This window comes from Pantoea agglomerans NBRC 102470, from assembly GCF_001598475.1.
GTDB lineage: Bacteria > Pseudomonadota > Gammaproteobacteria > Enterobacterales > Enterobacteriaceae > Pantoea > Pantoea agglomerans.
In genome coordinates this window covers 172,632-287,974 of the sequence record NZ_BCZA01000004.1, presented here as the reverse complement: position 1 = coordinate 287,974, position 115,343 = coordinate 172,632, and the positions used below count along the sequence as shown (strand labels likewise).

At 56.6% G+C, this 115,343-nt stretch carries 104 protein-coding genes, 1 tRNA gene and 1 riboswitch (2 of these 106 cut by a window edge); of the genes, 64 read left to right on the top strand and 41 right to left on the bottom strand.

Annotated features, from left to right (window positions below):
- From PAG01S_RS09795 to hldE, 3 genes are all read left to right on the top strand, one after another.
- Window positions 1–1,086, top strand: the 3' portion of a protein-coding gene (locus PAG01S_RS09795) for a CYTH domain-containing protein (protein WP_010671132.1). 225 nt of this gene lie to the left of the window's left edge; the window shows 1,086 of its 1,311 coding nt (coding positions 226–1,311); its start codon lies off the left edge, out of view; the stop codon is at window positions 1,084–1,086.
- Window positions 1,087–1,119: 33 nt separating this feature from the next.
- Window positions 1,120–3,972 carry a bifunctional [glutamate--ammonia ligase]-adenylyl-L-tyrosine phosphorylase/[glutamate--ammonia-ligase] adenylyltransferase gene (gene glnE / locus PAG01S_RS09790; protein WP_062758431.1) on the top strand — a complete coding sequence of 951 codons (2,853 nt, stop codon included), beginning with the start codon at window positions 1,120–1,122 and terminating at the stop codon, window positions 3,970–3,972.
- A 70-nt stretch (window positions 3,973–4,042) separates the two neighbouring features.
- Window positions 4,043–5,467 (top strand): bifunctional D-glycero-beta-D-manno-heptose-7-phosphate kinase/D-glycero-beta-D-manno-heptose 1-phosphate adenylyltransferase HldE, encoded by a 1,425-nt coding sequence (hldE, locus tag PAG01S_RS09785; protein WP_031590883.1) that lies wholly within the window; start codon window positions 4,043–4,045, stop codon window positions 5,465–5,467.
- 39 nt (window positions 5,468–5,506) lie between these two features.
- Here hldE and ubiK read toward each other — a convergent pair whose 3' ends face one another.
- Window positions 5,507–5,896, bottom strand: a complete 390-nt coding sequence (gene ubiK / locus PAG01S_RS09780) for a ubiquinone biosynthesis accessory factor UbiK (RefSeq protein WP_062758429.1) — start codon at window positions 5,894–5,896, stop codon at window positions 5,507–5,509.
- Between the two features lie 171 nt (window positions 5,897–6,067).
- Window positions 6,068–6,225, top strand: a riboswitch (FMN riboswitch).
- Between the two features lie 110 nt (window positions 6,226–6,335).
- Between ubiK and ribB the strand changes: the two genes are divergently transcribed.
- Window positions 6,336–6,992 carry a 3,4-dihydroxy-2-butanone-4-phosphate synthase gene (gene ribB, locus PAG01S_RS09775; RefSeq protein ID WP_010249043.1) on the top strand — a complete coding sequence of 219 codons (657 nt, stop codon included), beginning with the start codon at window positions 6,336–6,338 and terminating at the stop codon, window positions 6,990–6,992.
- 236 nt (window positions 6,993–7,228) lie between these two features.
- Window positions 7,229–8,014, top strand: coding sequence for a 4,5-DOPA-extradiol-dioxygenase (gene ygiD, locus PAG01S_RS09770; RefSeq protein WP_062758427.1), 786 nt, complete (start codon window positions 7,229–7,231; stop codon window positions 8,012–8,014).
- Between the two features lie 51 nt (window positions 8,015–8,065).
- On the opposite strand, the gene PAG01S_RS09765 is transcribed toward ygiD, so the two are convergent.
- From PAG01S_RS09765 to tolC, 3 genes are all read right to left on the bottom strand, one after another.
- Window positions 8,066–9,226 carry a glutathionylspermidine synthase family protein gene (locus PAG01S_RS09765; RefSeq protein ID WP_022623884.1) on the bottom strand — a complete coding sequence of 387 codons (1,161 nt, stop codon included), beginning with the start codon at window positions 9,224–9,226 and terminating at the stop codon, window positions 8,066–8,068.
- Window positions 9,227–9,233: 7 nt separating this feature from the next.
- Window positions 9,234–9,905 (bottom strand): DUF1190 family protein, encoded by a 672-nt coding sequence (locus tag PAG01S_RS09760; protein ID WP_010249037.1) that lies wholly within the window; start codon window positions 9,903–9,905, stop codon window positions 9,234–9,236.
- 142 nt (window positions 9,906–10,047) lie between these two features.
- Window positions 10,048–11,514, bottom strand: coding sequence for an outer membrane channel protein TolC (tolC, locus tag PAG01S_RS09755; RefSeq protein WP_010249035.1), 1,467 nt, complete (start codon window positions 11,512–11,514; stop codon window positions 10,048–10,050).
- A gap of 213 nt (window positions 11,515–11,727) precedes the next feature.
- On the opposite strand from tolC, the gene nudF reads away from it, so the two are divergent.
- The 6 genes from nudF to PAG01S_RS09725 all read left to right on the top strand — a co-directional run bounded on the left by nudF (window position 11,728) and on the right by PAG01S_RS09725 (window position 17,179).
- Window positions 11,728–12,363, top strand: coding sequence for an ADP-ribose diphosphatase (nudF, locus tag PAG01S_RS09750; protein WP_062758555.1), 636 nt, complete (start codon window positions 11,728–11,730; stop codon window positions 12,361–12,363).
- Window positions 12,360–12,785: a DUF1249 family protein gene (locus PAG01S_RS09745; protein ID WP_008925735.1), complete on the top strand. Its 426-nt coding sequence runs from the start codon at window positions 12,360–12,362 to the stop codon at window positions 12,783–12,785. Before nudF ends, PAG01S_RS09745 begins: the two co-directional genes overlap by 4 nt.
- 42 nt (window positions 12,786–12,827) lie before the next feature.
- Complete coding sequence (gene cpdA / locus PAG01S_RS09740; protein ID WP_022623882.1) at window positions 12,828–13,655, top strand: 3',5'-cyclic-AMP phosphodiesterase; 828 nt, start codon at window positions 12,828–12,830, stop codon at window positions 13,653–13,655.
- A gap of 3 nt (window positions 13,656–13,658) precedes the next feature.
- A complete protein-coding gene (gene yqiA / locus PAG01S_RS09735; RefSeq protein WP_010249032.1) occupies window positions 13,659–14,240 on the top strand; it encodes an esterase YqiA in 582 nt (193 codons plus the stop codon).
- A gap of 49 nt (window positions 14,241–14,289) precedes the next feature.
- Entirely contained in the window at window positions 14,290–16,185 is a 1,896-nt protein-coding gene (gene parE / locus PAG01S_RS09730; RefSeq protein WP_062758425.1) for a DNA topoisomerase IV subunit B, read from the top strand.
- A 94-nt stretch (window positions 16,186–16,279) separates the two neighbouring features.
- Window positions 16,280–17,179 carry a LysR substrate-binding domain-containing protein gene (locus PAG01S_RS09725; protein ID WP_010671124.1) on the top strand — a complete coding sequence of 300 codons (900 nt, stop codon included), beginning with the start codon at window positions 16,280–16,282 and terminating at the stop codon, window positions 17,177–17,179.
- Window positions 17,180–17,474: 295 nt separating this feature from the next.
- Here the strand turns inward: PAG01S_RS09725 and PAG01S_RS09720 are convergent, their stop codons facing one another.
- Complete coding sequence (locus PAG01S_RS09720) at window positions 17,475–17,783, bottom strand: putative quinol monooxygenase (RefSeq protein ID WP_010249029.1); 309 nt, start codon at window positions 17,781–17,783, stop codon at window positions 17,475–17,477.
- Window positions 17,784–17,832: 49 nt separating this feature from the next.
- Window positions 17,833–18,414: an NAD(P)H-dependent oxidoreductase gene (locus PAG01S_RS09715; protein WP_010249028.1), complete on the bottom strand. Its 582-nt coding sequence runs from the start codon at window positions 18,412–18,414 to the stop codon at window positions 17,833–17,835.
- 167 nt (window positions 18,415–18,581) lie between these two features.
- On the opposite strand from PAG01S_RS09715, the gene PAG01S_RS09710 reads away from it, so the two are divergent.
- The 4 genes from PAG01S_RS09710 (at window position 18,582) to ftsP (ending at window position 24,167) form a co-directional block, all read left to right on the top strand.
- On the top strand, window positions 18,582–19,346 hold the full coding sequence (locus PAG01S_RS09710) for a transporter substrate-binding domain-containing protein (RefSeq protein ID WP_045139614.1): 765 nt from the start codon (window positions 18,582–18,584) through the stop codon (window positions 19,344–19,346).
- Between the two features lie 192 nt (window positions 19,347–19,538).
- Complete coding sequence (gene parC / locus PAG01S_RS09705; RefSeq protein WP_010671122.1) at window positions 19,539–21,812, top strand: DNA topoisomerase IV subunit A; 2,274 nt, start codon at window positions 19,539–19,541, stop codon at window positions 21,810–21,812.
- Window positions 21,813–21,857: 45 nt separating this feature from the next.
- Window positions 21,858–22,595, top strand: coding sequence for a 1-acylglycerol-3-phosphate O-acyltransferase (locus tag PAG01S_RS09700; protein ID WP_010671121.1), 738 nt, complete (start codon window positions 21,858–21,860; stop codon window positions 22,593–22,595).
- 141 nt (window positions 22,596–22,736) lie between these two features.
- Window positions 22,737–24,167 carry a cell division protein FtsP gene (gene ftsP / locus PAG01S_RS09695; RefSeq protein ID WP_010249023.1) on the top strand — a complete coding sequence of 477 codons (1,431 nt, stop codon included), beginning with the start codon at window positions 22,737–22,739 and terminating at the stop codon, window positions 24,165–24,167.
- A 98-nt stretch (window positions 24,168–24,265) separates the two neighbouring features.
- Here the strand turns inward: ftsP and dkgA are convergent, their stop codons facing one another.
- Complete coding sequence (dkgA, locus tag PAG01S_RS09690; protein WP_010249022.1) at window positions 24,266–25,090, bottom strand: 2,5-didehydrogluconate reductase DkgA; 825 nt, start codon at window positions 25,088–25,090, stop codon at window positions 24,266–24,268.
- A 204-nt stretch (window positions 25,091–25,294) separates the two neighbouring features.
- Between dkgA and PAG01S_RS09685 the strand changes: the two genes are divergently transcribed.
- The gene (locus PAG01S_RS09685) at window positions 25,295–26,203 is read left to right on the top strand and encodes an AraC family transcriptional regulator (protein ID WP_010249021.1); all 909 of its coding nucleotides are present in this window, start codon (window positions 25,295–25,297) and stop codon (window positions 26,201–26,203) included.
- 32 nt (window positions 26,204–26,235) lie between these two features.
- Here the strand turns inward: PAG01S_RS09685 and PAG01S_RS09680 are convergent, their stop codons facing one another.
- The 5 genes from PAG01S_RS09680 to PAG01S_RS09660 form a co-directional block, all read right to left on the bottom strand.
- On the bottom strand, window positions 26,236–26,898 hold the full coding sequence (locus PAG01S_RS09680; RefSeq protein ID WP_010249020.1) for a DedA family protein: 663 nt from the start codon (window positions 26,896–26,898) through the stop codon (window positions 26,236–26,238).
- A gap of 210 nt (window positions 26,899–27,108) precedes the next feature.
- A complete protein-coding gene (gene metC / locus PAG01S_RS09675) occupies window positions 27,109–28,299 on the bottom strand; it encodes a cystathionine beta-lyase (RefSeq protein ID WP_010671119.1) in 1,191 nt (396 codons plus the stop codon).
- Between the two features lie 135 nt (window positions 28,300–28,434).
- Complete coding sequence (locus PAG01S_RS09670; RefSeq protein WP_022623879.1) at window positions 28,435–29,721, bottom strand: TRAP transporter large permease; 1,287 nt, start codon at window positions 29,719–29,721, stop codon at window positions 28,435–28,437.
- A 14-nt stretch (window positions 29,722–29,735) separates the two neighbouring features.
- Entirely contained in the window at window positions 29,736–30,242 is a 507-nt protein-coding gene (locus PAG01S_RS09665) for a TRAP transporter small permease (protein ID WP_062758423.1), read from the bottom strand.
- Window positions 30,243–30,290: 48 nt separating this feature from the next.
- The gene (locus PAG01S_RS09660; protein ID WP_033758828.1) at window positions 30,291–31,262 is read right to left on the bottom strand and encodes a TRAP transporter substrate-binding protein; all 972 of its coding nucleotides are present in this window, start codon (window positions 31,260–31,262) and stop codon (window positions 30,291–30,293) included.
- Between the two features lie 352 nt (window positions 31,263–31,614).
- Here PAG01S_RS09660 and exbB point away from each other — a divergent pair, with 352 nt between their 5' ends.
- The 3 genes from exbB (at window position 31,615) to PAG01S_RS09645 (ending at window position 34,323) form a co-directional block, all read left to right on the top strand.
- The gene (gene exbB, locus PAG01S_RS09655) at window positions 31,615–32,337 is read left to right on the top strand and encodes a tol-pal system-associated acyl-CoA thioesterase (RefSeq protein WP_022623877.1); all 723 of its coding nucleotides are present in this window, start codon (window positions 31,615–31,617) and stop codon (window positions 32,335–32,337) included.
- 6 nt (window positions 32,338–32,343) lie between these two features.
- Complete coding sequence (gene exbD, locus PAG01S_RS09650; protein WP_062758421.1) at window positions 32,344–32,766, top strand: TonB system transport protein ExbD; 423 nt, start codon at window positions 32,344–32,346, stop codon at window positions 32,764–32,766.
- A gap of 234 nt (window positions 32,767–33,000) precedes the next feature.
- Window positions 33,001–34,323, top strand: a complete 1,323-nt coding sequence (locus PAG01S_RS09645) for an MFS transporter (RefSeq protein WP_033758824.1) — start codon at window positions 33,001–33,003, stop codon at window positions 34,321–34,323.
- Here PAG01S_RS09645 and PAG01S_RS09640 read toward each other — a convergent pair.
- From PAG01S_RS09640 to PAG01S_RS09620, 5 genes are read right to left on the bottom strand one after another with little or no spacing between them, the layout of a single operon-like run.
- On the bottom strand, window positions 34,320–35,297 hold the full coding sequence (locus tag PAG01S_RS09640) for a Csu type fimbrial protein (RefSeq protein ID WP_010249011.1): 978 nt from the start codon (window positions 35,295–35,297) through the stop codon (window positions 34,320–34,322). The genes PAG01S_RS09645 and PAG01S_RS09640 overlap by 4 nt on opposite strands.
- The gene (locus PAG01S_RS09635; RefSeq protein ID WP_062758419.1) at window positions 35,294–37,741 is read right to left on the bottom strand and encodes a fimbria/pilus outer membrane usher protein; all 2,448 of its coding nucleotides are present in this window, start codon (window positions 37,739–37,741) and stop codon (window positions 35,294–35,296) included. Before PAG01S_RS09635 ends, PAG01S_RS09640 begins: the two co-directional genes overlap by 4 nt.
- A gap of 7 nt (window positions 37,742–37,748) precedes the next feature.
- Window positions 37,749–38,447 (bottom strand): fimbrial biogenesis chaperone, encoded by a 699-nt coding sequence (locus tag PAG01S_RS09630; protein WP_033780680.1) that lies wholly within the window; start codon window positions 38,445–38,447, stop codon window positions 37,749–37,751.
- Between the two features lie 25 nt (window positions 38,448–38,472).
- The gene (locus PAG01S_RS09625) at window positions 38,473–38,967 is read right to left on the bottom strand and encodes a Csu type fimbrial protein (protein WP_154210535.1); all 495 of its coding nucleotides are present in this window, start codon (window positions 38,965–38,967) and stop codon (window positions 38,473–38,475) included.
- 43 nt (window positions 38,968–39,010) lie between these two features.
- Window positions 39,011–39,580, bottom strand: coding sequence for a spore coat protein U domain-containing protein (locus PAG01S_RS09620; RefSeq protein ID WP_010249006.1), 570 nt, complete (start codon window positions 39,578–39,580; stop codon window positions 39,011–39,013).
- Between the two features lie 543 nt (window positions 39,581–40,123).
- Here PAG01S_RS09620 and PAG01S_RS09615 point away from each other — a divergent pair.
- From PAG01S_RS09615 to PAG01S_RS09605, 3 genes are all read left to right on the top strand, one after another.
- Window positions 40,124–42,205, top strand: a complete 2,082-nt coding sequence (locus PAG01S_RS09615; RefSeq protein ID WP_062758417.1) for a putative bifunctional diguanylate cyclase/phosphodiesterase — start codon at window positions 40,124–40,126, stop codon at window positions 42,203–42,205.
- Between the two features lie 153 nt (window positions 42,206–42,358).
- Complete coding sequence (locus PAG01S_RS09610) at window positions 42,359–44,539, top strand: putative bifunctional diguanylate cyclase/phosphodiesterase (RefSeq protein WP_062758415.1); 2,181 nt, start codon at window positions 42,359–42,361, stop codon at window positions 44,537–44,539.
- Between the two features lie 125 nt (window positions 44,540–44,664).
- Window positions 44,665–46,068: an aminotransferase-like domain-containing protein gene (locus tag PAG01S_RS09605; RefSeq protein WP_010249003.1), complete on the top strand. Its 1,404-nt coding sequence runs from the start codon at window positions 44,665–44,667 to the stop codon at window positions 46,066–46,068.
- On the opposite strand, the gene PAG01S_RS09600 is transcribed toward PAG01S_RS09605, so the two are convergent.
- A complete protein-coding gene (locus PAG01S_RS09600; protein WP_010249002.1) occupies window positions 46,065–46,547 on the bottom strand; it encodes a YlaC family protein in 483 nt (160 codons plus the stop codon). The two genes, PAG01S_RS09605 and PAG01S_RS09600, sit on opposite strands and share 4 nt — an antisense overlap.
- Before the next feature lie 330 nt (window positions 46,548–46,877).
- Between PAG01S_RS09600 and PAG01S_RS09595 the strand changes: the two genes are divergently transcribed.
- The 6 genes from PAG01S_RS09595 to PAG01S_RS09570 all read left to right on the top strand — a co-directional run bounded on the left by PAG01S_RS09595 (window position 46,878) and on the right by PAG01S_RS09570 (window position 55,532).
- Window positions 46,878–47,477, top strand: coding sequence for a cupin domain-containing protein (locus PAG01S_RS09595; protein WP_010671108.1), 600 nt, complete (start codon window positions 46,878–46,880; stop codon window positions 47,475–47,477).
- Between the two features lie 124 nt (window positions 47,478–47,601).
- Window positions 47,602–48,669, top strand: coding sequence for an ABC transporter ATP-binding protein (locus PAG01S_RS09590; RefSeq protein ID WP_010249000.1), 1,068 nt, complete (start codon window positions 47,602–47,604; stop codon window positions 48,667–48,669).
- 15 nt (window positions 48,670–48,684) lie between these two features.
- Window positions 48,685–49,686: an ABC transporter substrate-binding protein gene (locus PAG01S_RS09585; protein ID WP_033785608.1), complete on the top strand. Its 1,002-nt coding sequence runs from the start codon at window positions 48,685–48,687 to the stop codon at window positions 49,684–49,686.
- Between the two features lie 2 nt (window positions 49,687–49,688).
- Window positions 49,689–51,428 (top strand): ABC transporter permease, encoded by a 1,740-nt coding sequence (locus tag PAG01S_RS09580; protein ID WP_062758410.1) that lies wholly within the window; start codon window positions 49,689–49,691, stop codon window positions 51,426–51,428.
- On the top strand, window positions 51,416–52,504 hold the full coding sequence (locus tag PAG01S_RS09575) for an MBL fold metallo-hydrolase (RefSeq protein ID WP_033769863.1): 1,089 nt from the start codon (window positions 51,416–51,418) through the stop codon (window positions 52,502–52,504). Before PAG01S_RS09580 ends, PAG01S_RS09575 begins: the two co-directional genes overlap by 13 nt.
- A 178-nt stretch (window positions 52,505–52,682) precedes the next feature.
- Entirely contained in the window at window positions 52,683–55,532 is a 2,850-nt protein-coding gene (locus tag PAG01S_RS09570) for a sensor domain-containing protein (protein ID WP_010671103.1), read from the top strand.
- A 41-nt stretch (window positions 55,533–55,573) separates the two neighbouring features.
- Here PAG01S_RS09570 and PAG01S_RS09565 read toward each other — a convergent pair whose 3' ends face one another.
- Together PAG01S_RS09565 and PAG01S_RS09560 are read right to left on the bottom strand one after the other, a co-directional pair.
- Window positions 55,574–56,638, bottom strand: coding sequence for a LacI family DNA-binding transcriptional regulator (locus PAG01S_RS09565; RefSeq protein WP_010248992.1), 1,065 nt, complete (start codon window positions 56,636–56,638; stop codon window positions 55,574–55,576).
- Window positions 56,635–56,889, bottom strand: coding sequence for a hypothetical protein (locus tag PAG01S_RS09560; RefSeq protein WP_010671102.1), 255 nt, complete (start codon window positions 56,887–56,889; stop codon window positions 56,635–56,637). The genes PAG01S_RS09565 and PAG01S_RS09560 overlap by 4 nt, the downstream gene beginning before the upstream one ends.
- On the opposite strand from PAG01S_RS09560, the gene PAG01S_RS09555 reads away from it, so the two are divergent.
- On the top strand, window positions 56,861–58,171 hold the full coding sequence (locus PAG01S_RS09555; RefSeq protein WP_010248988.1) for an MFS transporter: 1,311 nt from the start codon (window positions 56,861–56,863) through the stop codon (window positions 58,169–58,171). The two genes, PAG01S_RS09560 and PAG01S_RS09555, sit on opposite strands and share 29 nt — an antisense overlap.
- A gap of 10 nt (window positions 58,172–58,181) precedes the next feature.
- A complete protein-coding gene (locus tag PAG01S_RS09550) occupies window positions 58,182–60,545 on the top strand; it encodes a glycoside hydrolase family 31 protein (protein WP_062758408.1) in 2,364 nt (787 codons plus the stop codon).
- A gap of 60 nt (window positions 60,546–60,605) precedes the next feature.
- On the opposite strand, the gene ftnA is transcribed toward PAG01S_RS09550, so the two are convergent.
- Window positions 60,606–61,112: a non-heme ferritin gene (gene ftnA / locus PAG01S_RS09545; RefSeq protein WP_010248984.1), complete on the bottom strand. Its 507-nt coding sequence runs from the start codon at window positions 61,110–61,112 to the stop codon at window positions 60,606–60,608.
- 489 nt (window positions 61,113–61,601) lie between these two features.
- On the opposite strand from ftnA, the gene PAG01S_RS09540 reads away from it, so the two are divergent.
- From PAG01S_RS09540 to mrdA, 13 genes are all read left to right on the top strand, one after another.
- Window positions 61,602–62,270 carry a nucleoside recognition domain-containing protein gene (locus PAG01S_RS09540; RefSeq protein WP_033772583.1) on the top strand — a complete coding sequence of 223 codons (669 nt, stop codon included), beginning with the start codon at window positions 61,602–61,604 and terminating at the stop codon, window positions 62,268–62,270.
- Window positions 62,260–62,733, top strand: a complete 474-nt coding sequence (locus PAG01S_RS09535) for a YjiG family protein (RefSeq protein WP_010248980.1) — start codon at window positions 62,260–62,262, stop codon at window positions 62,731–62,733. Before PAG01S_RS09540 ends, PAG01S_RS09535 begins: the two co-directional genes overlap by 11 nt.
- A gap of 4 nt (window positions 62,734–62,737) precedes the next feature.
- Complete coding sequence (locus PAG01S_RS09530) at window positions 62,738–63,841, top strand: M20 peptidase aminoacylase family protein (protein ID WP_062758406.1); 1,104 nt, start codon at window positions 62,738–62,740, stop codon at window positions 63,839–63,841.
- A gap of 293 nt (window positions 63,842–64,134) precedes the next feature.
- Entirely contained in the window at window positions 64,135–65,721 is a 1,587-nt protein-coding gene (gene prfC / locus PAG01S_RS09525) for a peptide chain release factor 3 (RefSeq protein ID WP_010671098.1), read from the top strand.
- Window positions 65,722–65,979: 258 nt separating this feature from the next.
- The gene (gene osmY / locus PAG01S_RS09520) at window positions 65,980–66,594 is read left to right on the top strand and encodes a molecular chaperone OsmY (protein ID WP_010671097.1); all 615 of its coding nucleotides are present in this window, start codon (window positions 65,980–65,982) and stop codon (window positions 66,592–66,594) included.
- 112 nt (window positions 66,595–66,706) lie between these two features.
- Window positions 66,707–66,868, top strand: a complete 162-nt coding sequence (locus PAG01S_RS21660) for a DUF1328 domain-containing protein (RefSeq protein ID WP_003848537.1) — start codon at window positions 66,707–66,709, stop codon at window positions 66,866–66,868.
- A 220-nt stretch (window positions 66,869–67,088) separates the two neighbouring features.
- Window positions 67,089–68,141 (top strand): patatin-like phospholipase family protein, encoded by a 1,053-nt coding sequence (locus tag PAG01S_RS09515; RefSeq protein ID WP_031594053.1) that lies wholly within the window; start codon window positions 67,089–67,091, stop codon window positions 68,139–68,141.
- Entirely contained in the window at window positions 68,138–68,935 is a 798-nt protein-coding gene (locus PAG01S_RS09510; RefSeq protein ID WP_062758404.1) for a TatD family hydrolase, read from the top strand. The genes PAG01S_RS09515 and PAG01S_RS09510 overlap by 4 nt, the downstream gene beginning before the upstream one ends.
- 248 nt (window positions 68,936–69,183) lie before the next feature.
- Window positions 69,184–69,963: a deoxyribose-phosphate aldolase gene (gene deoC / locus PAG01S_RS09505; protein WP_010248957.1), complete on the top strand. Its 780-nt coding sequence runs from the start codon at window positions 69,184–69,186 to the stop codon at window positions 69,961–69,963.
- A 62-nt stretch (window positions 69,964–70,025) separates the two neighbouring features.
- Window positions 70,026–71,354 (top strand): thymidine phosphorylase, encoded by a 1,329-nt coding sequence (gene deoA, locus PAG01S_RS09500; RefSeq protein WP_033758788.1) that lies wholly within the window; start codon window positions 70,026–70,028, stop codon window positions 71,352–71,354.
- Window positions 71,355–71,449: 95 nt separating this feature from the next.
- Window positions 71,450–72,673: a phosphopentomutase gene (deoB, locus tag PAG01S_RS09495; protein WP_010671093.1), complete on the top strand. Its 1,224-nt coding sequence runs from the start codon at window positions 71,450–71,452 to the stop codon at window positions 72,671–72,673.
- Window positions 72,674–72,699: 26 nt separating this feature from the next.
- Entirely contained in the window at window positions 72,700–73,413 is a 714-nt protein-coding gene (gene deoD / locus PAG01S_RS09490; protein ID WP_010248951.1) for a purine-nucleoside phosphorylase, read from the top strand.
- A gap of 219 nt (window positions 73,414–73,632) precedes the next feature.
- Window positions 73,633–75,504 (top strand): penicillin-binding protein 2, encoded by a 1,872-nt coding sequence (gene mrdA / locus PAG01S_RS09485; RefSeq protein ID WP_033772572.1) that lies wholly within the window; start codon window positions 73,633–73,635, stop codon window positions 75,502–75,504.
- A gap of 26 nt (window positions 75,505–75,530) precedes the next feature.
- Here mrdA and PAG01S_RS09480 read toward each other — a convergent pair whose 3' ends face one another.
- Window positions 75,531–76,850, bottom strand: coding sequence for a methyl-accepting chemotaxis protein (locus tag PAG01S_RS09480; protein ID WP_010248946.1), 1,320 nt, complete (start codon window positions 76,848–76,850; stop codon window positions 75,531–75,533).
- A 223-nt stretch (window positions 76,851–77,073) separates the two neighbouring features.
- Here PAG01S_RS09480 and PAG01S_RS09475 point away from each other — a divergent pair.
- The 5 genes from PAG01S_RS09475 (at window position 77,074) to PAG01S_RS09450 (ending at window position 80,990) form a co-directional block, all read left to right on the top strand.
- Window positions 77,074–77,149, top strand: a tRNA-Phe gene (locus PAG01S_RS09475).
- Between the two features lie 464 nt (window positions 77,150–77,613).
- Entirely contained in the window at window positions 77,614–78,579 is a 966-nt protein-coding gene (locus tag PAG01S_RS09465) for a sensor domain-containing diguanylate cyclase (protein ID WP_062758400.1), read from the top strand.
- A gap of 744 nt (window positions 78,580–79,323) precedes the next feature.
- On the top strand, window positions 79,324–79,488 hold the full coding sequence (locus tag PAG01S_RS09460) for a con-10 family general stress protein (RefSeq protein ID WP_004571242.1): 165 nt from the start codon (window positions 79,324–79,326) through the stop codon (window positions 79,486–79,488).
- A 502-nt stretch (window positions 79,489–79,990) separates the two neighbouring features.
- Window positions 79,991–80,473 (top strand): YciE/YciF ferroxidase family protein, encoded by a 483-nt coding sequence (locus PAG01S_RS09455; RefSeq protein WP_033758778.1) that lies wholly within the window; start codon window positions 79,991–79,993, stop codon window positions 80,471–80,473.
- Between the two features lie 10 nt (window positions 80,474–80,483).
- On the top strand, window positions 80,484–80,990 hold the full coding sequence (locus PAG01S_RS09450) for a ferritin-like domain-containing protein (protein WP_033758779.1): 507 nt from the start codon (window positions 80,484–80,486) through the stop codon (window positions 80,988–80,990).
- Window positions 80,991–81,070: 80 nt separating this feature from the next.
- Here the strand turns inward: PAG01S_RS09450 and treF are convergent, their stop codons facing one another.
- Both treF and PAG01S_RS09440 read right to left on the bottom strand, forming a co-directional pair.
- Window positions 81,071–82,729 (bottom strand): alpha,alpha-trehalase TreF, encoded by a 1,659-nt coding sequence (treF, locus tag PAG01S_RS09445; RefSeq protein WP_045139632.1) that lies wholly within the window; start codon window positions 82,727–82,729, stop codon window positions 81,071–81,073.
- 351 nt (window positions 82,730–83,080) lie between these two features.
- A complete protein-coding gene (locus tag PAG01S_RS09440; RefSeq protein ID WP_010671088.1) occupies window positions 83,081–83,938 on the bottom strand; it encodes an SDR family oxidoreductase in 858 nt (285 codons plus the stop codon).
- A gap of 98 nt (window positions 83,939–84,036) precedes the next feature.
- On the opposite strand from PAG01S_RS09440, the gene PAG01S_RS09435 reads away from it, so the two are divergent.
- The 8 genes from PAG01S_RS09435 (at window position 84,037) to PAG01S_RS09405 (ending at window position 91,019) form a co-directional block, all read left to right on the top strand.
- On the top strand, window positions 84,037–84,417 hold the full coding sequence (locus PAG01S_RS09435; RefSeq protein WP_010248931.1) for a winged helix-turn-helix transcriptional regulator: 381 nt from the start codon (window positions 84,037–84,039) through the stop codon (window positions 84,415–84,417).
- A gap of 781 nt (window positions 84,418–85,198) precedes the next feature.
- Window positions 85,199–86,611, top strand: a complete 1,413-nt coding sequence (locus PAG01S_RS09430; RefSeq protein WP_010671087.1) for a cytochrome ubiquinol oxidase subunit I — start codon at window positions 85,199–85,201, stop codon at window positions 86,609–86,611.
- Window position 86,612: 1 nt separating this feature from the next.
- Window positions 86,613–87,617 carry a cytochrome d ubiquinol oxidase subunit II gene (gene cydB / locus PAG01S_RS09425; RefSeq protein ID WP_010248926.1) on the top strand — a complete coding sequence of 335 codons (1,005 nt, stop codon included), beginning with the start codon at window positions 86,613–86,615 and terminating at the stop codon, window positions 87,615–87,617.
- Between the two features lies 1 nt (window position 87,618).
- Window positions 87,619–87,792 (top strand): DUF2474 domain-containing protein, encoded by a 174-nt coding sequence (locus tag PAG01S_RS21655; protein WP_010671086.1) that lies wholly within the window; start codon window positions 87,619–87,621, stop codon window positions 87,790–87,792.
- Window positions 87,793–88,010: 218 nt separating this feature from the next.
- Window positions 88,011–88,880 (top strand): helix-turn-helix domain-containing protein, encoded by an 870-nt coding sequence (locus PAG01S_RS09420; RefSeq protein ID WP_010248922.1) that lies wholly within the window; start codon window positions 88,011–88,013, stop codon window positions 88,878–88,880.
- 218 nt (window positions 88,881–89,098) lie between these two features.
- Window positions 89,099–89,293, top strand: coding sequence for a hypothetical protein (locus PAG01S_RS09415; protein WP_010671084.1), 195 nt, complete (start codon window positions 89,099–89,101; stop codon window positions 89,291–89,293).
- Window positions 89,294–89,624: 331 nt separating this feature from the next.
- Complete coding sequence (locus PAG01S_RS09410; protein ID WP_062758398.1) at window positions 89,625–90,407, top strand: siderophore-interacting protein; 783 nt, start codon at window positions 89,625–89,627, stop codon at window positions 90,405–90,407.
- A 72-nt stretch (window positions 90,408–90,479) separates the two neighbouring features.
- Complete coding sequence (locus tag PAG01S_RS09405; RefSeq protein WP_062758397.1) at window positions 90,480–91,019, top strand: PadR family transcriptional regulator; 540 nt, start codon at window positions 90,480–90,482, stop codon at window positions 91,017–91,019.
- Window positions 91,020–91,027: 8 nt separating this feature from the next.
- Here the strand turns inward: PAG01S_RS09405 and PAG01S_RS09400 are convergent, their stop codons facing one another.
- Window positions 91,028–91,324, bottom strand: a complete 297-nt coding sequence (locus PAG01S_RS09400; RefSeq protein ID WP_010248912.1) for an Rdx family protein — start codon at window positions 91,322–91,324, stop codon at window positions 91,028–91,030.
- A gap of 573 nt (window positions 91,325–91,897) precedes the next feature.
- Between PAG01S_RS09400 and PAG01S_RS09395 the strand changes: the two genes are divergently transcribed.
- Window positions 91,898–92,395: a CinA family protein gene (locus PAG01S_RS09395; RefSeq protein WP_010671076.1), complete on the top strand. Its 498-nt coding sequence runs from the start codon at window positions 91,898–91,900 to the stop codon at window positions 92,393–92,395.
- Between the two features lie 27 nt (window positions 92,396–92,422).
- Here PAG01S_RS09395 and acuI read toward each other — a convergent pair whose 3' ends face one another.
- Window positions 92,423–93,406 carry an acrylyl-CoA reductase (NADPH) gene (gene acuI / locus PAG01S_RS09390; protein ID WP_062758396.1) on the bottom strand — a complete coding sequence of 328 codons (984 nt, stop codon included), beginning with the start codon at window positions 93,404–93,406 and terminating at the stop codon, window positions 92,423–92,425.
- A 565-nt stretch (window positions 93,407–93,971) separates the two neighbouring features.
- Here acuI and PAG01S_RS09385 point away from each other — a divergent pair.
- A complete protein-coding gene (locus PAG01S_RS09385; protein WP_022623848.1) occupies window positions 93,972–96,125 on the top strand; it encodes an ornithine decarboxylase in 2,154 nt (717 codons plus the stop codon).
- 1,173 nt (window positions 96,126–97,298) lie between these two features.
- Here PAG01S_RS09385 and mltC read toward each other — a convergent pair.
- Genes mltC through mutY form a run of 3 tightly spaced genes read right to left on the bottom strand, consistent with a single transcriptional unit; the run spans window position 97,299 to window position 99,790 of the window.
- A complete protein-coding gene (gene mltC, locus PAG01S_RS09380; protein ID WP_010248892.1) occupies window positions 97,299–98,378 on the bottom strand; it encodes a membrane-bound lytic murein transglycosylase MltC in 1,080 nt (359 codons plus the stop codon).
- Window positions 98,379–98,432: 54 nt separating this feature from the next.
- Window positions 98,433–98,705: an oxidative damage protection protein gene (locus tag PAG01S_RS09375; RefSeq protein WP_003853409.1), complete on the bottom strand. Its 273-nt coding sequence runs from the start codon at window positions 98,703–98,705 to the stop codon at window positions 98,433–98,435.
- Window positions 98,705–99,790, bottom strand: a complete 1,086-nt coding sequence (gene mutY / locus PAG01S_RS09370; protein ID WP_045139639.1) for an A/G-specific adenine glycosylase — start codon at window positions 99,788–99,790, stop codon at window positions 98,705–98,707. Before mutY ends, PAG01S_RS09375 begins: the two co-directional genes overlap by 1 nt.
- A 154-nt stretch (window positions 99,791–99,944) precedes the next feature.
- Between mutY and trmB the strand changes: the two genes are divergently transcribed.
- The 3 genes from trmB (at window position 99,945) to PAG01S_RS09355 (ending at window position 101,772) form a co-directional block, all read left to right on the top strand.
- Entirely contained in the window at window positions 99,945–100,664 is a 720-nt protein-coding gene (gene trmB, locus PAG01S_RS09365) for a tRNA (guanosine(46)-N7)-methyltransferase TrmB (RefSeq protein WP_010248887.1), read from the top strand.
- Entirely contained in the window at window positions 100,664–100,990 is a 327-nt protein-coding gene (locus PAG01S_RS09360) for a YggL family protein (protein ID WP_003853403.1), read from the top strand. Before trmB ends, PAG01S_RS09360 begins: the two co-directional genes overlap by 1 nt.
- 65 nt (window positions 100,991–101,055) lie before the next feature.
- Window positions 101,056–101,772 carry a YggN family protein gene (locus tag PAG01S_RS09355; protein WP_010248885.1) on the top strand — a complete coding sequence of 239 codons (717 nt, stop codon included), beginning with the start codon at window positions 101,056–101,058 and terminating at the stop codon, window positions 101,770–101,772.
- 36 nt (window positions 101,773–101,808) lie between these two features.
- Here PAG01S_RS09355 and hemW read toward each other — a convergent pair whose 3' ends face one another.
- Genes hemW through PAG01S_RS09335 form a run of 4 tightly spaced genes read right to left on the bottom strand, consistent with a single transcriptional unit; the run spans window position 101,809 to window position 104,830 of the window.
- Window positions 101,809–102,948, bottom strand: a complete 1,140-nt coding sequence (hemW, locus tag PAG01S_RS09350) for a radical SAM family heme chaperone HemW (protein ID WP_062758394.1) — start codon at window positions 102,946–102,948, stop codon at window positions 101,809–101,811.
- Window positions 102,941–103,534 carry an XTP/dITP diphosphatase gene (locus PAG01S_RS09345; RefSeq protein ID WP_010671072.1) on the bottom strand — a complete coding sequence of 198 codons (594 nt, stop codon included), beginning with the start codon at window positions 103,532–103,534 and terminating at the stop codon, window positions 102,941–102,943. The genes hemW and PAG01S_RS09345 overlap by 8 nt, the downstream gene beginning before the upstream one ends.
- A 21-nt stretch (window positions 103,535–103,555) precedes the next feature.
- Window positions 103,556–104,110 (bottom strand): YggT family protein, encoded by a 555-nt coding sequence (locus tag PAG01S_RS09340; RefSeq protein WP_010248879.1) that lies wholly within the window; start codon window positions 104,108–104,110, stop codon window positions 103,556–103,558.
- Window positions 104,111–104,122: 12 nt separating this feature from the next.
- Window positions 104,123–104,830, bottom strand: a complete 708-nt coding sequence (locus tag PAG01S_RS09335) for a YggS family pyridoxal phosphate-dependent enzyme (protein WP_010671071.1) — start codon at window positions 104,828–104,830, stop codon at window positions 104,123–104,125.
- A gap of 14 nt (window positions 104,831–104,844) precedes the next feature.
- Between PAG01S_RS09335 and PAG01S_RS09330 the strand changes: the two genes are divergently transcribed.
- Window positions 104,845–105,840 carry a type IV pilus twitching motility protein PilT gene (locus PAG01S_RS09330; protein ID WP_062758392.1) on the top strand — a complete coding sequence of 332 codons (996 nt, stop codon included), beginning with the start codon at window positions 104,845–104,847 and terminating at the stop codon, window positions 105,838–105,840.
- Window positions 105,841–105,845: 5 nt separating this feature from the next.
- Here PAG01S_RS09330 and ruvX read toward each other — a convergent pair whose 3' ends face one another.
- The 6 genes from ruvX to PAG01S_RS09300 form a co-directional block, all read right to left on the bottom strand.
- Window positions 105,846–106,265: a Holliday junction resolvase RuvX gene (ruvX, locus tag PAG01S_RS09325; protein ID WP_003853387.1), complete on the bottom strand. Its 420-nt coding sequence runs from the start codon at window positions 106,263–106,265 to the stop codon at window positions 105,846–105,848.
- Window positions 106,265–106,828: a YqgE/AlgH family protein gene (locus PAG01S_RS09320; protein WP_010248870.1), complete on the bottom strand. Its 564-nt coding sequence runs from the start codon at window positions 106,826–106,828 to the stop codon at window positions 106,265–106,267. The genes ruvX and PAG01S_RS09320 overlap by 1 nt, the downstream gene beginning before the upstream one ends.
- A gap of 87 nt (window positions 106,829–106,915) precedes the next feature.
- On the bottom strand, window positions 106,916–107,860 hold the full coding sequence (gshB, locus tag PAG01S_RS09315) for a glutathione synthase (RefSeq protein ID WP_010248868.1): 945 nt from the start codon (window positions 107,858–107,860) through the stop codon (window positions 106,916–106,918).
- Window positions 107,861–107,966: 106 nt separating this feature from the next.
- Window positions 107,967–108,698 carry a 16S rRNA (uracil(1498)-N(3))-methyltransferase gene (gene rsmE, locus PAG01S_RS09310; RefSeq protein ID WP_010248866.1) on the bottom strand — a complete coding sequence of 244 codons (732 nt, stop codon included), beginning with the start codon at window positions 108,696–108,698 and terminating at the stop codon, window positions 107,967–107,969.
- Window positions 108,699–108,768: 70 nt separating this feature from the next.
- Window positions 108,769–109,473: a deoxyribonuclease I gene (endA, locus tag PAG01S_RS09305; RefSeq protein WP_031594098.1), complete on the bottom strand. Its 705-nt coding sequence runs from the start codon at window positions 109,471–109,473 to the stop codon at window positions 108,769–108,771.
- Window positions 109,474–109,549: 76 nt separating this feature from the next.
- A complete protein-coding gene (locus PAG01S_RS09300) occupies window positions 109,550–110,062 on the bottom strand; it encodes a SprT family zinc-dependent metalloprotease (RefSeq protein WP_010671067.1) in 513 nt (170 codons plus the stop codon).
- A 141-nt stretch (window positions 110,063–110,203) separates the two neighbouring features.
- Between PAG01S_RS09300 and PAG01S_RS09295 the strand changes: the two genes are divergently transcribed.
- Together PAG01S_RS09295 and PAG01S_RS09290 are read left to right on the top strand one after the other, a co-directional pair.
- Complete coding sequence (locus tag PAG01S_RS09295) at window positions 110,204–111,352, top strand: glycosyltransferase (protein ID WP_052061765.1); 1,149 nt, start codon at window positions 110,204–110,206, stop codon at window positions 111,350–111,352.
- 25 nt (window positions 111,353–111,377) lie between these two features.
- Complete coding sequence (locus PAG01S_RS09290) at window positions 111,378–112,610, top strand: O-antigen ligase family protein (RefSeq protein ID WP_010671065.1); 1,233 nt, start codon at window positions 111,378–111,380, stop codon at window positions 112,608–112,610.
- An 81-nt stretch (window positions 112,611–112,691) separates the two neighbouring features.
- Here the strand turns inward: PAG01S_RS09290 and PAG01S_RS09285 are convergent, their stop codons facing one another.
- The gene (locus PAG01S_RS09285; protein ID WP_010248855.1) at window positions 112,692–114,089 is read right to left on the bottom strand and encodes a sugar porter family MFS transporter; all 1,398 of its coding nucleotides are present in this window, start codon (window positions 114,087–114,089) and stop codon (window positions 112,692–112,694) included.
- A 534-nt stretch (window positions 114,090–114,623) separates the two neighbouring features.
- On the bottom strand, window positions 114,624–115,343 hold the 3' portion of the coding sequence (gene metK / locus PAG01S_RS09280; RefSeq protein ID WP_062758390.1) for a methionine adenosyltransferase. It continues 432 nt past the right edge of the window; 720 of the gene's 1,152 nt are visible here — the last part of the coding sequence; the start codon falls outside the window, past its right edge; it ends in the stop codon at window positions 114,624–114,626.

The following is a 115,343-nucleotide window of genomic DNA, read 5'->3' as shown; positions in this document are numbered from 1 at the left end:
GGCGGACTGCATCAGCGCCCGGAATACAACGTTGAGCTCAGCGAACCGGTTCTGGACATTGCACGCCTGCCGGCAGAGATCTGGCCGCAGGGCACCGATGTCGCGGCGCTGCAGCCGCGCTTGCAGCCCCTGTTCACCACCCATTTCCAGCGCGAGATCTGGCTGATCACCACAGGCAACAGTGAAATTGAAGTGGCGTTTGATCAGGGCGAGGTCACGGCAGGTGATCTCAGCGAACCGCTGTGCGAGATCGAGCTGGAGCTGAAACGTGGCGAACGCCAGGATCTGCTGGCCTTCGCACAGCAGCTGGTGGCGCTGGGCGGTCTGCGTATGGGCAGCCTGAGCAAAGCTGCCCGCGGCTATCAGCTGGCGCAGGGGAATCCGCCGCGCCAGATACAGCCTTTCCCGCTGCTGAAAGCGGGCGCCAAAGCCACCGTAGAGCAGGGCATGGTGGCCGCGATGTCAGCAGGACTTCATCACTGGCAATATCATGAAGAAGTCTGGCTGCGCGGCAATGCGGCGGCCCAGGATGCGGTGCGCGAAGCGCTGGATCTGCTGCGTCAGGCGTTCAGCCTGTTTGGTGCGCTGGTGCCGCGTAAAGCCAGCAGTGCGCTGCGTCAGCAGCTGACCACGCTGGAAGAGACGCTGGTGAATGAAGAGCAGGATGCTGCCACTTTCTGCTTATCTTCCCTCTCGGTTGAGACGCAGCTGGCGCTGACACACTGGCTGGCTGAATCTCAGTGGCGTCAGTGGATCGATGCCAAAGGGGAAGCCAAGCTGCAGGGTTCCTATAAACGCTTCAGCGACATTATGCTGAGCCGCGTCAATGCCGATCTGAGAGAAACGTTCATCACGGTAAAACAACCCAACGAGTATCAGGACAAAGCTACCCGTCTGGCGCGTCAATTGCTTACCGTCCACCTGCTGGCGGGATTCTATCCGTCTGAGGCGGTCGTGAGCTGGCTCGACCCGTGGCAACAGCTGCTGTCGGCAATTCATGAAAAACAGACGTCCGGGTTAGCCTGGCTGGCGATGCAGGCGCTGAAACAGCCTCCGTTCTGGCTCACCAGCGGCGCTGGTCGCTAACGGGCATTCCGTCACGCCATCAAGGAGGGAGTTATGTTGTCAGCACTTCCCGCGTTGCTACGCGACCAGGCCGAAGAGGCCGCCCGACAGATTGGGGTTCCGCTGGCTTCGTTAAGCCCGGAGCAGGCTGCCGGACTGGCTTTCAGCGATTTTGTGCTGGAAAACCTGCAACAACATCCCGATTGGTGGCAGGCGATGCTCGACCAGCCGCCGCAGCCTGATGAGTGGCAACACTACTCTGCGTGGCTCAATCATGCGCTTAGCGGCATCGACAGTGAAGCGAGCCTGATGCGCGAACTGCGGCTGTTTCGTCGCCGTATGCTGGTACGCATCGCCTGGATGCAGTCTCTGCAGCACGCTACAACCGAACAGAGCCTGCAACAGCTCAGCGCATTAGCCGAAGTGCTGATCAGCCGGGCGCGTGACTGGGTTTATCAGGATTGCTGTCGTGATTTTGGTACGCCCTGTAATGCGGACGGCGACGCGCAGCCGATGCTGATTCTGGGCATGGGCAAGCTGGGCGGCGGCGAACTCAATTTTTCTTCTGATATTGACCTGATTTTTGCCTGGCCGGAAAACGGCACAACGCGTGGCGGACGGCGTGAACTCGACAACGCTCAGTTCTTTACTCGCATGGGACAGCGGCTGATCAAAGTGCTGGACCAACCCACCATGGATGGCTTTGTCTATCGGGTGGATATGCGGTTGCGCCCGTTTGGCGACAGCGGCCCGCTGGTGATGAGCTTTGCCGCGCTGGAAGATTATTACCAGGAGCAGGGACGCGACTGGGAGCGTTACGCCATGGTCAAGGCGCGGCTGATGGGTGATGACCACGATCGCTGGAGCCTGGAGCTGCAGCAGATGCTGCGGCCATTCGTTTACCGCCGCTACATCGACTTCAGCGTGATCCAGTCGCTGCGTAACATGAAAGGGATGATCAGCCGCGAAGTGCGGCGACGCGGGCTGAAAAACAATATCAAACTGGGCGCGGGCGGCATCCGTGAAACCGAATTTATCGTGCAGGTATTCCAGCTGATTCGCGGCGGACGTGAGCGCTCGTTGCAGCTGCGCTCACTGCTGCCGACGCTGGAGGCGATCAAAACCCTGGCCCTGCTGCCCGCGGAACAGGTCGATGCGTTGCGTGTTGCCTACCTGTTCCTGCGGCGGCTGGAGAATCTGCTGCAAAGCCTGGGCGACGAGCAGACCCAGACCCTGCCAGAGGATGAACTGCATCGTGCCCGGCTGGCGTGGGCGATGGATTGTGCCGACTGGCCTGCTCTGATGACCCGGCTCGACGGCCAGATGGCGGCGGTGCGCGCTATCTTCGATGAGCTGATTGGCGAAGATACCCCTGAGATTGGCGATCAGCGTGAGCTGGCAGAGTTTCAGGTGCTGTGGCAGGACCAGCTGGAGGATAGCGAACTGGCGCCGCTGGTGCCGCAACTCAGTGACGAACAGCGGCTTACGCTGCACCAGACGCTGGAGGCGTTTCGTCAGGATATCAACCGGCGCACCATCGGCCCGCGTGGCCGTCAGGCGCTGGACCAGCTGATGCCGCGTCTGCTGAGCGAAGTCTGCCCGCGTGAAGATGCGGCGGTGACGCTCGGCCGCCTGACGCCGCTGCTGATCGGCGTGCTGACCCGCAGCACCTATCTGGAGCTGCTGACCGAATATCACGGTGCGCTGCGCCACTTAATTCGCCTGTGCGCCGCCTCACCGATGATAGCCAGCCAGCTGGCGCGTCATCCCTTATTGCTGGATGAACTGCTCGATCCCGCCACGCTCTATCAGCCAACCGCCACCGATGCCTATCGCGATGAGCTGCGACAGTATCTGCTGCGCATCCCTACCGAGGACGAAGAGCAGCAGCTGGAAGCGGTGCGGCAGTTTAAGCAGGCACAGCATCTGCGTATTGCTGCCGCCGACATCGCCGGAACGCTGCCGGTGATGAAAGTCAGCGATCATCTTACCTGGCTGGCTGAAGCGATTATCGAATCTGTGGTGCGCCAGGCGTGGAATATGATGGTGCAGCGTTACGGCCGTCCTTCGCATCTGAGTAATGAACATGAACGCGGTTTTGCCGTGCTGGGCTACGGCAAACTGGGGGGCTGGGAGCTGGGTTACAGTTCTGACCTCGATTTGGTGTTCCTGCATGACTGCCCGGCAGACGCGGTGACAGAAGGGGAGCGCAGCATCGATGGCCGTCAGTTCTATCTGCGCCTTGCCCAACGCATCATGCATCTCTTCAGTACCCGCACCTCCTCCGGCATTCTCTACGAAGTGGATGCGCGCCTGCGTCCTTCGGGCGCGGCGGGCATGCTGGTCAGTACCTTTGCGGCCTTTGAAGAGTATCAGCGCAGTGAAGCCTGGACCTGGGAGCATCAGGCGCTGGTCCGGGCACGCGTCGTCTTTGGCGCGGCGGCACTGGGTGAACGTTTCAGCGTGATTCGTCAGGCGATTCTGTCGCTGCCACGTGCCGCCGAAGCGCTGCAAACTGAAGTACGTGAGATGCGTGAAAAAATGCGCGCTCACCTCAGCAACAAACATAAAGGTCGCTGGGATATTAAAGCCGACGCGGGCGGCATCACCGATATTGAATTCATCGCCCAATATCTTGTCTTACGCTACGCCGCTGAGCAGCCTGAACTGACGCGCTGGTCTGACAATGTGCGCATTTTCGAGCTGATGGCGAAGTACCATAAAATGCCCGCCGATGAAGCACAGGCGCTGACGCAGGCTTATGTGACGCTGCGCGACGCATTGCACCATCGCGCCCTGCAGGAACAGCCCGGCCACGTTGAGCCAGAGGCCTATGCAGCGGAGCGGCAGACGGTTCTGAGCAGCTGGCAGCGCTGGCTGATAACGCCTGCGTCTATCCTGGCGTGATGCTGATAGCACAAATCGCAACTGTGCTATCATCCGCGCACTATTTTTAATGCAGTCTGGAGTGTCTGGAATGAAAGTGACTCTGCCCGCGTTCGGCCAAGCCTCAGTGCTGGTTGTTGGCGATGTAATGTTGGATCGTTACTGGTATGGCCCAACCAGCCGTATCTCCCCTGAAGCGCCGGTTCCGGTGGTGAAAGTGGACACGGTTGAAGAGCGCCCTGGCGGCGCGGCAAACGTGGCGATGAACATTGCAGCACTCGGTGCCGCGTCGCGACTGATTGGCCTGACTGGCGAAGATGATGCGGCGCGTGTGTTGAGTAACACGCTGAAAGACGTCAACGTGCATTGTGACTTCGTGGCGGTCAAAAGCCATCCGACCATTACCAAACTGCGCGTGCTTTCCCGTAATCAGCAGCTGATCCGCCTCGATTTTGAAGAGGGCTTTGATCAGGTCGATCCGGAGCCGATTCACCAGAAAATGCGTGAGTCACTGGCCGCCGCGGGTGCGCTGGTGCTGTCCGATTACGCCAAAGGCGCGCTCTCCAGCGTGCAGACCATGATTACTCTGGCGCGCGAAGCGGGCGTACCGGTATTAATTGATCCGAAAGGCACCGATTTTGCGCGCTACCGTGGCGCGACGCTGCTGACGCCGAACCTCTCTGAGTTTGAAGCCGTGGTCGGAAAATGTAAAAACGAAGAGGAGATCGTGGCGCGCGGCACCCAGCTGATCGCCGATTTTGACCTCTCCGCGCTGCTGGTGACCCGTTCAGAAAATGGCATGACGCTGCTGCAGCCGGGCAAAGCGCCTCTGCATCTGCCCACCCAGGCACAGGAAGTCTATGACGTGACCGGTGCCGGCGATACGGTGATTGGCGTGCTGGCGGCGGCATTAGCGGCCGGTGATTCGCTGGAAGAAGCCTGTTTCCTGGCCAACGCGGCTGCGGGTGTGGTGGTGGGTAAACTGGGTACGTCCACCGTCAGCACCGTTGAGCTGGAAAATGCGATTCATGCCCGCCCGGAACAGGGTTTCGGCATCATGACCGAAGCGCAGTTAAAAGCCGCCGTTGAGATGGCCCGTCGCCGAGGCGAGAAAGTGGTGATGACCAACGGCGTGTTCGACATTCTGCATGCCGGTCATGTCTCCTACCTGGCAAATGCCCGCAAGCTCGGCGATCGACTGATTGTCGCGGTGAACAGCGATGCGTCGACTAAACGTCTGAAAGGCGAAAGCCGTCCGGTGAATCCGCAGGAAAACCGGATGATCGTGCTGGGCGCGCTGGAAGCGGTCGACTGGGTGGTTGTATTTGAAGAGGATACGCCGCAGCGGCTGATTGCGGGCATTCTCCCTGACCTGCTGGTCAAAGGGGGAGATTACAAGCCGGAAGATATCGCGGGCAGCAAAGAAGTGTGGGCAAATGGCGGCGACGTTCAGGTGCTGAACTTCGAAGATGGTATCTCCACTACCAACATTATCAAAACCATCCGCGGCAGCTAAAGCGCAGCGTAAGCGGGAGCCGGGCTCCCGCTTAAGGGCTTATTCTGGCTTGTTGTCCGCAACAGGCTTCACCACGTCCGCAACCGGTGACGGCGAGGCTGCAGGTGAGGTCGCTACGGCGGCTGATGGTGTGGTCGCGGCAGCAGGTGTTACCTGTGCGGTTGCCGTCGGCGGCGTACCGGCTGATGAACCCTGACTTTCCAGCTGCGCCAGACGCTGCTCCAGCGCCGCCAGCTTCTCACGTGTACGCAGTAATACCTGCGTCTGCACATCAAACTCCTCACGGTTGACCAGATCCATCCGGGTCAGCTGCGCCTGAAGAACCTGACGAATTTTCTTTTCGACATCATCACCAAACTCACGAACACCTTTAGGCATCGCTTCGTGAACCTGACGGGCAAGTTGTTCAATTTTTTTCGTGTCGATCATGATGATTTCCTGGTTACGGGGAGCTGTGTCAGCGTGTTTACCAACGTAATAAGTGTTAAGTGTAATGCCAGAAATGAAAAGGATAAACCTCAAATCGGTAACGCAGGAAATGCAAAAGCAATTGCGCTATTGATGATTGCCGCCTCAAACGATCGGCGTTATAGTTAAAGTGCTTATTCTCAGGGCGGGGCGCAATTCCCCACCGGCGGTAAATCAGCTTCGGCTGAAAGCCCGCGAGCGCTTTATCTTGATGAAAAGAGAGGTAAAGGTCAGCAGATCCGGTGTAATTCCGGGGCCGACGGTTACAGTCCGGATGGGAGAGGGTAACGACATCTGTCGGACAATTGTGTCTGCTTCACGTTATTGCCACGTCTTTTTGACGTCACTCCTAAGCACGCCCTGATTCTGGTAACCCATACATTTTAAGGTTTTTATTACCATGAATCAGACGCTACTTTCTGAATTTGGCACGCCTGAACAGCGTGTAGAACGTGCTATCGCCGCCCTGCGTGAGGGACGCGGTGTGATGGTACTCGACGATGAAAATCGCGAAAACGAAGGCGACATGATCTTCGCCGCAGAAACCATGACCGTTGAACAGATGGCACTGACTATCCGTCACGGCAGCGGCATCGTCTGCCTTTGCCTGACCGAAGCGCGTCGCCAGCAGCTCGATCTGCCAATGATGGTGGAAAACAACACCAGCTCTTTCGGCACTGGCTTCACCGTGACCATTGAGGCCGCAGAAGGCGTCACCACGGGCGTCTCCGCGCAGGATCGTATTACCACCATCCGCGCCGCCATTGCCGACAATGCCAGACCCACCGATCTGCATCGCCCTGGTCATGTCTTCCCGCTGCGTGCCAGCGAAGGCGGCGTATTAACCCGTGGCGGGCATACCGAAGCGACTATTGATTTAGTCACCCTGGCCGGCTTTAAGCCCGCAGGTGTGCTGTGCGAACTGACCAACGACGATGGCACCATGGCCCATGCGCCAGAAGCGATTGCGTTCGCCCGTCAGCACAACATGCCGGTGGTGACCATCGAAGATCTGATCGCCTGGCGTCGCACGCACGAAACACGCCACGCCAGCTAATCTGGCTGCCGCGATAAACAGGCTCCTCCCGGGCCTGTTTTTCTTCCTGCCCGCCCAGGGATGGCGCGGCCTGACCGCTGACTTCTCCTCTCTCCTTCATGTCGAAACGCTGTTAAACCTGCCACGTTAAATTTCATTCAAATTTCCTGATGATCTCCATCATGGATATCCGCGTGATAAAGCAGCGGATGCGCGTATCGTAATGGCTATCAAATACTCGATCCCGGGGATCACGAATGAGCCAGTTACGAATGCCAGCGCTGTTTTTGGGTCACGGCAGCCCGATGAATGCCCTTGAAGAGAATCGCTATACCGCCGCGTGGCGTCACCTGGGCGATACTCTGCCACGTCCACGCGCGATTATTGCGGTTTCGGCGCACTGGTATACGCGCGGCACCGCCGTGACGGCAATGGCACAGCCTGAGACCATTCATGATTTTGGGGGCTTTCCGCAGGCGCTGTTTGATACGCGCTATCCGGCACCGGGATCGCCTGAACTGGCGCAGCAGCTGGTGGAGCAGTTAGCGCCCATTGCGGTGACGCTGGATCACGAGTGGGGACTGGATCATGGTTCCTGGGGTGTGCTGATCAAGATGTATCCGGAGGCCGATATTCCGGTGGTCCAGCTAAGCATTGATGGCACCAAACCTGCGGCATGGCACTTTGAGATGGGCCAGAAACTGGCTGCACTGCGCGATCAGGGTGTGATGATTGTCGCCAGCGGCAACGTGGTACATAACCTGCGTAAAGTGCGCTGGGATGGCAACAGCGAAGTTTATCCATGGGCCAGCAGTTTTGAACAGTTTGTCCGCGATAACCTGGCGGTGCAGAGCGATGCTGCTTCTCATCCGCTGGTTAACTTTATGGATCATCCTGGTGCGGCGCTTTCTAATCCGACACCTGAGCACTATCTGCCGCTGCTCTATGTACTTGGCGCACGTCAGCCGGATGACGCCATCAGCATTCCGGTTGATGGCATGGAGATGGGGGCGATCAGCATGTTGTCGGTTCAGGTAGGTTAGGGAAGCCAGAAGAAAACAGGCCAGAAGCTGGCCTGTTATTATCGCGGTGCATTAACCGATAAAAGCGTGCGGATAGAAACGGGAAAGATCCTGCGTGATCAGGTCGCGATCTTCCCGCAGGCCGATACCGGCCGGTTGATCGTCAATCAGCCAGCTGCCGATCAGCGTATAGCTGTCGCCAAACTTAGGCAGCGGATGGAACTGCTGGACGATCATTCCCTCTTCGCCATACGGCCCATCGACGCGGGCGATCTCCTGACCATTTTCCACGATGCGGATGTTGGCACCTTCACGTGAAAACAGCGGCTTCACCACATATTTGTCCATGTGCGGCACGTCATCTTCCGCGAACCAGGCGGGCAGCAGGTTAGGGTGATTCGGGAACATCTCCCACAGCAACGGCAACAAGGCTTTATTCGAGATAATGCTTTTCCAGGCCGGTTCCAGCCAGCGCACGCCAGCATCGCCCAGCTTGGTGGAGAACATCTCACGCAGCATGAATTCCCACGGATAGAGCTTGAACAGGTTGCTAATCACCTGATCCTGGGCGTCGGTAAATTCCCCTTTTTCGCCCAGTCCAATTTCATCCATGTAGAGAAACTCACTCGGCAGTCCCGCTTCGGTGGCGCAATCCTGAAGATATTGCACGGTGCCACGATCTTCGTCGGTATCACGGCAGCAGGCGAAGTGCAGCCAGTTGAAGCCGTGCTGCTGATGTAACGCGGCGAAGCGTTCAATCAGCTTTTCCTGCAGGCTATTAAACTGATCGCTGCCTGCGGGGAGCTGACCGGCGTTAAGCTGGTCTTCCAGCCACAGCCACTGGAAAAATGCCGCTTCATACAGCGAGGTCGGCGTATCGGCATTGTTCTCCAGCAGCTTTACATCGCCTTTGCCATCCCAGGCGAGATCCAGACGAGAGTAAAGCGAAGGCTGACGCTGATGCCATGAATCGCGCACAAAATCCCAGGTGTGTTTAGGAATGCGGAATTTAGCCAGCAACGCTTCGCTGTTAACCACTTTTTCCACTACCTGCAGGCACATTTGATGTAATTCAGCGGTCACCTCTTCCAGATGCTCGATTTGCGCCAGCGTGAACTGATAATAAGCATCTTCACACCAGTAGGGTTCACCATGCATGGTGTGAAAACGAAAACCGAACTCGGTGGCTTTTTCGCGCCAGCCTGGGCGCTCTGAAATGGCAATGCGTTCCATCGGGGCGTTAGCCTCCCATTGAGCGGCTGGAAGTGCCGCTGGCGCTGCTACGCTGCATGCTGTTCTGCTTCGCGACGGTTTCACCAAAGCCACCACGGGTAATGGTGGAGGTGGTAGCCGGTTTTGGTGCCAGCGCCGTTTTCGGCACGGTCATGCTTTTGCCGGATGTTGCTGCACCATAATTACGGCCTGATGCATCAACAAACTGACCATTGGCCGGGCTGCGGGCATTTTTCGGTGAGAAGAGCGGTTGCTGTGCAAAGCCCGAACCACCGCCCATCATGCGGCCCATCATGTAACCTGCCATCAGTGGCATCCAGAAGCTGCCGCCACTCTGCTGCGATTCGGCATTAGTGGTGCCCACGCCCGCCTGAGCCGGTGTCTGCTGACACTGGTTTTCACCAAATTCAGCGACACAATCTTCACGCGTGGCATATTTTGGCGCGGTGCGTTCCGCCTCTTTTTTCGCTTCATTGAATGCGGTAGTACATTGCGCACTCTGGCCCGGATTGGCTTTTGAACAGTCATCGGCATTCTGGTACATCGAAACTGTTTCGTCGTTCTGTTCACAACCAGCCAGCATAAATACCGCCGAAACGGCGATAGCAACGGGCGTTAAATGGCGTGCCTGCCAGCTTTTGCGAAAAGCGGCATAGCGAATAGATTTTGTGCGTTTCATTATGATTATCCTGTGCCCAAAGGTAGCGCATAGAATAGGGGATGGGGGGGTAAAATTGAAGCTGGAGGCCTGATACAACAGGGATCTTTACTTAGTTATACGTTCAACAGAGAGACGGGCCGCAAAGCAGCCCGTCCGCTCATTAATTACCGAAAGGATTACCGCTGCTGTGGCGAGCCGCAGGACGTGCTGCCTCAGAAGAGCCGGTTGCTGCCGGACCGCTATCCACGCGCGCGGTCTGCTGTGCATTTTCCGGTGCTACCGTTTCCGGTGAGGTCGGGATCTCTTTACCCAGCTGGCTGTTCAGTTTCTGCAGGCTCTGCTCATTGAGCGTACCCAGCGCATAGCTGATATTCAGCTGGTTAATCAGATAGCTATAGCGCGCATCAGAGAGCTGCTGCTTAGCGTTGTAGAGCACGGTGGTTGCATCCAGCACATCAACGATAGTACGCGTACCAACCTGATAGCCCGCTTCTGACGCATCCAGAGAGCTTTGCGCAGAGACCACGGCCTGTTTATAAGCGTTGATGCTGCTGATAGAAGCATTCACGTTGTTAAACGATGAGCGGACTGTCTGAACCGCAGAGCGGTGCGCGCTTTCCAGTGATTCACTGGCGCTGACGAAGCTGTACTGTGCCTGTTTCACCTGAGAGGTGACGCTGCCGCCGCTATAGAGTGGCAGTGAGAAGCTCAGACCCACCTGGTTAGAACCGGTAATGGAGTCAGTAGACCCCTGGCTCTGGTTCGCACGGCTGCCGCCATATTTGCTGTTCGACATGCCGGTAGAGGCCGTCAGACCCAGCGTCGGCATGTGACCAGCTTCAGCGGAGCGAATCTGCTCACGGGCTAAATCCTGGTTCAGACGCGCAGAGAGCAGCGACAGGTTACGGCTTTCCGCCTGCTTAAGCAGCGCGCTGACCGGTTCGGGCTTATCGGTTCTGAAGCGATCAATGCTCAGCGACGCCAGCGACATGTAGTCCATGCCGGTGATCTGACGCAGCGTTTCCACGTTGTTATCGAGGTTATTACGCGCGGTCACTTCGTTAGCCAGCACGCTGTCATATTGCGCACGGGCGTTCTGTACGTCAGTAATGGCAACCAGGCCAACGTTAAAGCGCTGGGTGGTTTGATCCAGCTCGCGATAGATCGACTGTTTCTGCGCTTCGGTGTAAGAAAGGGTATCAATCGCTTTCAGCACGTTGAAGTAGGCGGTCGCGGTGTTCAGAATCAGATCCTGCTGCGCCACCTGATAGGTCACATCCTGGATACCGGCAGCTTTTTCCTGCAGGGTCAGTGCGCGCCATTTCGACATGTCGAAAATAGTCTGGGTTAATTGCAGCGAGCCGCTGGTCGTGTTGGAATGGAGACCGCTACTGTCGCGATAGCCGTTGTTATAGGTGTAGTCTGCACCCAGGCCGAGCTGGGGTAATAATGGGCTACGCGCTTCGTTGATTTTCTCAAAGGCAGAATCGCGATCGGCAGCGGCGCTGCGCAGATCCGGGTTGCTCAGACGTGCTTGTTGATAAACCTGAAGCAGGTCTTCGGCCTGGCTGGCGAAGCTGAAACCGCCCAGGCTCAGCCCAATAAAAAATGGGAGCAGTTTTTTCATTTGCATTCCTTTTGTTGCAGCAAATTGCAGTGGGTGCGCTGCCGGGTAAGCCAAAAAATTATCGCCGATTCTAGCAGAGGGCAACTGTGAGATAAGTTGGCTGAACGTGCCTTCTCCCCCTAATTTACGTAAATAATTCAGAAAGAACCACTTACATGGAGCACGGTTACAGGCTTTTTTCGCTCCACCTCAATCTGCATAAGGAACCCGATGATGCCGGAAGAAAAAAAATCCCCTGTGACTTTCACAAAAAACGATGTAGAAATTATTGCACGCGAAACCGTCTATGATGGTTTTTTTTCCGTCGTACGTTATCGCTTCCGCCACCGCCAGTTTAACGGCGAAATGAGTGGGGAAGTACAGCGCGAAGTTTTTGAGCGCGGACATGCCGCCGTGCTGCTACCTTATGATCCCTTACGCGATGAAGTGGTGCTGATTGAACAGATCCGCATCCCGGCTTATGACAGCAGTGTTTCGCCCTGGCTGCTGGAGATGGTCGCCGGCATTATTGAGCCCGATGAATCTGTCGAGCAGGTCGTGCGCCGTGAAGCCGTTGAAGAAGCAGGATTAGAGGTCGGCCGGATTAAGCCCATGCTTAACTATCTGGCCAGCCCTGGCGGCACCAGCGAACGTCTGTCGGTGCTGATTGGGGAAGTGGATGCCAGCCAGGCAGAAGGATGCCATGGTCTGGAGGAAGAGAATGAGGATATTCTTGTCCATGTGGTAAGCCGCGAACAGGCTTACCGCTGGGTGGAAGAGGGGATAATTGACAATGCGGCGTCTGTCATCGCCCTGCAATGGCTGGCGTTGCACCATGAGAAACTACGCGAAGAGTGGATACAAAAATGAAACAGCGCTATACCCCTGACTTTCCCGAAATGATGCGGCTCTGCGAAACCAATTTCGCCCAGTTACGCCGCCTGCTGCCGCGTAACGATGAGGCGGGAGAATCGGTGATCTATCAGGTGAGTGGCGCCCGTTATCAGCTGACGATCCAGGAGTCCACACGCTACACCACGCTGGTGGAGATCCGCCAGGTCGCGCCTGCCGTGAGTTACTGGAGTCTGCCCTCGATGTCGGTAAGGCTCTATCACGATGCGATGGTCGCCGAAGTGTGTTCAACTCAACAGATCTATCGTTTCAAAGCGCGCTATGATTATCCTAATAAAAAATTGCATCAGCGCGATGAAAAACATCAGATAAACCAGTTTCTCGCAGACTGGCTGCGCTACTGCCTGGCACATGGTGCGATGGCAGTTCCGGTCTGCTGATGCGTATAATGCAGTAAATGGCGTGGAGACGAAGGAAACGCTTTGGATAGCCTGCTAACTCTTCCTGCAGCGAACGGTTCCGAAATCAGGATTTTGCAAATCACGGATACCCACCTGTTCGCGGGAAAACATGAATCGCTGCTTGGGGTGAACACCTGGTCGAGCTATAAAGCGGTGCTGGATGCGATTATTGCGCAACATCGCGACTACGACCTGATTATCGCCACCGGCGATCTCGCCCAGGATCACTCTATCGAAGCCTATCAGCATTTTGCTGAGGGCATCTCACGTTTGCCGCGGCCCTGCGTCTGGCTGCCCGGTAATCACGATTTTCAGCCCGCGATGTTCGACACGCTGGCAGCCGCTCATATCAATGCCCACAAGCAGGTGCTGGTGGGTGAACAGTGGCAGATTGTGTTGCTGGACAGCCAGGTCTCGGGTGTGCCGCACGGGATGCTGAGCGATTATCAGCTGGAGTGGCTCGATAACGCGCTGGCCCGCTATCCGCAACGTCACACGCTGGTGCTGCTGCACCACCATCCGCTGGCCTCTGGCTGTACCTGGCTCGATCAGCACAGCCTGCGCAACTCACATCAGCTCGATGCGGTGTTACAGCATTACCCGTTAGCCCGGACGCTGGTCTGTGGTCATATTCACCAGGAGCTGGATCTTGAGTGGCACGGTCGTCGTGTGCTGGCCACCCCTTCAACCTGCGTTCAGTTCAAACCGCACTGCACCAGCTTTACGATCGACACCGTGGCACCAGGCTGGCGCTGGTTCACGCTGTATCCGGATGGCGGCCTTGAGACCGAGGTTAACCGGCTCGACACCGACGCTTTTCGTCCCGATTTAGACTCAGAAGGATACTGACGCGTGGCGGCATTACTCTATCTGCACGGTTTTAACAGCTCGCCGCAGTCGGCTAAGGCGACGCAGTTCCGGCAATGGTTAGAGGCGCAGCATCCGGAGATCGAAATGATCGTGCCCCAGCTGCCGACGTTTCCGGCCGATGCCGCCGCAATGCTGGAAGATCTGGTACTGAGCCGCAGCGGCGAAACGCTGGGGCTGGTGGGCTCGTCGCTGGGCGGTTATTACGCCACCTGGCTGTCGCAATGCTTTATGCTGCCTGCTGTGGTCGTCAATCCCGCGGTGCGGCCTTTTGAGCTGCTGGCGGATTTCCTGGGCGAAAATCAGAATCCCTACACCGGCCAGCAATATGTGTTAGAGTCACGCCACATTTACGATCTGAAAGTAATGCAGATTGAACCGCTGGAAGCGCCCGATTTACTCTGGCTGCTGCAACAGACCGGCGATGAAGTTCTCGATTACCGTCAGGCGCTCGACTATTACAGCGCGTGCCGTCACACGGTAGAAGAGGGCGGAAATCATGCATTTACTGGATTCGAGCGCCATTTCCCGCAGATTCTGGACTTTCTCGGTCTGAATCATCCCTGAGTAATGCGGAAATCGCACCCCATTTCACCCTTCTAATCAGACATTTACGATGAGTCAATCTAACTATAACGCGGATGCCATTGAGGTCCTGACTGGCCTTGAGCCTGTTCGCCGTCGCCCGGGGATGTACACCGATACGACGCGACCCAACCATTTGGGTCAGGAAGTGATTGATAACAGCGTCGATGAGGCGCTGGGCGGCCACGCGAAGCGGGTTGAAGTGATTCTGCACGCTGACCAGTCGCTGGAAGTTATTGATGATGGTCGCGGCATGCCGGTGGATATTCACCCGGAAGAGGGCGTGCCTGCCGTCGAGCTGATCCTGTGTCGTCTGCACGCGGGCGGCAAGTTCTCCAATAAAAACTATCAGTTCTCGGGCGGCCTGCACGGCGTCGGTATCTCGGTGGTTAACGCCCTGTCAAAACGCGTCGAAGTCACGGTGCGCCGTAATGGCGAAATCTATGACATGGCGTTTGAGAACGGCGACAAAGTCCAGGATCTCACGGTTACCGGCACGGTGGCTAAACGCAACACCGGCACGCGCGTCCATTTCTGGCCCGATGAAAGCTTCTTCGACAGCCCACGTTTTTCGGTGTCACGCTTATCACATCTGCTGAAAGCCAAAGCGGTGCTCTGTCCTGGCGTTGAGATTGTCTTTAAAGACAAGCTGAACAATACCGAACAAACCTGGTGCTACGAAGATGGCCTGACTGACTACCTGTGCGAAGCGGTGAATGGCTTACCGACGCTGCCGGAAAAACCGTTTGTCGGCAGCTTTGCTGGCGATGTGGAAGCGGTTGACTGGGCGCTGTTGTGGCTGCCGGAAGGCGGTGAGCTGTTAACTGAAAGCTACGTTAACCTGATCCCGACCATGCAGGGCGGGACTCACGTCAACGGCCTGCGTCAGGGGCTGCTGGATGCGATGCGCAAGTTCTGCGAATACCGCAATATTCTGCCGCGTGGCGTGAAGCTCTCCGCTGAAGATATCTGGGATCGCTGCGCCTATGTGCTGTCGGTGAAGATGCAGGATCCGCAGTTCGCCGGGCAGACCAAAGAGCGCCTCTCTTCACGTCAGTGTGCAGCCTTTGTCTCTGGCGTGGTAAAAGATGCCTTCAGCCTGTGGCTGAACCAGAATATCCAGATCGCAGAGCAGCTGGCTGAGCTGGCGATCTCCAGCGCCCAGCGACGTATGCGGGCAGCCAAAAAAGTGGTGCGTAAAAAGCTCACCAGCGGTCCGGCGCTGCCGGGCAAACTGGCGGACTGCACCGCGCAGGATCTGAATAAAACAGAACTGTTCCTGGTCGAAGGGGACTCGGCAGGCGGCTCGGCCAAGCAGGCGCGCGATCGTGAATATCAGGCGATCATGCCGCTTAAGGGCAAGATCCTTAACACCTGGGAAGTCTCTTCCGATGAGGTGCTGGCGTCGCAGGAAGTGCATGATATTTCCGTGGCGATCGGCATCGATCCCGACAGCGAAGATCTTTCACAGCTGCGCTACGGCAAGATCTGTATTCTGGCGGATGCGGACTCGGATGGTCTGCACATCGCCACGCTGCTGTGTGCCCTGTTCGTGAAACATTTCCGTTCACTGGTCAGAAACGGACACGTCTACGTTGCCATGCCGCCGCTCTACCGTATCGATCTCGGTAAAGAGGTCTACTACGCGCTGGATGAAGATGAGAAAGAGGGCGTGCTGGAGCAGCTGAAACGCAAAAAGGGCAAACCTAACGTTCAGCGCTTTAAAGGGCTGGGCGAGATGAACCCCTTACAGCTGCGCGAAACGACGCTGGATCCGAATACCCGCCGTCTGGTACAGCTGACCATTAGTGAAGAGGATATCGATCAGACGCTGCGCATGATGGATATGCTGCTGGCGAAGAAACGTTCCGAAGACCGGCGTAACTGGTTGCAGGAAAAAGGCGACAAGGCCGATATCGAAGTGTAAAAAAACAGGACGCGAAAGCGTCCTGTTCTCTTTGTGCTTCAGCCAGCACATCCCCGGAGAACCCGGCAGATTCAGAGCAGAGACAGTAATCCTTGTGAAAATTACCCTGGAAGAATTACGCGCCTGGGTGGCGGTGGTGGACAGCGGTTCCATTACCGCGGCGGCATCCCAGCTGGCGCAGACCAGTTCGGGCATCAGCCGGGCGTTGTCGCGGCTGGAGAGCAAGCTGCAGACCACCCTGCTGCATCGCACCACCCGACGGCTGGCGCTGACCGAAGAGGGACAGGTTTTTCTGGAGCATGCGCGACAGATCCTGGCCTCGGTTGAGCAGGCCGAAGAGCAGATAGCCCTGCGGCGCGAGATGCCGTCAGGGCGGCTGCGGGTAAACGCCGCCACCCCTTTTATGCTGCATGTGATTGTGCCGCTGGTGGACGATTTCCGCGCCCGCTATCCTCTGATCCAGCTTGAACTGAATACCGACGATATCCTGATCGATCTGCTGGAGCAGCAAACGGACATTGCCATTCGCATCGGCGAACTGCGCGACTCTACGCTGCGCGCCCGGATGCTTGGCAGCAGTGCGATCCGGCTGATGGCCAGTCCGGCCTATCTGGCGAAAGCGGGCACCCCGCAGAGCGTTGCCGATCTCGCGCAGCATCAAATCATCGGCTTCAGCCATCTTGAGGCGCACAACGTCTGGCCGATCTGGCAGCCTGATGGCGATTTCATGCGCATTAAGCCCACAATCTCTGCCTCCAGCGGCGAAACCATCCGGCAGCTGGCGCTGGCAGGACAGGGGATCGCACGCCTCTCCGACTTTGTCAGCCGGGAAGATTGCGCGGCAGGCCGGCTGGTGCCGGTTCTCCCCGCTGAAACCCGCGAGCTGCGGTTGCCGGTGCATGCGGTCTATTACCGTAACACCACGCTCTCTTCGCGCATCGGCTGCTTTCTGGATTTTCTCCGCACCGAGATTGATCGGCGTCAGCTGCTATGATCTCTCCTGCCATAATAAAAAACCCCTGTCATAGGGTAGGGGTTTGGAGATGCTGGCAAGTCTGGCCGGATTCGCTGTGAGATTGTGCTTGCACAGGGAACACGGTCAGATCGGAAAGGCGCTCAAGCCAGTCCCTGGTCGCTCTACCCGCGCCATCCCTGGCGCGGGACGCTTTCCTCTTCTGACCGTGTTCCCTTCGCGTTGAGCTAATTCATTGCTGCCAGAGGCACTCAGGTTTGAGGTTGTCAGCAGCCTGACCCCTTTTACCGAAAAGGGGTTAAGCCTTCAGCACGAATCAGGCGCTGGGTTCCAGCACCAGAATCTTCACATCCACCACATCATCTTTAATGATGGCGCGATGCGCATCCATGTGCGGCATCTGCTGATGCTGCTCCAGATGACGCAGCGTTTCCCACTGTTCCAGCATAAAAATGGAGTCCGGCGAGTTCTGTTTCCACGGCACCTGCGCCTGATGGTCCAGCAGCGCGTCATACTGATGGCAGCCTTCTTCTTCTAAAACCAGCGGGATCAGTTTTTTCACCGCATCCAGCACGGCCTGACGGCGACCGGGTTTGACACAAATTTCAGCAACGACTGTTAACATTCGCGAATTCCTCTTTCATGGGAAAATAGGGGGGTATCCCCCAGCCATCTTACGCAAAAACGCGACTAAGATGGGTCCGATAAGCGGCAATATCGCGTGGCACGTCCGGCGCTTTAATCACATCGTTGCAGATAAAGGTCGGCAGCGCTTCCATGCCCAGGAACTGGTTGGCTTTGTGGAAGTGCAGATAAAGACCGTCAACGCCGACACCTTCAAAGAACTGCTCCGGGTCGGTAAAGGCCTGCAGCGGCGCGTTCCAGGTCAGCGACAGCATATATTTTTTGCCCTGCAGCAGACCGCCGGAACCATATTTCTTCGCCGCATCAGAACGGGTACGGCCATCGCTGGCGTAGAGCGAGCCGTGGCCTTCGGTAAAGACTTCATCGATATAACGCTTCACGGTCCACGGCTCGCCCATCCACCAGCCAGGCATCTGATAAATCACCACATCACTATCGACATATTTCTGCACTTCATCTGCGACCACGTAGTCGCTGTCAGCCAGGGTCACAGACACCTCATGCCCCATGTCACGCAGCTGGCTGGCCGCAACGTCGGTCAGCGTGTGGTTCAGTTCGCCTTTAGAGTGGGCAAAGGTTTTGCCGCCATCGATAATTAAAATCTTGCTCATGAATTGTTTGCCTCATTTCCTGAATATGGCGCTTAGCTTACGCGCGCTGCGGTCGCAGAAAAATGGGAGGTTGATCACAACACTTTTGCTGTGGAAGCAACAATGCGCCGGTTTATGGCACCATCGGCAGGCAAACTCACTGTGAAACAATTATAGAAAAACGCAAAATGAAAAAAATTGTCCTCTCTTTGCTGATGGCCACCGGTGCTGTCCAGGCACAATCTCATCTCGACACCATCCTCAGTTCTAAAACGCTTAAGGTCTGCACCACCGGGGATTACAAGCCTTACAGCTACCTGCGACCCGATGGTCAGTATGAAGGGCTGGATATCAGCATGGCGAACGCGCTGGCTACCTCGCTCGGCGCGAAAGTGGAGTGGGTGCCAACCAGCTGGAAAAACCTGATGCCCGATTTTCTGGCAAAGCAGTGTGATATCGCCGTCGGCGGCGTCTCCGTCACGCTGAAACGTCAGCAGACCGCCTGGTTCGCCCGGCCGCTGGATGTGGATGGCAAAATCCCGCTGGTGCGCTGCAGCGATAAAGATCGCTTCCAGACCATAGAACAGCTTAACCGGCCTGACGTGCGGCTGATTGAACCGGCAGGCGGCACCAACGAAGCCTTTGTGCACAGCCACCTGCCAAAGGCCTCACTGACGCTGTTCCACGATAACGTCACCATCTTCCGGCAACTGGTGGACAACAAGGCGGATGTGATGATCACCGATGCCTCTGAAGCGCGTTTTCAGCAGCAACATTACCCGACGCTCTGCGCGATCAATCCCGACAAACCGCTGCAGTATGGCGAGAAGGCTTACATGATTCCGCGTGACGATATCAGCTGGAAGCTCTATGTCGATCAGTGGCTGCATCTCAGCACCGCCACAGGCGAATATCGTGACATTGCCCGCCAGTGGATGGGCGCAAAGCCCTGATCCACTTCCGCAGAGAGGTCAGGCACTTGCCGGTCTGAATCCGGCGTGCCTCCGGCATATGAAATCGGGTGGCGGGACGCCTGCTCTCCCGCGCTTCCCCTGTGACTAACACCAGCGAATAAGGTACTATCCTCGCCAAACCACCGCCGGGTGTCCCGCCGTTGTGGGCCACGATGTGAGGATGAGAAATTAATGAGTGAACTGACTCAGGATGGTGCAGAGCGTCTTGCCCTGCACACATTCACCGAGAATGCGTACTTAAACTATTCGATGTACGTCATCATGGACCGCGCCCTGCCTTACATTGGCGACGGATTAAAGCCGGTTCAGCGACGTATCGTCTACGCCATGTCCGAACTGGGACTGAGCGCCAGCGCAAAATTCAAAAAATCGGCGCGTACCGTAGGTGATGTGCTGGGTAAATACCATCCGCACGGCGACAGCGCCTGCTATGAAGCGATGGTGCTGATGGCGCAGCCGTTCTCCTACCGTTATCCGCTGGTCGATGGCCAGGGTAACTGGGGGGCACCGGATGATCCCAAGTCGTTCGCGGCGATGCGTTACACCGAATCCCGCCTGTCAAAATATGCCGAGCTGCTGCTGGGTGAGCTGGGTCAGGGGACGGTCGATTATCAGCCGAACTTTGATGGCACGCTGCAGGAGCCGAAGATGTTACCGGCGCGCCTGCCCAATATTCTGCTGAACGGCACCACCGGGATTGCCGTGGGTATGGCGACCGATATTCCGCCGCACAACCTGCGCGAAGTGGCTCAGGCCGCCATCGCACTGATCGACTCGCCGAAAACCACGCTGGAACAGCTGCTGGATATTGTCCAGGGGCCTGATTATCCTACAGAGGCGGAGATCATCACGCCGCGTGACGAAATCCGCAAAATCTATCAGACCGGTCGCGGCTCGATTCGCCAGCGTGCAGTCTGGAAGAAGGAAGAGGGCGAGGCGGTGATTACCGCGCTGCCGCATCAGGTGTCGGGCGCGCGCGTGCTGGAGCAGATTGCGAACCAGATGCGCAATAAAAAACTGCCGATGGTGGAGGATCTGCGTGATGAATCGGATCACGAAAACCCGACCCGCCTGGTGATCGTTCCGCGCTCCAACCGCGTCGATCTCGATCAGGTGATGAACCATCTGTTCGCCACCACCGATCTGGAAAAGAGCTACCGCGTTAACCTCAACATGATCGGGCTGGATAACCGTCCGGCGGTGAAAAATCTGCATGAGATTCTGACCGAATGGCTGGTGTTCCGCCGCGATACGGTCAAACGTCGTCTGAATCACCGCCTGGATCGCGTGCTGCGCCGCCTGCATATCCTGGAAGGTTTGCTGGTTGCGTTCCTGAACATCGATGAAGTGATCGAGATCATCCGTACTGAGGATGAGCCTAAGCCGGTCCTGATGTCACGCTTTGGCATCAGCGAAACCCAGGCCGAATCGATCCTCGAACTGAAGTTGCGCCACCTGGCAAAACTGGAAGAGATGAAGATCCGTGGCGAGCAGGCGGAGCTGGAAAAAGAGCGCGATCAGCTGCAGGCCACGCTGGCCTCTGAACGCAAGATGAATACCCTGCTGAAAAAAGAGTTACAGGCTGACAGCGCCAGTTACGGCGACGATCGTCGTTCGCCGCTGCGTGAGCGTGAAGAAGCCAAAGCCCTGAGCGAAACCGAGCTGGTGCCGTCTGAACCGGTGACCATTGTGCTGTCGCAGATGGGCTGGGTGCGTAGCGCCAAAGGCCACGATATCGATCCAGCCGGACTCAGCTACAAAGCCGGCGACAGCTATCTGGCTGCGGCACGCGGCAAGAGCAATCAGCCGGTGGCCTTTATCGACTCCACCGGCCGCAGCTACACCCTGGATCCAACGTCGCTGCCTTCAGCGCGCGGGCAGGGCGAGCCGCTGACTGGCAAGCTGACGCCACCGCCGGGTGCGGTAGTTGAACAGGTGCTGATGGAGCCGGATGACCAGCGCCTGCTGATGGCCTCTGATGCGGGTTACGGCTTTATCTGTACCTTCAGCGATCTGGTGTCGCGCAACCGCGCCGGTAAAGCGCTGCTGACGCTGCCGGAAAACGCCCGCGTGATGACGCCGATGGCCGTCCATCATGAAGATGACATGCTGCTGGCGATCACCCAGGCGGGACGGATGCTGATGTTCCCGGTCGGGGAGCTGCCGCAGATGTCGAAAGGCAAGGGCAACAAAATCATCTCGATTCCATCCGCGGAAGCGGCCGCCGGTCAGGACAAACTGGCCTGGCTGATGATTTTACCGCCGGGCAGCGCTATCACGCTGCACGTAGGCAAGCGTAAAATGCTGCTGCGCAGTGAAGAGCTACAAAAATTCCGCGCCGATCGCGGACGTCGCGGCACGCTGTTACCGCGCGGCCTGCAAAAAATTGATCGTGTTGAACTGGATGCGCCTGCGCGTCCGGCGAGCCCGGATAGCGAAGCGTAAACTACCCGGCTGACACCGCGTCAGCCGTGGCTCAATGAGGGAACTATGTTACTGATTCTGCGTGCCATTATTGTGGTCATCTATTCGATCTTAGTCTGTATATCTGGCTGTATCTGGTGTCTGTTTTCACCGCGCAATCCGCGTCATGTCGCCACATTTGGCCATCTGTTCGGCAAACTGTCGACGGTATTTGGCCTTAAAGTAGAACTGCGCAGACCGGAAGGTGCTGAGAACTATGGTAATGCGATCTACATCGCGAACCATCAGAACAACTATGACATGGTCACCGCGGCTAAAATGGTGCAGCCCTGTACGGTGACGGTGGGCAAAAAGAGCCTGTTGTGGGTGCCGTTTTTTGGCCTGCTCTACTGGCTGACCGGTAACCTGCTGATTGATCGCGATGACCGTGCAAAAGCACGCGGCACGATAGGTCAGCTGGTAGATGAGTTTAACAGTAAGCGCATCTCCATCTGGATGTTCCCGGAAGGGACGCGCAGCCGTGGCCGTGGCCTGCTGCCGTTTAAAACCGGTGCCTTTCACGCCGCTGTGGCGGCGGGTGTGCCGATCATTCCGATTGTGGTCTCTAACACGCATGGCAAGATCAACCTCAATCGCTGGAAAAACGGGCTGGTGATCGTTGAGATGCTGCCCCCGATTGATGTAAAGGCTTTCGAGTCGTCGTCGGTGCGTAAGCTGGCGACCCACTGTCGCGAACTGATGGCGGCAAAGCTGGAAGAGCTGAACGCCGAAGTCGCAGAACGCGAAAAAAACGGAAATATCTGACCGGCGAACCATTCGCCGAACTATCCTGCAGGGATGCCGCACGGCGGGGCACGTCCGCCCGCCGTGAACGCAGCACAGCAAAAACAGATCAATAAAAACAGGGTCGGCGCTTAGCGCCACGCGTAAAGGGTCAGAAGTTTTATGTCTTTCAGCAGACGTCAGTTCATCCAGCTTTCTGCCGGAGCGGCGCTTAGCGCCAGTGTACTACCTCATGCGGCGCGTGCCGCTTCTTCAGCTAATGGCGACACGCCACTTCCGGTTCCGCCGTTGCTGGAATCCCGCCGCGGCCAGCCGCTGTTCCTGACAATGCAGCGCAGCCACTGGTCTTTTAATGGCGACAACAACAAAGTGCCGGTGTGGGGCATTAATGGCCTCTATCTTGGCCCGACCGTCCGGGTTTACAGCGGCGACGACGTTAAGCTGATCTACAGCAACCGTCTGAACGAGCCGGTCTCCATGACTATCAGCGGTCTGCAGTTGCCGGGCGCGCTGATGGGTGGCGCGCCGCGTATGATGTCAGCCGGTGTCGACTGGTCGCCGGTGCTGCCGATTCGTCAGGCGGCCTCAACCTGCTGGTATCACGCCAACACGCCGAACCGCATGGCTCCGCACATCTATAACGGCCTGGCGGGGATGTGGCTGGTGGAAGATGATATTGGCAGGCAGCTGCCGTTGCCGAAGCATTACGGCGTCGATGACTTCCCGATTATCATTCAGGACAAGCGGCTCGATAACTTTGCCACGCCGGTGTATGACCCGCCGCAGGATGGCGGTTTCCTGGGCGACACGCTGCTGGTGAATGGCGTACGCAACCCGTTTGTGGAAGTATCGCGCGGCTGGGTGCGTCTGCGTCTGCTGAACGCCTCGAATGCGCGCCGCTATGAGATGGTGCTCAGCGACAATCGCCCGTTTATGGTCATCGCCAGCGATCAGGGCTATCTGCCTGCGCCGGTCGCGGTGCAGCGCCTGTCACTGGCGCCGGGCGAACGCCGCGAAGTGCTGGTGGATATGTCGCAGGGCGATGAAGTGTCGATTACCGCAGGTACGGCGGCGGGCATTATGGATCGGCTGCGCGGCTTCTTTGAGCCATCCTCCATTCTGACGTCAACCCTGATCCTGACGCTGCGGCCAACCGGCTTGCTGCCGCTGGTGACGGATAATCTGCCGATGCGGCTGCTGGCCGATCAGATTCTGGATGGCGTGGCGGTTCGCACCCGTGAATTCCGCATCGGTGACAGCATGCCGGGCATTAACGGCGCGATCTGGGATATGAGCCGCATTGACACCACGGCACAGCAGGGCACCTTTGAGCGCTGGATCCTGCATGCTGACCGGCCACAGTCGCTGCATATCCAGGGCGTGATGTTCCTGATTAAAAGTGTCAATGGTGCACAGCCGATGGGCGAAGATCGTGGCTGGAAAGATACGGTGTGGGTCGATGGCAGCGTGGAACTGATGGTCACTTTCCCGCAAAGTTCGTCAGATCACTTCCCGTTCGTCTACTACAGTCAGACGCTGGAACTGGCCGACCGCGGTACTGCCGGTCAGCTGGTGGTGCAGCCCAGCGCATAACAGCGCGGTCAGGCAGGGAGAGCCCGCCTGACCGCGTTAATCGTTAGCTGCCCCAGCCGCAGGGCAGATAAGGTGAGGTCACCTGGTGACGCCCAGCCTTAGTTAAAGGTTTCCGGATCCGGCCCCAGACGATTGCCGCTGTCCAGCTTCGCAATATCGCTCACTTCATGCTTGTCCAGACGGAAGTCGAACACCTTAAAGTTCTCTTCAATGCGGGCTGGTGTCACCGACTTCGGAATCACCACCAGGCCGCTATCCAGATGCCAGCGGATTACGATCTGTGCCGGCGTCTTGCCATATTTCTTCGCCAGCGACTTGATTATCTCCTGATCGAAGACCCCTTTACCGCCCTGCGCCAGCGGACTCCAGGATTCGGTCTGGATCTGATGCAGTGCGTTCCACGCATGCAGCGTGCGCTGCTGTAGCATCGGGTGCAGCTCAATCTGGTTCACCACCGGCGTGACACCGGTTTCATCCAGCAGTCGCTTCAGATGCGCCTCATGGAAGTTACAGACGCCGATACTTTTAGTCAGCCCCTGCTGCTGCAATTCAATCATCTTCTTCCAGGCATCGACATAATTGTCTTTTTCCGGGCACGGCCAGTGCATCAGATAGAGATCAACCTGCTCCAGTTTCAGTTTCTCCAGGCTGGTTTCCATCGCCTGCTGAACGTTCTGCTGATCGTCGTTCCAGAGTTTGGTGGTCACGAAAATCTCTTCACGCGGCACGTCAGTTTCCTGCAGTGCCTGGCCAATCGCCTCTTCATTCTTATAGGCGGCGGCGGTATCGATTGAGCGATAGCCGACCTCCAGCGCTTTCAGCACCGCATGACGTGCATCTTCAATGCTGGCCTGCCACACACCGAGTCCGAGTTGCGGCATCATATTGCCATCGCGCAGTTTGATAATGGGTTGGTCTGCCATAGTTGCTCCTTTCCGTTGCGGTTAATCCGTGAGATTTCACTGTGCTTAAGTCTAGCCAACAATTCTCAGCCTGCTTAGCTGAGGCAAAAACAGCGGTTCTGTCGCCATGCCCGATCCGGTAAATTTCTTGCCTGATTCTCCAGGCTGCTGGTGATTCAGGCATTCGCACGGCACACTGGCTTTTTGCCCGTAAAAGGAGTCGCTATGGCGCACGATGCCCTGTGTCACCGGCTGGCGCAGCAGGTCGTAACATTAATGACCCATGGTCACGACCGTCTTTGTCCGGTCGAAAATGTGTCGCTGATTTACGCTAATCAATATCGTCCCCGTACGCCGATGATGTATCAGCCCGGCATTGTGATCCTGTTTCAGGGTAGCAAAACCGGCTATCTCGGCAGCACGGTGTTTCAGTATGACGCCAGCAAGTACCTGATGCTCACGGTGCCGCTGCCGGTGGAGTGCGAAACCTGGGCCTCGCCAGAGGTGCCGATTGCCGGGCTGTGTCTTAATGTCGATACCGCCAGCCTGCAGGATCTGCTGATTGAAATCGGCGATGACGATCAGTTCCAGCCGCAGCCGCAGACCTCGGGGATCCACTCGGCGTGGCTGACGGAACCGATGCTGTGTGCCGCTGAGCGGCTGCTTGATGTGATGACCCAGCCACGCGATGCGCGGGTGCTGGGGCCGCACATCGTGCGGGAGATTATCTACTACGTGCTGACTGGCCCGATTGGTGGTGCGCTGCTCTCACTGGTGAGCCGACAGACGCAATTCAGCCTGATCGCGCGTGCCCTGCGACGGATTGAGAATCACTATGCGGAAAACCTCAGCGTCGATGCGCTGGCGGCGGAAGTGAACATGAGCGTTTCAGCCTTTCACCATAACTTTAAAGCGGTTACGCAGACCTCGCCCCTGCAGTATCTCAAGCGATATCGCCTGCATCAGGCGCGATTACTGATGCTGCACGATGGACTGAAAGCGAGTGCGGCGGCGGTGCGGGTTGGCTATGAAAGTCCCTCACAGTTTTCGCGGGAATTTAAGCGCTATTTTGGCGTGACGCCAGGGGAAGAGGTGAATCGTGTGCGGCAGACGGTAGCGGATCCGTCCGCCTGAGTGGCGGCGGATCCTGATGCTACGCGCTGACGTCAGGCCTGTTTCTGCCGACGCTTTTTCCAGATAACCAGAATGCTGCCGAACAGACCGAGAAACAGCAACACCATCGGCAGTATCATCAGGATCGCCATCACCTGATCTTCATGACGCTTGATGAACGGCACCTGGCTGATGCCATAGCCAAACGTCACGACGATGCCAACCCACAGCACGCCGCTGAGCCAGTTGAACAGCTGAAAGCGACCATTCTGCAAGCCCGCAATGCCCGCCATGGTCGGCAGGATCGTCCGGATGAAGGCCAGAAAACGGCCCACCAGCAGCGCCATCAGGCCGTGACGGTTAAACATATTCCACGCGCGCTGGTGATACTGCGCGGGCAGATGCATCAGCCAGCTCTTCACCAGCCGGGTATTCCCCAGCCAGCGACCCTGCAGATAGCTCAGCCAGCAGCCCAGACTGGCGGCGGTGGTGAGGATCACCATCGTCGGCACAAAATCCATCACCCCTTTTGCCACCATCGCACCCGCCAGCAGCAGCAGGCTGTCGCCCGGCAGGAAAGAGGCGGGTAACAGCCCATTTTCCAGAAACAGCGTCAGGAACATCACGCCGTACACCACCCACACCACATCCGGATTTGCCAGCGCGGCAAAATCCTGATGCCAGAGCGCGTGGACAATCTCGTGTAAAACACCCATTTGCTATTCCATCACGTCACAAGGAACTATCCGTCTGCATTCAGGCAATCGGTCGCGGCGCTGCGCAATAAATGCAGCGACCTCACTGATGACCTGAACGGTCTGGGATAAATTTTAACAATAAATGAGCAGCAGCCCGGCAAACTCTGCGGGTGGCCGCTACCCGGTTCATCTTCTGTTTAGCGTCTGTTTATCTTTTGCCTGAGTTTATTAACGCGTCAGGCGCGCAAAACCGGCGTCCAGGTCAGCCAGCAGATCGTCAACGTGCTCCAGACCAATATGCAGTCGCACCAGCGTACCGGTGAAATCGACTCCACCCGCCGGACGAATCGCGGCCAGCTCTTCCGGCTGATTCGCCAGGATCAGCGATTCATAGCCGCCCCAGGAGTACGCCATGCTGAAATGATGGAAGTGATCGAGATATTCCGCCAGCTGGGGCGCGCTGAGTTTTTCCTGCAGGATAAAAGAGAACAGGCCGCTGCTGCCGTTAAAATCACGCTGCCAGAACTGATGACCTTTGCTCTGCGCCAGCGCCGGGTGATTAACCCGCGCCACTTCGGGACGCGCTGCCAGCCACTCTGCCACCTGAATCGCGCTCTCTTCATGCTGACGCAGACGGGTGCCCAGCGTGCGCAGACCCCGACTCGCCATGTAGGCGGTATCGGCATCGACCATCTGACCCATCAGATAGGAGTTCTCGCGCAGCTGATCGATACAGCGCGCATTGGCGACCGCCGTGCCGATCATCGCATCGCTGTGACCAATCAGATATTTGGTGCCCGCCTGAATCGAAATATCGATGCCGTGCGCCAGCGCATCAAATAAAATACCGGCCGCCCAGGTGTTGTCGATCATAATGATCGCCTCGGGCGCTTTGGCGCGAACCGCCGCCACAATCGCCGGAATATCCTGAACTTCCATCGTGATAGAGGCCGGTGATTCCAGGAAAACGACCCGGGTATTGGGCTGCACCAGCTCACCGATTTCACTGCCGATGCAGTGATCGAACCAGCCCGTTGAAACCTGCAGCTTAGTCAGGATTTTAGTACAGAAATCCTGGGTCGGTTCATAGACTGCGCCACTCATCAGCACGTGGTCGCCCGCCTCGACAAACGCCAGAATCGCGTTCGCCACGGCAGCCGCGCCGCAGGGGTAGAGCACACAGCCTGCGCCGCCTTCCAGCTCCGTCATCGCATCCTGCAGCGCAAAGTGCGTCAGGGTGCCACGACGGCCATAAAAGAGTTCGCCTTTTGCCCGACCGGCAGTGGCGCGTTTCTTCTCCGCGACCGTATCAAAAACCAGCGAGGAGGCCCGTTGAATCACACTGTTCACCGAGCCCTGGGTATAACGCTTGCTGCGTCCTGCACTGACGAGCGTGGTATCAATTTTTCTGGTGGTCATGAGTCGCCTTTGCCGCTTCTGACTAAGCCCTCACGTTACCACGAAACGACCAGCAGGGTTGAGACTCAATGGTGATTATCAGAGTGCTTCGCAGGATGAAAATCGGGTCCGCCACCGGACCCGATTTTGCCGACGCTACATCACGCCCATCAGGCGCGGTAACCAGAGGGAGATGGCGGGAATATAGGTAATCAGCATCAGCACGATAAACAGCATGCCGTAAAACGGCAGCATGGCTCTGACCACCTGCTCGATTTTCTGCTTACTGACCGCACTGGCGACAAACAGTACCGTACCGACCGGCGGGGTGATCAGGCCGATCCCGAGGTTGGTCAGCATGATCATGCCGAAGTGAACCGGATCGACGCCAAGCGCGGTAGCGACCGGCAACAGCACCGGCGTCAGGATCAGGATCAGCGGCGCCATATCCATCAGCGTCCCCACCACCAGCAGCAGGATGTTGATACACATCAGGATCACATATTTGTTATCGGAGAGGCTGGTGAACGCCTCGGTGATAATCGTTGGCAGTTGCATGAAGGTCATCACTGCGCCAAATCCGGCGGCAAAGGCGATCAGCACCATCACGATGGTGACAGTCTTAATGGTGCGGAACAGCAGGATATGCAGCTGGCTCCATTTAAAGTCGCGGTAGATAAACATGGTGACGAAAAAGGCCCAGATACAGGCGATCGCGGCGGACTCCGAGGCGGTAAAGATGCCGGAGAGAATGCCACCCATAATGATCACCACGGTAAACAGGCCCCAGAACGCGTCGAAGAAGATTTTCAGCGCCTGACGAAACGGAATACGTTCTCCTTTGGGATAGCCGCGTTTATGGGCAAAACCCAGGCACATTATCATCAGGCAGCCCCCCAGCAGCAGGCCGGGAAAGATACCGGCAACAAACAGCGAGGAGATGGTCACCATGCCGCCGGTCGCCAGCGAGTAAATCACCGAGTTGTGGCTGGGTGGCGTCAGCACCGCCTGCACTGAGCCGCTGGCGGTTACTGCGGCGGCGAAATCACGCGGATAGCCTTTCTCCTCCATCTGCGGAATCATCACCGAGCCAATCGAGGCGGTATCCGCCACCGATGAGCCGGAAATCGCGCCAAAGAAGGTGGAGGCGACAATGTTCACCAGCGACAGGCCACCGCGAATAAAGCCGACAAAGATATAGGCGAAGTTGACCAGCCGCCGGGCAATCCCACCCTCCGCCATAATCGCACCCGCGAGAATAAAGAACGGGATAGTCAGCAGCGAAAATTTGTTAATGCCGTTGGTCACCTGAATCACCACCGCTTCCAGCGGCAGATCGATCCACCAGGCGCCAATAAAGGCGCTCAGCCCCACCGCAAAGGCGACCGGAAAACCCACCATCAGCAACACCAGCAAACTGCCTATCAAGATCAATGCATCCATTTTTCTGCTCCGCGTTAGTGGGTGCCGCCCAGCGTGACAATCGACCGCTGGCTCTGATCGCCGGTCAGCAATCGCTCAACAACAAACAGCAGGGTGAAGATCGCGCCAATCGGAATCGGCAGATACATCTCACCGTAAGTCACTGCCGGTAATGAAGCGAGCGTCTGCACCCACATCGCTTCGCACAAGCTGTAACTGGCCTGAAAGATCACCAGACAGGTGATGATCATCAGCAGATCGCTGACGCGCAGCATCAGGCGCTGCCGGGCGGGTGACAGGCGATCGGTGACCATGGAAACGCAGATATGCGTTCCGGCCCGCAGTCCGACCGGTGCGCCAATAAACGTAAAAATGATCATGCAGATAATGGCCACCGGTTCCGGCCAGGAGAGCGCGCCGTTCATCACGTAGCGGGCGAAGATCCCGATCGGGATCACCGTCACCATAATCATCAGTGCCACGGCGGCAATCAGCATGCACAGCAGATAGAGCCCATCCATCAGACGTGTATAAGCAGCCATAATTGATACCTGATTAAGCACGCCACACGGCAGTGTGGCGCGGAAGGGTTATTTCACCTCAGCGATCCGGGTCATCAGATCCTGATATTTGCCGCCAAACTGATCGCGCACCGGCTGGGTCGCTTTGACGAAGTAGTCGCGGTCGGTCTGCTGGAAGGTGACGCCACCCGCCTTCATTTTGGCGATCGACTCTTCGGTATAGGTCGCCCAGAGCTGGCGCTCCTCATCCTGCGCCTCTTTGCCGAGCTTCTTCAGTAGCGCCTGATCCTCAGGTTTCAGGCGATCCCAGGCGCGTTTTGAAAACAGGATCATCTCTGGCTGGATAAAGTGGCCGCTGAGGGTGTAGTACTTCGCCACTGGCATATAGTTATGGGCGACAAAGGTCGGTGGGTTGTTCTCGGTGCCATCGACCACACCGGTCTGCATCGCACTGAACACTTCACTGACGCCCATCGCCACCGGATTCGCGCCCATCGCTTTCAGCGTCGCCAATGAGATGGCGCTGTTCTGCACCCGGATCTTCATGCCTTTCAGATCTTCCGGTTTTGCCAGCGGCTTCTTGGTGATCATGTTGCGCTCACCGGCATCGGTCCAGCCCAGGAACACCATGCGGGCGTTGGGATCTTTATCGAATTTGTCGGCAATCTCGCGGCCTATCTCGCCATCCAGCACTTTGTGCATGTGGTCAATGTCGCGGAAAATGTAGGGCAGGGTCAGCACGCTGGTTTCCGGGGCGATCGAGGTGACTGGCGCCAGCGACACACGGATCATGTCGATTGCGCCCAGCTGCACCTGTTGCAGCGTCTGATCTTCGTCCCCCAGCACGCCACCGGCGAAGAGCTTCATCTCCAGCCGTCCATCGGTGGCCTGTTTGAGTTTGTCGCCCATGTGCTGCAGGGCGACCACGGTCGGATAACCGGCAGGCTGGACTTCAGCCACTTTGATCACCTGTGCCGTGGCGGTGGCGCTCATCATCATCACCGCCAGGGCACTGGCCAGGCATGTTTTCGTCATTCTCATTATTTTGTCTCCCGCTGAGGTAGGACGGCGTCCGGCGTCGGGGGCTAACCGGAGAGAACCGTGTGGAGCCAGCATAGTGAAAACGCGCGCCAGTAAAATGCGGCAATGCTGATTGAATGAATGCCATCACATTTTGAAACGATGTTTTAATAAATTTTCATGCAACTTCACATTTTCGAAACATCCTTGTCAAAAGTGTTTAAACCTGGTCAATTGCGGGTAAATGGCGTCGATCAGCTTTGTAAATACTAATGAGAACTACTATCAATTCGCCGTCGTTTTGCTATTATTCGCGCTTGTCTCGCATCCCTGAATCAGAAGTTGGAGAAGCAGCGTGGTAGCCAGTGATTTGATGCAAACGGACCTCTCCGTTTGGGGCATGTATCAACATGCCGATATCGTGGTAAAGGTGGTCATGATTGGCCTGTTATTGGCCTCAGTGGTGACCTGGGCGATCTTCTTCGGCAAATATGCCGAACTCAGCGCCGCTAAGCGTCGCCTGAAGCGCGAGCATCTGGCGCTGGGCGAAGCCCGCAATCTGAATGACGCCGCCCGCATTGCCCAGTCGTTTACCGGTCACAGCCACAGTGTGGTGCTGCTGAATGATGCGCAGAATGAGCTTGAACTGTCGGCTGGCGTGGAAGATACCAACGGGATTAAAGATCGCACCAGTTTCCGCCTTGAGCGCCGCGTCGCTGCGTTCAGCCGCCATGCAGGCCGGGGCAATGGCTTCCTGGCGACCATCGGTTCGGTTGCGCCGTTTATCGGCCTGTTCGGCACCGTATGGGGCATCATGAACAGCTTTATCGGCATCGCTAAAACCCAGACGACGAACCTGGCGGTTGTTGCACCGGGTATCGCCGAAGCGCTGCTGGCAACCGCGATTGGCCTGATCGCTGCGATTCCGGCGGTGGTGATCTACAACGTCTTTGCCCGCATGATCGCCAACTACAAAGCCTCACTGGGTGATGTCGCCGCTCAGGTGATGCTGCTGCAGAGCCGTGATATCGATCTGGGCACCGTCGCAACTGATGTTCCGCGTCCTGCGACGGCTCAGAAACTGCGCTTAGGGTAAGTTCTTATGGCAATGCGATTAAACGACCATCTGGAAACGGATGGTGAAATGCATGAGATCAACGTGACGCCGTTTATCGACGTCATGCTGGTTCTGCTGATCATCTTTATGGTGGCCGCGCCGCTGGCCACGGTCGACGTACGCGTCAATCTGCCCGCCTCAACCAGCGCGCCGCAGCCGCGTCCAGAAAAGCCGGTTTACCTGTCGATTAAAGCGGATAAGCAGCTTTACGTCGGTAACGATCAGGTCACGCCGGAGTCGCTGGTTAACGTGCTGACTAACCAGACCCAGGGCAACAAAGAGACCACCATTTTCTTCCAGGCGGATAAGTCAGTCGATTATGAAACGCTGATGAGCGTGATGGATAAGCTACGCACGGCGGGCTATCTGAAAATTGGTCTGATGGGCATGGAAACCGTGAAGAAATAGCGGGTTATCCGGCTCAGGAAAAAGGCGACTGTTCAGGTCGCCTTTTTTATGGCTGCTCTCCAGCCCTATAAAATCAGGCAAATCAGGGCCAGGGTAATCACTTATGCTCCTCGAACTGACTTGTTAATTATTTGTTACTTATGTACATGGGTTTGTAAAGTGCAATGGTGAGCCAGGTCACATTAATCCCGCATCAGGCAGGCTAAAACGGCTAAAAAACAACAGGAAGCCGTTATGAGTCACACCCCGTCTTTACAAAAGCCGCCGAAAAGTGCCGCCCGAACCATCTTCACCGTCACCAGTGGTAACTTCCTGGAGATGTACGATTTTATGGTGTTTGGCTACTACGCTACTGCCATTTCAAAAACCTTCTTTCCCGGCGATGACCCGTTTGCCTCCCTGATGCTGACCCTGATGACTTTCGGTGCCGGCTTCCTGATGCGCCCGTTGGGGGCGATCATCCTCGGTGCCTACATCGACCATCATGGTCGTCGTAAAGGGCTGTTGCTGACGCTGGGCTTAATGGCGATGGGCACCCTGACTATCGCGCTGGTGCCGGGCTACGCCACCCTGGGCGTGGCAGCGCCGATTCTGATCCTGCTGGGACGGCTGTTGCAGGGCTTCTCGGCGGGCGTGGAGCTGGGTGGCGTGTCGGTCTATCTGGCCGAAGTCGCGCCCAAAGGACGCAAAGGCTTTTTCGTCAGCTGGCAGTCAGGCAGCCAGCAGATTGCGGTGATCTTTGCTGCTCTGCTGGGTCTGATGCTGAATCATCTGCTGGCGAAAGAGGCGGTGACGGAATGGGGCTGGCGTATCCCGTTTGTAGTCGGCTGTCTGATTGTGCCGTTCCTGTTCTATATCCGCCGGATGCTGGAAGAGACAGAAGCGTTCAGCAAACGTAAACATCATCCGAGCATGACGGAAATTATGCGGTCCGTCGCCAGCAACTGGGCGCTGGTGCTGGCGGGGATGCTGATGGTGGTCACCACCACGGTAATGTTCTACATGATTACCGCCTTTACCCCGACCTTTGGTAAAACGGTGTTGATGATGAGTGACAAGCAGGCGTTCCTGGTGACGCTCTGTGTCGGTGTCTCAAACCTCATCTGGCTGCCGCTGATGGGGGCGTTGTCGGACCGCGTCGGACGCCGTCCGCTGCTGATCATTTTTACCCTGCTGATGATTGTCACCACCTGGCCGGTGCTGCACTGGCTGGTGGGATCGGCCAGCTTCGCCCATCTGCTGGAAGCGGAACTGTGGCTGTCGTTTCTCTATGCCAGTTATAACGGTGCGATGGTGGTCTATCTGGCGGAGATCATGCCTGCTGAGGTGCGCGCCGCCGGTTTCTCCATGGCTTACAGCCTGGCGACGGCGCTGTTTGGCGGCTTTACGCCTGCTATTTCCAGCTACCTGATTCACGCCACCGGTGACAAAGCGATGCCGGGCGTCTGGCTGACCTTTGCCGCAGTCTGTGGGTTGATCGGCACGTTGCTGATTGGCCGGATGGTGAAGCAGTATCAGACCCGTCACAGCGGCACGCCGGTCAGTGCTTCACTCTAAAACGACAAATCGACCACCACGCTGTCGCTGTAGTTTCCGGCTGGCGGCGTGTTCTGCGTGGTCAGGATGCGCGCGGTGTAGTTAAAACCGCGCGTCAGTCCATCCGTGGATACCGCCGTCGAGGTGGTACTGCTCCAGCGTTCAGTGCCTGCCGATCCCCAGCGATTGCTGGTGGTGCTTTTATAAATTTCATAGCTCAGCCGATTCGCGCCGCTCGCCATATTCCTGACGCTGCCCACCGGATAACTGCCGTTGCTCAGCCCGACGGTATAGGTGCTGCCTTTGCTGCACAACACATTGATGGTCTGTGACACGGCGGAGAAGCTGCCGACCAGCGGCGCGCTGCCAAAGCTTATATTCGGCGCGGTGATGGTGGTGCAGTCATTGGTAAGAATGGCGGTGATATTAATCGGGATGACACCGCTGCCGTTCTGCTCGCTTAAACAGATATTGCCAATCGCAACGCTGGTGCAGATGCGATAAGTCACGGCCATATTCAGCGTCAGCTGGTAGGTCCCGGCGGCGACCACCTGACCGGGAACGGTGCGCAGATAAACAGGGATGGCGAAGTTAAGGCTGCCCAGCAAACCCGCCAGGTTGATCAGGGTCTGCGAACCATAGACAAATGGCGTGCCGCCAATCGTCAGTTCGGTAGCGCAGGCCGTGTCGGTGCAGAGCCGCACCGGCACATTATCGCTGCCGGTATCACCGCTGCGTTTCAGCGTACCCCGTGTGCCGTTGCTATTGGTCGCGCCCGTCAGCTGAAAGGTGATCTGGTTATTGCCCAGCAGCGACAGCCCGGCGCCCGCGCCACAGTTGACGTTGGCATTGGTGGTGGTGGAACTGACGGTGGTGTTAGCCACAAAGGTTGTGACTGAACCGAAACTGGCGGTCGAGGCGGGCAGGGCGCAGGCTGCGTAGCCCAGCGACGGCAGTAACAGCAGCAGGCCAGCCAGTATTACAGATTTCATCATGGTCGGTTTCCGGACGTAAATGATTCAGCGGGAGAGGGGGCGCTGCCTGCGGCAGGGGCGGGCAGCGCACAGGTCAGGGGGCCGTAAGTTTTCAGCGCCTGCGGCTGACCGCTGGCGATGCGCAGTTCGGTTTCGCACTGGCGGCCATCGGGCGTCACCACCTGCATCGGGTTACTGGCGGCGAGATCTTCCATCCAGACGATGCCATCCCAGCCGACATACTCTGTGGGATGATCGGGACGCTGCACCAGGCTTGATACCGGCAGCGGCTGGCCCTGCGCATCGACCAGGATTACGCTGGCTGAGCGCAGTTTCTCCACCGGGAAGTTGAGCAGATAGCCGCTCTGGCGTTTCACCGCAAAGCGCTGCTCAACCCGTGGCGTGGTCATATCTGCCGGCAGGTCGAGGGTGTCGATATCATATTTGGCCGGGTAGTAGCTGCTGATGGCGGGCACCAGCAGATAACCCTGTTGATTGGTGCGTCCCATCGACTGATTCTCGTAGCGCACGTTAACGTCGGGATAGTTGGTCTTTACCAGCACAAAGGCGTCGTTGATCTCGTTAGCGGCAAAGACGCTGTTGTCCATTAACACCAGCGCACCCGAGAGATCGGCCCACTGGGTGAGGTTATCATCATCGCCATAGAAGCCCGCCGAGGTATCAATCTGGTTGTTGCGATAGCGCAGACTGCCCTGACGATAATCGCCGCTGTCTCCGCTCTGATTCGCCCAGGAGGCATCCCAGGCGAACCCGCCGTCGCTGGGCATGGCGCGTGAGGCATAAACGCGCTGACTGTCGCGGCCACGCTGGTCGCGTTCGTTGCTGAGGGCAACGCTGCCCTGTTCGCCAAATGGGATCACCAGCGAAATCGCCCCGGTCCAGCTTTTCTCCTGCTGATCGCGGCTGGCCGAGACATACAGACTGCTGTTACCCCACAGATTTTTACTCCATGAAAGGTTCCACAGCCGGGTGCGGTCGCCCTGACCGTCGGTGATGTCGATGAAAGCGGCACCGACGCTGCCAAAGCGGTTCAGCGAGACGCTGGCGCTGTACTGAGCACTGCGGCGTGAGAGTGCGTAGCGGCTATCCGCCTGGCTACCGGCACGGCTGCCGACCAGCGCCAGATTGCCGAAGTCGCTGCTGCGCTGGGTCTGTTGAGTGCCGATGTTGAACCAGCGGTTGTTGTACTGATATCCCCAGCTATATTGCCTGCCGCTCTCGCCATCGAGCTGACTTTGCGCCACCGCGCCGTTGACCACGCCCCAGCTGCCGACGCGCAGCTGACCACCCAGCCCGCCCATCGCCAGCGTTTCGCTGCCTTCGGCGTGGCTCTCCAGCGTCAGCCAGTCGGTCATACCGTAACGATAAGAGCCGCTGGCCGCTGCCTCACCATAATCGAAGTTCTTTATGCCGTAGTTTTCGCGGATTGCCCCGGCAGAGAAGGCGTAGTCCGACAGCCCCGATTTCAGCAGGTTACTGGAGACGTAAAACGGCATGGTGGTGGTGACACGGCGGCCAACCGCATCGGTGGTAGTGATCACGGCATCACCTGCGCCGTTAACGAATGGCACATTGGTCATCGACCAGGGGCCAGGCTGCACGTTCGCCTGGCTGGAGCGATAGCCGTTGATAAAGAGATCGACGGTGGAAGGCACGGCGGCCTGACCGGAAAAGGCGGGCAGCGGATAGGTCACCAGATCGGGACGGACGCTGAAGTCGCGACCGACGCGGATGCCACCGAGCCGCACGCTGCTGCTCCAGGCCAGCGAGTCGGTGACCAGATCGCCGACTCGCCAGCTTACCGCCGCATTCTCATCTTCATTGCTCCACCAGGTGTCGTAGCGGATATAGCCATCATCCTGATAAGTCGTACTGCCTTCCAGCTGCTGTTGCCAGACGCCGTTAGTGGAGAAATGACCGGCATCACCAAACAGCCGTAGTTCGTTCCAGGCGGACAGGCGGGAGCCACTGTTATCCGTGCGGCTGGCGTAAAGATCATAATTAATCAGCGCGCCGCTGCTGGTACGGCCCGGATAGCGCGGTCCGTTCTTCGCCTCGCCAATTACCTGACCGGGCAGCCACTCAGGCGGTACGGTCAGCAGCAGACGCTGTCGCGCAGCGTCATACTCCACTTTGATGGGTTGCAGGCTGCTGACATCGACCTGCGTCTGCTGGCCCAGCTTATCCGCTGGCAGGCCGGCACGCTGCAGATCGCCATTGCGAATCCAGAAATGACCGTCGCGCTGCTCTGCCGGCACAATATTGCCGTTCTCCTGCTGGTTAATCACCAGCTCCAGCATATATTGCTGACCGTTGCTGCTGGTCTGCAGGCTGGGCGGCGGAGGCAGGGATGAGTAAGTCTCCGCCAGCACAGGATCCGGCGTAACAGCGTAAATAACGCTGGCCACGGCCAGCGCGCAGGGATGCAGGGAAAACGGTCTCATTCAGCGCTTACTTCTGGGCAGCGCTGCGCCACTGGCTCTTGTTAACCTCTGCGGTGAGTTCGCCGCTCACCGGCGAGGAGAGCGGCCAGCGGTGATAGCTGTCAGCCAGCACATAGCCGTACAAGCCTTCGCCCAGTTTGCGACCGCCAATCGCCACATTGCTCAACCGGGCGTGACCGCTGCCGCTGTTGGTTAACTGGAGCCAGCGCCTGCCGCCCTCGCTGACCTGTTGCCAGCGCAGAGCCGGGCGAGCGCTGTCTGTGTTCAGCCCGGTACCATAAACAAACAGCGGCACCGAATAGCGCATCTGGAAAGTCAGCCCGGCCTGATTCTCGCCGGGATTACGCGGGGTCGGGATCTCATCCAGCACCACCCGATAGGCCAGCTCTTTACCGGCCGCAGGCGGCGTCTGTTTAATCAGCCTGACCAGCTGTTTCTGGCCTGGCTCCATCCGCACCATCGGCGGGCTGGCGACTACCTGCTGCTGAGTCTGATACTGCTCCTGGCCATTGTTCTGCTGCCAGCTGAAGACGCGGATCTGCATCATGGTGGTGCTGTTACCGCGATTCTCCAGCCAGAGTTCGCTGGCTTTCTCTTCAGGATTAATGGCGGGATCGATGGGCCAGATCATGACCGAATTCGCGGCGAAGGCCGGGGAGAGCAGGGTGGAACTTAGCAGCAGCAACAGGGCGCGCAGTGGCTTCATGATCATATCCTTGTTTTCTATCACCTCACCAGCTCAGGGTGACGGTCAGCGTGTCGGTATAAACGCCGGCGCGCGCAGTGCCGGGCAGTTGTAGCTGACCGTAGATCGGCAGCGTAATGTTATTGGCATTGCTATAACTCAGCGGCACCGCCTGGTTCACCGGGATCACCGTGGTGCGGCTGGCGTTGCTAAAGAGCGTGTAGGGAACGGTGTTGCTGAAATTGGGCAGCTTCAGGTTACGGGTCGTGGTGAAATTGTTGCCCTGATTAATGCTCATGCTCAGCGTGGTGCCCGGCGTACAGGCGAGATTAATCGAGGTGCTCTGCAGATAGCTGGCGTTGACGGTATTCGCCGCCACGCCAGACTGCGTACCGAAATTAAGCGTGCCAAAGACGCCGGTATTGGTACCGGATATCACGCAGCCTGCCACAATCGACGCGGTAACCTGGAAGGTGCTGGTTGGCAGACTCCAGGCGCTGATACTCCCTGTCAGCAGGGGCAGACCGCATGCGATCGTCAGGCAGGATCGCCAGAGAACCACCCGTATTTACCTGCGACAGCAGTTAATAGTTCACGGCAACGTTAATCGTGTCGGTATAGGTTCCGGCAGGGATCAGGGGGTTAAAGCCGCCGCCGACCACCCGGCCATAGATGGCGTAGTTGGTCCCCAGCGTCGGATCGGTAGTACCGCTGGCGGCGATAGGCGTATTGTTGGCGATCGCCGTGGTGAAGGAGGCATCACTGTAGAGGGTATAGGCGATGCCCTGCGCATTATCCGATCCCAGTACCAGATAACGCGGCGATGCAGAGGCGGTGCCGTAGATGGTCGCCGGTGCAGTATTGCTGCTGGTGACCACCACGTTGTAATCCTGACCAGTGGTGCAGCGCACAAAAATACCGTTACCAGCCGCACCGACCAGTGTGGCGTTCAGGGTATCGAAAGTGGCTGCGCTGCTACCAAAGTTCAGGGTACCGAAGTTAACGCCCGCCGTAGCCGACTGGCCGTTCACCAGACAACCGGTGGTCAGGGTTAACGTGGCATTGATGGTTCCCGAGGTCGTCGCCGCCTGGGTTAATGACGGAATAGCGACAGTTAATCCTGCAGCGGCAAACAGAAAAAGCTTGAGTTTCATAATATTTCCTTACGGATTATCCAGAGTCAGTGCTTTTTCACCCGGTGTTTATTAACGATTCAACCCAAAATAAAGGAAATAAAATAACAAGGGAGGCAGTGCCGCTATCTTAAGAAAAATCTTAGACTTAAGAATGCTGATTTATATCAGTTTTACTTACTATAGATCAGTTAAAGCGTTACGCGAAGCCTTGCTATTTATTTTTGATTAATCAAAACGTCACTCCGGCCGATAACCCAGTAACAGCAAGGCGCGAAGACGAGGCGATAAAACAAAATTCTTTGTTTTTTCGGTATCTGGCATGCTTTCTGCTTCGGTGATATGTTCCTGTACCAATCAGACATAATAACGGTTTACCGGCTTGCTCTGCGGGCGGTTAATAAGATGCAGGTTATAAATGGCCAGCGTCGGCGGGCGCGTTTTGCCTGACCTTCAGGACCAGAAAATACCGAAATTTAATCACTTTCACCCATCGGGTGTTTTCAGATCACTTATCAGACTGTACACAGCACCCGTTTCTCCGCGGGTGGTGAGGAGTTGCACATGTTGCCTGTCACCTGGGATAGCGTCCTGATCTGCGTTTCGCTGATCGTGGTGTTCATTGCCTCTTTTACAGCCCTGGATACTGCCGGACGGGTAGCGGTATCCCGTGGCTGGAGCGCCCGGTTCTGGCTGTTGGTGGGCGGCATCGCAATGGGGATTGGCGTCTGGGCAATGCACTTTATCGGGATGCTGGCGATGATGATGCCGATGATGATGCGCTATGACACGCGACTGACGATCCTCTCGCTGCTGGTGGCGATCCTGGCGTCTGTGCTGGCTTTTGGCCAGACGGTGGGTGGCCTGCATCTCACCCGCCAGCGGCTGCTGAGCGGCACGCTGATCCTGGGCGCGGGTGTGGTGGTCATGCACTATCTTGGTATGTATGCCCTGCTGATTGAACCGCAACCGGAGTGGAATGCGCTGCTGGTGGCGCTCTCTGTGCTGATTGCGTTTGCGGCCTCTGGCCTGGCGCTGTGGCTGGCCTTTCATCTGCGCCAGGGCGATCATCATCTGATGCTGATGCGTGGGCTGGCCTCTCTGGTCATGGGCATCGCCATCGCCGGTATGCACTATGTAGGTATGGCGGCAGCAGAGTTCAGCCACAGCAGTATGATGCAGCCGCACGGCGTCAGTAATGCGGGCCTGGCGGTGTGGGTGACGCTGATTACCCTGACTATTCTGGGTATCACTCTGCTGAGTTCGATGCTGGATGCGCAGCTGCGCGCCGCGCGTCTGGCGACCCGCCTCAATCGCGCTAACCAGGAATTGCGTCAGCTGGCGATGCATGACAACCTGACCACGCTGCCCAATCGTGTAATGCTGGAGCAGCAGCTCGATCTCGCCATTAAACAGGCGATGCTTAATGAGCATCGCTTTGCCGTGATCTATATGGATCTCGATGGCTTTAAAGCGGTCAATGACACATGGGGACATCACGTCGGTGACCGGTTGCTGGTGGCAGTGGCGGAACGGCTTTGTAGCCAGCTCAGCAACACGATGCTGCTGGTGCGTCTGGGAGGCGATGAATTTGTGCTGATGGCTGAGTGCGATATCAGCGCAGCCCGCCAGCTGGCGCAAAAACTGGTTAAAGTTATCAGTTCGCCGTTTGAACTTGACCGCTATGTGCTGCACGTTTCACTCAGCGCGGGCATTGCGATCTTTCCGCTGCACGGTCGCAACCGGCAGGAGCTATTGTTTAATGCTGATGCGGCGATGTATCACACCAAACACAGCGGACGAAACGGCTGGTGCCTGTTTGAACCGGCCATGAGCGCCGCGACGCAGCATCAGCTGGAGCTGGCGAACGATCTGTGGGAGGCGATAGAGCGCGAGCAGATGCGGCTGTTCTATCAGCCGAAATTCTGTTCCGGCGGCACCAGGTTAATGGGATTCGAGGCGTTGTTGCGCTGGCAGCATCCGCAGCGCGGTTTACTGACGCCTGAGCTGTTTCTGCCGCGCGCCGAAAAAACTGGTCAGATTATTGCGCTGGGTAACTGGGTGATCGGGGAGGCCTGCCGTCAGCTCAGGCTATGGCACAGCCAGGGCCAAAGTGACTGGACAGTATCGGTGAATCTCTCCGCGTTGCAGTTTCACCAGCGTGATTTACTGACTATCCTGACGCAGACCCTGGCGCGTTACCAACTGCCAGGCAGCGCGCTGATGCTGGAGATCACTGAAGCGATTGCCATGCGCGATCCCGCTTTCAGCCAGCAGCGCATTCGTGAATTGCAGCAGGCGGGTGTCAGCGTCGCGATTGATAACTTCGGCATCGGTTATGCCAACCTGCTGCATCTCAAAGATCTGGATGCCAGTGAACTCAAAATTGATCGCAGCTTTATCAACTGTCTGCGGCCCGGCAGTGAAGATGCGACCGTGGTCAGCGCCATGCTGACCCTGGCGCAGAGCCTCAATCTGCGCATGGTGGCGGAAGGGGTGGAGACCGAAGAGCAGCAGCATTTGCTCACCAGCTTAGGCTTTGATGCGTTGCAGGGCTATCTGCTGGGCAAGCCGACGCCAGCGGACCGGGTTGAGGCGCTGAGTTTTCCCTCACTGCGACAGCCGGTGGCGTCACTGTCCGGCTGATAGCGCTGACAGCTATGATAGATTTCATCACTCAGAATGAGTGGAAGGATGCAGGGTTCGCGGCTCATTAACCGCAGGGCTGTGCCGATAACTAAGAGAATAATTTTAAAACCCTCTGCCCAACCACAAGCTCTGCTTTCGCGGGAATGCACTATGTTAGCGACCTCATACGACTCTTTTATCGTCATCGTCTCCGTTCTTGTCGCGATGCTGGCTTCGTTCACCGCCTTAGATATGGCGGGACGGGTGGTGCATTCAACCGGCAAAGTTGCGCTGGTCTGGCTGTTCGGCGGCGGTTTTTCCATGGGCATCGGCATCTGGGCGATGCACTTTATCGGCATGCTGTCGATGAACATGGAGATGGTCATGAGCTACAACGCCGGGCTCACCGCCTTCTCTGCGGCCATCGCTGTCTGTGCGTCGATATTTGCGCTGTGGCTGGTCTGCAATGGCGATCTGCCTTTGCCGCGCCTGGCGGGCGGCGCGCTGATCCTCGGCAGCGGCGTAGTCGCGATGCACTACACCGGCATGGCGGCGCTGATGTTCTCCCCCGGTATCGTCTGGAAATGGGGCTGGGTGGCGCTGTCGGTGGCGATCGCCCTGGCCGCCTCTGGCACCGCGCTGTGGCTGGCGTTTAACCTGCGGGAAGGACAGACCAGTCGGGTCACCCTGCTGCGCATTGGCGCATCGGTGGTGATGGGCTGTGCTATTGCCGGCATGCACTACACCGGCATGATGGCGGCAGCGTTTCCCGTACATAGTCATCCGGTCGGGCAGGGCGTCAACAGCAACTGGCTGGCGATTCTGGTCACGGTGGTCACTATTTCGATTCTGGGCATTACCTTGCTGGTGTCGATGCTGGATGCGCGGATGCAGGCGCGTACCTCGATTCTCGCCAGTTCGCTGGCTGAAGCCAATCGCGAGCTGGCACAGCTGGCGCTGCACGACAACCTGACGCGGCTGCCCAACCGCATCCTGCTGGAGGATCGGCTGGAGCAGGCGATCAACAAAGCGAACCGTGAGCAGAGGCAGTTTGCCCTGATGTTTATGGACCTCGATGGGTTTAAGGCGGTCAACGACGCGTTCGGGCACCACATTGGCGACAGTCTGCTGGTCGGCGTGACCGAGCGCATGAGCGAGCAGATGACCGGCTACTTTACGCTGGCGCGGCTCGGCGGTGATGAGTTTGTGCTGCTGGTGGAGATCGACGATCCCAATGATGCGGCGGCCATCGCCGATAAACTAGTCAAAGCGGTGGATCGTCCGTTTGATATCTCACGCTATGAGCTGGTGGTATCGCTGAGTCTTGGCATCGCGGTCTATCCCGGCGATGGCGTGGATGAGCGCGAACTGATGTTCAACGCCGATGCGGCGATGTACCACACCAAAAATAATGGCCGCAACGGCTACACCTTCTTTCAGCCTTCTATGAACATTCAGGCCCAGAGCCAGCTTCAGCTGAATAACGATCTCTGGCAGGCGCTGGATCATGATGAACTGCGCCTGTTCTATCAGCCAAAATATTGCGCGCCGAGCGGTCCGATTCTCGGTTTTGAGGCGCTGCTGCGCTGGCAGCATCCGCAGCGCGGCCTGCTGTCGCCCGATAAATTTCTGCCAATGGCAGAAAAGACCGGAATGATTGTCAATATCGGCAACTGGGTAATCCATGAAGCCTGTCGCCAGCTGCGCCAGTGGCATCTGCAGGGCCATCCGCACTGGTCGGTGGCGGTGAACCTGTCGGCGTTGCAGTTTGAGCAATCGAATCTGGTGAAGACGGTGGTGGATGCGCTGGAAAAACATCAGATTCCGGCCGAACTGCTGACGCTGGAGGTGACGGAAACCACCGCGATGCGCGATCCCGATGAGAGCGTGCGTATTCTGACTGAGCTGACCCAGCTCGGGGTGAAAGCTTCAATTGATGACTTTGGCACTGGCTACTCCAGCCTGCTCTATCTGAAACGGCTACCGGCCAGTGAACTCAAGATTGACCGGGCCTTTGTGAACGAGCTGCAGCATCACACAGAAGATGCCACCATCGTGTCGGCGATAGTGGCGCTGGCGCAGTCGCTGCAATTGAAAGTGGTGGCCGAAGGCGTTGAAACCGCTGAGCAGCAGGCCTTCCTGACCAGCCTGGGCTGTAATACGCTGCAGGGCTATCTGCTGGGCAAGCCGGTTCCCCCGGAGCGGGTGCCGGAGCTGGCTGATTATGTGGTGGCGGAAATTGAAGAGGCGATTGCGGAAGTGAGTCTTAATGCCGAAGCCGAAGCCGAAGCCGAAGCCGAAGCCGAAGCCGAAGCCGGGCAGCCGCTGACGCCGCAGGTCGCTGTGATCTGACCTGCCTGAAGCCGTGAAGAATCAGCGCAATCGGATAAAGCGATTCGCGCCGCCTGTCATTGGTCGCCGTGCGTGGTAAAGTCTCGCGGTCAGACTATTCACGGTCAAACAAGGAGAGGTCACCCGTGGCGAAATACCAGCGATTGATGGATGAGATTCAGCAGCAGATTGAGGCCGGCATCTGGCTGCCGGGCACCCGTCTGCCGTCATTGCGTCAGCAGGTCGCGCAGCAGGGCGTCAGCCTGATGACGGTGCTGCATGCCTATGAGTTGCTGGAGAGTCAGGGCTGGATCGTCTCCCGTCCACAGTCGGGTTACTACGTTGCACCGCGTGCCTTAGCACCCGCACCGCTGAGCGTGGCGATCAGTGAACAGGTCGATATCAACGACTTTGTGTTTGATGTGCTGCAGGCCACGCGCGATCCGGCCATCGTGCCGTTTGGCTCCGCCTTTCCCGATCCCGCACTCTTTCCGCAGCGCCAGCTGATGCGCTCGCTGGCTAACGTCTCTCATCATCTGACCCCAACCGATGCGCTGCACAATCTGCCGCCAGGCAACGCCACATTGCGACAGCTGCTGGCGCAGCGCTATGCGCGTCAGGGCATCACCCTGTCGCCGGATGAAATTGTCATCACCAGCGGAGCGCTGGAGGCGCTGAACCTCAGTCTGCAATCTCTGACCGAGCCGGGCGATTATGTGGTGATTGAACAGCCGAGTTTTTATGGCGCGCTGCAGGCGATAGAGCGGCTTAAGCTCAAGGCACTGGCGATCCCGGTCGATGCCAGAAATGGCATCGACCTCGTCCAGCTGGAGGAGGCACTGCAGCGCTGGCCGGTGAAAGCCTGCTGGCTGATGACCACCCTGCAGAATCCGCTGAGCGTAACCTTAACGCCGGAACGCAAACAGCAGCTGGTCGCACTGCTGGCGCGTTATCAGGTACCGATGATTGAAGATGATGTCTATGCCGAACTCTGGGCGGGTGATGCGCCGCCGCTGCCGGCGAAAGCCTGGGATCGCCAGGGGAACGTGCTGCACTGCGGCTCATTTTCAAAGTCGCTGGTGGCAGGATTCCGCGTCGGCTGGGTCGCGGCGGGACAGCATGCGCAGCGTATTCAGCGGCTGCAACTGATGAGCACGCTCTCTACCAGTGCGCCGATGCAGCTGGCGCTGGCCGATTTTCTTGCCACGCGGCGTTACGACACCCATCTGAAGCGGCTGCGGCAGATTCTGGCGAAGCGACAGCAGATGGTGCGCCAGGCGTTAATGAAGGTGCTGCCGCCGCAGGCCACGGTCAGCGAAGCGCGTGGCGGCTATTTTCTCTGGGTGACGCTGCCGGAAAGCATCAATACGACCCGGCTCTATCAGCGGGCGCTGGCTCAGGGGATCAGTATTGCACCGGGGCAGCTATTTTCGGCAGGTGAGCAGTTCAGGCACTGCTTCAGGTTAAATACCGCCTGGCCGTGGGATAGTCGGGCCGAGGCGGCAATCGTGAAGCTGGGTCAGCTGATGGCGGAAGGGCAGGCGGATTAAACCCGCGCGGCTTCCTGATGGCCCCAGGTCAGGTAGTAGACATCATAGAAGTCGACTTCCCCTTTTTGCGTCAGCAGACGCTGGATACCGCTCTTCACGCGTTCTGGTGTCTCAGGCAGCGACAGAATGCGTGAGATTGCCTGTTCGCGCACCGGCTGAATGTAATACCACTCGCCGTTGTAGCAAACGCGCAGGTCGAGGGCATCGATATCTTCAAAGCGATATTTCGGGTTGATATCCAGCAGCATCAGCACACTCATCACCAGCACAAACACGGTGGCAAACCAGAAGGCGGGCCAGCCGAGCATCTCTGTGGTGAAAATCAGCGCCACGCACAGGCCGTAGCAGAGGTACATTACTGCCCAGAGACCAGGGTGGTTCTTCAGAAACGAGAGGCTGAAACGCGGCAAATTGTCGCGACGTTCTTCGCGGTTAAGCAGGGCGATCTCGTCAATCAGGATTTGTTTAATAGCGTCCATTTGTTACCTCACTGTCATCTGTTAGCTATTACAACAGATAACAGTCAAGCATATCAGAAACAGATCTGTGCTTTTTTTATATAACAGTTTATACGACAGTGACCGGGGCGTCGGGCTGCTGCGCCTTTAGACTTCCCGCCTGACATTTTGCAACACTTTGCCGCAGTAAGAACCGCTATCCGCCGTCGCGCAGGCACACTCCGACCCTATAGTTAACGACACATTTGGCTTTAGTCAGCAATATCAGTCAATTATCTCAATTGTGTCGTCTGGCGCACATTGCATTGTGCTGCGTGTTTGCCACACTTAGAAAAACATCGGAGAACCTGTATGCGTGCCTCATCCTCCAGTCTGCTATTAATGATGTCCTTTGCCGCTGGCACCTTCTCGGCCGGGGCCTCTGACAATCCTCAGCATCTGATGCTCGCCAGCCCGTCGGGCGGTGTACCCAATAACCCGTTACCTCTGATTATCTGGCCGCGCGTGGTGCCGGAAGAGGAGGAGATCGCCACGTGGTTTGAAAAAACTTTCGAGGAGAACGGCTGGCCACCCGCCTGGCGCTATCCGATCTTCCCGTATACCCATTATCATCCTAATACCCATGAACTGCTGGGCGTCGCTGAAGGCTGGGCGGAAGTGCTGTTTGGCGGCGACAGTGGCCGCATGGTGACCCTGCGCGCAGGCGATGCGGTCCTGATTCCGGCGGGTGTCGGCCATCGGCAGGTCAGCGCCAGCGAAGATTTTATGGTGATAGGTGCCTATCCGCACGGGATGTCGCCGGAGACGCTGCGCGATGAGCCCGCGAAGCTGAAAATGGCCCAGGAGCAGGTAAAAAAAGTGCCGTTGCCGACGCAGGATCCCTTTACCGGCAAAGAGGGCGCATTAACCGAGATCTGGCAGCCGATTGCGGCGCTCACCGCCCAGCAGTAAGCCACGGGGCGAGCACGCCCCGATGCCGCCCGGCTTTCGCGTCCCGTAAGCCTGGCTGTCACCGGGCTGTCATCAAACTGTCGTAGCGTTTTGCCCAGCATGTCAACGGCAAAGGCAGAGTAAGATGGCGGCAATATCCTTAACCGGACTGAGCAAAGCGTTCGGCGCGCAGCCGGTACTGGACGCGGTTTCGTTACAGATTAATCAGGGCGAGTTTGTCGCCGTTCTTGGGCCTTCTGGCTGCGGCAAAACCACCCTGCTGCGCCTGCTGGCCGGCTTTGAAACGCTCGACAGCGGTGAAATCCGCATCGGTGAACGTCAGGTTGCCGCAGACGGGCTGCACCTGCCGCCGGAAGCCCGCGAGCTCGGCGTGGTGTTCCAGAACTACGCTTTGTGGCCGCATATGACGGTCGCGGAGAACGTCGGCTACAGCCTGAAGGTGAACGGTGTGGCGCGCGCAGAACGCGAACTGCGCACCACCCAGGCCCTGACGCTGGTCGGGCTGGATCGCTTCGCCGACCGCCGACCCGCCGATCTCTCCGGCGGTCAGCGCCAGCGCGTGGCGCTGGCTCGCTGCCTGGTGGCACGGCCGACGCTGGTGCTGCTGGATGAGCCGCTGGCTAACCTTGATGTCCATCTGCGCGCCACCATGGAAGAGGAGTTCCGCCGCTTCCATCGCCACAGCGGCGCCACCTTACTCTATATCACCCACGATCAACGCGAAGCGATGGCACTGGCCGACCGCATCGTAGTGCTCGAACACGGCAGAGTGATGCAGTTCGCCAGCCCGCAGACCCTGTGGCGCGAACCGGCTAATGAGATGGTGGCGACCTTTATTGATGAGGGGCGGGTGCTGCCGGTCAGCGACATTGAGCCGCTCGATCCGGGTCAGGCAACCGCCACGCTCTGCGGGCTGCGGGTTTTGCTGCGCTGCTCGCCTCACCAGCGCCCGCTGCCGCACGGCAAAGCCAGCTTCCACAGCGTCAGTTTTCACCTCGCCACTGAGGGAGAGCGGCAGTTTGCCGCCCGCGTTGAGCGCATCATCTTTCGCGGTGGCTACCATCAGATCAACCTTCGACCGCTTAATCAACCGGATGTCAGCCTGTCGCTGACGCTTAATGATGCTGCATTACTGGCGGTGGATGACACCGTCGGCGTCGCCGTCGATGACGGCTGGATTCTTCCTGCATAAAGGGTTTCAGAAACCATGAAAACGGCTTTTCGTACTCCGCTTCACGCGCTGTTGTTGCTGTCGGGCCTCGCGGCCTCAACCCTGTTGCAGGCGGCCGACGCGCCCGGCGGCAAGCTGGTGGTTTACACGTCGCAGGCACCTGAAATTGCGCAACAGACCATCGATGCGTTTAAGGCCGCGTATCCGGCGGTGGAGGTGGAGTGGACCCGCAACGGCACCACTCAACTGATGAACGTGCTGCGCACGGAGATGATGAGCGGCCAGGTCAAACCCGATGTGCTGCTGGTGGCCGACGCGATCAATCTGGGCGCGCTCAAGAAAGAGGGGCAGCTCTATTCATATCCGGCCGCCCCGGTCAGCCACCTGAAGCCTGCCTATTACGATGTGGATAAAACCTTTTTCGGCACCAAAATTATCGCCACGGTGATCGCCTATAACACCCAGCGTGCGAAGCCGGTCAGTAGCTGGAAAGCGCTGGCAGTAGAAGAAAACAGAGGCCAGATTGCGGTCCCCAGTCCCCTCTATTCCGGTGCGGCGCTCTATAAGCTGCATACCGATATCCATACTCCGTCGATTGGCTGGGCGTTCTATCAGCAACTGGCCGCTATCGGCATTGCGCCACAGGGCGGCAATGGACCGGCGCTGAAAGCGGTTGCCAGCGGCATGGATAAGTATGGCGTGATCACGGATGCCGATATTATCCGCGCCAAAAAGCAGGGATCGCCCATCGATCTGGTCTATCCGCAGGAGGGCGTCTCCTATGTGACCGAGCCGGTGGCGATCATGAAGTCGGCGCATAATCTGCCGGCCGCCAAAGCCTTTGTTGATTTCATGCTGTCGGAAGCGGGGCAGCAGCTGGTGGCGAAGCAGGGCAACCGGCCGGTCGATGCCCGCGTGGCGGCACCCGGTGGCTTTGCGCCGATTGAGCAAATCACGCTGCTGACGCCGGATGTGGCACAAGCGGTGGCCGAGGATGCTCAGGTCCGCGAAACCTTTACTGAACTGTTTGGCGGCTGATCGTGAGCGTGCTGGGCAACGAATGGCGAAGAGGCCAGGCCGCCAGGCATCGCAGATGGCGGGCGGAACCGCTGGTGCTGGGCATACTGGTGCTGGTGATCGGCCTGCTGTCGGTGGCACCCTTTGCCCGGCTGATGGGAACCGCGCTGGCACCGGATGGCATACTGGATAGCGATCGCCTGCTGAGATTGCTGACCAGCCGGCGGGTACTCAGTGCCACGCTGAATACCCTGGCGATCGGCATCAGCGCAACGCTGATGTCGCTGCTGCTGGGAACGGTGGCCGCCTGGCTGGTGGCGCTCACCGATTTGCGTGCCAAAGCGGCCTGGGTATTTGCCTTTATCCTGCCGCTGATGATCCCGCCGCAGGTGACTGCGCTGGCCTGGATACAGGCGCTGGCACCGGGCAGTCTGCTGGCCACTGCGGTGAATGCGCTGGGCGGGACGTGGCTGGCACCCGGTCAGCAACCGCTCTATTCCGCGACCGGCATGGTACTGCTGCTGGGTCTGCACAATGCGCCGCTGGTGTTCCTCACGGTGCGGGCTGGCCTGCGTCGACTCCCCGCCGAACTGGTGGAGGCGGCCCGTATCAGCGGCGCATCACCCCGGCAGATTCTGTTCACGGTGATCCTGCCGCTGGCGCGCCCCGCGATCTTCGCCGGGGCGGCGCTGGCGTTTGTCGCTGCGGTCGGGAATTTCGGTATCCAGGCGATGCTGGGTATTCCGGCGCGGGTGCCGACGCTGATTACGCTGGTTTATCAGCAGCTCAATACCCTCGGCCCCGGTGCGCTGCCCAATACCGCCGTCTACTCGATGCTGATTGCGCTGATCACCCTCGCCGGGATGCTGATTAGCGGCTGGCTGGGCGGACGGCGCGATGTCCGGGTCAGCGGATCGCCACGACCCTGGCACCAGCCGCTGCGGCGCGCGCGACTGCCGGGCGAAATCATCGCCTGGCTGTGGATGGTGATCACCTTGCTACTGCCGCTCAGCGCCCTGCTGACCACCGCCTTAACCCGCGGTTTCGGTCAGGCTCTGAACTGGCAAACCCTGACGCTGGAGAATTTTCAGCAGGCGCTGTGGGGCTATCCGGCGATACGGCAGGCGTTCTTTACCAGCCTGTGGCTCACCGGCCTGACGGCGCTGCTGCTCAGCATCATGGCACTGTTCCTGGCTTTCTTTCTCAGCTGGCATCGTACCCGGCTGGTGCGGGGGCTGGGATTCGCCAGCGAGCTGACCTATGCGCTGCCCGGCATTGTCACCGGCGTCGCAGCGATGCTGTTTTTCCTGCGGCCGCTGCCGCTGCTGGGATTTTCCCTTTACGGAACGGTGTGGATTATTCTCGCGGCCTATCTGGCCAATTTCCTGGCGCTGGTGTTAAGGCCGACGCTGGCCGGGTTCGCGCAAATCGAACCGTCACTGGATGAGGCGGCGCGCTTATGCGGCGCGGGTCTGATGCGGCGGATGACTGACATCCTGCTGCCGCTGGCGGCGCCTTCTGTGCTGGCCGGTGCGCTGCTGGTGTTCCTCACCGCGCTGAATGAAATACAGGTTTCAGTGCTGCTGGTTACCGCGCAAACCCAGACGCTTGGCCCGACCATTATTTTCCTGGATGAAGGCGGATCGGCGCCGCTGGCGGCGGCGGTCGGATGCCTGATGATTGGGATCGTGCTGGGCTTAATGCTACTGGCCTCACGACTGACGCGCCGTCTGCCGCAGGGAGTCCTGCCATGGCAAGCCTGACGGTGATCAGCGGCGTCGGCGGAAAACTGCCTGCCGCTTTCCTGCTGGAGATAGAGGGATACCGTCTGTTATGGGATTTAGGTGCCGGGCCGGAGCCGGGCGTCCGGCCCGCAGTGGACGCCATCGGCCAGGTCGATGCGCTCTGCCTGACCCATTCCCATGTGGATCACGCGGCGGCGCTGGATAGCTGGGCCGACATCGGTTCACCGCCGGTCTATGCCAGTGAGATCACCTGGCAGCAGCTGGGCGAGGCTGGCGTGCCGGCTCAGGCGCGACGCATCCTGCCATTGCGCGGCCAGTGCGCGCTGGGGCCGCTGAATCTCTTTACCGGTCGCAGCGGGCATTCGCCAGGATCGATCTGGTTTCATCTGCCGATTGCGGGTGGCATCACCTATATGGGCGACTGGAGTCGCGAATCGCTGCTGTTGCCGTTTGATTGCCCGCCACGCGCACGGCTGTTGATTACCGATGGTTCCTATGGCGACCGCAATCAGCGACTGGCGCAGCAGATCGATGCGCTGGCCCTGGCGGCACAAGGGGGCGCCGTGGTCACCGCGCCGCTGCACGGGCGCGGCCCTGAGATGGCGCTGCAGCTCAGCGCTCGCGGGCTGCCGGTAGTGATGTGTCCCCAGGTGCGCGAAGAGGTGGCGCAGTTGCTGGCGCTCAACAGCCTGCCCGCCGCGGCGATGCTGGCGCTGGCCCGGTTATTGCGCGTCGCAACACCCGACCACTGGCGACCGGATACGGTAATTGTCGCGGCGGATGCGGTGGCTGACAGCGGGCTGGCGGCGCAGCTCAGCCATCAGCCCGACTTTCGTCTGATCTTCAGCAGTCACGTTTCCAGCGGCACCCGTGCCTTTGAGATGCTGCAATCCGGCATGGCACGCTGGCTGCCGTGGAATGTGCATCCGCCACTCGACGATCAGCTGGCGCTGATCAGACAGACGGCGGCCCAGAAAGTGATCCCGGCGTTTGTCGCGCCGCAAGAGTGCCAGCAGCTGATGAGCCAAAGTCCGGCAATGCTCTGCTGGCAGCACCGTTATTCGCTCTCCTCGCGCTGGGAGCGGGTCGCCTGACGCGCCGCCACCGCGGAGTCATTGAACATTTACTCGCCGCTGCCGATAAACCCCTTATAAACACTGATTAATCTTCTTAATGCGCTTGTCATCTCAGCTCTTTTCGGCTGTAGTCTGCGCACGCTATTAAGAACATTCCTAAGCCGTCATCCGGCTACAGAGCAGCAGGCTAATCACAATGGATAATAACTCTGAGGTCATCTATCGCATGCTGGTACAAAGCGTGAATGATTACGCCATCACTATGCTAAAACCTGACGGTATCATCGGCAGCTGGAATCAGGGTGCTCAGCGCACGATAGGCTATACGCCAGACGAGATGATTGGCTGCAGCTTTGCCCTGTTGTATAGCGAAGAAGATCGCCGCCGGGGCCTGCCGCAGCGTGGGCTGGATATGGCTGCCACTGCCGGACACCATGAAAGCGAAGGCTGGCGCTATCGCAAAGATGGCAGTGCTTTCTGGGCACACGAGACGATCGACCCGATACGCAATGACGCCGGTCTGCTGGTGGGATACGCCTGTATAACCCGCGACTGTACTCAGCAGCAGGAGCAGCAGCGCAAAGAGCGGGAGCAGGAGATGCGCTTCCGCCTGCTGGTGGAGGGCGTTACCGATTACGCTATCTATATGCTCGATCATGACGGCAACGTGGTGAACTGGAATGCCGGGGCACAGCGCGCCAAAGGCTATGTGGCGGAAGAGATTGTCGGCCAGCATTTTTCCCGCTTCTACAGCGCCCAGGATCGCCTGAACCGTGTCCCGGAGCAGAACCTGCAAACCGCTTATCGCACCGGCCGCTTTGAAGATGAGGGCTGGCGCTACCGCAAAGATGGCAGCGCCTTCTGGGCGCATGTGGTGATCGACACGATCCGCGACGATCAGGGCAAGCTGCTGGGCTACGCTAAAATCACCCGCGACTGCACCGAACAGCAGCGCGTCCGCAGCCAGCAACGGGAGCAGGAGCAGCGTTTCCGTCTGCTGGTTGAAGGGGTCACCGATTACGCCATCTATATGCTCGATGTCGACGGCGTGGTGGTGAACTGGAATGCCGGTGCGCAGCGTGCCAAAGGGTACAAAGCGGATGAAGTGGTGGGTCAGCACTTCTCGCTGTTTTACAGTTCCCAGGAGCGGCTGAACCGCATCCCGGAAGCGAATCTCGGTATCGCGCTTAAGACCGGCCGTTTTGAAGATGAGGGCTGGCGCTACCGCAAAGATGGCAGCGCCTTCTGGGCGCATGTGGTCATCGACGCGATCCACGATGATGACGGCAAGCTGGTTGGCTTCGCTAAGATCACCCGCGACCGCACGGAACGCCGTGAGCAGGAGCAGCAGGTGCTGCGCGCCAGGGATCTGGCTGAAGCCCAGAGCACCCAGAAAACCGCGCTCTCTAAATTCCTGGATAATATCATCGCCAACATTCCCTCCTGCGTGATTGTTGAAGATGCGATCACCCGCGAGATCCTGCTGGTTAACGACCGCACTCAGCAGCTGTTTGGCCTGTCGAAATCGCTGATCGTCAACAAGCGCCCGCACGAATGTATGTCGCCCGAACTCAGCGATTACTTTAATAATCTGGCGGATGTTGCGCTGCGCAGTGAGGGCATGCATGAGCGTGAGCAGTTGCTGATGACCGCCAGCGGCGAACGCATTCTGCATACCCGCGCCACCGCGATTAACGGTCAGGATGCGCGACGTAACTACCTGATGCTGCTGGTGGAAGATGTCACTGACCAGCGCGCTGCTGATGCCCGTATTCACCATATGGCGCACCACGACAATCTCACCAGCCTGCCGAACCGCATTCTGTTCCGCCAGCGTCTGAGTGAAGCCTTGCGCACTGCCGGTCAGATACAGCGCCAGACCGCCGCGCTCTGCCTTGATCTCGATAACTTTAAAAATGTGAACGATGCGCTGGGCCACCAGATTGGCGACGAGTTGCTGCGCAGTGTGGCTAAGCGTCTGCGTAACGCGCTGCGTGACCAGGATACTCTGGCGCGTATCGGAGGCGATGAGTTCGCCATCGTGCTGCCTTCGGTGGCCAGTAATGAAGAGGCCAGCATTGTGGCGCAGCGCCTGATTGAGGCGATTCGCCCGCCGGTCAACGTTGAAGGCCATAATCTGTCGGTCGGGCTCAGCGTGGGGATTGCGCTCAGCACCACCATTACCAATACGCCGGAGCAGCTGCTGCGCTGTGCGGACATGGCGCTGTATGAAGCCAAACGCAACGGTCGCAATCGCTATGAGCATTTCACGCTGGAGATGGACGATGTGGCGCGCAGTCGACGCCTGATTGAAAACGATCTGCGCGATGCGATTAGCGGCGGGCATCTGCGGCTCTACTATCAGCCCATCACCAACGGCGATAACCGCACCATCATTGGCTATGAGGCGCTGATGCGCTGGCATCATCCGATTCGCGGGCTGATCATGCCCAACGACTTCATCCCGATCGCTGAAGAGACCGGCCTGATTCATATGCTGGGGGCGTTTGCACTCTACGAAGCCTGTCGCGAAGCGGCGAGCTGGGAAGGGGAGCAGTCGGTCTCGGTCAACCTCTCACCGCTGCAGTTTAAAAACAGCTCGCTGGTGCCGGTGGTGGAAGGTGCGCTGAAAGAGTCGGGTCTCGATCCGGCGCGGCTGGAGGTTGAGATCACCGAATCGGTGCTGCTGGATGATTCGCTGGGTAATATCCGTACCCTGCAAAATCTCAAGGCGCTGGGCGTGCAGATTGCGCTGGATGATTTCGGCACCGGCTATTCGTCGCTGAGCTATCTGCGATCTTTCCCGTTCGACAAAATCAAAATCGACAAATCCTTTATCAATGATATGGGTGACAGCCGCGAGGCGCTGGCGATTATCCGCGCCATCACCGGCATGAGTCGCAGTCTGGATATCCAGATTACTGCCGAAGGGGTGGAGAGCGATGAGCAGTTCGCTAAGCTGCGCGATGAGGGCTGTACCCTGTTCCAGGGCTTCCTGTTCGGACGGCCTCAGCCGTCGGAACTGCGGCTGAAAACGCTGGGTTAACCCGCGCCGGGTTAATCCATACCGTGTTAATCCATACCGTGTTAATCATAGAGGCCATGCTGCTGGACCGGCGCATGGCTGAGATTATCGCGAATGCGCCGCACCGACTCGCGCACCACCAGCCTGCCATTCAGCAGCAGGCTGCCGGTGGGTGTGCCTGGATTCAGTCGCATCTCCTGCAACATTCTCACTGCCGCTGCGCCCAGCTCATCACGCGGCACCTGCACCGAGGTCAGCGGAATATCGTGGATAGCGGCCAGGTTAAAGCCATCCATACTCATCACCGAAATATCCTGCGGCACCCGCAGACCGGCCTGCTCCAGCGCAGTGACGGCGCCCGCCGCAATGTAATCACCGCTGGCGAGAATCGCGGTCGGGCGCAGCGCATCAGGACAGTGGCGCAGATATTCACTCAGCCGCTCCGCCGCTTCATTGCTGCTGAAGCTGTTCAGGGTCAGCAGATGCTGGCGGCTGTCAAACCGCAGGTTCATGGCATGCCAGGCGTCGCGCACCCCCTGCAATCGCTGCTCCATGGTGTAGCGGCGTAAGCAATGCAGCGACAGGATCTGCCGGTGTCCCTGCTCAAACAGGTAGCGCGCTGAGAATTCACCAATCAGCTGATGATGGGGCGAGACTGAAGGCAGACGCATTCGGCGATCGCGGGCGTTAATCAGCACGCAGGGTTTGTTCATCTCCGCCGCCAGCTGATGAATATGCTCATCATCAATGCCGATCAGCAGTGCCGCTTCGGTCTGCTGCATCTTGTCGATAAACAGCGCGGCATCACTTTCCACCTCCTCCAGCGGGCAGTAGCGCAGCCGCACCTCATGCGGCTCCACCGCCTGGCTGATCCCCTGAATCACTTTGTAGTAGAAGATGTCACTGCGTACATCAAAGGCGCGCGGCGGGGCAAAAACCATCAGGTTATTCAGCAGCAGGCGACCACTGTGCAGGTTGTTAAGTACGCCCTGTTGCTGCGCCACGGCCAGCACTTTGTCTCGGGTGGCGGGCCGGGTATTGGCTTTACCCGCCAGCACCCGCGACACCGTACTGATGGAGACGCCGCTGAGTGCCGCAATTTCGCTTACTTTCAGCCTTTGTTTCATTCTGTGATCGCCTTCAAATCTGCTGATGAAAAATTTTTCATAACCTGCTGAATCGCGTCAGATAAGCGTTTCAGTGCCATTTTCTGCCGGGATTCAGCCTGCCATGAAAAGCGTTGCAAAAAAGTGTCTGTACCCACGTTTCGCACTTTTCTAAGTTCGTTACAGGACACGCGGTACGCCAGCAGGCGGTGTGCGTCATCAATGGCAATCAGGAGTGGCACAATGAGCCTCGAATCAACAACCAAACCCATCAGTGCATCCCGCACGGTGCGCGTGATTAAAAATTTACGCTGGTGGATGCTGGGAATGTTCCTGCTGGGTGTAACCGTCAACTACATCACCCGCAACTCGCTCGGCATTCTGGCACCGGAACTTAAAAACAGTCTGCACATGACGACCGAACAGTACTCCTGGGTGGTGGCGGCGTTTCAGCTGGCCTATACCCTGTTTCAGCCAATCTGCGGCTGGCTGATCGATGTGATCGGACTGAAGATGGGCTTCCTGATCTGCGCGCTGATCTGGTCGGTGACCTGTCTGTTGCACGCCGGCGCGGGAAGCTGGCTGCATCTGGCATTGCTGCGTTTTGTCATGGGCGCCTCTGAGGCGGCGGCAACGCCAGCTAACGCCAAAGCGATCGGTGACTGGTTTCCGAAAAAGGAGCGCCCGGTCGCGGCGGGCTGGGCGGGCGTCGGCTTTTCGATTGGTGCCATGCTGGCGCCACCGATTATTTATGTCGCGCACATAACGTTTGGCTGGCAGGGCGCCTTTCTGCTGACCGGCGGGCTGGGCCTGCTGTGGGTTGCACTCTGGTGGTGGGGCTATCACTCGCCCGAGAGCCATCCTCGTCTCTCTGATGAAGAGCGGGCCTTTATTAATCAGGACAACGAAGCGATCGGGGAAAAACTGCCGTTCTTCACCGCGCTGAAAGTGATTGGTAAAGAGAAGAAATTCTACGGCATCGCCATCCCGGCTTTTCTGGCAGAACCAGCCTGGGCGGTACTGAGCTTCTGGGTACCGCTCTATCTGGCCAATGAGCGCGGCATGGATCTCAAGCAGATCGTGATGTTTGCCTGGCTGCCGTTTCTGGCCGCCGACCTCGGCAGCGTTGCCAGCGGCTATCTGACCAAAATCTATGTGCGCTGGTTTGGTCTCACCCGCGTCAATTCGATTGTCGCCAGTTCGGTGACCGGCGCACTGCTGATGGTCTCACTGGCGCTGATGACGCTGGTAAAAGATCCCTGGCTGGCTATCGCCCTGATCTCCGTCGGTGGCTTTGGCCATCAGGTGATCTCCTGCATGCTGAGCGCGCTGGTGGTGGAGCGTTTTGATCGCCGCCAGATGGCCACGGTCAATGGCATGCGCGGCTCCTGCGCCTGGATCGCCAGCTTTATCTTCTCGCTGATTATCGGTGTCACCGCCGATACCATCGGCTTCAATCCGCTGTTTGTGGCGATGGGCTTCTTTGACCTGATTGGTGCCGTTTTCCTGGTGATGCTGGTCGCCGAACGCCGCCAGCGCCCTGCTAACCCATAAGGATATCGCGATGAAAACCCTGAAGAACTGGACGCTGCATCAGCAGGCCGATCACTTTGTTGAACTCAAGGTCGAAGATCGTCACTTCCTGCGGCTTTACGTGCTGGAGGATAAGCTGATGCGCGTGCTGCTGAAGCGCGACGGTGAGCTGGCGCTGAACCGCACCTGGAGCATTGCCCCTGTCAGCGACGTGCCCTGGCAGGGGCGGGATCGTGAGGCGCTGGATGGCTTTACGCTGCCAGCATTTAAGGTTGAACACGATGCGCAGCAGTTGTGCATCAGCACGCAACGGCTGCGTGTCACGGTGCATCAGCCGCTCTGCCTGAGCTGGGAGCAGTTTGATGGTGAGAGCTGGCAGCCGCTGGCCGCCGACCGTCACACCGGTGCCTATCTGCTCAATGCACACGGCGACGGGGTCGAGCACTATCAGCGTCGCCAGCCGCAGGATCGGGTTTATGGCCTGGGCGAGAAGAGCGGCGACCTGAACCGCGTTAACCGCCGTTTTGAGATGCGTAATCTGGACGCCATGGGCTACAACGCCGCCAGCACCGATCCGCTCTATAAACATATTCCGTTTACCCTGACGCAGCGCGATGGCGTCAGTTTTGGCCTGTTTTATGACAACCTGAGCAGCAGCTGGCTCGATTTGGGGAATGAGCTGGATAACTACCATCTCCCTTATCGTCGCTACCGCGCCGAGGCGGGCGATCTTGATTACTACATGATGCTGGGCCCGACGCTGCTCGACGTCACCAAAGCCTTTGTGCGTCTGACCGGTCGCACCCTGTTTCAGCCGAAGTGGAGCCTGGGCTACAGCGGGTCCACCATGCACTACACCGACGCGCCCGACGCGCAACAGCAGCTTCAATCCTTTATCCGTCTGTGTCGCGAGCATGAAATTCCCTGCGACTCGTTCCAGCTCTCTTCGGGTTACACCTCGATTAACAACAAGCGCTACGTCTTCAACTGGAACTACGACAAAGTCCCGAATCCCAATGCGCTGAGCGACGCGTTTCATACTGCCGGAATGAAGCTGGCAGCCAACATCAAGCCCTGCCTGCTGCAGGATCATCCGCGCTATCAGGAAGTGGCCGCGCAGGGGCTGTTTATTCGTGACTCTGAGCAGGATCGTCCTGAGCGTTCGGTGTTCTGGGACGATGAAGGCTCGCACCTCGACTTCACTCATCCGCAGGCGGTGCGCTGGTGGCAGGAGAATGTCACCCGGCAGCTGCTGGAAAAGGGCATCGATTCCACCTGGAATGACAACAACGAATATGAGGTGTGGGATGGCGAAGCGCGCTGTCACGGTTTTGGTCAGCCGATCGCCATCAAGCATATCCGGCCGGTAATGCCGTTGCTGATGATGCGCGCCTCAATGGAAGCCCAGCAGCAGTTTGCACCGGACAAACGCCCTTATCTGATCTCCCGTTCCGGCTGCGCCGGGATGCAGCGCTATGTACAGACCTGGAGCGGCGATAACCGCACCAGCTGGCAAACGCTGCGCTACAACATCCGCATGGGACTGGGGATGAGCCTCTCCGGGCTGTTTAACGTCGGGCACGATGTCGGCGGCTTCTCGGGCGATAAGCCGGATGCCGAGCTGTTTGTGCGCTGGGTTCAGAATGGCGTTATGCACCCGCGCTTTACTATCCACTCCTGGAATGACGATCACACGGTAAACGAGCCCTGGATGTACCCGGAGGTCACGCCGATGATCCGCGAGGCGATCCGGCTGCGCTATCGCCTGATGCCCTACCTCTATAACCTGGCGTGGCAGGCCAGTGTGGAAGATGAGCCGATGCTGCGCCCGACCTTCCTCGATCACGAGCAGGATCCGCTGACCTATCAGGAGTGTGATGACTTTATGCTGGGGCGCGATCTGCTGGTCGCCAGCGTAGTGGAGCAGGGCGCGCGCAGTCGTGAAGTCTATCTGCCCCGTAACCGCGGCGGCTGGTATGACTGGCACAGCGGCAAGGCGTTTGCGGGCGGTGAGACCATCACGCTGGATGCGCCGCTGGATCGGTTGCCGCTGCTGGTAAGGGCCGGTGCGGTGATCCCGCTGGGCGAGTGCGAAAGCACCACCGATGCGCGGCGTGATACGGTGCGGCAATGGCAGCTATGGCCTGCCCCCGAAGGCGTGCAGACACAAGGCGAAATGTTTGATGACGATGGCGAGAGCCACGGCTGGCAGCAGGGGAATGCGCTATGGCTTCGCTGGACGCTCTGCAGCAGCGCCACGCGTATCGACCTGACGGTGGAAAAACGTGGAGATTACCAGCCAGCCTGGCGGGAGATCGCGCTGTTACTGCCTGCGGGGGAAAGCCGTGAACTGTGGGTGAATGGCGGGAAAGCCGCGAGTTACCGGCTGGAATAGCGGTGCAGTGGTGTCAGCAAGACGGCAATAAGATCGGCCCCGAAAAGGGGCCGATAAACATTATTCTGCGTGGTTCTCGGTGCTCATGCGGCCCAGATCTTTATCGACCAGGAACAGACCGTTGCCGCTGTTGCTGACCAGCGCCAGTTTATCCAGCACGGTTTTGAACAGTTTCTCTTCTTCATGCTGCTCGGCGACATACCACTGCAGGAAGTTGAAGGTAGAGTAATCCTGTGAGGTCATGGCAGCATGGGCCAGTTCATTGATTTTGCTGGTGATCAGCTGCTCATGCTCCAGCGCCTGCTGCAGAATTTCATTCAGCGAGGTGAAAGAAACTGGCGGCGCAGCGATGGTACCCAGCACCGGCATGCCGCCGGTATCGCTCAGGTAATCAAACAGACGCTGCATATGCTGCATCTCTTCGCGTGAATGCATCTTCAGGAAGGAAGCGGCACCCTCAAAGCCTTTGTCGCTGCACCAGGCGCTCATTTGCAGATAAAGATTGGCAGAGAAAAATTCCAGGTTCAGCTGGTCGTTTAAACGCCCAGTCATTTCAGCAGTCAGCATGGCCGAGTCCTTTTAAGAAGATGTTAAATAAACAGGTATAGTCGGTGAATTATGCATCAAATATGTTAGTAAAGCGAAGGCTTTTCCGCAAAAACAGCTAATTTATCTGATTGATTTAAATAGAATTATTTCGCAAATTGAATACGAGCGATTCTCATTCTGCATCACTCCTTATCGGGCAACAAAATCAGGATTTCAGCACCATGATAGTGCGCCCGGTCGCTATCCTGCTGGTGCAATCGCCGCTGAAGCTGGAGAAATAGCGGTCATCTGATAACGCGCCGGAAATATCACGTTGCCGTCAGAAAAAGATATTTCGCAGAGCCATAACAGTCATGGCGTGGATTAAACGCCCAGAGGTGACAGCAGGGCCATTAATCATTGCGCGCCGATCGGCTCTGGCATAAATCATGCTTAGAACTCAGTTCCATATATTGAAACTTGCCATGGCAGGGAACAGGCGGCAAGCCAGGTTATCAGGAGAAAATAATGTCAGATGAAAGTGTTATTAGTCCGGTAAAAATGACGGCGACCAAAGGCAGTTATGTCGCGTTAATTTTTGCCATCCTGTTTTTCTCAGGGCTGTTTTATAACGTCGAGGGTCTTTCATGGCTGGGCGCCTTTGACTTCACCACGCTGGGCGGCAGCTTTGGCACCATGAAAGATCCCGCCAGCAACACCTTTCTTGGCGCAGGCGGACTCAGTGCCAAAGCGGGTTTCCTGTTTGCGCTGTCGCTGACGCCCACGGTGATGCTGGCGCTGGGCGTGCTGGAAATCTTCACCCACTACGGCGCGATTCGCGCGGCGCATCGGTTGCTGACGCCGCTGCTTAAGCCGCTGATGGGGCTGCCGGGCCATTGCGGTCTGGCGTTAATCACCGACCTGCAAAGTACCGACGCGGGCGCGGCATTAACCAAAGAGATGGCCGACCAGAAACAGATCGGTAAAAAAGAGGTGGTGGTGATGAGTGCCTGGCAATATTCCGGTGCCGGCTTAATCAATAATTACTTCGCCATCGGCTCCGCGCTATTCGCCTCAATGACGCTGCCGATTATTATTCCGCTGTTATTAATGTTCGTGCTGAAATTTGTCGGTGCGGCGATAACGCGCGCTGTGTTAAACAGTGTTTATAAGAAGGATTTCGCCGATGGAAAATAAAATCACGACCAGCAGTAACCCCTTTGATGTGTTTGTGACCGGCGCGCGTAAAGGCTTTCACATTGCCATTCACAACCTGATGCCAAATGTGGTGATGGCCTATGTGCTGGCAGAAGTGCTCAATCTGCTCGGCATCATGCAGTTTCTCGGGCACGTTTTTGCGCCAGTGATGGGGCTGTTCGGCCTGCCGGGCGAGGCAATTACGGTGCTGCTCACCGCCTGGCTCTCATCGTCGGCGGGTACCGGCGTAGCGGTGAGTCTGCTGACCAAAGGGCTGCTGACCGGGGCGGATATCACGATTCTGGCCCCGGCGATTTTCCTGATGGGATCGCAGCTGCAATATATGGGACGGCTGCTGGGCGTGGCCGATGTGCCAAAAAAATACTGGCCGCTGCTGATGCTGGTGAGCATCATCAACGCGCTGATCGCAATGTCTGTTATGCGTCTGTTTATTCAGGAGTAACGCTGTGTCTGAGGTATTAGAGCATTACCACTATTTGCACGAAATTCCGGAGCTGGGTTTTCAGGAGGTGAAAACGTCGGCCTACATCGCCGATCAGCTGGAGAAAGCGGGCCTGAAGGTGACGCGCAATATCAATAACACCACGGGCATTGTGGCCGAGATCGACAGCGGTGTGCCGGGTCCGGTGCTGGCACTGCGCGCGGATATGGATGCGCTGGGGCACATCATTGATGGCGTGCCGTGTGCGCGCCACACCTGCGGTCACGACGGTCACTCTTCGGTCGTGCTGACGGCGGCGACGGCTCTGCTGCAGGAGGGCGCGGTGAAACGTGGCCGGCTGAAGATCCTGTTCCAGCCCGCCGAGGAGCTGGGCGCCGGTGCGCTCTCAATGATCGAAGGTGGCGCACTGGATGATGTGGAGATGATTCTGGGGTTCCATCTGCGTCCGCTGGAGGAGTGCGTGGTCGGACAGGCGGTGCCTGCGGTGCTCTACTCAGCCTGCAGCACGCTGGAAGCGACCATCAAAGGCCAGCCCGCCCATGCGGCGCGTCCGCACCTGGGGGTGAATGCGCTGGATGCTGCCGTACAGGCGGTTCAGGCGGTCAACGCCATCCATCTCTCGCCCGGCCTGACCTGGAGCGTCAAAGCGACCCGCTTCCTGTGCGACGCCGGTGTCACCAACTCGGTGCCGGATGAAGCCCGCGTAGTCTGGGATCTGCGTTCGCAGGAGAACGGGCCGATGACGCTGCTGAAAGAGCAGGTCACGCGCGCCATTACTCACAGCGTGGCGGCACTGGGTGCCAGCGCCGAGGTCCGCGTATTAAAAGAGATGCCCGCCGCCGAGATTGATGATGAGGCGACGGCGGTGATCCGCGCCGCGATCGTCGAGGTGCTGGGCGAAGAGGGCGCGCTGTCAACCCGGACCACGCCAGGCAGCGAGGACTTTTTCTACTATCCGGTGAAGCGTCCGGGTATTAAAGCGGGCTTCTGGGGACTGGGCACCAACCTGACGCCAGGATTGCATCATCCCGACATGCATTTTGATCTCGACTCGCTGGAGATTGGTGTGCAGATCTTCAAAGCCTGCGTCAGAAAGGTGCTGGGATAAGGTAGGCGGGGCGGGTGCAGACCCGTCCCGCTTTGTTGCGGCATCCACCTTTCCCCGATTCCCCGCCCCTGAAATCCTGCCCCTCTCCCTGTAGGCCGCGCGCGCAAAATATTGTATGCTATGCCGCCTTAAAGCTGACCAGGTAACCGGAATTCACGCCAATGTAACTTCGCGCTGACCCGCCAACGATGAAAGATCGTTTTTGGCACCGTTTACCCGCCGGTAAGGTTCTGCCGGCCACCGTGATTTATCAGCAGCGCCAGTAAGTTGCGCTGCCTATTGAGAAGAATTCCATGTCTAATCCCTTTTTAGAAGAGGTGGCACGCCGCCGCACCTTCGCGATCATTTCGCACCCGGATGCCGGTAAAACCACCATTACCGAAAAAGTGTTGCTGTTCGGACAGGCTATCCAGACCGCCGGTACGGTAAAAGGCCGTGGCTCTAACCAGCACGCTAAGTCGGACTGGATGGAGATGGAGAAACAGCGCGGTATCTCCATTACCACCTCGGTGATGCAGTTCCCCTATCGCGATAGCCTGGTGAACCTGCTGGATACCCCGGGTCACGAAGATTTCTCGGAAGATACCTACCGTACGCTGACCGCGGTTGACTGCTGTCTGATGGTGATTGATGCCGCTAAAGGCGTCGAGGATCGTACCCGCAAGCTGATGGAAGTTACCCGTCTGCGCGATACGCCGATCCTGACCTTTATGAACAAACTTGACCGTGACATCCGCGACCCGATGGAAGTGCTGGATGAGGTGGAAAGCGAGCTGAAAATTGCCTGCGCACCGATCACCTGGCCTATCGGCTGCGGCAAGCTGTTCAAAGGGGTTTATCACCTCTACAAAGATGAGACCTATCTCTACCAGACCGGTAAAGGCCACACCATTCAGGATGTCCGCATCGTGAAGGGGCTGAACAACCCGGACCTCGACACCGCAGTCGGTGACGATCTGGCGGCACAGCTGCGTGAAGAGCTGGAGCTGGTACAGGGTGCATCGCACGAGTTTGAGCAGGAAGCCTTCCTGAGCGGCAAGCTGTCGCCGGTCTTCTTCGGCACCGCGCTGGGTAACTTTGGCGTTGACCATATGCTGGATGGCCTGGTGGCATGGGCACCACGTCCGATGCCGCGTGATACCGACACCCGTACGGTAGAAGCGAAAGAAGAGAAGTTCACCGGCTTCGTGTTTAAGATCCAGGCAAACATGGACCCGAAACACCGCGACCGCGTGGCCTTTATGCGTGTGGTGTCCGGTAAATATGAAAAAGGGATGAAGCTGCGTCAGGTGCGCACCGGCAAAGATGTGGTGATCTCCGACGCCCTGACCTTTATGGCGGGCGACCGTTCGCACGTTGAAGAAGCGTATCCTGGCGATATCATCGGCCTGCATAACCACGGCACCATTCAGATTGGCGACACCTTTACTCAGGGTGAAAACATGAAGTTCACCGGTATTCCGAACTTCGCGCCAGAGCTGTTCCGCCGTATTCGTCTGCGCGATCCGCTGAAGCAGAAACAGCTGCTTAAAGGGCTGGTTCAGCTGTCGGAAGAGGGTGCGGTACAGGTGTTCCGCCCGGTGCATAACAACGATCTGATCGTGGGCGCGGTCGGGGTGCTGCAGTTCGATGTGGTGGTTGCCCGTCTGAAAAGCGAATATAACGTCGAAGCGATCTACGAAGCGATCAACGTCTCTACGGCGCGCTGGGTTGAATGCAGCGACGCGAAAAAGTTTGAGGACTTCCAGCGTAAAAACGAAGTTAACCTGGCACTCGATGGCGGCAATAATTTGACTTATATCGCGCCAACCATGGTTAATCTTAATATTACGCAGGAACGTTACCCTGACGTCCGTTTCCGCAAAACGCGCGAGCACTAATCGCCTGTTTCCGGGCCATTCCAGCTGGGAGTGGCCCTGTTTTCCTCCTTCCAGACTCCTCCTAAAAACCCCGTTTTTCTTCTGTTTTGACGTGTGATCAACCAGTTAGCCAGGCAAATTGCAAAATGCCGTCTATGATTACTCTATCGGACGGCGGAAGAGACTTCTCTTGTCCTTACGTCCTGTAACGCAGCGGCACCTGTGCCTCTGTTGCGCCCACAGTTTTTGGGTGAGTTAACTGATAGAAGGAAGATATCGATGAACAAGACTAAGATTGCTAAAACCCTGATGGCCGCCATGATTGGCTCAGCACTGATCAGCGGCAGCGCACTGGCTGACGAATCAATGTCGCAGAAAGCGTCACAGACAGCCGACAGCGCGGGTTCAAAAATCGATAGTTCTATGAAAAAAGTCGATGGTTATATGGATGACAGCGGCATCACCGCCAAAGCCAAAGCGGCGCTGGTAGATGATGACGCAATTAAAAGCACGGATATCTCGGTAAAAACGCATAGCGGCGTCGTGACCTTAAGCGGTTTCGTCACCTCACAGGATCAGGCTGAGAAGGCTGTGGCTGTGGTGCAGAAAATCGAAGGTGTTAAATCCGTCAGTGACAAACTACACGTCAGAGACAGCAAAGCATCATCAATGAAAGGTTATGCGGGCGATACCGCCACGACCAGCGAAATTAAAGCTAAGCTATTAGCGGATGACATTGTTCCGTCGCGCAACGTAAAAGTTGAGACCACCGACGGCGTTGTTCAGCTTTCAGGGCAGGTTGCTAATCAGGCACAGTCAGATCGTGCAGAAAGCATTGCTAAAGCCATTGAAGGCGTGAAAAGCGTTAAGAATGACCTGACGGTTAAATCTTAAGCTTGCGTGCGGCCACTTCTGTGGCCGTACGAATAAAAGATACCCATCCGGGGATGAAATAAGCAGATCGATTTTAAAATATTCGATTTTTAAATAGGGTAAGGAGAGGCTTATGTTTCGTTGGGGCATTATTTTTCTGGTGATCGCACTGATCGCTGCAGCGTTAGGTTTTGGCGGTTTAGCGGGCACAGCAGCATGGGCAGCTAAAGTTGTCTTCGTCGTTGGTATTATCCTGTTCCTCATCAGCCTGTTTACCGGCCGTAAAAAGCTTTAGCCGATGAGTCCTGCAGTGTAATGCAACGCAAAGCATAGAGCGGAGACCAGTCATCTGTAGCGACTGACGTGAAGAGAGGGACACCTTCACATCGCTGCAAGGTAAGCCAGCCCAGCTGGCCTGCCGGTTAAAGGAACATATGACTGGTTCTCCGGAATGCTGCCGTCTTTAACGGATCGATCCTCCAGCAGACCCGGAACCCCTTTTTGAGGTTCGCACAGTGGGTATACGCATTCCTGTCACGCTCGGCGCCATTGAACCTCTGGCCCTGACTCCGTTTAAATCTCAGAAAATTGCGCTGGTTTGTGAAGGCGGCGGTCAACGCGGCATTTTCACCGCAGGCGTATTAGATGAATTTCAGCGTGCCCGATTCAACCCCTTTCAGCTGATGCTCGGCACCTCTGCCGGTGCACAAAATCTTTCTGCCTATGTCTGTGGTCAGCCCGGCTATGCCCGACGTGTCATTACCCGCTATACCACCAGTAAACTCTTTTTTGATCCGCTGCGCTTTGTGCGTGGTGGCAATCTGATCGATCTCGACTGGCTGATAGATATCACCCGCAGTGAATTTCCGCTGGCGATGAGCAGCGCGGAACAGCTGTTCTCCAGCGGCCGCGAGTTTTATATGTGCGCCTGCCGCAGTGACGACTACACGCCTGGCTACTTCAACCCGACCGCCGATAACTGGCTGGATCTGATCAAAGCCTCCAGTGCCATTCCCGGGTTTTACCGGCTGGGGGTCAGTCTGGAAGGAATTAGCTATCTCGATGGCGGCATCAGCGATGCGATTCCGGTGCGTGAAGCCGCCCGCCGTGGCGCTGATACCATTGTGGTGATCCGCACCGTGCCGTCGCAGATGTTCTATACCCCGAAATGGTTTAAGCGAATGGAACGCTGGCTCAGCACCGGCGCACTGCAGCCGATGATCAACGTGCTGAATAAGCATGAGCAGAGCTATCGGGAAATTCAGCAGTTCATTGAGAATCCGCCCGATGATTTGCGCATTATCGAAATCTTTCCGCCGCATGCGCTGGCCAGCAGTGCGCTGGGGAGCCGCATCGCTTCACTGAATCAGGATTATCATCTGGGAAGGCGTTGCGGTCGCTATTTCCTCGCCACGCTGGGCCAGTGGCTGAGTGATGCGGAACCGATGACCACGGCGCGTATCGTTACGCCGCCTGCTCCGGCAGCCAATGCACCTGATACCCGCCTCATCATCACACCGCCGCTGGCGGATAATGATGCTGATTACGACAAAGGATCGCTGGCATGAAGTTTATCGATACGCACTGCCACTTCGATTTCCCGCCGTTTGAAGGGGATATCTCTGGCAGCCTGGCACGTGCTGCAGAAGCTGGCGTGGAAAAGATTATCGTTCCGGCGATCGATGCCAGCCGCTTTGAGCGGGTCTGCGCGTTAGCCGCGACGCAACCGGCGCTCTATGCCGCGCTGGGCCTGCATCCAATCGTCATCGAAAATCATCAGGAGGCCCATCTCGACCAGCTGGAAACCTTACTGCAACAGCGGCCGCTTAAGCTGGTGGCGATCGGCGAGATCGGGCTGGATCTCTATCGCGACGATCCGCAGTTTGATAAGCAGCAACGCTTTCTTGAGGCGCAGCTTAAGCTGGCGAAAGCGTATCAGCTGCCGGTGATCCTGCATTCGCGCCGCACTCATGACAAACTGGCGCAGATTCTGCGTCGTTACGATCTGCCGCGCCGTGGCGTGGTGCATGGTTTTGCGGGCAGTCTGCAGCAGGCGCAGGCCTTTATTAAGCTGGGTTATGCGATTGGCATCGGCGGGACCATTACCTATGAACGCGCCAGCAAAACCCGTCAGACCGTGGCGCAGCTGCCGCTCTCTTCGCTGCTGCTGGAAACCGATGCACCCGATATGCCGCTGCAGGGCTTTCAGGGCCAGCCTAATCGTCCGGAGCGGGCGCGTCAGGTGTGGGAGGTGCTCTGCAGCCTGCGTGAAGAGTCACCTGAGGAGATTGCCGATGCGCTGTGGCACAACAGTCAGCAGCTATTTCAGCTCGATCCCGCTTTCCCGGCGCTGCGCAACTGACCGCCCGCGTCTCACCCGACCTGCAGCCTTAGCGCTTAAATGTGATAATAGTAACATTGCACCCGCTGGCGTATAATGACCATCAGGTACCGTTATCTGTAACGTTAGTCACAGTAAACGTGGCAATGTTGCACTAATTTCTTATTCCTATGTGACTCCTGGCACATATCAGGCGGCATCAGAGTGTTATTATTATAACATTCCGCCGGCGAGCCGGTGGGTTGCACCCCGATCCTTTGGAGAGCCTCATGACCGATATCAAAGACCTTGCCCTGCGCGCCCTGAAACTGATGGATTTAACCACCCTGAATGACGACGACACCGACGCAAAAGTGATCGCCCTGTGTCATCAGGCCAAATCCCCGGCAGGCAACACCGCCGCAATCTGTATCTATCCGCGTTTTATTCCGATTGCCCGTAAAACGCTGCGCGAGCAGGGTACCCCGGAGATCCGCATCGCTACGGTGACTAACTTCCCGCACGGCAATGACGACATTGATATTGCGCTGGCAGAAACCCGCGCCGCTATCGCCTACGGTGCCGATGAAGTGGATGTGGTGTTCCCGTATCGTGCGCTGATCGCCGGTAACAGTCAGGTCGGTTTCGATCTGGTGAAAGCCTGTAAAACCGCCTGTGCTGAAGCAGATGTGCTGCTGAAAGTGATCATCGAAACCGGTGAACTGAAGCAGGAAGCGCTGATCCGTCAGGCCTCTGAGATTGCCATTGATGCCGGTGCCGATTTCATCAAAACCTCTACCGGTAAAGTGCCGGTTAACGCCACGCCTGAAGTAGCGCAGATCATGATGAACGTGATCCGTGATAAAGGCGTCAGCCAGCAGGTTGGCTTTAAGCCCGCTGGTGGCGTGCGCACCGCTGAAGATGCCGCTATCTATCTGAAAATGGCGGAAGAGACGCTGGGTGCCGACTGGGCCGATGCGCGTCATTTCCGCTTTGGTGCTTCAAGCCTGCTGGCGAGCCTGCTCAACACCCTGGGCCATGACAGCGACACCAGCAAAGCGGGTTACTGATCCTTCAGGCGGTCGCTGACCGCCTGTTCCCCATCCTGATTTCCCTGAACCAGGGGGTTACCTTGTTCCTGCCACAAGAAATAATTCGCAAAAAACGTGACGGCCATGCGCTGACTGAAGAGGAGATTCGCTTCTTCATCAATGGCGTGCGTGATAACACCGTTTCGGAAGGTCAGATTGCCGCGCTGGCGATGACCATCTATTTCCACGACATGACGCTGCCTGAGCGGGTCGCGCTGACTATGGCGATGCGTGATTCCGGTACGGTACTGAACTGGAAATCACTTAATCTCAATGGCCCGGTGGTGGATAAGCACTCGACCGGCGGCGTCGGCGATGTGACGTCGCTGATGTTAGGGCCGATGGTCGCGGCCTGCGGCGGATATGTTCCGATGATCTCGGGTCGTGGCCTTGGCCATACCGGCGGCACGCTGGATAAACTGGAAGCGATTCCGGGCTTCGATATCTTCCCGAGCGATGACCGCTTCCGCGAGATCATCAAGCAGGTGGGTGTGGCGATTATCGGCCAGACCAGCTCGCTGGCACCGGCGGATAAGCGTTTCTACGCCACGCGTGACATCACCGCCACCGTCGATTCGATCCCGCTGATTACTGCCTCGATTCTGGCGAAGAAGCTGGCAGAAGGGCTGGATGCACTGGTGATGGATGTCAAAGTGGGTTCCGGCGCGTTTATGCCAACCTATGAGGCGTCAGAAAGTCTGGCGCAGTCAATTGTTGGCGTCGCCAATGGCGCAGGTTGCCAGACCACCGCACTGCTGACGGATATGAACCAGGTTCTCGCCTCCTCAGCCGGTAACGCGCTGGAAGTGCGTGAAGCGGTTCGCTTCCTGACCGGCGAAGAGCGGAATCCGCGCCTGCTGGAAGTGACGCTGGCGCTCTGCAGCGAAATGCTGGTCTCCGGCAAACTGGCCGCCAGCGACACCGAAGCGCGTCAGAAACTGATGACGGTGCTGGATAACGGCAAAGCAGCCGAGGTATTTGGTCGTATGGTCGCTGCCCAGCAGGGACCTGCCGATTTCGTGGAACGCTACGACGCTTATCTGCCCGCGCCAATGCTGAGCAAGCCGGTGTATGCCGACCAGCCAGGCATCGTCAGCAGCATGGATACCCGTGCGCTGGGTCTGGCGGTGGTGGCAATGGGCGGCGGACGTCAGCGTGCCAGCGACAGCATTGATTACAGCGTCGGCTTAAGCGACATGATCACCCTGGGCGAACGTGCCGATGCGCAGCGTCCACTGGCGATCATTCACGCCAGCAGCGAAGACAAATGGCAGCAGGCCGCCGCCGCGGTCAAAGCCGCGCTGGTGCTCGGTAATTCCGCCCCGGCTGAGACGCCGGTTGTCTATCGCCGTGTGAGCGATATCAGCTAACTGACCGGTAACCGGTGCCAGCCGCGATGCATTCGGGTATACTGATCTGATCGCTTTTTTTTGACTTGTCACGCGCCAATGCGCAGGAGACTTGCATGAAACGTGCTTTTATTATGGTTCTCGATTCCTTTGGAATTGGCTCCAGTAAAGATGCCGATAAATTCGGCGACGCAGGTTCGGATACTTTAGGTCACATCGCCGAAGCCTGTTTCAGGGGTGAAGCAGACAAGGGACGTAAAGGCCCGTTGCATCTGCCTAATCTTACCGCGCTGGGTCTGGGCAAAGCCGCAGAGCTGTCGACCGGCCGCTTCCCGGCAGGTCTGGATCCTGAGGCGAAAATCACCGGCGCGTACGCTTACGCCAGCGAGCTTTCGTCAGGTAAAGATACGCCGTCAGGCCACTGGGAGATCGCCGGTGTGCCGGTGCTGTTTGACTGGGGCTACTTCAGCGACAAAGAGAACAGCTTCCCACAGGAGTTGCTGGACAAACTGGTTGAGCGTGCAGATCTGCCGGGCTATCTCGGGAACTGCCACTCTTCAGGTACGGTGATCCTCGACCAACTGGGCGAAGAGCACATGAAAACCGGCAAGCCGATTTTCTATACCTCTGCGGACTCGGTGTTCCAGATCGCCTGTCACGAAGAGACCTTTGGTCTGGATCGACTCTATGCGCTGTGCGAAATCGCCCGTGAAGAGCTGACCGAGGGTGGCTACAACATCGGCCGGGTTATCGCCCGTCCGTTTGTGGGCGACAAAGCGGGTCAGTTTGAGCGCACCGGCAATCGTCACGACCTGGCAGTCGAGCCACCATCCGCCACCATGCTGAAAAAGCTGGTGGATGAGAAGGGCGGTCACGTGATCTCCGTGGGTAAAATCGCCGATATCTATGCTGAGCAGGGCATTACCAAAAAGGTCAAAGCGACCGGTCTGGATGCGCTGTTTGACGCGACGATTCAGGAGATGAAAACCGCGCCGGATCAGGCGATTGTTTTCACTAACTTCGTTGATTTCGACTCAACCTGGGGACATCGTCGTGATGTTGCCGGTTATGCGGGCGGGCTGGAGCTGTTTGACCGTCGTCTGCCTGAGCTGATGGAGTTAGTCGGAGAAGATGACATTCTGATCCTGACCGCTGACCACGGCTGTGACCCGACGTGGGAAGGTACTGAACACACGCGTGAGCACATTCCGATTCTTATCTACGGACCGAAAGTCGAGCCGGGTTCACTCGGTTACCGCGAAACTTTCGCCGATATTGGTCAGACAATTGCACACTATTTTGGCCTGTCCGAGATGGACTATGGCAAGAACATGCTGTAAATCAGCAATTTAACAAGGATTAAACAATGGCAACCCCTCATATTAATGCTGAAATGGGCGATTTCGCAGACGTCGTGCTGATGCCTGGCGATCCGCTGCGTGCAAAGCACATTGCTGAAACCTTCCTGGAAAATCCGGTAGAAGTGAACAACGTGCGCGGGATGCTGGGCTACACCGGCACCTATAAAGGCCGCAAAGTCTCTGTAATGGGCCACGGAATGGGTATTCCTTCCTGCTCCATCTACACCAAAGAGCTGATCACCGACTTCGGCGTGAAAAAGATCATCCGTGTGGGCTCCTGTGGTGCCGTGCGTGCCGATGTAAAACTGCGTGACATCGTGATTGGTATGGGTGCCTGCACCGATTCCAAAGTGAACCGTATGCGTTTCAAAGATCACGATTTTGCTGCGATTGCTGACTTCGACATGGTGCGTAACGCGGTTGATGCGGCGAAAAACCTGGGTGTTGAAGCGCGCGTAGGTAACATCTTCTCTGCCGATCTCTTCTACACCCCGGATCCGCAGATGTTCGACGTGATGGAAAAATATGGCATCCTCGGCGTTGAGATGGAAGCTGCAGGTATCTACGGTGTGGCCGCAGAGTTCGGTGCTAAAGCGCTGACCATCTGCACCGTATCAGACCACATCCGTACGCACGAGCAGACCACCGCTGCTGAGCGTCAGACCACCTTCAACGACATGATCAAGATTGCGCTGGAGTCTGTTCTGCTGGGTGATTAAACAGCGTGGCAGGCATTGACGCCTGCTGCCCGATCCCCTTGCGCAGATCCCCTTTAACCGGGGGATCTGCATTTTCCCGCCTCACCGTCCCGGTAACATTCACATCAAATGACACACTTTTGCTCAGGCTTGTGCATCTTCGCGCTGGCACGCCCGCGATCGCGCTTTATCATGGTGCGCAATAACAGATAATAATTAATCGCCTGATAATGCCCCCTGATGAACTTTCGTAACTTCCAAGCTGAAGAGAAGCTGTTTGCCCGCCGCGCTGCAATAGCCTTTGCTCTGGTCTGTCTCTGTTTCACCATTCTTGGCGTAAACCTTTTTCGCTTACAGGTGCGTGATCATGGCTATTACCAGACGCGCTCTAACCAGAACGACATCAAAATGATCCCCATCGCCCCGACGCGCGGGCTGATTTATGACCGCAACGGCATTCCGCTGGTGCGAAACGTCAGCTGGTACGCCATTACGCTGACGCCTTACAAAATCAGCGACATGGACGCCACGCTGCGGGCACTCACGCCGATCGTTAATCTGACGCCGGACGAAATCGACACCTTCCGCCATGCGCTGAAGCAGACCAGCCGTTACAAGCCGGTGGTGCTGAAAGAGGAGCTGACTGAAGAGCAGGTCGCCCGCTTTGCGGTCAATCAGTTTCACTTCACCGGCGCCAGCATTGAGACCTACCAGGATCGTGAATATCCCTATGGCGCGGATCTGGCGCATGTGATCGGCTATGTGTCGAAAATCAACGATAACGACTATAAACGGCTAAATGCGGAAGGCATCGCCGAAAACTATGCGGCTGACCATAACATTGGTAAGCAGGGGATTGAGGGCTATTACGAAGCGCTGCTGCACGGCAAGCCGGGTTATCAGGAAGTGGAAGTGGATAATCATGGCCGCATTGTGCGGGTGCTGAAAGAGGTACCGCCGGTCGCGGGTAAAAACCTGACGCTGACGCTGGATCTGCACCTGCAACAGTATGTGGAAAGCCTGCTGGCGGGGCAGCGTGCGGCGCTGCTGATTGAAGATCCGCACGACGGCTCCGTGCTGGCGATGGTCTCCAGTCCCAGCTACGATCCCAATCCGTTTGTGAAAGGCATCAGCTATCAGGCCTACAAAAAGCTGCTACAGGATAAAGACCTGCCGCTGATTAACCGCGTCACGCAGGGACTCTATCCGCCTGCCTCCACGGTGAAGCCTTACATGGCGATGTCGGCGCTGCTGACTCATGTGATTACGCCGCAGTCGCAATTCTTTGGCGCACCTACCTGGACGCTGCCAGGCACGGACCGGCGCTATCGCGACTGGAAAAAAACCGGGCACGGCATGCTGGATGTGACGCGGGCAATCGAAGAGTCCGCCGATACCTTTTTCTACCAGGTGGCGTTTATGATGGGCATCGATCGCATTCACACCATGCTCAGCCAGTTTGGCTATGGTAAATCGACCGGTATCGACCTGAATGAGGAGTACAGCGGTTTACTGCCGAGCCGGGAGTGGAAGCAGAAGGTGCATAAAAAGGCCTGGTATCAGGGCGATACGGTTTCAGTCGGTATCGGACAGGGTTACTGGATTGCGACACCCATTCAGATGGTGAAAGCGATGGTGGCGCTGATTAATAACGGTCGGGTCATTGCCCCCCATCTGCTGGAGAAAACCCAGCGCGGCACGCTGGTGGAGAACTATCATCCGCAGCAGCATGAAGCGCAGATTGGCGATCCTCATTCACCTTACTGGTCGCTGGTACGCCACGCGATGTTTGGCATGGCTAACGCACCCAACGGCACCGGTTATAAATATTTCCACACGGCACCCTATGGCATCGCTGCGAAAAGCGGGACGTCGCAGGTGTTCAGCCTGCGCCAGAACCAGACCTATAACGCGAAAATGATACCGGTACGGCTGCGTGACCATATCTTCTACACCGCCTTTGCGCCGTTTAATGACCCTAAAGTGGCGGTAGCGTTAATTCTGGAGAATGGTGGCAACGAAGGGATTACTGCGGCACCCGTAATGCGGGCGATTCTGGATCATATCTTTATCCCGCCGACGCCAGAAGCGCCGGTTCAGGCAACACCTTAAAAGGGGGCGATTGCCCCCGCAGAGCGTCAGACTTTAAGCGTTTTGGTCACCTGGCCGATGGCGCGTACTACATCCGTTGCGCCTTCACGGATTTCCGCAATCACGCCGCCCGCCTCCTGGGCCAGCTGTACGCCCTGATCGGCGCGCTTCAGGTTGGATTCAATCCCTTTCAGTGCCCGGCTCGCCAGCTGATGGTTTTGCTGTATCCGATTTTCGATGTCGGTGGTGGCGCGATTGATGTTTGCTGCCAGCGTGCGGACTTCATTAGCCACTACCGCAAAGCTGCGGCCATGGGTTCCGGCCCGCGCCGCTTCAATAGCGGCATTCAACGCCAGCAGGTTAGTCTGATCGGCTATCCGGCGGATGCCCTCCACAATCGCACCGATACGCTCTGAGGATTCACTCAGTCCGGTAATATCACCGGAGATCCCCTGCAGTTCACCTGCCAGAGCGTTCATGGTCTGCACGCTGCTGGCGATAACATCGGCCCCCAGCTTTGTGCTTTCATCCGTTTGCAGCGCGGTGTGATAAGCCCGCTGTGCCGCATCATGTTCCTGCTGATTCTTTTCCACCTGCGCGGTCACATCGGTGGCGAATTTCACGATTTTGTAGAGCCTGCCCTGTTCGTCAAACACCGGATTGTAGGTGGCGCGCAGCCAGATAGTCTCACCCCGTTTATTGACTCGGGGAAACTGACCTGAGACAAATTCGCCGCGGTTCAGCTGCTGCCAGAACTCGCTATATTCGCGGCTGTCGCGCAGCGCCTGTGAGCAGAAGCGACGGTGGTGCACACCTTCTACCTCCTCACGACGGTAGCCCATGGTTTTCAGGAAGTTATCATTGGCTTTCAGCACTTCACCTTTGAGGTTAAAAGCGATCACCGCCATCGACCGTTCTATGGCGGTGGTGATGGCGCGCTGCTCCTGCGCATCGTTGATATGATCGGTGATGTCGGTTGCCAGTTTGACGATTTTAATCACCCGGCCATGGCGGTTCTGCACCGGCACATAGTTGGCTTCGAGCCATACCGGTCGGCCGTTTTTCGCCACGCGCAGGAACTTATCGCTGAAGCTTTCGCCCCGGTTCAGCCGCAGCCAGAAATCCTGGTAGTCCCGCGACTCAAGCTGCTCTGCGGTACAAAACAGGCTGTGGTGCTGGTCTTCGATCTCCGCCAGTGTGTAGCCCATGCGCGCCAGAAACAGCGCATTCGCGCTGAGAATGGTGCCATCGGGGGAGAATTCAATCATGGCGATGGAGCCGTTGAGAGAGCTCAGCGTTGCCGCTGAGTGTGAACGCTTTTGCCAGCTGTGACGGGAAGCGATACCTGATGTAATGGTGGAAAACATGGCGATCCTTATTATTAGTGTTGGTCTCGCATGCTATATCGGCAATTTCGCCTCACAATGCAGACTCTGCCTGCTTTCTGACTAAAATATATCCGGCCAACAGAGAGGTTTATGGCGGCAGGTCAGACCCACTCTTTGGGTTGATGGAAAAGCGGTCAGTCGATTTGATTTTGGTGAAAAGCGTTTGACGCTGCCGGGCCGCTTTGGTTTAATGCGCCCCGTTGCCCGAATAGCTCAGTCGGTAGAGCAGGGGATTGAAAATCCCCGTGTCCCTGGTTCGATTCCGGGTTCGGGCACCATCTTTAAAGAACCCGCCTCTGGCGGGTTTTTGCGTTTATGGGGCGAACCCGTTATCGAAGGTTCGATTCACTCGCCACATCCCTGTGGCACGCCCTCTGGGTCGCGCGAAGCCGCGCGATGCAAAAATGCTCCCGGCATTTTTGTCCGGGTTCGGGCACCATCTTTAAAGAACCCGCCTCTGGCGGGTTTTTGCTTTTTTAAGGCCACCCGATTCGCCATCTCCCCGAACATTCCGAATTTCGCCTCTCCCATGCCCATTCCACTTCTTAACCCTGTAGCAACACAAACAGATTTCATGGCGAAACCAATTGCCAGGTTTGCCTCTGTGCTGCGTTGCCAGACTGGCACCGCCTGATATCCTGTCCAGCCTGCAATTGACCGCGGCTAATCGTGTTTTATAAGCCACCCTTTACAGAATCAGCCTGACAGGCACAATACCCCTTTTTCCTCCTCTTACACGGTTATGTCAGAAGAAGCGCTGCGTCTGCAGATACAGAACCTCAAAAAGCACAATGCGCGTCTGAAGCGTATAGCGCATGACGCCCGCACAAAACTCAATGCGGCGCTGGATGGTACCGGGCTGTTCCTGTGGCAGCTGGATATTCCCAGCGGCAAACTGGTGATTTTCAACCGGCGCTGGGGTGCGATGCTGGGCTTCCAGCCGAAAGAGACCGACGCCAACTTTGAATCCTGGAAAGAGAGCCTGCATCCCGATGATGCCGCCGACGTTCTACAGGCATTCAACGACCACATCGCCGGGAAAGCGCCTTATTACGAGGCTCTGCACCGCATGATCGCCAAAAATGGCAGCATTACGTGGGTGCTGGATCGGGGCCGGGTCAGCGAATGGAATGCGTACGGAGAGCCGGTTAAAGTGATCGGCACTCACATCGATATGACCAAAGAGAAGCAATATGAGGAGCAGCTCGCCCTGCTGGCGCTGCACGATCCCCTTACGCTGCTCAACAATCGTCATGCTCTGCAGAATTATTTCTGTGAAATGAAAGCTCAGGGACCGCTCTGCGTGGTCTTTATTGACCTGGATAACTTCAAACACGTCAACGACACCCTGGGGCACCGCAGCGGAGATGAAGTCCTCATCCAGTTAAGTCAGCGGTTTACGGAACTCTCTCCGGCAGAAGTGATCATTGGCCGACTGGGCGGCGACGAGTTTGTATTGTTAATACCCTTGGCGCTGAACCATCCGCGGGTAAAGACACTGGCGCACGCCTGTCTTGACGCGGTAATGACACCTTTTGATATGGCAAACGGGCATGCCCTCATTGGGGCGTCTGTCGGTGTGTCTCAGGCGCAGGACAAAGATGACTTTGATACTGCACTGCAGCGTGCTGATGAAGCGATGTACCGCATCAAGAAAAATGGCAAGCGCGGTGTCGCTTTTGATTCCACTTTTCCCGACTCCCTCTGACTCTGCTGAACAGGGCATATGTTTTGCCTGCCATTAACGCACAATCTCCCCCTCATGGCTTTGCGCCATCTCATTCATAACGTTGAATTCCCCTTTTCGCAGGCATGCAAAATTTATGCGTATCCCCGCAGAAAATGCTTTTTAGTACTATTCCGAAAACCTGTTTTTTGCCCTCAGGAAGCAGAAATTCATCCGCTTCGCTTAGATTCAAATTTCATCGCTAAATCTGACCTCTCTTTTTAATAAAAATTTTCATTAAATCAGCAGAATTGATCGTTTATTGATCGATTCCGGCTATTTTTAACTGGTGCCATCGATGCGTCACGCTTCGCTTATTTTTGACGTAAAAGCAGGGTTTCAGATTTCTATTTAGCGCTTCGCTTGGGGAAATTGATCGTTTGTTGATCATCTTCACTATCTGATGTTGATTAATCTATCTATTTACCGCTTCGCTTATATTTTTTTCAATTGGACTTTTTTTGAAAAAGATCGATTAATAGGGCGCGGCGATTTTCGTTATAAAGATTTTTCATGCCGCGGCTCTTTTATGAATTGAAAAGAGCGATGGTTGGAATCCGTTATCATTTCGGTTGAGGGTAGTACGATCATTAAGCCAGAACTGTGACGGGTTTTTTATTTATCTCACTTGATCGGTCCGATTTTCTGTCTACATTTATGTTGCTGAATCGGCCTGATGAAGTTAACTGTGCAAATTCCAATTTTTAAAATTCAAAGAGGACGCATATGACTCAATATCGCGGTGGGGCCGGGAATTTTGCGGCCGACAAAGAGCGTGCTGCTGAAGCAGGGCGCAAAGGAGGCCAGAAAAGCGGCGGTAACTTCAAAAACGATCCTGAACGTGCCATTGAAGCGGGGCGCAAGGGAGGTAAGGTTAGCCGCCGGAGCTGAACGTCTTTAACACTGCTGTAACGGCAGGGTTACTCTGTTAGCCGGGCATTTTGAATCTTTTTAGTTCCTCGTGAAGATAATTACACCCTGAATTATGTCATTGCTCCATCATTGGCAATGGCTGGAACTGTTAATTGAACCGGAAGGGTTTTCCCTTCCGGTTTTTTATTTCCTATCGATCAAAGCTGTACCGTTAAATACAATCCTGTACAGATAAGTTTCGAGTGGTACTTTTTTATGCAGTTAATCTTAAAAAATGTATACAACGATTTATTACTTTGTACAAAATCCAGCGCAGCTAACGAAGCGGCAACGATAAAAACATTATTCAGCTAAATCTTTGCTGTAAAAAGGAAAGTGCATTTTATATACCACTTTTGTCTTAAATTCATACTGATGCAGCGTGCGATATTAAGAATCTCCACTAGACTTTTCAGGTGTCAACGATATGACTGGCGCTGCGTTATTACAGACGCAGCTTTTTAATCAATGAGGCTATCTTATGACAGTGAAAACGTTAAACGATCTGTTCATCCATGACTTATCCGATGTATACAGCGCTGAGAAGCAGATAACCCGTGCATTGCCTAAAATGGCGCGTGCAGCCAGTGACGAAAATCTTATCGCTGCGTTTAATCAGCATCTGGAAGAGACCCGTGCTCAGATTGAACGACTCGACGAACTGGTGGAAGTAACACCTGAAGTCAAAATCAAACGAATGAAATGCCATGCGCTGGAAGGTCTGGTTGAAGAAGCGCAGGAAATTATCGACTCGGTCGAGAAAGGCGAGATTCGCGATCAGGGGCTGATCGGTGCGGCGCAGAAAGTTGAGCACTATGAGATTGCTACATACGGCACTTTGCATGCGCTGGCGCTGAAGCTGGGTTACACCAAAGCCGCACAGCTGCTGGAAGAAACCCTGAATGAAGAGAAGCAAACGGATGAGAAGCTCACCTCGGTAGCCGAGTCTATTACCGTCTCTTAAGGAGCAACACATGACTGCGATTGAACATTATCACGACTGGCTGCGCGATGCGCATGCGATGGAAAAACAAGCAGAAAGCATGCTGAGCAAGATGTCAGGTCGTCTTGAACACTATCCGGCGCTGGAACAGCGTCTGGCGCAACATCTGGATGAAACTAAACATCAGCTGACTCTGCTGGAACAGCTGCTCGACAGCCACGGTATCGATCACTCTGTAATGAAAGATGCGATGGGCAAAATGGCAGCCACCGGCCAGGCCGTGGGCGGCATGTTTAACTCAGATGAAGTGGTGAAGGGCGCTATCAGTGGCTATGTATTCGAAAATGCCGAGATCGCCAGCTACACCAGCCTGATCGCCGCGGCTGAGCAGGTCGGTGATGCGCAGGGCGTACGCATACTGAATGAGATCCGCGATCAGGAAGTGGCGATGGCGGAGTGGCTGCTGCAGCACCTGCCTGAAGTGACACAGCAGTTCCTGCAACGGGCGTCACAACCAGGCACTGAAGCGAAGAAGTAGCGCTTAATAGCCTGCATGAAACATGAAAAAGCCGGGATAGCCCGGCTTTTTGCGTTTTAAAGGTTTACAGGCTGCGCTACTCAGTCAGCCATTAAATGCCCATACATCGTCATCAGCTTACGTGTAACGCCGTTAGTCCAGCCGAATCCATCCTGTAACGGATACTCACCACCGCCACCAGGACGGGCGCGCTCGCCGCTGATGTCATACTTCTCTACCAGCTTATGGTGCAACTGATAGAAGTTGTTGACCGTGTTGAGCCAGTTCACGGCCACTTCAGTCGCCAGCGTCTCTTCACCGTAATTATTCAGGCCAACAACCGCCATCCACTGCATCGGTGCCCAGCCGTTGGGTCGATCCCACTGCTCACCGCTTTCCACCATTGAGGTCAGCAGGCCGCCGTTGCTCAATAGCAGATGGCGCAGCGAGATCGATTGCAGGTGCGCCTGATGCGGCGTTGCAAGACCGACAAACAGCGGAACCACGGAGGCGACGGTAAAGGCACCGAAACGCTCCCGACGCCAGTCGTAGTCACGGAACACACCGGCGGTGCTGTCCCAGAGATAACGGGTAATCGCACGTTTGCGCGCTTCCGCTTTTTTCTGCCAGGCCAGCGCGGTCAGCTCTTCGCCTTTCGCGTGCGACAGGGTGGCGATCATCAGCTCCAGCTTGTACAGGAACGAGTTCAGATCGATAGGAATAAACTGCGTGGTACGGATGCTCGACAGCCGTTTCGGGTTACGCAGCCAGCGCGAGGAGTAATCCCAGCCCGATTCCGCTCCGGCACGCAGGTCACGATACACTTCGCTGGCCGGACGTTTCGATTCGCGGGCGGTTTCCACATCTTCGATCCACGACTCATCGCGCGGCGTATCGCGGTCATCCCAGTAGCGGTTCAGCAGTGAGCCGTTTGGCATCCGCACTACGTGACGATAAGCCTGGTTCGGCATCAGTGAACCGGCACCGTCCATCCAGAACTGATACTCCTTCATCAGCTGTTCCTGATAGCGCTTAGCACCGCGCACGCCATCTTCTTCGAACAGCTCAACCATCAGGGCAAACACCGGCGGCTGCGAGCGGCTGAGATAATAGGTACGGTTGCCGTTTGGCACATGACCGTAGTTATCGATCAACCAGGCAAAGTTATCCGCCATGTGACGCAGCAGATCGTCACGGCCCGATTCTGCCAGGCCGAGCATGGTGAAGTAAGAATCCCAGTAGTAGGTTTCGCCAAAACGTCCGCCCGGCACCACATAGGGTTTGGGTAACGGCAGCAGCGATGAGTGCGGCATATGCTGCTGCGGCATTTTGGTCAGAACCGGCCACAGGTCGTCGATATGCTCATTGAGCGTTTTATCCGGGTTGGAGACATAAAAGCTTTCGTTTACGCCAGGCAGATAAAAGTGATCGGCGACAAAACGCGACAGGTCAAAATCACTGCTGCGTTTCTGTCGACGATAGCGCATCAGCACATCCAGCGGATCGTACTTGGGCGAACAGTCGGGGAAGGTTTTGCTGTCCTCGAAAATCCGCGACATCTGAACATGTTCAAACAGTTCCAGATAACGATCGGCAGGGGTCAGCGCATCCGGCGCCGGCAAGCCTTCAATCAGCTCCGGCTCCGGTTCAGAATCCTGCATGCGATCCAGCTTCAGTTCATGGGGATCGTATTGATACTCAACTTCCGCCCCGGCACGAACCTCTTCAAGTGCATTTTGTTGCTGGCGATGGGTATTAATAACGGCCTCCTGAGCGGTCGTGGTTGCACAAAGGACAAATTATAGACCTCTCCTCCCCCGGAACAACAATGCAGAATATCTATGAACGTAATAAATATTGTCGATTAATCGAGGTTTTTGGATAAATTCCAGACAATTCAACCAAATATAACGCTGTTCACAAAAAACGCATTTCAGATGAATCTCTTAGCGACCTGGATAAAAAAATTTAACCTGAAGAAAACTGGCGTTTATTCACATTTTGTAAAAGAAACAGCAGCCGCAAAGAGTGCAGAAAGTGGCATACCCAACGGGAATTCGGACAGGAGAGTGAGGTGAGCGGACCCGATTGTCCGCTCATGAACGACAGAATTAACGATTTGCCAGTGCCGCGCGAATGACTGCCTGCCAGGTGGTGGTGGGGCGACCGATGAGCTGGCTTAGCTGACGGGAGTCATCGAACAAACCGCCTTTCTCTGCACCGGCATCAGAATCCGCCAGCATTTCCGCCAGACCTTCTGGCAGGCCTGCGTTTTTCAGCGCCGCCGCAAACTCACTCTGAGAGAGATTGACGTAATCGACCTTCTCACCGCTCTGCGCGGCAATCTCCGCAGCAAACTGCGCCAGCGTGTAGCTGTCATCACCTGCCAGTTCATACACTTTGCCCGCCTGATCCTCACGGGTCATTACTTCTGCCGCCGCTTCGGCGTAATCCTGACGCGCTGCCGAGGCGATACGACCTTCGCCTGCTGCGCCAATAAACGCATGATGCGCCAGCGCCGGTGGGATGCTCGCTGCGTAGTTCTCGCTGTACCAGCCGTTACGCAGCAGGGCGAACGGGATGCCAGAGGCTTTCAGCAGCGCTTCTGTTGCGCGGTGTTCAACGCCCAGGCCCAGCGGCGAGGTATCCGCATGCAGCAGGCTGGTGTAAGCGATAAAGCCCACGCCCGCCGCCCGAGCAGCCTCAATGACGGCTTTATGCTGCGCTTCACGCTGGCCCACTTCACTACCGGAGATCAGTAGCAGCTTATCCACGCCTGCAAAAGCGGCCTCCAGCGTCTCTGGCTGACCATAATCGGCCTGACGGACAATGACGCCCAGCGCTGCGAGATCGGCCGCTTTGGCAGGCGTACGGACGGCGGCAACAATTTCTCCCGCCGGGACTTTTTTCAGTAATGCATCAATCACGAAACGGCCCAGCTGGCCGGTGGCACCTGTAACTGCAATCATGTTAATACTCCTGTGGCTGTTGGTGAAATTCAGACTAGTGTATAAACTAATTTTTAGTAAGTACTTACAGAATTGTTAGTTTGAGGTGGATAAGTTAAATGTCTGAAAAAATGAGTGAAAAATTTATCCGCGGTGAATTGCTCAACGTCAACTGCCCGTCACGTGACGTGCTGAAACGCGTAACCAGCCGCTGGAGCGTATTAATTCTGCTGGCCCTGCAGGACCAGACGCTGCGCTTCAGCGCGTTGCGCCGGACGGTCGGTGGCGTCAGCGAGCGGATGCTGGCGCAGAATCTGCGCTACCTGGAAGAAGATGGCTTCGTGCAGCGTATCGCCTACGATGTGGTGCCACCGCACGTGGAATATCGCTTAACCCCGCTTGGACGCGAAGTCGGTGAACAGGTTGTGGGGCTGGCTGACTGGCTGGAGCTGAACCTGAGCCGGATTCTGGCACAGCGCGAAAAATCTGCGGCTGAGTAAAATCACCCTGTATCAGCCGTCATAACGTGACGGCATGGGTATACTCGCTGCAAAATTTATAACCCCATTTGTCTGTTATCTCACTTCCTGAAAGCGCGATAACGTAACGGCAGCGCAAATAATCCCGGCGCTCTTTTCGCACGGTTGCTGGTTATTAAATCGTTTTATGAATCTCTGGCCCGGAATAATCGACTGCCCGCAGCGTGCTGTTAATTTATACCTTCTTTTTGACTCATTTTATTAACATCTCTGATGGCGCTTAAAAGCGCCGTTCTGCGTTTTTTCTGTCAGAAGTTATAGCTGCATTAGCCAGGCAAAAGCAAAAAAGCAAACAAAGCGGCAGAGGTGACTATTTACTCTTTTAACCTGTTAAAAAATAAGGGTATTTAATTTGGAGGCTCTAAAATTTGACCTTTACTCAATCAGGGTTTATAACAAAATAGTGTCTGAAAACAGCCTGTTGAAGGCAATTTTCGGGCAAGGTTCGCTTTAGCGCGATCGATTTTTAAAGTACAAATTACCGTAACATTAACGACACATAAACACGCTCTGATTAACCTTTAGGCCTTATTTTTAAATAAATAATTCCCGTCAAAAACAATGATCAGAATCAATAAAGACTGTTATAGTTTTCATTAACCCCACTGTTTCTATTTCCTCGCCGCGAATAGTTTTAAATTTGCGGCGGGAATTTCAATAAGCGCAGAGAACCAGGCGCATCAGGCTTAAGTTGTTAATTATAAGTAAATACATGGTGTTCTATGTGGCAAAGAGGTAAGCAATGTTCGGATTAGATGCCTTTCATCTGGCCAGGATTCAGTTCGCATTTACTGTTTCCTTCCATATTATCTTTCCCGCCATCACCATCGGTCTCGCCAGTTTTCTGGCCGTGCTCGAAGGTATGTGGCTCAAAACCCGCGATCACACCTATCGCGATCTCTACCACTTCTGGTCGAAAATCTTTGCCGTTAACTTCGGGATGGGTGTGGTATCAGGACTGGTCATGGCTTATCAGTTCGGGACGAACTGGAGCGGCTTCTCGGAGTTTGCTGGCAGTATTACCGGTCCGCTGCTGACCTATGAAGTACTGACGGCGTTCTTCCTGGAAGCGGGCTTCCTGGGCGTGATGCTGTTTGGCTGGAATCGCGTGGGTCCCGGGCTGCACTTCTTTGCCACCTGCATGGTCGCCCTCGGTACGCTGATTTCCACCTTCTGGATCCTGGCCTCTAACAGCTGGATGCATACGCCTCAGGGCTACATCATCCAGAATGGCATCGTGGTTCCGCAGGACTGGTTCAAAATCGTCTTTAACCCCTCATTCCCTTATCGCCTGTTCCATATGTCTGTAGCGGCGTTCCTGGCGAGTGCTTTCTTTGTGGGATCGTCGGCGGCCTGGCATCTGCTGAAGGGGAATAACAATCCCGCTATCCGCAAGATGTTCTCAATGGCGTTGTGGATGGCGCTGATTGTCGCGCCGATTCAGGCGATGATTGGTGATGCTCATGGTCTGAATACGCTGGAACACCAGCCTGCCAAAATCGCGGCGATTGAAGGGCACTGGGAAAACCCACCGGGGGAAGCCACACCGCTGATCCTGTTCGGGATCCCCGACATGGAGCAGGAACGTACCAAGTATGCGCTGGAGGTGCCTTATCTTGGCAGCCTGATTCTGACGCATAGCCTGGACAAGCAGGTCCCGGCGCTGAAGTCCTTCCCGAAAGAGGACCGGCCTAATTCAACGGTCATCTTCTGGTCCTTCCGCGTGATGGTGGCGCTGGGCCTGCTGATGATTACGCTGGGCGTAGTCAGCCTGTGGCTGCGTTTTAAAGGGCGTCTCTATGAGTCGCGTCCTTTCCTGTGGTTTGCGCTATTGATGGGACCGTCGGGTCTGATTGCGATTCTGGCAGGCTGGTTTACCACTGAAATCGGTCGTCAGCCGTGGGTGGTCTATGGCGTGCAGCGCACGATTGATGCGGTCTCGGCACATGGGGATATGCACATGAGCATCAGCCTGCTGGCCTTTATTCTGGTCTACAGCTCGGTGTTCGGCGTGGGGTATCACTACATGATGCGTCTGATTAAGCAGGGACCGGTTACCGGCGAAGGCCATATCACCGAAGAGGGTGGTCCTGGCCAGAAGAAAACCCCGGCGCGTCCACTTTCCGCTGCCACCTTTAAGGATGGAGACCACTAAGATGATCGATTATTCCGTTATCTGGTTTGCGATTATCGTTTTCGCAACCCTGATGTATATCGTGATGGATGGCTTCGACCTGGGTATTGGTCTGCTGTTCCCGTTCAATAAAGATGCTGGCGAGCGCGACATGATGGTTAACACCGTCGCGCCGGTCTGGGACGGAAATGAAACCTGGCTGGTTCTGGGGGGTGCTGGCCTGTTCGGCGCGTTCCCGCTGGCCTATGCGGTGATTGCCGATGCGCTGTCGATTCCGCTGACCGCTATGCTGATTGGCCTGATTTTCCGTGGTGTCGCCTTTGAGTTCCGCTTCAAGGCCGTAGAAGGCCATCGGGCGTTCTGGGACAAGTCGTTTATTGCCGGTTCAGTCATCGCCACCTTCAGTCAGGGTGTGGCCGTGGGTGCGTTGCTGGATGGTATTCCGGTTGAGGGACGCCGTTTTGCCGGTTCCGCAATGGACTGGCTGGCACCGTTCCCGCTGTTCTGCGGCGTGGGTCTGGTTGTTGCCTACGCGTTGCTGGGCTGCACCTGGCTTATCATGAAGACCGAGAACGAGCTGCACCGTAAAATGTCTGCGCTGGCTACGCCGCTGGTGATTGCGCTGTTAGTGATTATCGGCATCATCAGCCTGTGGACACCGTTTGCGCATGCGGATATCGCGCATCGCTGGTTCAGCAAACCCAACCTGTTCCTGTTCCTGCCGGTTCCGGTATTGGTGCTGCTCTGTTCCTGGGGCATTGTGCGCGCCATTAAGCGCGAGGCGCACTATTCACCGTTCCTGCTGACGCTGGCGCTGATCTTCCTGGGCTTCTCCGGGCTGGGCATCAGTATCTGGCCAAACATTATTCCGCCATCAGTGACCATCTGGGCTGCCGCCTCACCGCCGCAGAGCCAGGCCTTTATGCTGGTGGGTAGCCTGCTGATTATCCCGATGATCCTGGGCTACACCTTCTGGAGCTACTACGTGTTCCGTGGAAAAATCAAAGCAGACGCAGGATATCATTGATATGAAAAGCCTCAGCAGCATGAAAGACCACAATCACAATGAAGAAACGAAAGCGCCATGGTGGAAGCGTGTGATGTGGCTGGTGTTTATCTATGCCGCCAGCGTACTTGCGCTAGGCGTTGTCGCCTCGCTGTTCCGCATGATGATGACAGCGGCCGGAATGCGCAGTCATTAGTTGTCGCAGGCTCCGTCTTACAGCTATCCGGCGCAGTTTTTATCAATAATCAGAAGGCTGACGACAGTCAGCCTTTTTTAGTTAGTAACCTAAGCAATTAATGCGGAAACGCCCTGAACGGGCGCGCAATGCTTACCCTTTCCTTACACCGATTTGCGATTTTTGTTATCCTTTTGTAACTGAAATCCCAGTCCTAACCCGCGTCGTAAATCGCCATCATGCTCAGTCAGGCCATTAAAAAACAGCACATCAACGATCTGGTCGAGTGGATTGAAGCCAATCTCACCGACGATCTTAATATCGATCAGATTACCCTCAAGTCAGGTTATTCCAAATGGCACATGCAGCGCATGTTTAAGGAGATGACCGGACAGACCCTGGCGGCTTACACCCGTAAACGGCGTCTGACGATGGCCGCTATGGCGCTGCGTCTGACCCGCATGACGCTGATCGATATCGCCGTACGTTTTGGTTTTGATAACCAGCAAAATTTTACCCGGGTATTCAAAGGTCACTTTTCGCTGACGCCTGGCGCGTTTCGCCGTATTCCCCATTTGCCGGTTAAAAACTTCCATGGCCGCATTCTGGTGCGATCGCTGGCAGAGCGTGCAACGCTGGTGGAGCGTGAGGAAGAGCTGCATCTGTGCGGAGAAACGCTGGAGTGGGAGTGTAAGTTTGGCGATTACATTGCCGATCGCGATCACCGGGTGGCTGAACAGGCGCGGCAACTGGTGGCGCTGGCGGGCGGCCGCGTGTCGCAGGGTTGGTTAGGCTTTCAGTATGGCCCCGGCCATAGCTCTGCTGATCAGCAAAATATCAGCCTGTTTCAGGCGCTGGAGCCGCAACATGCCGGGCTGCTGGGTGACAACACCGCCAGCTGGAGCGAGGTTCGTGGACTCTATGCGTCGATCCGCTGGAGCGGCAGCCCGGAGCAGCTGACACGCTTTATCGAGGATATCTACTATCAGCATCTGCCAGCACTGGGTGTGTCACGTCGTCCCGGTAAAGATCTGCTGCGTCTCGATTTTGCGCACTGTAAGCCCGACTGGCTGAGCGGCGTTTTTTCTATTCCGGTGATGCAGGCGTAGCCAGCAGGGCAGGGCGAGTGACTCCCGACCCTGTTAATGCATAATTCGTGCGGTAAACCGTGACAAACCGCACGATTTTATAAAATAACTCGCCGTTCTGGCGTAAAATCCTCTCCCGAAACCCTGCCATGCCTGAATCATCGTGCATCTGTGCCAGGGCTGGAATATTTACCTGCATTTCAGGCCTTTTCTGGTCAAAAAAACAAACGAAGACAACTATGCGACGCTTAATGATTTCACTGATTTTGGCATTGCCTGTCATGGCGATGGCGCAACAGGCTGAACCTTTTTCACCTCCTGCCGGACTGCATCCGCACTCTCAGGCCACCCAGCATGAAATTCTGGGTGATGGTGAGCTGCCGGAACACACCAGCAGCAATCCTTCCCTCTCCGGATTCAACGACACACTGTAAGTGGTCACGCGCTGCCAGAATGTGCGGCGCAACATCATGCCCGGCTCGTCAGGAGCCGGACAGTTTCCGCCTCCTCTGCCTGCCCCCATAAACACGCCGCACCTGCTGATTACCTCTCACTGAACGCTCTTATCAGGGCCGCTCTTCGTCTGCACTACGCACACCCGTACAGGCATAAAATATATCTTAAGCCGCTGGATCGCATTTTTCGTTCTTGCAGTGAAGATATATCATAGCTAATCTTGGCACTTCAGATGAGAATGATTGTTATTCCATGATTGTCAGCATGCCCTTGAGTCACGGGCATCCATCCCGTTTCAGGAGAGAAATTTTGCCTGTATCAGCCGATCAGCGTGTACCACAGCGCGTCCGTAATGAATTGCGTTTCCGTCATATTCAGGTCGCGAGTAAAACTAACATTGCCGGTAAATTCTGGCGTATCCGGTTCAGCGGCAGCGATCTGGCGGGTTTTACGTCGCCAGGCTTTGATGACCACATTAAGGTTTTCTTCCCTTCCGCTGAAGGAGCCACACTGGCTCTGCCACAAATCACCGATGCGGGGATTGTCTGGCCGGAAGGGGTGCGTCCGCAGGCGCGTGATTACACACCGCTGGAATTCGATGGTGAATCTTCACTGACCCTCGATTTCTATATTCATGAGCAGGGCGTAGCCAGTGACTGGGCAACTCAGGCGCAGCCTGGCGATCGGTTGATTGTCGGCGGGCCACGCGGCTCGCTGGTGGTGCCGACCGATTACGCATTCCAGCTCTATGTCTGTGATGAAACCGGGCTGCCGGCTTTTGCGCGCCGTCAGCGTGACGTCCGGGCGCAGGCGCTGCATCTCTATGCCTTTACCGATGAAGCGACGGGCCGCGACTATTTATCTGATACGGCTGATGTGACGACAAACTGGCTCGGCAGCGGCCAGATGCAGAAAGCGCAGCTCAGCCAGCTGATTGCCCGGCTGGATCAGATCACTATCCCGACGGAAGATTACTTTGTCTGGCTGACCGGCGAAGGTGAGTTTGTTAAAGCGCTGTGTGACTACTTCACGGTGCAGCGCGGCCTCAACAGTGACTTCGTACGGGCGGTGGCCTACTGGCACCATAAGTAAGTCGCTAAGGCAATTGAGTTTTGCCAGGCGGCGCACTACCATCAATCCCACTTTTTCGCAGCAGGGCAGGCCATGAAACAGCATCCGACTTCCACTTCATCTGAGGATCAGACTGCGCGCGCAGGCAGTTGCAGCGGACGGCGCAAGCGACGTGAAAAGATGCTGGAAGCAAGTGAGATTCGCCTGCTGATGCTTCATTTCCTGGCGCAGAATGCTGCGCACGGCTATGAGCTGATCAAGTCTGTTGAGGAGCTGTCAAAGGGAGAGTATTCGCCCAGTCCGGGGATCATTTACCCCAACCTGACGCTGCTGGAAGAGATGGAGGCGATTCAGGTGGTGGATGCGCAGGCAACGCGTAAAGCCTACCGCCTGACGGCATCGGGAGAAGCGCAGCTGGCAGAGAATCGTGAAACGGTCACCAGCCTGATTACACGGCTCTCTACGCTGGCAATTCTGGTCAATAACCGCAGCATTCCTGCTGTTGAGCAGGCGATTCATGGGCTGAAGGTCGCGCTGAACCGGCGGCTTGCGCAGGAAGATATCTCAGAAGCCGCGCTGCAGACGCTGATTAAGGCGCTGCACGACGCGGCAGAAAAAATCACCCACAGCTAATAGCGGACTTAGCTGACTTCAGTTTTGTGTTTGTCGATGTGGCCCAGCGTACGATCCGGGAAGCAGATGTCCCGCACACGCTGTTTCAGCGTGGTTGCATCCGGGAAGCCACCATCCCGCTTACGTTCCCACAGCAGATGCTCATCCAGCGTAATCTCAAAGATACCGCCGGTGCCCGGTTTCAGCGTCACTTCCGCCAGATCCTCAGCGAAGGTATGCAGAAGTTCCTGTGCCATCCACGCTGACCGCATCAGCCAGTTGCATTGCATACAGTAGTGAATAACAACCACAGGTTTTTGCGCCATAACTCTATTCCTTTACGTGTTGATAAATGCCAATGCATTCGGGTTAACAATTTGTGCGCTGTGGTTATTTATGAATTCATAAATCTATTTAAAAAAATGCTTAATTGCGTCTGACCAGGTGCGATCTTTACTTCATCCACATGCTGTTCTGCTTTTTTACGGCTTTTATGCAGAGCCGTTTTTGTGATGCCAGCAAGCAAGTGAGCGAATACTAACAATTAATCAGGCAATTCGCGCCTATGTCACCACGTTTTCGGAGATTGACGCAACCGCGTCAGTTTTAGCAGATGTTGCTCGCCACCCTGTTTCAGGCCGCCTGTGCATCTGTCGCAGAGAGGCCATCCGGCGGGGTGACCCGCGCTGACAACTGAAACCACAGTACCGAACAAAGATTTAAAAAATGCTGACGCACAGCTCCCATCCTCTATTGCTGAGGGATAGAGGCGACGAGTAAAGTGACCGTTATTCTGCGGGTAAATCCGACCGTTTCGCTTTAAAAACATCGCCTTGCGCGGTTTTATTCGCTGATTTTGCGCTATACCTGGAGTTCCGGACAGATTCAAGGAGACCATAATGGCAAAATCATTAGATCAGACCGCTGAGCAACTGGGGAATATTTTACTCTCTTCCGGACTTCATCTGGCGACCGCCGAATCCTGTACCGCCGGGCTGATCAGCATGACGCTGGCCGCGGTGGAAAACAGCGGAGATTTTTATACCAGCGGCTTTGTGACCTACAGCGAAAATGCCAAAATCCGTCTGCTGGGGGTGCGCCCTGACACGCTGAAACAGCATACGGCGGTGAGCGAACAGACGGCGCGGGAGATGGTGCAGGGCGCCTGCGCCCGCTCTGGCGAGCCGGTGGGATTATCTATTACCGGCTATGCCGGACCTGATGGCGGCGAAGATGGTACACCGGCGGGCACCATCTGGTTTGGCTGGGTATTGCCCGACGGCAGAGATGAAGCGGAATGCCATCAGTTCAGCGGCGATCCGAAATCGGTGATGGAGCAGGGGACACAGTTCGCGCTGGAAGGACTCATAAAACGGCTGCAGCGAGCCGATCGTTAAAGGCGCGAAACGCGCCTTTAAACAGACTTAGCGGCAGTCGACAATCAGACGTCCCTGCACTTTGCCATCCAGCAATGCCTGCGCACCTTCTCTGGCTTCACTTAGCAGGATCACCCGGCTCAGCTTACTGAGCCGTTCGCTATCCATCAGCTCACCGAGTCGTTGCCACGCCTGCTGACGAAGCGGCTTCGGACACATCACGCTATCGACACCGGCCAGCGTAACGCCACGCAAAATAAAGGGTGCGACGCTGGCTGGCAGGTCGAGTCCCTGCGCCATACCACAGGCGGCCACCGCGCCGTCGCGCTGGGTGGCGGCCAGCACATTCGCCAGGGTGTGACTGCCTACGCTGTCTATCGCGGCGGCCCAGCGCTCTTTTGCCAGTGGCTTGCCGGGTTGGGAGAGTTCTTCACGGTCAATGACCGATGCCGCGCCCAGCGTATCAATCAGATAGGCATGGTCGCTGGTGCGCCCGCTGGAAGCGATCACCTGATAACCCAGACGCGCCAGCAGGCTGACGCTATAGCTGCCGACGCCGCCACTGGCACCGGTTACCAGTACCGGCCCCTGTTCAGGTGTGATGCCCTGTTTTTCCAGCGCCATCACGCAGAGCATTGCGGTCAGTCCCGCTGTACCGATTGCCATGGTTTGCAGCGGACTCAGCGTGGCGGGCGGGCGCACCAGCCAGTCGCCGCTGACGCTGGCTTTCTGTGCCAGGCCGCCCCACTGTTTTTCGCCCACGCCCCAGCCCGTCAGCAGCGCCACATCATCCTCTTTCCAGTCGGGATGGCGGCTGGCCGTCACCCGGCCAACAAAATCAATACCTGGCACCATCGGGAACTGGCGCACAATCGGGCCTTTGTTACAGATAGCCAGGGCATCTTTGTAGTTCAGGGATGAGTAGCTGACGTCGAGCGTGACATCGTGGTCAGGCAGTTGAGATTCGGGGAGATCTTTCAGCAGGGAACGGTAACCTTGTTCGTCATTTTCAATGACCAGTGCCTTGAACATGCAGCCTCCGGCAGAGTGGGAAAGAGAAGATCAGTTTACGCCTGGCAGATGCAATGCGGTAGGGCAATGGCCCCGTCTCCCGGCAATGGAGACAACACGAGCGGAAAAACAGGCTGACAGCGGCAGTGAGTTAAGTGCATAAATCTGCATATAATTCAGATAATTAGTCGTATTGTGAATTTTTTATGATAAATAGACTATAAAAATCATGTTGTTACATGCGAAGAGGGTGACTGAATAATTACCTGGTTCGGGTTGTCCATGCCTGAAAAAGATGACATTATGACCGCCACTTTTTGACCCTGCTTCTTTGCCACAGAGGACGTCGCCATGTCCGGTTCACCGCGCATCCGCCCGGATTACCGTTCGCTTTTTCCGGCGCTCACCGGGTTATCCTCTTTTCCGATATCTCCGTTATTCACCATGCGGTGAGGCCAGCCAGGCAGCGGCTATGGATCTGCTCTCCACGGGCTGCGTAACGCCTTCTGACTGTTAAGTATTCGCCGGGGCACTGTCCCCATAATTGTGCCTCTGGCACTTCCTCCCTGACGTTAGGGATTCTGTTATGACTCCACTGAAAATTGCTGCCAGCGCCGCTGTGGCGCCCAGTCTGACCCTGAACACTGCGCGAGACGTGGTGACGCTGGATAACACCGACTTCACCGATGTGGCGGCGGTTGTCGTCTCGCTGGCGGATACCCGTAGCGGCGTGCTGGCGCTGCTGCGTCATACCGGCTTTAATTTGCCGGTATTTGTCGCTAACGCGTTTGAAGAAGAGGTGATGCACCTGCCCGGCGTCAGCGGTGAGCTGAATGGCGATCCGCAGGAGTGGATCGCGCTGGAAGCGGCTGCGCAGGCGTATGAAGCGGCGCTGCTGCCCCCTTTCTTCGAAACGCTGACCCGCTATGTCGATATGCAGAACAGCACCTTTGCCTGTCCCGGACATCAGGGCGGTGCGTTCTTTAAAAAGCATCCGGCGGGCAAACAGTTTTATGACTTCTACGGCGAGAATGTTTTCCGGTCTGATATGTGCAATGCCGATGTCAAACTGGGCGATCTGCTGATCCACGAAGGCTCGGCTAAAGATGCGCAGAAGTATGCGGCAAAGGTGTTTAACGCCGATAAAACCTACTTTGTGCTCAACGGCACCTCAAGTGCCAACAAAGTGGTGACCAATGCGCTGCTGACGCGTGGCGATCTGGTGCTGTTCGACCGCAACAATCACAAGTCGAACCATCATGGCGCGCTGATTCAGGCGGGCGCGACCCCGGTTTATCTTGAAGCGACGCGCAATCCTTTCGGCTTTATTGGCGGCATTGACGCGCACTGTTTTGATGAGGCTTATCTGCGCGAGCAGATCGCGGCCGTGGCTCCGCAGCGCGCGGCTGAAGAGCGGCCTTTCCGTCTGGCGATCATCCAGCTGGGCACCTACGACGGCACGGTCTACAACGCGCGCCAGGTAGTGGATCGCATCGGCCATCTGTGTGATTACATCCTGTTTGATTCCGCGTGGCTCGGCTATGAGCAGTTCATTCCACTGATGGAAGGCTGTTCGCCGCTGACCCTGCAACTGAATGAGAACGATCCCGGCATTTTTGTCACGCAGTCAGTGCATAAGCAGCTGGCAGGTTTTTCGCAGACTTCGCAGATCCATAAAAAAGATAATCATATTCGCGGACAGCGCCGCTTCTGCCCGCATAAGCGACTGAATAACGCTTTTATGCTGCACGCATCCACCAGTCCGTTTTATCCGCTGTTTGCCGCGCTGGATATCAACGCCAGAATGCATCAGGGGGAAGCGGGGCGTCGTATGTGGGATGAGTGCGTCACGCTGGGTATTGAGGCGCGTAAAGCGATCCTGGATCGCTGTGAGATGATCCTGCCGTTTGTGCCGGAGACGGTAGATGGTCAGCGCTGGCAGGATGCGCCCACTGAGACGATCGCCCGCGATCTGCGCTACTTCAGCTTTGAACCGCAGGCGAAGTGGCACGGTTTCGCGGGCTATGCGCGCGATCAGTATCGGGTGGATCCCTGCAAGCTGCTGCTGACCACGCCGGGGATTGATGCGGCCAGCGGTGAGTATAGTGATTTCGGGATTCCGGCGACCATTCTGGCGAACTATCTGCGCGAAAACGGCATTGTGCCGGAGAAGTGCGATCTCAACTCAATCCTGTTCCTGCTGACCCCGGCAGAGAGTCCGGAGAAGATGGCCAATCTGGTGGCGATGCTGGCGCAGTTCGAGCAGCACGTCAAAGAGGATGCGCCTCTGGCCGAAGTGCTGCCGACCATTTACCGCAAAAATGCCGAACGCTATGCCGGGTATACCCTGCGTCGCCTCTGTCAGGAGATGCACGACCTTTACGTCAGTCACAACGTCAAGGATCTGCAGCGCCTGATGTTCCGCGCCGCGGAGTTCCCGCCTGTCAGGGTGAATCCGCAGGATGCGCATCAGGCTTATATTCGCGGCGAAGTGGAGCTGGTGCCGATAGCCGAAGCGCAAGGCCGGGTTGCCGCAGAAGGTGCACTGCCTTATCCACCGGGTGTGCTGTGCGTAGTACCAGGGGAAGTCTGGGGCGGCGCGGTGCAGCGTTACTTCCTGGCGCTGGAAGAGGGGCTTAATCTGCTGCCTGGCTTCTCGCCAGAGCTGCAGGGCGTTTACACCGAAGAGGATGACCAGGGACGGAAGTATCTGGTGGCCAATATGATAGTGGGGCGCTGATCTGAGCGTGGGCAGAGGCGGGTAGCGGCCCGCCTGCCTTTTTGTTCGCTGCGCGAACGGGGCTGAGAAGGTTTCGCCTGGCAGGCCCTGGGTTCGCTGCGCGAACGGGCTATGAGAGATTTTCGTTCGCCTGGTAAGCCGGGCAGTTTCAGATTCGCCTCTGCAGGCGACCGACAAGGGGGCGCCAGTCGCCGCGCCCCCTTGACCCCGGGCTCCGGCCTGCTTCACCGCCGCTTCGCGGTCCCTTCGCTACTTCAGGATTTCTCACGGACCGGCGGGACGCGCCATCCATGGCGCGAACCCGCCTCTTCGCGACATCCCTGTCGCTCGTCCTGAAATCCCTCATCCGCTCAGCGGTTCTGACGGCCTCCTTACCCCCCTCGCTGTTATCTCTGCTTTTTTATGGCAGGTTCGCTGTCGCTGTAAGTTTCCGGGATGGTCTTCGCTATCAGACCATCAGACAGCACGGCAACAGCGAAATGAAAAGATAATTACAGGCGGGGGTTTGGGAGAGGCGTCCGAAGCGCTGAGGAACAACCGGAGGCCAGGATGAGCCGACAGGACGCGGCGAAAGGACGGCCTCCCTAAACCCCCTGCTGTTATCTCTTCTCAAAATATTCAGTAACTTATCGCTGAAGATTTTCGAGATTGTCTTTGGCTTTCAGGCCAGCAGACGACACTTCATCCCAGAATATAAAAGATATTACAGGCGAGGGGTTTGGGAGAGGCGTCCGAAGCGCTGAGGAACAACCGGAGGCCAGGATGAGCCGACAGGACGTCGGCGAAAGGACGGCACGAGCCAGGGATGGCGAGTCCGGACGGTCCGTCGGCTGCAGGGCGTGACGAAGGTACCCCGCACAGCGGGGCGCGCAGGCAGCCGGACGCCGGGATTATTAAGGGGCGGGCGTCCGCCCCTTAATACGTCCGCCTGCTCGGGCGATCTGAAACTCCTGACCGCCTGGCGGGCGGAACCCGCTCAGTGCATACCCGCGGCTAAGCGAACGAAACCTTCTCATAGCCTGTTCGCGCAGCGAACAATCCCAGCTTCAGGCGCTTCACTCCTGATCGCCTGGCAGGCGGAACCCGCTCGGTGCATACCCGCTGCTAAGCGAACGAAACCTTCTCATAGCCCGTTCGCGCAGCGAACACTCCCCCGCTTTAGCGCTGAGCCAATCAGAATCCCCGATAACTCTTCTGCGCGGTACTCACCTTATAAAGATAACGACGCGATTCCGCCGACGGATGCTGGTTCGCCAGGGTCGAATAAACCTTGCTCGGTGACATGCCGTTAATCATCGAAAACGCTCGATCTTTATCGCTGGAGAAGACGCGCAGCACGCTGCCTGCGCCGCCGTTATAGGCGGTGATCACCGCATAACGACGTGACACCGGATCCTGAATGCCGCCCAGATAGCTACGCTGCAACAGCGACAGATAAGCGGTACCCGCATCAATATTGTTCTCCGGATCCAGCAGATAGCTGCGGCTCGGCTTGCCCCATTTACCCTTCATGCGGAACACGTCAACACCGGCAGTATGCTGCACCACCTGCATCAGACCCAGCGCATCAGAATGGCTCACGGCGTAGGGGTTAAAGCTCGACTCGGTCTGCATAATCGCCAGAATCAACGAGGCATCGACACCATACTGATCGGCGGCTTTACGCACCATCGGCAGGTATTTGTGCGCACGCTTATCCAGGTGATTCGGCACCATCGGAATCGAAATGGTGTAAATCACATGCAGACCCGAGGTGCGGCGCTGCAATTTATTCTGAATCAGATAGTCAGCAAAGGCTTCCGCGCGACCCTGCCAGCGAATCGGCTGACCGGTATTATCCAGCACCTGCCCATACAGCAACGGCTCTTTACTGATTTCAATATCGTTGGCGTCAGAGTAGAGATCGACATTACCCGGATCTTCACCAATCAACAGGGTGGTCACGATCGCCTGACGCAGGCTGGCCATAGGATCGGTGCCAGAAATCGTCTCGATGGTCAGCTTACCGCTTTCAAAGTTAATGTGGCTGCGGGTGTAATAGTTGTCGCTATATTTGACGTAATCTTTGGGTCCGGCGATCAGGACCTCATTGATACCCCAGATATTCTCAATATTATGAGCAAACTGCCCCATCAGAATATCAAAGGCGTTGGTATCTTTTACCCACTCCTCGTGGGACTGCTGTTTCTTTGACCCGGAACAGGAAACCAAAAGTGGTGCTATCACCAGCAGGGCGATTAATTTTTTATTCATTGGGAATGCAAGCCTGACCTGGATAACCGGCCTCAGCGATGAGGCCCGGAATGTTTACGCTTCTGGCGGTGTATAGCCTTCGATATGAACGTCTTTACCTTCGAACAGGAAATTGATCATCTCCTTCTCCAGCACTTTACGATCTTCGGGATTCATCATGTTGAGCTTCTTCTCGTTGATCAACATGGTCTGTTTCGCCATCCACTTCTGCCAGGCTTCTTTGGAAATGTCGTTGTAAATGCGCTTACCCAGATCGCCCGGGTAGAGCTGAAAATCCTGTCCTTCCGCGTCGCGCTGTAAAAAAGTACAAAAAATAGTGCGGCTCATTATTCTTCCTCATTAATCTCACAACTGTTCAAAGCCAGTTGTCGGGGATGGCGCAGCTCGTGTAACAGGCGCTCAACGGGTGCGGCTAATCCCACAGATGGTGGCAGCGCTAAGTTATACCAGAGACCGCCTGCTTCATCCATCGCCGCCCCGACAGAAGGCCACGTCAGCCACATTGGCACGATATCGAGATGGAAATGGCTGAAGGTGTGACGGAACGCAGTAAGCTGCTGCGGTTTTGCATGGATGCCGCGGGCCGCCAGCCAGTCGGTCATCGCCGCTTCCGTAGTGAACTGCGGGAAGCAGAACAGGCCGCCCCACAAGCCCACAGGCGGGCGCTGCTCCAGCCAGACATCATCACCATCCTGCATCATCAGGAACCAGCCGCTGCGCTCTGGCAGCACCTGCTTAGGCTTCTTACCGGGATAGCTCGCCCAGCTGCTGCTGGCATACGCCTCACAACCGCTGTTCAGCGGGCAGATTTCGCACTTCGGCTTTGATCGGGTACAGACGATAGCGCCCAGATCCATCATCGCCTGATTAAACTGGCTGACGCCCTCGGCGGGTGTGACCTCTTCGCTGATCTGCCAGAGCCGCTTTTCGACCTCTTTCTTACCCGGCCAGCCGCTGACAGCATAGCAACGGGCCAGCACGCGCTTGACGTTGCCATCCAGAATCGGGAAATGCTGCCCCAGTGACAGCGACAGGATCGCGCCCGCCGTGGAGCGGCCTACGCCGGGCAGGGCAGAGACATCATCGAAATTACGCGGGAACTCGCCCTGATGAACCTCGACAATCTGCTTTGCGGCTTTATGCAGATTACGCGCACGGGCGTAGTAGCCGAGGCCGGTCCAGAGATGTAACACCTCATCCAGCGGAGCCGCAGCCAGATCGATGACCGTGGGGAAGCGCGCCATAAAGCGTTCAAAATAGGGAATAACCGTGGCAACCTGGGTTTGCTGTAGCATCACTTCGGAGAGCCACACCTTGTAAGGCGTTTTCTCCAGCTGCCACGGCAGGGTTTTGCGACCAAAGCGCTGATACCAGTCCAGCACCTGTTGCGCGAACTGCGGCGCTTGCATCATAAGAAGGAAATTTTCCGTGTTTACTCTACACTCAGGCAGGAATTCCAGCACATGCGCACCTGGGTGTAAACCGGAAGATTGCAAAGGCTTGCTTCTGCTTATGAACTTTGCATAATGCCCGTTTCCCGGAACAGGCTAACCAGCAGGCTTTTACATGATTAATGACGTCATCACCCCAGAATTTGATGAGAACGGGCGGCCATTACGCCGGATCCGCAGCTTTGTGCGCCGCCAGGGCCGCTTAACCAAAGGCCAGCAGCAGGCGCTGGACACCCTGTGGCCGGTCATGGGGGTGGAATATCAGCCGGAGCCTGTCGATCTGCCCGCGCTGTTTGGCCGCGAAGCCCCGGTGACGCTGGAAATTGGCTTTGGCATGGGCGCTTCGCTGGTAACGATGGCGCAGAACACGCCGCATCAGAACTTCCTGGGTATTGAAGTGCATGCGCCGGGCGTGGGTGCCTGTCTGGCCGCCGCCAAAGAAGCCGATGTGCAGAACCTTCGGGTGATGTGCCATGACGCGGTGGAAGTGCTGGAGAAGATGATTCCGGATAACTCGCTGCGCATGGTTCAGCTCTTCTTCCCCGATCCGTGGCATAAAGCGCGTCACAATAAACGCCGTATCGTCCAGGTGCCTTTTGCCGAGCTGGTGATGCGTAAACTGAAGCTGGGCGGCGTTTTCCACATGGCGACCGACTGGGAAGCCTACGCGGAGCATATGCTGGAAGTGATGAACAGCATCGATGGTTACCGCAACCAGTCAGAACAACAGAATTATGTGCCGCGTCCTGAGACGCGTCCACTGACCAAGTTTGAGCAGCGCGGGCAGCGTTTAGGCCACGGCGTATGGGATTTAATGTTTGAGAGGGTGAAATAATGGCCACACAACGCAGCCGCCGTTTACGTAAAAAACTGCACATCGATGAGTTTCAGGAACTGGGCTTCTCGGTTGCCTGGCGCTTCCCGGAAGGCACCAGCGAAAGCGAAATTGATGAGACGCTGAACCAGTTCATCAATGAAGCGATCGACCCTAACGGCCTGGCCTTCGATGGCAGCGGTTACCTGGTGTGGGAAGGTCTGGTTTGCCTGCAGAAAACCGGCAAATGCACCGATGAGCATCGTGCTCTGGTTCGTAAATGGCTGGAAGATCGCAAGCTGCAGGACGTTCAGATGACTGAACTCTTTGACGTCTGGTGGGACTAAGTCGTCACACAGTGTCGGGCTGAGGCCCGATCAAAGGGTTTCAGACCCGATCTTAGGGAGTAGATATGATGCGTAAAGCGCTTCTTGCTGTGCTGCTGGTGGCAGCAACCCAGGCTCAGGCAGCCTATGAATGCAGCGTTAAGCCGCAGGACGATGTGGTGATTAAGCCGCAGAGCGTGCAGGTGGTCGGTGCCAACGGCAATATGGAAATCTCGCCGCAGGGCGACGTGCAGTTCAATGGACAGAAGGTCACGCTCGATACGGCCGGACGCCAGAAAGCGATCGACTATCAGAACGCGCTGCGTCGCGATCTGCCGTGGATCGACAGCGGGGCGACATCACGTCTGGAGAAAGGGCGTGCGGCACTGGATCAGGTCATCGTTGAAAAACTGGGCACCGACAGCAACGTGCGTAATCGCCTGACCACGCTGAATGGTCAGCTGAAACAGCAGATGAACCGCATCATTGAACACCGTGAAGATGGGCTGACGTTCCACCATCAGGCGATTGATCAGGTTCGCGCCGAAGGTGAAAGGCTGGTGCAGTCGACGCTTGGCGGCGTGATGCAGGATAGCCTGAACGAGATGGGCAGTAAGCAGGGCAGCGGCGGCAGTAATCCGCTGCAGGCGATTATGGGTAATCTGGGCGGGTTGCAGCAGTCGATTCAGGCTGAGTGGAGCAAGCAGGAGCAGGATTTCCAGAACTTCGGTCACGAGGTGTGTAATCGCGTTATTTCGCTGGAAGATCAGCGTAAACAGCTTACCGGCGCACTGAAAAAATAGCTCAACGCCTCAGCCTGTCGGGCTGAGGCGCTTTTGTTACTCTTCCGCTAAGAACAGCTCCAGCAGCGAATTCAGGAACAGCTTCCCTTTCTCCGTAATCTGCCACTGCTCCGCGGTTTCAGTCACGTAACCCGCGGCAATCGCGGCATCCATCTGCGGACGGATGATCTGCTCTGATAAACCGGTATAGCGGCTGAACTCGTCGCGCGGCGCGGCTTCCAGCAGGCGAAAGCGGTTCATGAAATATTCAAACGGCTTGTCGCTATCGGCAACGTCATACTGCTTTTCGCGGTAGTTCCCCTGCATAAATCCACGCGGATGACGGGTTTTCACCGTGCGGACTATGCGGCCATCCGGTTGCGTCAGCTTGCCGTGTGCGCCACACCCAATCCCCAGATAGTCGCCAAAGCGCCAGTAATTGAGGTTGTGCTCACAGCGATAACCCGGCTTCGCGTAGGCAGAGGTCTCATACTGCTGATAACCGGCAGCCTGCAACAGCTGATCGCCCTGTTCGAAAATATCCCATAGCGCATCATCATCCGGCAGCACCGGCGGGCGTGAGCCAAACAGGGTGTTGGGTTCAATCGTGAGCTGATACCAGGAGAGATGCGGTGGATTAAGCGCAATCGCCTGACGTAAATCATCGAGCGCCTCTTCCAGCGACTGATCGGGCAGGCCATGCATCAGGTCAAGGTTAAAACTGCGCAGCGACAGCGACTCGGCCAGTTCGGCGGCGCGGACCGCCTCTTCCGGGCCGTGAATACGGCCAAGGCGTTGCAGCTTTTGCGGACTGAAACTCTGTACGCCAATCGAAATACGGTTGATACCGGCGCGCTGATAGGCGCTGAACCGGTCCGCTTCCACGGTGCCCGGATTGGCTTCCATGGTCACTTCCGCATCGGGCGAGAGCGTCAGACGCTCCCGCACACCATCCATCAGCATCTGCATCGCGCTGCTGCTCAGCAGGCTGGGCGTGCCGCCACCGATGAAGATCGTGCGCACTTCCCGGCCATTGATCAGCGGTAAATCGATCTCCAGATCGCGCAGCAGGTGCTGCACGTATTCAACGTGCGGCACCTCATCTTTCAGCGCGTGGGAATTAAAATCACAGTAAGGACATTTCTGTACGCACCACGGAATGTGGATATAGAGACTTAACGGCGGCAGATTAGGCATTACGCATCGCTTCCAGCAACAGCGTCAATGCTTTACCCCGGTGAGAAACTGCACCTTTTTCCGCTTTACTCAGTTCGGCCGCGGTTTTACCCAGTGCCGGGACAAAGAAAATCGGGTCGTAACCAAAACCACCGGCACCAGCGGCGGCGCGGGTGATCTCACCCTGCCAGCTGCCATGGAACACCAGCGGGGTCGGATCTTCCGCATGACGCAGATAGACCAGCACGCAGTGAAATTGTGCCTGGCGCTGACCGTCCGGTACGTTTTCCAGCGCCTGCAGCAGCTTCTCCAGGTTCTGTTGATCGCTGGCCTCTTCACCGGCGTAGCGCGCCGAGTAGATGCCGGGCGCGCCGCCCAGCGCATCTACGGCCAGGCCGGAATCATCGGCAATAGCCGGTAATCCGGTGATCTGTGCCGCGTGACGCGCCTTGAGAATCGCGTTCTCAATAAAGGTCAGGCCGGTCTCTTCCGCCGATTCAACCCCAAGGTCGGTCTGTGCGACGATATCCAGACCAAAGGCGGAGAGTAACTCCGCCAGCTCACGCACTTTGCCGGGATTGCCGGTTGCGAGGACAACTTTTTGCATAACAGTTCCAGTTTGATTCATTTACAGCAGATACCAGAGACCCGGGAACAGGTCCATGCCGAGAAAGTTCAGGGCATACAGCACCAGGATGACGATCATCGCTGAGAAGTCGATGCCGCCCATCGCAGGCAGAATACGGCGAACAGGTGCCATCATCGGCTCGGTTAACTGCACCAGCAGATAGTCGACAGGACCCCGGCCCTGGCTGATCCAGCTCATCAGGGAGCGAATAATAATCACCCAGAAGACCAGATAGCCGGCGGATTTAACCAGCGACAGCAGGCCGACCAGCAGATTGGTTGGGTCGACTGAGAAGACGCCCACCTGAATCAGCAATAAAATCGGGTATTTCAGCGTAGTCAGCACAAATGCCAGCAGCAGCGAGGCGGTATCTATCGGTCCCAGTGCCGGCAGTATACGGCGCAGCGGCTTAACAATCGGCTGTGTCACTTTTACGACAAACTGCGCCACTGGATTGTAAAAATCGCAGCGGGACCACTGCATCCAGATGCGTAACAGCAGCACCATGACGTAGAGATCGATCAGCGTTTTTACTAAAAACGTCAGTGTTAACATGAAGTTCCTCTGTTATTGTTGTGAGTTGTGCGCATAATCTCGTGCGCCAAAAATGGCGGTGCCGATACGCACCATCGTACTGCCTGCGGCGATTGCCGCCTCCATGTCATCGCTCATTCCCAGCGAAAGCGTGTCTGCATGCGGATAGTGCTGTTGCAGCTGCCGGAAGGCTTCCGCCATCTGCTGACACACCGCCAGCTGCCGCGCGTAATCACTCTCTGCTGCCGGAATCGCCATTAATCCGCGCAGCCGCAGTTGCGGCAGGGCAGCGATCTGCTCCGCCAGCCCGGAAACGGCCTCCAGCATGATGCCAGATTTGCTGTTCTCGTCACTGATATTTACCTGAATTAACACATTCAGTGGTGGCAGCGAAGCAGGCCGCTGATCGTTGAGCCGCTGCGCGATGCGCTGACGGTCAATGGTGTGACACCAGGCGAAATGTTCTGCCACCAGACGGCTTTTATTGGACTGCAGCGGGCCGATGAAGTGCCACTCCAGCTCAGGATGTGCGGCCAGTGCCTGGACCTTTTCAACCCCTTCCTGAACGTAATTTTCACCAAAGGCAATCTGGCCAGCGGCAAAGGCTTCTTCGACCGCGCTCGCAGGTTTGGTTTTACTGACTGCAAGCAGGGTAATTTCTTCTGGTGCGCGGCCGCAACTCGCGGCAGCAGCAGCGATTCGCTGCCGCACTTGCTGTAGGTTCTGCTGGATTGAGGTCATAGTCAGGAGAAATTATGAATCTGGATGAAATGGTGGGGCTTAGTGTAAAGCATAATGCCGCCGATCTGCACCTTTGCAGCGGACATTTGCCCTACTGGCGGCGGCAGGGAAGGCTGGAGGCGATGCCGCAGCAGTGCCCGCTTTCTGGCGCATGGATGGCGCAGTTTATGGCCCGCTGGCTCAGTGACCCGCAGCGTCAGGAGCTGGAGCGCGCAGGGCAGCTCGATTTCGCCCTGAGCCTGGCCGATGGTCAGCGTCTGCGCGCCAATCTCTTTATGCAGCGCAACGGCCTGTCACTGGCACTGCGCATCATCGCCACGGCATGTCCGACGCTGGAGAGCCTGCAACTGCCCGCCATTGTCCCGACGCTGCTGGAGCAGCAGGATGGGCTGATTCTGGTGACGGGTGCGACCGGCAGCGGTAAATCAACCACGCTGGCGGCGCTGGTCGATGCGCTGAACCGCCAGCAGGCGCGGCATATCATCACGCTGGAAGATCCGATTGAATTTATCCATCACAGCCAGCAGTCGCTGATACAGCAGCGTGAAATCGGCCTGCACTGCGGTTCGTTCTCGCTGGGGGTAAAGGCAGCACTGCGTGAAGATCCCGACGTCATCCTGCTGGGCGAACTGCGCGACAGCGACACTATTCGTCAGGCGCTGACTGCTGCGGAGACCGGCCATCTGGTGCTGGCGACGCTGCACACCCGTGGCGCAGCGCAGGCGGTGGATCGGCTGGTTGATGTCTTTCCGGCAGAGGAGAAACAGCTGGTGCGTACTCAGCTGGCGGGCAGCCTGAAAGCGGTAATTGCACAGCGGCTGGTGCCATCAGTTGCCGGTTCGCGCATCGGACTGTTTGAGGTACTGATCGCCACACCGGGCATCACCAATCTGATCAGAGAAGGCAAGATGCACCAGATCCCTGCGCTGTTACAAACCGGCGCACAGGCCGGTATGCAGACGTTTGAGCAGAGCAGGCTGGCGCGTCAGGCTGCCGGACTGATTGAGTGAGGATGTCAGTAATGGTTTTCGAACCAGTCCTGCAAAATGATGGCAGCAGACTGTGAGTCGACCGATCCTTTATTGAGCGCACGATAGCCGCCGCGTTCAAACAGGCCAGCACGCGCTTCTACCGTGCTGAGTCGTTCATCCTGCAGCTCCACGCGGATGCCAAAGCGCCCGTGCAGGCGGTTGGCAAATTTACGTGCGCGATCGGTCAGCGGCTGCTCGGTGCCATCCATATTCAGCGGTAATCCCACCACCACAAAATCGGGCTGCCACTCTTTCAGCAGTTTTTCAATTACCAGCCAGTCCGGGATGCCATCCTGCGCTTTCAGGGCGGTCAGCGGACGGGCGCTGCCAGTGAGTTGCTGACCTACGGCGACACCAATACTTTTGGTGCCGAAGTCGAATCCTAACAGAGTTTGAGTTGACATCAGGCGTGTCCGGCGTCGCTGGCCATGTTGTGAATATCGACGCCAATACTGCGCGCCGCTTCGCGCCAGCGCTCTGAAATCGGCGTCTGGAACAGGATGTTGCTGTTAGCGGGCGTGGTCAGCCAGGCATTTTCCATCAGCTCATTCTCCAGCTGATCTTTTTCCCAGGCGCAGTAACCCAGCGCTACCAGCACGTTAGTGGGCTGAGACGCCGTACCGATCGACTCCAGCACGTCACGGGACGTGGTGATGATCGTGTTATCTGAAACACGAATACTGGAGGTAAAGGTGCGTTGCGCGGAGTGCAGGATAAAGCCACGATCTTCCGCCAGCGGGCCGCCGGTAAACACCGGTTTATCCAGCTTGATCGCCGGATCGCGATCGTCAGCAGAGATTTTGAGCTTCTTCAGAATGCCTTCAACCGTCAGGTTTTCCATGGGTTTATTGATGATCAGTCCCATTGCACCCTCTTCGTTATGTTCGCAGAGATAGACCACGGAACGTTTGAAGAAAGGATCCTGCAATGAAGGCATGGCAATCAAAAAGTGATGTTGTAAATTCATTCTCACACGATGTACCAAAAAAATAACCGGCACGCGACGGCCGCACCGGTATTGGGTTGATCACGGAGCTTCGCCCCGGCGTCATGCTCAGCCCAGGCGCTTCTCAATGGCATCCATCAACATGCCGGTGATGGAGATCGGGAACGCAGCCTCAATTTCACGAATGCAGGTTGGGCTGGTCACGTTAACTTCAGTCAGTTTATCACCGATGATGTCCAGACCGACAAAAATCAGCCCTTTTGCTTTCAGCGTCGGGCCAACACGGCGCGCGATTTCCCAGTCGCTTTCGCTCAGCGGACGCGCTTCACCGCGACCACCGGCGGCGAGGTTGCCACGAGTTTCACCGCCCTGCGGGATACGCGCCAGGCAGTAAGGCACCGGCTCGCCATCGACGACCAGCACGCGTTTGTCACCCTCGGTGATCGCCGCAATATAATTCTGCGCCATGCAGAAACGGCTCTCATGCTCGGTCAGGGTTTCGGTAATCACGCCAAAGTTAGGATCATCTTTCTTCACGCGGAAAATCGACGCACCACCCATGCCATCCAGCGGCTTCATGATGATGTCGCCATGCTCCTGCCAGAAAGCGCGCAGCTGCGCTTTGCTGCGGGTCACCAGGGTGTCAGGCGTAAACTCGGCAAACCAGGCGGTGTAGAGCTTTTCGTTACAGTCACGCAGGCTCTGCGGTTTGTTCACGATCAGCGTCCCCAGCTCTTCAGCGCGCTCCAGAATATAGGTTGCATAGATGAACTCGGTATCGAATGGTGGATCTTTGCGCATCAGCACCACATTCAGGTCAGCCAGCGGGATCACCTGCTCGCTGCCGAACTGATACCAGTTCTCAGGGTTCTGCTCGACGGTCAGCAGGCGGGTACGGGCCGAGGCCACGCCACCGCGCAGGGAGAGATCGTGCATCTCCATGTAGTGAATTTCATAACCACGGCGCTGTGCTTCCAGCAGCATAGCGAAGCTGGAGTCTTTTTTAATATTGATGGACGAAATAGGGTCCATCACGATGCCAAGTTTAATCATTATTATCTCCTCGGTGAGGCGGCATTTACCGCCTCGTCTGGTTCGGTCTGCAGTGGGCCGATCGGTCAGGACATCATGCCTGCTCTCTTTCCGCTGAAAGTATCGCTTAACCCAGGTCGCCAAACCTCACCTGAAGTGCCGTAATGGCTGTCAGCGCGGTAGTTTCGGTACGCAATACCCGTGGGCCAAGCAGAATGTCAGTAAAATCGTGCTGCGCCGTCATCGCAATCTCGTCCGCAGACAAACCGCCTTCAGGGCCAATCAGCAACCTTACCCGCTCAACAGGCTGGGGCAGCGTGTTGATGCTGTGGCTGGCGCGCGGATGCAGATTAAGCTTCAGACCGCTATCCGCTTCTGCACACCAGGCTTCCAGCGTCATCGCTTCACGAATCTCCGGCACGCGATTACGGCCGCACTGCTCGCAGGCGGCAATAGCAATTTTCTGCCACTGCTGGATCTTCTTCGCCAGACGCTCAGCATCAAGCTTTACGCCACAGCGCTCGGAAAACAAGGGTGTAATGACATTCACGCCCAGTTCGATCGATTTCTGGATAGTGAATTCCATTTTTTCACCGCGCGACATCACCTGACCTAAATGCAGATGTAACGGTGACTCGCGATCGTCCGGCTGGCTCTCTGTGACCGATACTTTTACACGCTTTTTATCTACATGCGTGATCTCTGCTGCAAAAGTCAGATTAGTGCCATCAAAGAGTTCCAGACGCTGACCTGCCGTCATCCGGAGCACCCGGCCCACATGATTGGATGCATCTTCATCCAGGGTAATTTCACTGCCGATGCTTAATGGCCCGGCGTGATAGATGCGAGGTATACGCATAAGGTTCCTGAGACCGGACGCCGCGCTGCAGCGGCGTCATTGGAAAAAGAGCTAGTGTAGGGCAGGGATTTTAGCGCTGGCAAGCCTGCTGCACATAAGGATTGTGATTGCCCTGAACCTTTGCAATGCGCTGGTCGCGTTCGCACTCCCAAATTGTCACGGGATAGAGCTTGTTCCAGGCGGTAAACAGCTGCGTCTGCTGGCGCGAAATACGCAGATGATACTGGTCGCGCATATAGAAATAGGTGCGGGCAATGGCACCACGCGCCCGCGCAGGTGGCTCCGCCTGTTTGAGTTTAAAGTCGATCTTCATCTCACACTGGCCGTACTGCTGCTCGCTGCCGTTCCATTGACTGTAGGCGAAGTTGCCACGGTCGCCATTCACTTCACCCACCGCAGGCTGCAGGTTGTGCAGGTCGGTTTCGATGCGGCGGTAGTCGGGATCTTTGCTGCAGTTTTTACGACCGCCATCCTGCCAGCACTGGCGCTGATGACCAAACTCCCAGGCGGGCATCACATGTTCCCACTCAATGCGTGCGGCGCGATTGGCGTTTTTGCGCACCTGATAGCCACAGCTGTTGAGATCGGGAATCCCCTTTTTTCCCTGCCACTGAATCTTACAGCCACAGTAAAAAGAACCCGGTGCATCGGCGTTGATCGCCGCCGCAAAGGTTTTGGCCTGCTGAAAGTTATTTTGATGATAGTTATTCAGGTTGAGGGCGTCAGCGGCGGGCGCAAACAGCAGCGCAACCGCCAGACTTAGTATGCGAGACATATTCCAGATTTCTACTCAGTACGAAAAAGGGCGGCAGGGTAACAGAATGTGGAATAGGGCGGAATGGGGATTCTTCTCAGGACGCGACAAATTCACCCGCGATCAGCAGGCTGCCACAGTGCACGCAGCGATATTCACTCTCTTTGCGCAGTATACGATTGTGGCGGCGCACGGTCAGCTGATGCTGCTGGCACTGACAGCGGTAAGCAAAGGTGTTGCTGCGCACGGATGCGATCTCAAACTGGTGAGTACGCCGTGCCGGAACGCCCAGCACCTGCTCCATCATCCACTTCCACTCTTTGCCGTGCGGCGCAACGCGACCAAATTGCTTCCAGACCAGCAGATGCGCCAGCTCATGCGGCACTACTTCATCGATAAATGCCTGCTGGTTTTCCAGCAGCAGCACAGGATTGATGCGAATTTCCCAGGACGCCAGCCAGGCGGTGCCCGCCGCCGTACCACGCTGCTGGTAGAGCAGCTTCGGTTCCGGATAACGAGTTTTCAGCGCCTGATTCGCACGTTCAAGCGACTGGCGCAGCGAGCGCATTACGGCCTGCTGCAGGGCAATGGGGAGACGAGGCGTTTTCATGGCGCTCAGAATAATCGCCGCCGCGCAGGAACTCAACGTCGCCAGCGACAAGTGTGATTCTGGCTGGGGGAAAATTTCTGGTTTAAATATTGTTATGGGCTTTTTTAGAATATTCTATTAATGAGATTCACCGCAGAGTGGATGGATGAAAAGCGAACGGCACAGGGCATGGATAAACCAATGAAAAATAATGATAACGTCAGGAAACAACGGATTGTGCTGGTGACGGATCTGATGGCCGGTCGTGGTGGGATGGAAAATGTGACCGGTCAGTTGATCACGGCCCTGAATGCGGAACCCGGTACCGAAGCAGGGCTGTTTATTATCAACAGCGGAGAGGAGAGCCACTCCCGCGCCTGGACCGCCAATGCTGTTCTGGCTGAGAGCGTCTGCACGCTGCGGAATAAGAAAATAAAAAATCTTATTCATACGCTGAGAATGGCCGCCTTCTTTCGTCGTTATCAGCCCGATCATGTCCTGACCCTCAACACCATTCCCTGCCTGATGACGCGCCGGGCAATCACGCTTTCAGGACGTAAAATCGTATTGTCGAGCTGGATGCACCTGCCTCCGCGTGAACGTTATCGTCCCCATTATCTGCTGCGGGCCGATCACCATTTTGCGATCAGTAATCAGATTAAAGAGCAGCTGGTGGAACTGGGCGCACGCGCCACTGACGTTGACGTGATCTATAACCCGATCAAACGCAATGACACGGTAATCGGCAGACCCCAGGCGCTGAAGTTTCTCTATATTGGTCGCGTCCATTATCAGCGGCAGAAACAGCTTAAAGATCTGTTTGATGCCCTGCAGCAGCTGGATGCGCCCTGGACACTGGAGATAGTGGGTGACGGGGAAGATCTGACGCAATGTCAGCACTACGTGACGCAACTCGGCATCCAGGATCGCATCACCTGGCATGGCTGGCAGGAGAATGCCTGGGAGTATGTCATCCGCCATATCAGACAGGTCACCTGCCTGGTCATGACCTCTAACTTCGAAGGCTTCCCGTTGATCCTGCTTGAGGCGATGTCACGCGGCGTCTACTGTGTTTCATCCGACTGTATCAGCGGCCCGGCGGAAATTATTCAGAACGGTATTAATGGTCAGCTCTATCCCACCCATGACAGCATGGCGCTGGCCGCGATTCTCAACGCCATGAGCGGGGATTTCTACTTCCCCGATCATCAGGCTATTAAAGCGAGCATCACCGGTTTTTATGAGGAAAATTATATGAAGCACCTGATGAGTGTGTTTAACCGCCTTACTGAGGTTAAGCATGACGAATAAAATCAGTCGCAATGGATTAACGTTAATGGTTAATTTTTCAGTTATTGCGCTCTGCCTGGCGCTGTCGCTGAATATGTTTGTTACCGGCCTGCCGCAAAAAATATTCTATCTGGTCTCTTATCTCTCTGTCGCGTCCGTGCTGTATGGCCTGGTGCGCAGGCGGGTGGAGTTTAAAGAGAACGGTTTTTATATCGCCCTGTTTGCTGTGCTGATTATCTTTGCCCTGATTCGGCTGTTCTGGGCGATTCACGTGAAGGGGATCGAAACCGCGCCCTCAGGCGATGCCATCACTAATATGGGCAACTATCTGCTGGGGGCGAAGCGGCTGTTGATGGGTGCCTTTGTGCTGCTCAGTCTGGCTGTTTATGGGGATCGGGTCTCCCTGACCACGCTACGCGTCGGAAAAGGGCTCATCCTTATCGGCCTGCTGATTACGCTGGGCTTTGGTATCCACGAGCATCTCTACACTGAGAATATCCGCATCAAGCTCACCACCGAAGCCGCCTCCATGTCCTCCTACATGATTCTGTTTATCTATTGTGCCTGGCTCTGGCTAAGCCGCTATGAGACGCACGCTTACTGGAAGGTGGCCGATATCGCTGTGCTGGCAGTGACCTTTGCCTTGCTCTACCTGTGCGGCACCCGTGTGACCCTGATTGCGCTGATTGCCGTGGGGCTACTGTTCCTGGTGCAGACCTACCGGCTGTCGCTGCTGACCAACTGGCGGATTAGCGCTCTGCTGGTGGGCGTAATGGCGGTGCTGATTCTGATGACCAGCAACCGCTGGGTAGAGGGAGTGCAGGATATTGAGAACTTTGGTTCAAACAGTTCGACCTCGCTGGGCGCACGTGTCGCCATCTGGGGCGGGGCGGTCAACTTTATTGAGCACCATGGCGGTTTTGCGACGCCGGATGCGCGCACCACTGAGGCGCGTCAGTTCATCACTGCGCACTATCCTCTCAATGTTGAAGGCTTCACCAACGTTAAATACAACATGCACAACGAGTTCCTCGAGGTGACGTCATTGCAGGGCTGGCTGGGTACGGCGTCGCTGGCGCTGCTCTATCTGACGGTGCTGGCGGGCTGGCTGAAGAAGTGTGACCTGCGCGGCGTGGCGCTGCCGATGGTGGCACTGTTTACCACCGGACTGACCGATTCGGTGCTGCCCTATAATCAGACCGCGACCATTTTCATTATGGCACTGGCGCTCTGCTGCATACGGCGGCCCCTGCCGGTAACGCGGGTAACCACAGCGTAGTGGGGCGTTGAACAAATAAAAACGGCGGGGTTTCCAGAGAAACCCCGCCGTTTTTTTTACCGCGTTTTGTACCGGGTAAAGTTAGTCGCGTGAACCGATGTCGCGCAGTTTTTTACCTGCCATCAGGTTACGTTCGATGTGTTCCAGCGAGACGTTTTTGGTCTCAGGGATCAGCATCACCGTCAGCAGAATGAAGAACAGGTTAAGCAGTGCGTAGACCCAGAAGGTGTTCGCATTGCCCAGCGTATTCAGCATCGTCAGGAAGGTCGCACCCACGATCATGTTCGCGATCCAGTTGGTAGTGGTGGAGACAGTGATACCGAAATCGCGGCCTTTCAGCGGCTGAATTTCGGAACAGAGTACCCAGATCAACGGACCGGCTGACATCGCAAAACCGATGATGAACATCAGCAGCATACCTACCGCAAAGTACTGCGCGCCCGGCGAGTGAATGCCGAAGTGCAGCATCGTACCCAGAACGCCCATACCGGCTGCCATCACCATAAAGCCCAGAATCAGGGTAGGTTTACGACCCCAGCGATCCACCAGGCCAATGGCAATAAAGGTCGCCAGTACGTTAACCAGACCCACAATCACCGTGCCCCACATCTGCTGGGTGGTGTTGGTGAAGCCCGCGATTTCAAAGATTTTTGGCGCATAGTACATGATGACGTTCATGCCGGTAAACTGCTGCATCACCTGCAGCAGGATGCCGAGATAGACCGCACGACGGAAGTGGCTGCTGCTGGTGAACAGACCCCAGCCAGACTGTTTGATCTTCAGGCTTTCACGGATCTCTTCCAGCTCACGTTTTGCCTGCTCGCTGGTGTCACGCAGACGATCCAGTACGCGTTGTGCATCGCGGAAGTTGCCTCGTGCCGCCAGCCAGCGTGGGCTGTTTGGCAGGAAGAAAACGCCGACCAGCAGCAACAGTGCCGGAATAGTGATGATGCCCAGCATCCAGCGCCAGTTGCCGGTAAAGCTGAACGCCGTATCGGACAGGTAAGCACCAAGAATACCGATGGTGATCATCAGCTGATAAAGCGAAATCATACTGCCGCGAATTTTTTCCGGAGCGATCTCAGAAAGATAAAGCGGGGCAGTATAAGAGGCGATACCGACTGCCAGACCCAGCAGAACGCGGGCGCTGATCAGCATTTCCGGGTTTGGCGACATCGCCGACCAGAGTGAACCGATAACGAACAGAATCGCACCGGCCATCAGGCTTTTTTTACGGCCCAGGCGGGATGACATCCAGCCGCTGCCGATAGCACCGACCGCCGCACCAAACATCATGGAACTGACGATCCACTCCTGCTGATGAGGGGTGACATTAAAGTCCTTTGCGATAAACGGCAGAGCACCGGCGATAACGCCGATATCCAGACCGAACAGCAGACCCGCAAGGGCCGCCAGAAAGCAGACAAATAAGGTCATCGCCTTATTTGAAGTTCTGCTTTTGTGTGTATTGCCAGGCATTTTAGCCTCCAGGTTTATCCATCATTGTTTTTATCAATGTTAAAAAACCTTTTGCGGGAAAAAAGTGAGCCTGATCACATCAGTGTAATCGCTTACACACGCTGAAACCCTGAAATTCAGCATATTTTTCCCGGAAAGATTAATTAACCAGTGAGGTATAGCACTCATTAAGTTTCTGACAATGCTCTATTTACTGGCTATCAGACGACGCTGAAAATAACGCATTTTCAGCAGAATAACTACGTGCGTTAATTCCTAAATATCGGATAAACAAAGCATTTCAATTTGTAATCGTTAACATTTAGTCGTCAGAAAAAGCGAAAAGAAGTGTAGCTGAGAACTGAAAATTTGCTGCAGAGAGAAGAAGATGTCGGGCAGATGCGTTTTTTTGTCGTCACGCGCTCACCAGAAATTGCGCTGGCCTGTTCGTTCAGAAGGGTAGCGGGAGCAAAATTGCTCCGGTTAGCAATGGGGCTGAAAAGGCAATAAAAAACCCTGCCGCAGTGGCAGGGTTTTTATCAGCAGCCGGTAACCTTACAGGCCAGCCGCTTCACGCAGCAGGGCAGCTTTGTCGGTTTTTTCCCATGGGAAATGTTCACGACCAAAGTGACCGTAAGCTGCGGTCTCTTTATAGATTGGGTGCAGCAGATCCAGCATCTGGATCAGACCATATGGACGCAGGTCGAAGAACTCGCGCACCAGCAGCGTCAGCTGTTCGGTAGAGATTTTCTCGGTGCCGAAGGTTTCCACCATGATAGAAGTGGGTTCAGCCACGCCGATAGCGTAGGAGACCTGGATTTCACAACGGTCAGCCAGGCCGGCCGCTACGATGTTTTTCGCCACGTAACGTGCCGCATAGGCTGCAGAGCGGTCAACTTTAGATGGATCTTTACCCGAGAACGCACCGCCACCATGACGCGCCATGCCGCCGTAGGTGTCTACGATGATTTTACGACCGGTCAGACCGCAATCGCCCATCGGGCCGCCGATCACAAAGCGACCGGTTGGGTTGATGTGATATTTGGTCGAGGCGCTCAGCCACTCTGCGGGCAGAACCGGCTTGATGATCTCTTCCATCACCGCTTCCTGCAGATCTTTCTGGCTGATAGATTCAGCGTGCTGAGTAGAGAGCACAACTGCATCGATGCCCACGATTTTGCCATCGTCATACTGGAAAGTGACCTGGCTCTTGGCATCCGGGCGCAGCCACGGCAGGGTGCCGTTTTTACGCACTTCAGCCTGATGCTGTACCAG

Excerpts from the sequence above, each read along its gene's own strand:
- glnE (WP_062758431.1), top strand. The coding sequence starts at position 1,120 with ATGTTGTCAGCACTTCCCGCGTTGCTACGCGACCAGGCCGAAGAGGCC.
- hldE (WP_031590883.1), top strand. The coding sequence starts at position 4,043 with ATGAAAGTGACTCTGCCCGCGTTCGGCCAAGCCTCAGTGCTGGTTGTT.
- ubiK (WP_062758429.1), bottom strand. The coding sequence starts at position 5,896 with ATGATCGACACGAAAAAAATTGAACAACTTGCCCGTCAGGTTCACGAA.
- ribB (WP_010249043.1), top strand. The coding sequence starts at position 6,336 with ATGAATCAGACGCTACTTTCTGAATTTGGCACGCCTGAACAGCGTGTA.
- ygiD (WP_062758427.1), top strand. The coding sequence starts at position 7,229 with ATGAGCCAGTTACGAATGCCAGCGCTGTTTTTGGGTCACGGCAGCCCG.
- PAG01S_RS09765 (WP_022623884.1), bottom strand. The coding sequence starts at position 9,226 with ATGGAACGCATTGCCATTTCAGAGCGCCCAGGCTGGCGCGAAAAAGCC.
- PAG01S_RS09760 (WP_010249037.1), bottom strand. The coding sequence starts at position 9,905 with ATGAAACGCACAAAATCTATTCGCTATGCCGCTTTTCGCAAAAGCTGG.
- tolC (WP_010249035.1), bottom strand. The coding sequence starts at position 11,514 with ATGAAAAAACTGCTCCCATTTTTTATTGGGCTGAGCCTGGGCGGTTTC.
- nudF (WP_062758555.1), top strand. The coding sequence starts at position 11,728 with ATGCCGGAAGAAAAAAAATCCCCTGTGACTTTCACAAAAAACGATGTA.
- PAG01S_RS09745 (WP_008925735.1), top strand. The coding sequence starts at position 12,360 with ATGAAACAGCGCTATACCCCTGACTTTCCCGAAATGATGCGGCTCTGC.
- parE (WP_062758425.1), top strand. The coding sequence starts at position 14,290 with ATGAGTCAATCTAACTATAACGCGGATGCCATTGAGGTCCTGACTGGC.
- PAG01S_RS09720 (WP_010249029.1), bottom strand. The coding sequence starts at position 17,783 with ATGTTAACAGTCGTTGCTGAAATTTGTGTCAAACCCGGTCGCCGTCAG.
- PAG01S_RS09715 (WP_010249028.1), bottom strand. The coding sequence starts at position 18,414 with ATGAGCAAGATTTTAATTATCGATGGCGGCAAAACCTTTGCCCACTCT.
- PAG01S_RS09710 (WP_045139614.1), top strand. The coding sequence starts at position 18,582 with ATGAAAAAAATTGTCCTCTCTTTGCTGATGGCCACCGGTGCTGTCCAG.
- parC (WP_010671122.1), top strand. The coding sequence starts at position 19,539 with ATGAGTGAACTGACTCAGGATGGTGCAGAGCGTCTTGCCCTGCACACA.
- PAG01S_RS09700 (WP_010671121.1), top strand. The coding sequence starts at position 21,858 with ATGTTACTGATTCTGCGTGCCATTATTGTGGTCATCTATTCGATCTTA.
- ftsP (WP_010249023.1), top strand. The coding sequence starts at position 22,737 with ATGTCTTTCAGCAGACGTCAGTTCATCCAGCTTTCTGCCGGAGCGGCG.
- dkgA (WP_010249022.1), bottom strand. The coding sequence starts at position 25,090 with ATGGCAGACCAACCCATTATCAAACTGCGCGATGGCAATATGATGCCG.
- PAG01S_RS09685 (WP_010249021.1), top strand. The coding sequence starts at position 25,295 with ATGGCGCACGATGCCCTGTGTCACCGGCTGGCGCAGCAGGTCGTAACA.
- PAG01S_RS09680 (WP_010249020.1), bottom strand. The coding sequence starts at position 26,898 with ATGGGTGTTTTACACGAGATTGTCCACGCGCTCTGGCATCAGGATTTT.
- metC (WP_010671119.1), bottom strand. The coding sequence starts at position 28,299 with ATGACCACCAGAAAAATTGATACCACGCTCGTCAGTGCAGGACGCAGC.
- PAG01S_RS09670 (WP_022623879.1), bottom strand. The coding sequence starts at position 29,721 with ATGGATGCATTGATCTTGATAGGCAGTTTGCTGGTGTTGCTGATGGTG.
- PAG01S_RS09665 (WP_062758423.1), bottom strand. The coding sequence starts at position 30,242 with ATGGCTGCTTATACACGTCTGATGGATGGGCTCTATCTGCTGTGCATG.
- PAG01S_RS09660 (WP_033758828.1), bottom strand. The coding sequence starts at position 31,262 with ATGAGAATGACGAAAACATGCCTGGCCAGTGCCCTGGCGGTGATGATG.
- exbB (WP_022623877.1), top strand. The coding sequence starts at position 31,615 with ATGCAAACGGACCTCTCCGTTTGGGGCATGTATCAACATGCCGATATC.
- exbD (WP_062758421.1), top strand. The coding sequence starts at position 32,344 with ATGGCAATGCGATTAAACGACCATCTGGAAACGGATGGTGAAATGCAT.
- PAG01S_RS09645 (WP_033758824.1), top strand. The coding sequence starts at position 33,001 with ATGAGTCACACCCCGTCTTTACAAAAGCCGCCGAAAAGTGCCGCCCGA.
- PAG01S_RS09640 (WP_010249011.1), bottom strand. The coding sequence starts at position 35,297 with ATGATGAAATCTGTAATACTGGCTGGCCTGCTGCTGTTACTGCCGTCG.
- PAG01S_RS09635 (WP_062758419.1), bottom strand. The coding sequence starts at position 37,741 with ATGAGACCGTTTTCCCTGCATCCCTGCGCGCTGGCCGTGGCCAGCGTT.
- PAG01S_RS09630 (WP_033780680.1), bottom strand. The coding sequence starts at position 38,447 with ATGAAGCCACTGCGCGCCCTGTTGCTGCTGCTAAGTTCCACCCTGCTC.
- PAG01S_RS09620 (WP_010249006.1), bottom strand. The coding sequence starts at position 39,580 with ATGAAACTCAAGCTTTTTCTGTTTGCCGCTGCAGGATTAACTGTCGCT.
- PAG01S_RS09615 (WP_062758417.1), top strand. The coding sequence starts at position 40,124 with ATGTTGCCTGTCACCTGGGATAGCGTCCTGATCTGCGTTTCGCTGATC.
- PAG01S_RS09610 (WP_062758415.1), top strand. The coding sequence starts at position 42,359 with ATGTTAGCGACCTCATACGACTCTTTTATCGTCATCGTCTCCGTTCTT.
- PAG01S_RS09600 (WP_010249002.1), bottom strand. The coding sequence starts at position 46,547 with ATGGACGCTATTAAACAAATCCTGATTGACGAGATCGCCCTGCTTAAC.
- PAG01S_RS09595 (WP_010671108.1), top strand. The coding sequence starts at position 46,878 with ATGCGTGCCTCATCCTCCAGTCTGCTATTAATGATGTCCTTTGCCGCT.
- PAG01S_RS09590 (WP_010249000.1), top strand. The coding sequence starts at position 47,602 with ATGGCGGCAATATCCTTAACCGGACTGAGCAAAGCGTTCGGCGCGCAG.
- PAG01S_RS09585 (WP_033785608.1), top strand. The coding sequence starts at position 48,685 with ATGAAAACGGCTTTTCGTACTCCGCTTCACGCGCTGTTGTTGCTGTCG.
- PAG01S_RS09575 (WP_033769863.1), top strand. The coding sequence starts at position 51,416 with ATGGCAAGCCTGACGGTGATCAGCGGCGTCGGCGGAAAACTGCCTGCC.
- PAG01S_RS09570 (WP_010671103.1), top strand. The coding sequence starts at position 52,683 with ATGGATAATAACTCTGAGGTCATCTATCGCATGCTGGTACAAAGCGTG.
- PAG01S_RS09565 (WP_010248992.1), bottom strand. The coding sequence starts at position 56,638 with ATGAAACAAAGGCTGAAAGTAAGCGAAATTGCGGCACTCAGCGGCGTC.
- PAG01S_RS09555 (WP_010248988.1), top strand. The coding sequence starts at position 56,861 with ATGAGCCTCGAATCAACAACCAAACCCATCAGTGCATCCCGCACGGTG.
- PAG01S_RS09560 (WP_010671102.1), bottom strand. The coding sequence starts at position 56,889 with ATGGGTTTGGTTGTTGATTCGAGGCTCATTGTGCCACTCCTGATTGCC.
- PAG01S_RS09550 (WP_062758408.1), top strand. The coding sequence starts at position 58,182 with ATGAAAACCCTGAAGAACTGGACGCTGCATCAGCAGGCCGATCACTTT.
- ftnA (WP_010248984.1), bottom strand. The coding sequence starts at position 61,112 with ATGCTGACTGCTGAAATGACTGGGCGTTTAAACGACCAGCTGAACCTG.
- PAG01S_RS09540 (WP_033772583.1), top strand. The coding sequence starts at position 61,602 with ATGTCAGATGAAAGTGTTATTAGTCCGGTAAAAATGACGGCGACCAAA.
- PAG01S_RS09535 (WP_010248980.1), top strand. The coding sequence starts at position 62,260 with ATGGAAAATAAAATCACGACCAGCAGTAACCCCTTTGATGTGTTTGTG.
- prfC (WP_010671098.1), top strand. The coding sequence starts at position 64,135 with ATGTCTAATCCCTTTTTAGAAGAGGTGGCACGCCGCCGCACCTTCGCG.
- osmY (WP_010671097.1), top strand. The coding sequence starts at position 65,980 with ATGAACAAGACTAAGATTGCTAAAACCCTGATGGCCGCCATGATTGGC.
- PAG01S_RS21660 (WP_003848537.1), top strand. The coding sequence starts at position 66,707 with ATGTTTCGTTGGGGCATTATTTTTCTGGTGATCGCACTGATCGCTGCA.
- PAG01S_RS09510 (WP_062758404.1), top strand. The coding sequence starts at position 68,138 with ATGAAGTTTATCGATACGCACTGCCACTTCGATTTCCCGCCGTTTGAA.
- deoC (WP_010248957.1), top strand. The coding sequence starts at position 69,184 with ATGACCGATATCAAAGACCTTGCCCTGCGCGCCCTGAAACTGATGGAT.
- deoB (WP_010671093.1), top strand. The coding sequence starts at position 71,450 with ATGAAACGTGCTTTTATTATGGTTCTCGATTCCTTTGGAATTGGCTCC.
- deoD (WP_010248951.1), top strand. The coding sequence starts at position 72,700 with ATGGCAACCCCTCATATTAATGCTGAAATGGGCGATTTCGCAGACGTC.
- mrdA (WP_033772572.1), top strand. The coding sequence starts at position 73,633 with ATGAACTTTCGTAACTTCCAAGCTGAAGAGAAGCTGTTTGCCCGCCGC.
- PAG01S_RS09480 (WP_010248946.1), bottom strand. The coding sequence starts at position 76,850 with ATGTTTTCCACCATTACATCAGGTATCGCTTCCCGTCACAGCTGGCAA.
- PAG01S_RS09465 (WP_062758400.1), top strand. The coding sequence starts at position 77,614 with ATGTCAGAAGAAGCGCTGCGTCTGCAGATACAGAACCTCAAAAAGCAC.
- PAG01S_RS09460 (WP_004571242.1), top strand. The coding sequence starts at position 79,324 with ATGACTCAATATCGCGGTGGGGCCGGGAATTTTGCGGCCGACAAAGAG.
- PAG01S_RS09455 (WP_033758778.1), top strand. The coding sequence starts at position 79,991 with ATGACAGTGAAAACGTTAAACGATCTGTTCATCCATGACTTATCCGAT.
- PAG01S_RS09450 (WP_033758779.1), top strand. The coding sequence starts at position 80,484 with ATGACTGCGATTGAACATTATCACGACTGGCTGCGCGATGCGCATGCG.
- PAG01S_RS09440 (WP_010671088.1), bottom strand. The coding sequence starts at position 83,938 with ATGATTGCAGTTACAGGTGCCACCGGCCAGCTGGGCCGTTTCGTGATT.
- PAG01S_RS09435 (WP_010248931.1), top strand. The coding sequence starts at position 84,037 with ATGTCTGAAAAAATGAGTGAAAAATTTATCCGCGGTGAATTGCTCAAC.
- PAG01S_RS09430 (WP_010671087.1), top strand. The coding sequence starts at position 85,199 with ATGTTCGGATTAGATGCCTTTCATCTGGCCAGGATTCAGTTCGCATTT.
- cydB (WP_010248926.1), top strand. The coding sequence starts at position 86,613 with ATGATCGATTATTCCGTTATCTGGTTTGCGATTATCGTTTTCGCAACC.
- PAG01S_RS21655 (WP_010671086.1), top strand. The coding sequence starts at position 87,619 with ATGAAAAGCCTCAGCAGCATGAAAGACCACAATCACAATGAAGAAACG.
- PAG01S_RS09420 (WP_010248922.1), top strand. The coding sequence starts at position 88,011 with ATGCTCAGTCAGGCCATTAAAAAACAGCACATCAACGATCTGGTCGAG.
- PAG01S_RS09415 (WP_010671084.1), top strand. The coding sequence starts at position 89,099 with ATGCGACGCTTAATGATTTCACTGATTTTGGCATTGCCTGTCATGGCG.
- PAG01S_RS09405 (WP_062758397.1), top strand. The coding sequence starts at position 90,480 with ATGAAACAGCATCCGACTTCCACTTCATCTGAGGATCAGACTGCGCGC.
- PAG01S_RS09400 (WP_010248912.1), bottom strand. The coding sequence starts at position 91,324 with ATGGCGCAAAAACCTGTGGTTGTTATTCACTACTGTATGCAATGCAAC.
- PAG01S_RS09395 (WP_010671076.1), top strand. The coding sequence starts at position 91,898 with ATGGCAAAATCATTAGATCAGACCGCTGAGCAACTGGGGAATATTTTA.
- acuI (WP_062758396.1), bottom strand. The coding sequence starts at position 93,406 with ATGTTCAAGGCACTGGTCATTGAAAATGACGAACAAGGTTACCGTTCC.
- PAG01S_RS09385 (WP_022623848.1), top strand. The coding sequence starts at position 93,972 with ATGACTCCACTGAAAATTGCTGCCAGCGCCGCTGTGGCGCCCAGTCTG.
- mltC (WP_010248892.1), bottom strand. The coding sequence starts at position 98,378 with ATGAATAAAAAATTAATCGCCCTGCTGGTGATAGCACCACTTTTGGTT.
- PAG01S_RS09375 (WP_003853409.1), bottom strand. The coding sequence starts at position 98,705 with ATGAGCCGCACTATTTTTTGTACTTTTTTACAGCGCGACGCGGAAGGA.
- mutY (WP_045139639.1), bottom strand. The coding sequence starts at position 99,790 with ATGATGCAAGCGCCGCAGTTCGCGCAACAGGTGCTGGACTGGTATCAG.
- trmB (WP_010248887.1), top strand. The coding sequence starts at position 99,945 with ATGATTAATGACGTCATCACCCCAGAATTTGATGAGAACGGGCGGCCA.
- PAG01S_RS09360 (WP_003853403.1), top strand. The coding sequence starts at position 100,664 with ATGGCCACACAACGCAGCCGCCGTTTACGTAAAAAACTGCACATCGAT.
- PAG01S_RS09355 (WP_010248885.1), top strand. The coding sequence starts at position 101,056 with ATGATGCGTAAAGCGCTTCTTGCTGTGCTGCTGGTGGCAGCAACCCAG.
- hemW (WP_062758394.1), bottom strand. The coding sequence starts at position 102,948 with ATGCCTAATCTGCCGCCGTTAAGTCTCTATATCCACATTCCGTGGTGC.
- PAG01S_RS09345 (WP_010671072.1), bottom strand. The coding sequence starts at position 103,534 with ATGCAAAAAGTTGTCCTCGCAACCGGCAATCCCGGCAAAGTGCGTGAG.
- PAG01S_RS09340 (WP_010248879.1), bottom strand. The coding sequence starts at position 104,110 with ATGTTAACACTGACGTTTTTAGTAAAAACGCTGATCGATCTCTACGTC.
- PAG01S_RS09335 (WP_010671071.1), bottom strand. The coding sequence starts at position 104,830 with ATGACCTCAATCCAGCAGAACCTACAGCAAGTGCGGCAGCGAATCGCT.
- PAG01S_RS09330 (WP_062758392.1), top strand. The coding sequence starts at position 104,845 with ATGAATCTGGATGAAATGGTGGGGCTTAGTGTAAAGCATAATGCCGCC.
- ruvX (WP_003853387.1), bottom strand. The coding sequence starts at position 106,265 with ATGTCAACTCAAACTCTGTTAGGATTCGACTTCGGCACCAAAAGTATT.
- PAG01S_RS09320 (WP_010248870.1), bottom strand. The coding sequence starts at position 106,828 with ATGAATTTACAACATCACTTTTTGATTGCCATGCCTTCATTGCAGGAT.
- gshB (WP_010248868.1), bottom strand. The coding sequence starts at position 107,860 with ATGATTAAACTTGGCATCGTGATGGACCCTATTTCGTCCATCAATATT.
- rsmE (WP_010248866.1), bottom strand. The coding sequence starts at position 108,698 with ATGCGTATACCTCGCATCTATCACGCCGGGCCATTAAGCATCGGCAGT.
- endA (WP_031594098.1), bottom strand. The coding sequence starts at position 109,473 with ATGTCTCGCATACTAAGTCTGGCGGTTGCGCTGCTGTTTGCGCCCGCC.
- PAG01S_RS09300 (WP_010671067.1), bottom strand. The coding sequence starts at position 110,062 with ATGAAAACGCCTCGTCTCCCCATTGCCCTGCAGCAGGCCGTAATGCGC.
- PAG01S_RS09295 (WP_052061765.1), top strand. The coding sequence starts at position 110,204 with ATGGATGAAAAGCGAACGGCACAGGGCATGGATAAACCAATGAAAAAT.
- PAG01S_RS09290 (WP_010671065.1), top strand. The coding sequence starts at position 111,378 with ATGGTTAATTTTTCAGTTATTGCGCTCTGCCTGGCGCTGTCGCTGAAT.
- PAG01S_RS09285 (WP_010248855.1), bottom strand. The coding sequence starts at position 114,089 with ATGCCTGGCAATACACACAAAAGCAGAACTTCAAATAAGGCGATGACC.